Raw genomic sequence first — 115,343 nt, 5'->3', positions numbered from 1 at the left:
TAGGGAAGCATCTCTTTAAGCTCCTTTTTAGAAATCAAAGGGGGATAAAAGGTTATTCTTATTTCTACTTTTTCTGGTCTTAAAGATGCTATTTCAAAGGTTTTTTCCACTTTTTTAAATTCTCCTCCTATTTCGTGGTATCTATTTGGTGAGGTTTTAAAATCAAGAGCTAAAAAATCAAGAATTCCTCTTTCAAAAAGTTTTTTCACTAATTCTGGGTTTGAACCGTTTGTATCAAGTTTTATAGAAAGCCCTATTTCATAATAGATTTTTTCTATAAAGCTTTCAAGTCTTTTACCCCAAAGAGTTGGCTCTCCTCCTGTAATAACTACTCCTTTAATAAACCCCTTTCTTCTTTTTAACTCATCTAAAACTACCTCTTCTGGAATGTCCTCTAATTTTTTATACTCTTCGGGCACTACAAGCTCTACATTATAACAATAAGGACAGCGAAAATTACAAAGATAAGTAAAAACTACTGAGGCTATTTTCCCCGGATAATCTATTAAACTTGTCCCCCTAAATCCCTTTATCATCTACTAACTCTAAAAATTTTTATACTTTCTGCAATCATATAAAAAGCTAAAATTATCAAGATAAATCCAATAAGAGTGATTATATTTAAGGCTAAGTTTTTGAAAGTAATATAAATAAGTGCTGAAAGAGTGGTTATAAGCATAAATAGAGTGGGAATTAGAATAAAGACAAATTTTTTAGCTTTTATATTTTTTGCCCAGACATAAATGGTTAGTAAGACAAGTGCTGCAAGAAGTTGATTAGTTGAACCAAAAAGAGGCCAGATTTTTTTCCAAGCAGGTATCAAAGTGCCATCGGGTGCATAAAATTTTAGATTGAGTAAAATTACGGGAAGTATCAAAGATATAAGAGAAGTTAAAATCCTTGTCTTTAAGTTTAACCCTGAAAGATCAAGCAATTCCTGCAAAACATAGCGAGAAATCCTTGTTGCAGTATCAAGAGTCGTTAAAATAAAAGCAGAAATAGCAAGGTATCCAAAAATTAATCCAAATTTGGGATTTAATTTCATAAGAGAAACAAAATGAGAGACTCCTAAAGAAAAAATCTCAGTAGGTAGTTTTGAATCTTTTATCAAATCTTTGGTAAGAATCATTGCTGTTGAAAGGGAAATAAAAGCCAGTATTCCTTCAAGGAACATTCCCCCCCCCCCATAGCTTACAATTTTTGCATTTTTTATACTGTCAAATTGTTTTGAAGTTGTTCCAGACGAGACAAGGGCATGAAAACCAGAAACTGCACCACAGGCAATAGTTATAAAAACAAAGGGAAAAAGTGGTCCTAACTGAGAATTAAAAGAAACGAAAAAAAGATAAGAAATAGAGTAACTTCCTAAAAATATTCCCAAAATTCCTATAACTAAGATAGAATAAAGAAGAAAACTCAATAAATTATCCCTTGGCTGAAGTAAAACCCACACAGGTAGAATTGAAGCCAAAAAATAATAAGTTAGCAAAATCCATACCCAGGTCTCTCTTGAAAAAGATATAAAGCCATTTTCCAGACTAAAAAAGATGATTAACCCGATAAGAAAAAGAGAAACTATTGTGGCAAAAGGTAGATTTAATCTGAGCTTATAAAGCGAAAAACTAAAAATTATTGCTACTAAAATGTATCCCACATTTACCTGTGCAACTCCTGGTTCTTTTGCAAATGTGGTTGCTGCAAGATCAGTAAAAACAGCAATAACATAAACAAGAGAAAACCATATAAATAGCAAAAATATTTTATAAACTTTCTTTCCCGTGTAATTTTTGGCAATCTCTCCAATGCTTTTTCCTTGGTTTCTAACTGAAGCAATAAGAGCTGAAAAATCGTGTAATCCTCCGATAAAGATGGTTCCCGAAACAATCCACAAAATTGCTGGCAACCATCCATAAGCTATACCAGCAATAATCGGACCCACAATAGGACCTGCTCCTGCAATAGAAGAAAAATGATGTCCAAGAAGGACAAACTTGTTGGTAGGAACAAAATCTATTCCGTCAAACCTAGTTTTTGATGGAACTTGCTCATTCTCTTTTATCTCATATTGAACTTCAAAAAATCTTCCATAAAATCTGTATCCTACCCAGAAAATAGCCAGAACTAACATTAGCAAAATCTTCAACATTTTGGCTCTCCTCTAAAAATTTATACCTCTACATTAAAAATCTTTCTGGCAAAAATTCCTATAGCAAAAGAAAAAATTGCTACTGCGGAGCTAATAAAAAACATCTCAAGAAAAAAGCGAAGAAAGGATTTTTCCTGAACTACACTTACAAAAAAGGCAAAAACTAAAATAATCATAAGCGCACTAAAAATCGCAATCCCAAAGGCAACTGCATAATGAGAAAAGATAAAATAAGGCAAGACAAGAACAAGCACAGTTAAAATGTAAGCTACACCTGTATAAATTGAGGCTTTAAGCGGGGACCTGTGTTCCCCTTCAGACCTTGTAGAAAGGTATTCTGAAGCTGACATAGAAAGGGCTGCAGAAATACCTATGATAAAAGCTGTAACCCCTATAAGTTTAGTATTTTGTAAAGCAAAGGTAAGACCTGCAAGAGCACCAGTGAGCTCAACAAGAGCGTCATTTAACCCAAGAACCATAGATCCCACATATTTTAACCTTTCTTCATCAAGCATTAAAGCTAGCTCTTTTTCATGAGCCTCTTCTTCATATAAAATTTTTTCTACTTCTGGAATCTTTCCAATTAAAGCTGAATAATTTCTCTCTGCAACTTTTTCATTCCTTTCCATAAGCTTAATAGCAAAGGTAAAACCAAAAAGCCAGGCAATAAGAAGATAAAAGAAAGCTCTTATACGACTGGGCTTAAATTTCTTTCCAGTATATTTGCTCCATATCTCTGCATGTTTTCCTTCTTCTTCAGCTATTTTAAGTAAAACCTCTCTATTTTTATCTTTTACTATGTTTGCAAGGCGGGTATATACATATTTTTCTGTAATTTCTGTTTTTTGAAATTTTTCAACAAGTTTAAGGTATTCTGAATTCATCAAACATATTATTATTTATCAATTAAAAAATTTAACAAGAAAAATTTTAAAAAATTAAAGCCCCTCCTGAATAAACCTCAGAGGGGCTTCACCTTTTTAGATTTTAAAATTCATACCAAGCAGAGAAGGTAAATCTATTACCAGTATCTACCCATTTATCGCGCTCGGTCTCAATATGCATAACTTCTGCACCAAGTCTCATATGATCGCTCAGTTTATACCAAATATTGGCAAAATATTGAGTATTTTTAGTAAACTGGCGGTCATTAAGCGCTTGAGGACCAATCTGTCCTTTAAGTATTTCGCTATCATTGGGATCATCAAATCCAGCCCCAATAGTAAAAGCTAAACGAGGAGTTATATTCCACACAAGATCAGCCCAGAGTCCATAAGCCTCAATGGGTTCACCATAAGCATTAATTCCAAGGTCATATCTTAACCATTCTTTGTCAATACCTTTCCCAGTCCAAGCTTCTCCCTTAAACTGAAACTTCTGATTAAATAATTTAAAGTTAAAAAGCCATTCCCCTGCAATAAGCCAGCGATCAATATCCCTTTCAGTAAAATACTTTCTGGGGAAAGAAGCATCTTCTGGTTTAACTGTTTGGTGCTTATAACCTCCTCCAAGAGCAATCATACTTCCCTTGTCAAAAATCTTATTTAGGATTCCATCTTTATACTGAATTCTTGCAAGAACCCAGGGCATACGCTCTTCAGAGCTGGTAGAAATTCTTCTATGCATCATAAGAGAACCAAGAAGTTCCCAGTTTTCAAATACTTTCTGTCTTATCGTTAACTGAGGCACTCTCCACCAAAGGTTACCTGCAGCTGTTAAAATTCCAAAGTCAATGGTGGATGGGTTTAACTGGGCAATCGGAATCCAATCCTGCCCAAATCTTAGATCTGTTTGGGTTTTCTCATTATAAAGATCTACATAAGCAAGCCTAATTCTTGGAAGAATATTATTACCTTCGTTTGATCCGTAAAAATCTATTTCTGTATGTCCTTTAATTAGCCAATTTCCACTTTTATGATAGACTAAAGCTCCAAATCTCGTATCTCTTGGGTTGAAATCTGTTGAATCATTTTTGTAAGTTGGATCGTAAACATAATCAGTTTTGGTTTTAATTGACCACGGAGTTGTGCTATTATCTACGTATTGAGTTGTTTTAGCACTATATCTATTCTTAATAGCACCAACAAAATCATTATACTTTTCTATGCGGGCTGTATCGTAATGATAATCCATTTTTACCCTTCCATAGAGCTGCCATTCCAGACCAGGTTTTGCAAAAACAGGTTTTGATTCTTTAGCCACAAATTGAGGAGTTAGTTTCTCGGTTTTTGTCTCAACCTGCTTTAGTTTCCCCTGCAGAGTTTCTATTAAAGCCTGCATGGAAGCCATCTGCTGTTGCATAATAGCCATCTGCTGTTTTAAAGCCTCAATTTGAGCTTTAAGCTCCTCTGGAGTTTCTTCTGCTAAAGAGGTTTTTACAAAAATACCCCCAAATATCAGGGCTGGCAAAAACATTTTAGCAATCTTTTTACTCTTCATACCACCACCTCCTACCAAAATTTATACATTCCAGATTTACATAAAATTTTCTTCTTTTAAATATCAAAAGAATTTTTTCACATTTATATAAAAATTAAAATCAGCATTTAACACTTCTTCTTTTATCTAAACTAAAAAAAAGCTAAATTATTTTTTTTCACAAGGCAATCTTTTCTTGATTTTGCAGAAGGTATTGAATTCTTAAAATGTGGGACTAATTTTTTGATATGCATTATATAAGAAGGGAAGCAGAATTTAAATTAAAAACAGACATAGAGCCAAGAGGGGATCAGCCTAAAGCTATAGAAGAATTAGTTAAAGGGATAAAAAAAGGGATAAAGCATCAAGTTCTTCTTGGAGTTACTGGTTCTGGGAAAACCTTTACCATGGCTAATGTTATTGCAAAGGTTGGTAAACCTACTCTTGTTATTGCTCCCAATAAGACCTTAGCTGCTCAGCTCTATAACGAATTTAAAAAACTTTTTCCTGAAAATGCTGTAGAATACTTCGTTTCCTATTATGACTATTATCAGCCTGAGGCTTACATTCCTATAACTGACACCTATATTGAAAAAGACGCCTCTATTAACGACTTTATAGATAGACTTAGACACTCAGCAACTGCAGCAGTTCTTTCAAGAAGGGATGTAATTGTTGTAGCAAGCGTATCTTGCATTTACGGACTGGGTTCTCCAGATGAATACTTTAAAAAACATCTCTATTTAAGAGTGGGGGCAAAAATAAGAAGGGATGAACTTTTAAGGGCTCTTGTTACTATGCATTATGAAAGAACTGAGATGGACTTTACTCGTGCTACTTTTAGAGTAAGAGGGGATGTAATTGAAATATTCCCTTCAAATGAGGAAAAAAGAGCAGTAAGAGTAAGTCTCTGGGGAAATGAAATAGAGGAGATTAAAATAATTGATCCCTTTAGAGGAATTGTGCTTGGAAAAGTAGATAGTATAGTTATTTTCCCTGCAAGTCATTATGTCACTTCAGAGGATAGACTCAAATGGGCAATAGAAGAAATAAAAAAAGAGCTTAAAGAAAGGGTTGAATACTTTAAAAGTAAAGGGCTTTATCTTTTTGCAGAAAGACTTGAAAAAAGAACTCTTTATGACCTTGAGCTTTTGGAGGAAATTGGCTACTGTAAGGGTATTGAAAATTACAGCAGGTATTTAGACGGAAGAAAGCCAGGGGAGCCTCCTTATACACTTTTAGATTATTTTCCCGATGATTTTCTCCTTTTTATAGATGAAAGCCACATAACTATTCCTCAATTAAGAGGTATGTTTAGAGGAGATAGAAGCAGAAAGGAAACCCTTGTAGAATATGGATTTAGACTTCCTTCAGCACTTGATAATCGTCCTCTTACCTTTGAAGAATTTGAGGAAAGAGTAAATCAGGTTATCTACGTTTCTGCTACTCCTGGAGATTACGAAATAGAAAAAGCTGAAGGAAGAATAGTAGAACAGATTATTCGTCCAACAGGGCTTCTTGACCCAAAAGTAGAAGTAAGACCCTCTGAAAATCAGGTAGAAGACCTTTATTTTGAAATTAAAAAAAGAATAGAAGCAAAGGAAAGGGTTCTTGTTTGCACCCTTACAAAAAGGCTCGCAGAAGAATTAACCGATTACTATAAAGAACTCGGAATAAAAGCCTGCTATATGCATTCGGATTTAAAAACCTTAGAAAGAGCAAGAATTATAAGGGATTTAAGGAAAGGGATTTATGATGTTTTAATAGGAATAAATCTCTTAAGAGAGGGACTTGATTTACCTGAAGTCTCCTTGGTAGCTATTCTTGATGCTGATAAAGAAGGATTTTTAAGGTCGGAGAGAAGCCTTATACAGATGATAGGAAGAGCAGCAAGAAATGTTAATGGAACAGCCATTCTCTATGCACAAACCATTACTCCTGCTATAAAAAGGGCTGTTGAGGAAACAGAAAGAAGAAGAAAAATTCAGGAGGAATACAATAAAAAGCATGGAATTACTCCCAAAAGTGTAGTAAAATCCTTAGATGATCCGCTTATGAGAATGGTTGAAGCTGATTTTGTGGATCTTGAAAAGGTGATTGAAATTGATGAAAGGTTTGAAAGTTTGGAAGATTTAAGAGCCGAAATTGAAAGAGTGGAAAAGGAAATGAAAGAGGCTGCCAAGAATTATGAATTTGAAAAAGCAGCCATATTAAGGGATAGACTATTTTCTTTAAAACAATTAGCTTTGCAGTGGAGCTAAGATCTCTCTATGCCAAGACTTCCTAAGACTAATCCAAGGGCAGTTGCCTTAAAAATCCTTATCCGCTGGGAAAAAGGAAAACCTTTGCTTGATGAAATCCTTTCTCAGGTTTTAACCAAAAGTGTTCTTCCTGACGAGAGAGATAGAGCTCTTGTGGGAGAACTCGTAAACGGAGTAGTAAGATATCTATACTACATAGACTTTGTTATTTCCCGCTTTTCAGAGCATCCTTTAGAAAAAATGGATCCAGAGGTTAGAAACATTTTGCGTCTTGGCACCTATCAACTGCTTTATACCAGAATACCTGAAAGAGTTGCCCTTGCAGAAAGTTTAAAAATACTTTCTCACAGAAAAAGAGGAGAATGGATTAAGGGACTCGTTAATGCAATTTTACATAAAATTGCTGAAAATAAAAATAATCTTCCAGAACCCCCTAATTTTAATCCAGTTTTTTACTTATCCATAAAGTATTCCTTTCCAGAATGGCTTGTAAAAAGATGGCTTGAAAGGTTTGGGCTTGAAGAAACAGAAAAACTTCTTCTGGCAAGCAATGAAAGACCACCTTTGGTGATAAGGGTTAATACTTTAAAGGTAAGCAGAGACAATTTTTTGACCTTTTTGCAAAAAGAAGAGGTGCCTCAGGCAAAGCCCTGTCCTTACAGCCCTGCAGGAATTATCCTGGATGGGTTTAGAGGAAAAGTTACTGAACTTAAGGCTTATCACTTTGGATGGATAAGTGTTCAGGATTCTGCAAGTCAGCTTGTTACCTATCTTTTAAATCCAAAGCCAGGAGAAAAAATACTTGATGCCTGTGCAGGGGTTGGAGGAAAAACAACTCACATTGCTGAGCTTATGGAAAATAAAGGATTAATCTGGGCTTTTGATTTGTATTCATGGAGGCTTGAAAAACTAAAGGAAAACTTTCAAAGGCTTGGTCTTAAAGAACCTAAAGTTTTTCAAGGGGATGTAGTAGAGGAGCTTCCGAAATTAAAAGCTCCTCTTTTTGACCGTATTCTCATTGATGCCCCCTGCACCGGAACAGGAGTAATAAGAAAACATCCTGATATAAAGTGGGCAAGAACTGAAGAAGACTTTATAAAAATCCCTGAAAAGCAATTAAGACTCCTTGAAGGGCTTTCTCCTTTTCTTAAAACAAGAGGAATAATGGTTTATGCAACCTGTAGTCTTGAACCAGAAGAAAACGAAAGGGTTATAGAAAAATTTTTGAGTAATCATCCTGAATTTGAAATAGAAAATCCTTTAATAGTGCTTGAAAAGATTTGCGGAGAAAAGGTTAAAGAACTCATAGAAAATAACCTCTATTTAAAAACCTTCCCTCACAAACACAATCTGGATGGATTTTTTGCTGTAAGACTAAGAAAAGTCAGGTAATTCAGTGAAATTCTATCTCTAAGTAATCTCCCTTAACAACTGCGCTCTTTATTTCTTTATTTAATAACACTCTCGGAAGAAAAAAGTGCCTTTTATGATTTCCTAATTTAATAATCAAGTCTTCATCCTTTTGGTAAACTTCAAGTCTTTCTTCTGGAATCTCTTTTAAAACAAGTTTTAAAACATATCCTCCATTTTTTTCTAAAATCTCAAAAGGTTTATCTTTATAAAATACTTCTGCTGGATTTTTATCCTGATAAATCTTTTTCCCAAATTCTTTTAGTTTTTCATATCCAAGAATTTCCTCATAAAGCTGTGGGACAATAAAAACAGGGGTTGGTTCAAAACTTTTTAAAATTCTATCTATGTATTTTCTTTGTATTTCATAAAAAGGACTTTCCTTTTCTGCCACCCGGTTTAAAAATACAGCATCAACTGGAAAACCAAAAAGATGAAGGTAGGTAAAGGCTTTTTCTGTCTCCTTTATTACCATTTTTTCAGGATTAACCACCAATCTTACTGAAGAAACTTCCTGATTCTGTAAAAGATAATAAAGATTATAGACCTGTCTGAAAAGCTCCTCTAAGGCGTCATAAGTCTTTTCTTCTGGAAGAGGCATATCTGTAACTATTTTTGCTGCAGGTCTTATGATTTTCATAAGTTTTCTTTGCAGGGGCAAAATTTTTGTTACCCACCAGCTTGCTGCATCAGGAAGACTCAAAAATCTTAAGGTCTCACCAGTTGGAGCTGAATCAACTATAACCACATCAAATTTATTTTCTTCTATATGCTTATTTATCCACAAAAAGGAGGATACTTCTTCCATACCAGGCAAAATTGACATTTCTTCTGCCAAAACCTCTTCTATTCCCTGCCATTTTAAAAGACTTTTTAAGTATTCCTTAAGAACTCCCCAGAACTTCTCTATAGAATAGTAAACATCAATTTCTTGAGCATAAAAATTTTTTGAAATTTCTTTTGGTTCTGGTCCTACATCCTCTTCCAATACATCAGAAAGAGAATGGGCTGGATCAACCGAAACTACAAGAACTTTTTTACCAAGCTCTGAAAGATAAGCCCCTGTTGCTGCAGATAAAGTGGTCTTCCCAACCCCGCCTTTTCCTGTAAAAAGGATTATTCTCATTTAAATTTTTAAGCCTTTTCAACTTTCACTTTTTTGATTTCTTTTTTTGGTTTTTCAAGCTCTTCAATTCTTTTTTCTATAATACTTTTTAAAGCAAGCAAAACCTCTTTTCTTGCATTTTTGAGATGTGTTTTTGTGTCTTCCGGAACGAAGGAAAACATCTCTTCCATAAAGGCATCCCAAGCATCAGCTAAATGTTCTATCCATTTATACTTCATCTTATTTTTCACCCCCCCATTGATAGTAAGCCGGCGATGGGATTCGAACCCACGACCTGCTGATTACGAATCAGCTGCTCTACCGCTGAGCTACGCCGGCTTTATAAATAATTATAATACTTTTTTGATTTTTAATAAGAGCTGTACTTTTCCTTTATTCTCTTTACGATGATGTGAGCTGAATTAAAAGCCTTCATAATGCTTCCCTGCTTTAAGGCAATATCTCCTGCAAGAAAAACTCCAGGAAGATTGGTTTCAAAAAACTCATCCATCACTGGATTGCCCTTTTCATCAAATTCAATTCCTATTCTTTTCAAAAAATTTTCAGGGGTTGTCCCTCCTAAACAATAATAAATAAAATCAAAAATATCTTCCTTTCCACTTTTAAAAAACACTTTTATTTTTTTATTATAAGGCTCTATCTTTTCTATATCTGTTGCCATAAGAAGTTTAAGCTTGCCCTCTTTTTCTTTTTCTTCCAGATTTTTTAAATTTATTTCATTTATTCTAAAAAACTGAGGTCTTCTGTAAGAAAGGTATACTTCATTTGCCTCACAAAGGGAGCAGGCAACCTCTGCTGCTGTATTTCCTCCTCCAACTACCAAAACTTTTTTATTTTTGGGTATTTCAAGAGGGGGTTCTATAAAAACTTTATCCTTAAGTTCTTGAGGAATAGGGTAAGATGGTCTGTTGGGTTTGCCAAAAATCCCAATTGCTATAACCACAAAATCTGCCAGATACTCCGGTTTATCCTTTACAAAAACCTCATATCCCTTATTATGCCTTTTTATCTCCGTAACCTCTGAATTTAACCTGATATCCAGTTTCCACTCTTTAACCCAGTTTTCTATTCTTTTAAGAAATTCTTCCTTTGTCTCCGTTTCAAAAGAGCATATTCCTAAAGGTTTTATGTCTTTATCTCTATAATTAGCATCTACTCTTTTTCCTGGCTTATAAAATTTTACTATAGTATTACATATATGATCTGCTTTCTCTAGCACAACTACAGGCTCTATATTATTTGCTTTAGCTTCTATAGCTGTTGCAATACCAGCTGGTCCTGCTCCAATTACTGCAATTTTTACCTTTTCCATAATTTTTAACTTGTAATTGCTAAATTTCTAACTCTAACCAAGACTCTGAAAATATAATTTCTCCCATTAAAACTTTAACAGTTTTGAAAATTTCAATCTCTTTGGGTGTGAGTTCCTGAAAATCAATTTTTTCTCCTTCCATTATTTTATGAACAAGCTTTACCCATTCAGGATGTTTACCTTTGGCAATTTCAATTAACTCTTTATCGTATATATCAAGTATGGCACTGTAAAAATTGTATTTCATAAGCATCATAAGCATCACTCTGTTTAGATAAGGTCTAAGATGTGGAGATACTCCATTTGAAACATTGGAGAGTCCAATTATAGTTTTAACCCCTGGAGCAATTTGTTGAAGAATTGAGAGAAAATTGAGAATTTCTTTTATCTGTTGGGAACCAAGAGTTATAGGAGTAAGAACCGGATCTACCCAAATTTTTTCATTGGGTATTCCAAACTCATTAAGTTTACTGATTAGATCGACAGCAAGAGAAGCTCTTTCATTTGCATCTCTGGGAAGACCAGATTCTCCCCATAGAAGGGCAACTACATCACAGCCAATCTCAGCAGCAAAAGGTGCAAGTCTGTTAAGTCTTTCAGGATGTATGGTGATTGAATTTATAAGTGCTTTTGAGGGCTGTTTTGACGCTTTAATCCCTGCTATCATAGCTTCTGGATTTGTAGTATCAAGAGAAATAGGAATATCTACCACCTCTTCCACTACTCTTACAATCCAAGGAGCAAGCTCAAGCGCATCTTTTTTGGCAGGTCCTATGTTCAAATCAAGGTAATCTGCCCCCAGGTTTTCTCCATCCTTCGCCATCCTCTGAATAGGTTCAGGATTTCTTTCTTTAATAGCCTTACCTATTCTCTTTGACATTATATTGATGTTTTCTGCAATACATACTACCTTAAACCCTTCTCTTTCTGTCTCTTTTAATTCTTCTTTCTTTTGAGGTTCTTCTAACTTTTTTTCATGGGTTTTTTCTATAACTTCTACTCTTTCAATTATTTTCTCCTTTTCAATTTTTTCTATAGATTTTTCAGACTTTTTTCCTTTTTTTCTCTCTTCGTAAATTTTTTTAAAAAAAACAGGTATTCCGCTTGCTTCTCTTGGTCCTACAATTATTTTCCAATCAGGCAATTCCTCCTCTAATTCTCCTTTTATCCCTGCTAAGTACCCAGGAATAATAAGTTCTTTATATCTAACCTTTTCTTCGATACCACATTTTTTCACAAATGGAGCAATAGTATCAGCTCCAAATTTGCCTGCTGCCCAAGCAGTTAAAACTGATAAACCTTCAGTATCTTTTATAAGAAGCCAGGTAGGAACTCTGCTTCCCTCAATCTCACCACTTACGATAAAATAGGTAAGGGCAAAATTACAGGTTATTGCTACAAGTGCATTCTCATCCGGTCCATTTATTGGATAAATTCCTTCCTCTACAATAAGAGGTTTTTGTGGATCTGTATAAATATTCATTCTCTCAATAAGTAGATTAAATAAAGCCTCTGGTTTGAGATCAGAGAGAATGATAATATTTCCGTATTTGCAAATTGCTATACTCGCAATAAGTGTTTCAAATAAATAAGATTCCGTATAACGATAAGGAAAGGTTATAACGGGAAATCCCAAAGGCTTAACTCTTTCTTTAATAGCTGCTTTTCTTATAATAACTAAATCCTCAAATAGTTCTCTTAATACTTGTGAACCTGGATCAAGCACAAGTTCTTTTAAACCCTTTTGTAAAGCCTTTTCAGAGAGTCTGTATACTTCATCAAGTGATTTTCCTGTAATTACAACAGGAACTTTGTTTTTAAGTGAAAACTCGGTTATTTCCTCAAAGTTTTCGTTATCAACTCCATAAATTAGAGGTTTAAAGTCTTGACAGATCTCTATAGCTTTTTCCAAGGTTTCTTTATTTTTAGAAGCCAAAATCAAGGCAACCCATGGAATTTCCTCTCTTATTCTCTTTATTAATTCTATAAAATTACCTTCTTCCCTCTCATCCTGCAAAAATAAAACCTCAGGCTTTAAGGAAATCCCCACTCTTTCCCATTGAAGCTTTTTATAAAGCTCTATTCTTCTTGAAATTTCTTTACTATCCATATTTGTTGAAATGAAAGTTCCTATAAGTGGGGGTTTTCAAAACGCTTATCATGTCTAAACAAAACACTTTCTCCACCTATAAAATAGGTATACTCTCCACCTCCAAGCGTAATCTTTTTAACAGGTGGAGCTGAAGCTTCAGCAATTTCCTCTTTAACCTTAGGGTCTATATAAGGACAGGCATTTATATCTGCCTGACCTGCTGCAACTTTCATAGCAAATGCCATACATGTTGAAAAGCCACATTCTTTACAATTAGTTTTGGGTAGCTTTTTAAGTATCTGAATTCCCGTAAGTCCCATTTTTACCTCTTTCTATAAAAGAATTTACATAATAGGAGGAAGTTTCAGCACCGGATGATTAACTTTTTTTATCCAATCAACCAGTTCTTCTTCTGTATTAACAACAGTTTCGTCTGCAATCTTTTCAAGAAAATCAGGAATTCCAAGCTCTTCTGCTCTTTTCTGAAGCTTTTCTTTCTGTTCATCTTTTAACATCTTTGGCATCCACACAATTCTTAAAAATCCATCTTCTGCAGATATAAATTTTTTTGAGGTTATATACTGCTTGGAAATACCCAAAAATCCAGGAGTAACCTGTCCTCCCCCTATCATTCCTGCAAGGGTGGAAAATTTAAGCCCAATTGGAGTTTCTCTGGTAAATTCTCTGTTTACTATAATTATTCCATTTGCTGGGGCAGAAACTGCTGCAATAGCCTCCATGCAACCACATACAGTCATAGGGTCTCTTATTATACTATAAAGACTTACTCTTTCTATCTTTCCTTTAGAATACTTTTTAACGAATTCATTTACTCCTTTAAATTGTCCTAATTTAGAATCAATTATTTCTCCTTTTAAAATAGGCTGATTAGGACCAGCGGGATTTATTTGATAATAAGCCTTTCCATCAAGCCAGCTATAAGCCCCGCAGGGACCACCTCTTTCAGGAGTTATTACACAAACATGTGTAGGAGCAAAACTTTGGCAAAGAGTGCAAGAATAAAAAGTATCCACATTCTCATCTGTCATTCCTGCAAGTCTTGTATCTCTTTTTTCATACACATTTTTAGCTATTTCTAAAATTTCTCTTACTTTTTCCTCGTCTGTGTAAATTGTTATTTGACATTTATCCACAATTGAACTAAACTCCTGTTTAATTCTGGTATATAAGATTTTCCCGATGTGTTTAAAAAGAAATCCTTTTTCCACAGCCTGCTTACTAATTCTAATCCAGACTATATTTCTTTGTCCTATATGCATAATCCCTTGGGCATAGTTGATGAAGTAATGAAGCTGTCTTTCTATAATTGGTTCAAAATCTTCCTGCATGTTTGCACCAGCTACCTTTACCACTATAGCAAGGGGAACCTTATATGGCGGACCTTTTTTGTCAGTTTTTGAAAGCTCTGAAATCTCTGGACCCACAACTTCTATCTCTCCATCTTTAACTTCATCTAAGGAGGCTGAAATCAAAAGTTCCACCGCAGGAGTTCTTCCCCCTCCACATTCCACATAAAGATCCTCCTTTCTAACCCTTTCACCTTCAAAAGCGGGTGCGTAAGCCACCGGTATATCAATTTTTGTTGTAGTAACTTTAAATCCTCTTACAAAAAGCGCTTTTTCAACAATTTCTTTATGAGGCACTTTAGAGACTAAAGGTTCATAAGTGCAAATTCCATAAGTTTTTATTTCTGGTATATCTTGATCTGAAATGGTTGGAAATCCCCAGTTCATTGCTCCTGCAGCATTAGCTGCCCATTCTTCAGAAACAGGACCAAAGGCAATTACAAAAGCATAGGTTCTATTTTTATTAAATAGCAAATTGTTTATGTAATCTCCTGGCTTTATTCCTCCAAAAGACATGGCAACTCTACAGGCAAAACCAACAGCAAAAACTACTGAGCTTGTATAAGGTCCAAAAGGAACAAGCCGTGTATTCCAACCCAAATGAATACCAGCATTATATAATTGTTCAGCCATGGTTATTCCTTCAACATCTTTTGGTTTAAAAGGTGTCTTTATATGGACATCCATCGTAGATAAAGCTCTTTCATACAAACTATTTGAAGCACCATGCATGAATACATAAAGGTTTTTTTCTTGCAATTCTCTTACAATTTTAATTGTAGTATTAATATCAATTGGTGTTCCTAAAACTACTGCAAACCCTGGAGCTGTCCCATCAACAAATTCAACCCCTCTTTTTCTAAAAATTAAATCATCTGCTGCCCCAAGCCATATATTTTCTTCTGTAGGCTCTTCAGCATTCACATAAAAACCAGGATTTTCTAAATATCTTATAGCTTCTATTATTTCTTCTGCAAAAAATGTTGCCATACCAGCATCAAGGGCAGGACCAAAATAAGGAAGCCAGGTCTTATCTGAGGGAATTTCTGGTAAAAGCCTTTTTGCCTCTTGTAAAACTTCTTCACAATCTCCGAGTTTTTTTACTGGATAACCAAGAATAGCATAAATAATTGGCAAGTAATAAGCTGTATTGGGAAATCCAATCTCAACCTCTTTCCCAAACTTTTTAACTGCCTCTTCATACTTTTCCCATGCTTTTTCTAAGATTTTATATGCTCCTTTTATTGCAACACTTGCAATTATCTTTGACATCTTTTCCTCACCTTTCCTTAATTTTCACTCAAGGCCTTAAAAATTTCCTTACAAAGCTCTATAGCCTTGGGATGTCGCATTATTAATAAGTCTCCTCCAGCTAAGGTAAGAACAACTGCTGTAATTGCCTCCATTAGTATACCTCTTGTTTCTTGATCTCCAAACACCTCATCAGTGGGTAACTGAACTTCTTTGGTTCCCCAAACCTCTCTACCAATAGCACAGATAAAAGGAGATTGTAAAGCTATATCTTTATAATATAATGCTGCAATTCTTATTCTTTCCATAACAGAATAGGCATATTCAATTCCGTAGCCAAGTGCACCTATAGATGGATCTATAATTATTTTGTCAAGGGAAAGTCCCGTGTTTTCAAGTAGTATGTTTAGTTGTTTGGCAAGATTTACATCTATAGGTGTGGAAGCAATAACTGGTAAATTGTAACCCATGGCAACAGCTGCAAGAGTTCTGTAATTAGCCTCTAAAACCGGTCCTATAGCTACACCCCTATCTCCTATTATTTCTGCAATTTCTTTTAAAACCTCTACATCTTTTTCGGGATTGCCAGATCCCCACACAATTAGCGGAACCTCTATGGATTCTATTACTTTTTTTACTACTCTTTTTGCATGCTCTACATCAAGATTTAAATAGTTTGGATCTGTCCCTTGTAAATAAAGACAAATAGCTTCAGCTCCGTATTTTTCTACACATTTTTTTGCCCAGAGACCTGGATCATGAAATACATCAGAAAAGTATTTAGATAAACTCTCAGGCCAATCCTCAGGTTTAACATCTAAAATCTCCATAGCAATTTTAACTCCGTTCCCCATACTCCCTTCAAAATGATAAAAAGGTAAAATATTTTCTCCCCCGATTTTTAAAGATCTCTCACCCTTTCCTATCACAACTTCTCTAATCTTTTCTGTAGTAATGTCTTTATAAAAATTTTCAGAAATACTTTTAGCCCTTTCTGACAAAGGTCTATAACTTCTTTCAATTTTTTCTTTTTTTTCTTCTTTTCCCTCTTTTATTTCTGATTTAAACTTTATTTCTTCAAGTTTTTTTATTCCTTTTTCTAATTCTTCAATCCCAGCACGAATATTTTCTAATCCAAGTTTTAAATCTGAAAAAATGTCTATCAAATTTTTCAGTAATTCTTTTTCTTCCTCCATTTTTCCTCCTAATAAACTATTTTAATCTATTATTTTTGGTCTGGGATAGAGTTTTGCTCTTTTAATAATTTCAGGAACAATAAATTCCCAACCTATTGCCATAATGTGAACCCCTCTAACACCTGATATTTCTTTAACTTTCTCTATAAGCTCTACCGCTATTTCTATCCCCTCTTCCTTTTCATCTTTTGCTGCTTCCATTCTTTTTATTAGTTCATCAGGAACTTCAATTCCTGGCATTTTTTTTTCTTTCATATACTTAAGCATTTTTAAAGACTTAGGAGGAGCTATACCTGCAAGAAGAAAAACTTTTTCTAAAATACCAAGGTCTTCACACATTTTTACAAATTTTTTAAATCTTTCTAAATTGTAAACTATTTGAGTTTGGACAAATCTTGCTCCTGCTTTTATTTTCTTTGCAAGCCTTATGGGTCTAAACTCTAAAGGATCAGCAAAGGGATTTTCCACAGCTCCAATAAAAAAATAAGGTTTTTCTCCTTTCATTTCTTCTCCGTTAAAAAATCTTCCCTCAGAAAGGTTTTTAACAAGACTTATAAGCTGAACCGAATCTAAATCAAAAACCGGTTTTGCTTGAGGATGGTTCCCCAAAGTAATATAATCTCCTGTTAAACATAAAACATTTTTTATACCAAGGGCTGCCGCTCCAAGTAAATCAGATTGAATAGCTATTCTATTCCTATCTCTGCAAGTTATATGCATTACCGGTTCAATTCCTTCTTGAATTAAAAGAACTGCTGAAGCAAGGCTTGACATTTTTACGATTGCTCTCGGTGAATCTGTTATATTTACTGCATCTACAAATCCTTTTAGCCACTTTGCTTTTTCTCTAATGCGTTCAGAATCTGCACTTTTAGGAGGTTCTATCTCAGCTGTAACTGCGAATTGACCTGATTCAAGGATTTTTTGAAGATTGGTTCTTTTCTCCAATCCTTTGCCTCCCAAATTTTTGTTAAATTTTCCAATTTATTCCTATTTTTTAATCTCCTTATAATTTGTATCCACACACAAGCAAGATCTTTTCTGACTTCACATATACCATTTTTTGCTCCTCCACAGGGACCATTAAGCATATTTTTGGGACATCTTGTTATAGGGCAAAGACCTGCAGTATATCCTACTATACATTCTCCACAGGCTTTACATTTTTCAACCCAGTATCCTTCTCTTATTTTTGCTCCACAAAAAAGTGTATTAACTCCCGGATATACTTCTATTTTTGGATAAAGATCTGCTATCAAGTTAACCGCTACCCCGCAACCTAAGGTTAAAATAGCTTCAACTTTTTCTAAATCCTCTTCTATTGGCTTAAGATATTCAGGTGAACATTGTCTGACCAAAACTCTTTCTAAAATTTCTATGGATTCCCCAAGTCTTTCTCTTTCCTTTTTGATTTCTTTTGAAAGGTTTCTCAATTCTTCCTCACCACTTTCTTCACAGCCATAAGCACATTCTTTACATCCAATTATAAGTATTTTTTTATAATCCTTTATATATTCTAAGATTTCTTCAAGTGGTTTTCTTTTAACTATTATCATCTCTGAAAAATCCCAATTTATGAATAAATGGAATATACCTTCTTTCCTCAAGAGTTCTTCTCATAGCCATATCATAAAGCACCCTTGGCTTTGGTTTGTGAATACCAAGTTTTTCTCTTTTTTGGTTTATTCTATCTATTATAACACTTACAATTTCATTTTCCTTTTCTACAAAATCAAATGCTCCTCCAAAACACTTTTTCATTTCTTCAGAAAGAAACTTAGAAACCTTTTTACTTTTCATTTCAGGAAAATCTTTTCCAAAAATAACTTGCACTCCGCTTGCAGAAAAACATAATCCCATAGATATGGTTTTTTCATCTAACTGAGAACCCCATCCTGCAACTGGAAGTTCACTTATATCTTTTCCCAAATCGCCTATATTAACCATTTCCTTAAGTATAGAAAGTATTCTTGAACTTTCCATATATGAACCCATATACAAAACCGGTGGCAACCCTATTGTTTCAAGAAACTCCTTTAATCCTTCTCCTGAAATTTCAGCTGCTTCAGGAGTTAAAAGTTCAGCTATCCCTTCAACCTGACACCCTGCTGTTAAAACAAAAACATTATTTTTTATTAATTCCTTTAAAATTTCTAATTTATTTTTCATTGAGAAGTTATTTCCTAAAATCAAAACTATTCCTAAAATTTTGCCATTTATTATGTTTTCATTTAAAGGAGAAAGACTTGCTCTAAAGCTACCTCCCATAGCATACATAAGAGATTCTAAACCAAATCCTAATACTACCCCCTTTTCTTTATCAGGAATAAAAACTTCAGAAATATTTCTTTTAGAATATCTTGAAATGGCAACTTTTAGGATTTCTTTGGCACATTCTAAAGGATATTTTTTGTTAAATTCAATATGTATAGCTCCTTCTAACATAAAAAGTGGATTTGTTGTAATAACTACGGTATGAAATTTTGAAGCTTTTTGCATAAGATCTGACATTGGAAGATACATATCTACAATTACAGCTTCTATTGCTTTAGTTAACAAAAAATCTTCTCTATCTACAAGAATTCCTGCCACAGGATTAATGACTCCGACAAGATTTATTCCCTCTGCTCCATTTTCCTTTGCAAGCTCTAAAATTTCTTTATCATTACAGGCTTTTATTAAAGAATCTCTCAATATGGGATCACTTTCGCAAATAGCTATATTTATTTTATTTTTTTGAATTAATCTTTCCCCAATACCAACTAATATATTAGTTGGTTTAGGAGCCCCTGAAAGAACATCTTTAAGTTCTGTTGCTATAACTGAATTAACCCATCCATCTGCAATAGCACATTTTAAAGCACTAAAAAGTATATTTTTGTAATAATTATCTCCTTCTTTTAAAGTTTTATAGGCAAGTTCTAATAAATCCTCTTCAATATTATTGGGCATAACTTTAAATTTTTCCCACTTTTCAATTAAACTCTGTGGAGCTCTATGGATAAAGATGGGAGCTCCTTTTTGAGGTGAAAAAATTTTAAGTATTTTTTCTGAAACCATATCTAATATTTCTTTTTCTGAAAGATTAGCATCTATTCCTAAACTATAAGCTAACATTTTTAGTTTTCTTTTATCTTTTATTTCAAAAGGTATTTCTCTTTTTGCTATTTTATAGAAACTTTCTGCTAAAAGTTTTGCATAAATTAAGTTAAAAGAAGCACTTGCTAAAACTTTTTTTCCAAGATTTTTTGCCAAAATAACTCCTATATCTATACCTTCTGGTAAAGGCTGTTTTTCTTCTAAAGTTTCTTCTAAATGCTCTACCGTAAATTCTGGTTCAACCTTTATTTTTTCTATCTTTATTCCAACTTTCTCTTGGGAAATTTCCAACTCTTCATAAACCACTTTTTGCAAATTTTCGAGAATTTTTTTATTAAGTATTTTTTCTTCTAAGCTTTTAAATCCCTTTTCTAAAAGCTCTAATCCTGATTTAAGAGAATTTATCCCCGATTTTAACTTTAAAACCACTTCTTCAAATTTTTCTTTTGGTAATTCATTAGACATTTTTTTCTCCCAAAGACATCTTTGCAGCCTCAAGGGTGTTTTTCATAAGCATAGTAACTGTCATTGGCCCAACACCCCCAGGGACTGGAGTAATAGCTCCTGCTTTTTCTTTAACGCTTTCAAAATCTACATCTCCACAAAGAATAGCTTTTCCCTCTGAAGTAAATCCAATTCTATTAATGCCTACATCAATTATTGTAGCTCCTTCTTTTATCATATCTGCAGTAATAAATTTTGGTTTCCCCACCGCTACAATTAAAATATCAGCTCTTTTTGTGTGAAAAATTAAATCCCTTGTTCCTGTATGACAAACTGTTACAGTTGCATTACCTACTGGTTTTCTTTTTTGCATAAGAAGTATGGCTATAGGTTTACCAACAATGTTACTCCTTCCTATTACTACCACTTCAGCCCCTTCAACCTGACAATCTATTTTCTCAAGAATAACAAGTATCCCCTGTGGAGTGCAAGGTAAAAGTGAGGGCTCTCCTATAACCATTTTACCCAAATTAACTGGATGAAATCCATCTACATCCTTTCTTGGATCTATAGCATAAATTACTCTGTTTTCGTTTATATGCTTGGGAAGTGGAAGTTGAACCAATATTCCGTGAATTTTAGGATCTTTATTGTATTTTTCAATTAGCTTTATTAATTCTTCTTCTGAAATACCTTCAGGAAGCCTCTCTTCTACGGAATAAAATCCCAGCTCCTTAGCAGTCTTTTGTTTACTTTTAACATAAGAAATTGAAGCAGGATCTTCTCCTACAAGTATAGTAACAAGACCTGGAACAAGGTTATATTTTTCTTTTAGCTCCTCAACTTCTTTTCTAATTTTTTCTTTTATCTCTTGAGAAATAGTTTTACCATTTATGATTTTTGCTGACATTTTACTTCCTCCTAAATTTTAAAACAACCCTTTTATCTTTTCTTTTTCTACATCAACATCTATTCTTCTATAAGCTGGATCTGAACCTGTTCCAGGCATAAGTTTTATTTCTCCTGCAATTGGAACTATAAAACCAGCGCCTCTGTAAACAAAAATATCTCTAATTCTCAAATGCCATCCCTTAGGAACACCCTTTTTATTGGGATCATCAGAAAGAGAAAGATGGGTTTTTGCCATACATAAAGGAAATCTTCTTATTTCCTCATCCTTTTCTATCATTTTAAGCTTTTCTTCAGCAAGGGAAGAAAAAATAACTCCATCTGCTCCGTAAATTTTCTTTGCTATTTTTTCAATTCTTTCTTTAACTGATTCATTTAAGTTGTAAAGATATTTAAAATCTTTTTTTTCTTTACAAGCATCTATAACTGCATCTGCAAGCTCTAAAGCACCTTCTCCTCCTTTAAGCCAATGTTCAGAAACAGCAACTCTTACTTTTATACTTTCACAGAAATTTTTTACCAAATTCAGTTCTTCCTCTGTATCTGTTAAAAACTTATTGATACAAACAACAGGCACAATCCCACTTTTTTTAACTATATTTATGCAGTGCAAAAGAATTTCACATCCCTTTTCTACCCACTCAAGATTTTTTTCAAAATATTCCTTAGGTATTGCACTTCCTGGCTTGGGAATTGGTGCTCCTCCGTGATACTTAAGTGCTCTTATAGTAACAACTATTACAGCTACATCTGGAACAAGTTTGGCAATTCTACACTTTACATTCCAGAATTTTTCAAAACCTATATCTACTCCAAATCCAGATTCAGTAACCACATAATCAGCAAGTTTTAACCCTACATAATCAGCAATAATAGAAGATTGCCCAAGAGCAACATTGGCAAAAGGACCAGTATGAATTAAAACTGGTTGTCCTTCTGTGGTTTGAACAAGATTTGGCTTAAAAGCATCAATAAGCAAAGCTGTCATAGCTCCAGCTACTTCCAAATCTTCTGTAGTTATAGGATTGCCGTATTTATCAAAAGCAACAACTATTTTCCCTATTCTTTCTCTTAGATCTTTTAAATCCTTGGCAACCGCAAGGATTGCCATTACTTCTGAAGCTCCTGAAATATAAAATTTGCTTTCCATAGGATACCCATCCATTTTACCACCAAGACCAATAACAATATGCCTCAATGCCTGAGCACAAAAATCTATAGTCCATCCCATTTCAACTCTCTTAGGATCTATGTTTAGTCTTTTTAGTCCCTTTTTATTAAGAATTTCATCATCGTAATTTGCCTCATGTTGCATTCTTGCCGTAAGAGCAACCATTGCAAGATTGTGAGAATTTACCACTGCATTTATATCCCCAGTAAGTCCTAAAGAAATTTTATCAACAGGAATTACCTGAGAGGAGCCACCCCCTGTAGCACCCCCTTTAATATTAAAAGTAGGACCACTTGAAGGTTGTCTAATGGTGCCTATCACCCTTTCTTTTCTTTTACCAAGCCCTTGGACTAAACCTATTAAAGTTGTGGTTTTCCCTTCACCAAAAGGAGTAGGAGTTATTGCTGTGACATTTATATATTTCCCGTTGGAACGATTTTTAAATCTTTCCAAAACCTTTCTATATTCAATCTTTGCTATATAATGTCCATAAGGTAAAATTTCTTCCTTATTTAATCCCAGCTCCTCTACCAGTTGATAAATTGTTTTCATAAATCCCCCTTATTGCTTTAATTCCCACTGCCAGGTATCTTTTATTATTGTTTCTAAAGTGTCATATTTGGGCTCCCACTTTAAAACCTCTTTAATTTTTCTGTTATCTGCAATAAGAATTGGTGGGTCTCCTGGTCTTCTCTTTCCTTCTATTACTTTAAAATCAATCCCTGTTACCTTTTTTACCTCTGAAATGACTTCTCTTACCGAAAATCCTTTCCCATAACCACAATTGAATACCTCACTTTTCCCAGTAGATAAAAGATATTCCATAGCAAGTATGTGTGCTTCAGCTAAATCCATTACATGAATGTAGTCTCTTATGCAGGTTCCATCTGGAGTGGGATAATCTGTTCCAAAAATTTCCAGATAGGGAATTTCTCCTTTGGCAGTTTTTAATGCCCTTATTATTAAATGAGAAGGCTGTTTGTAATTAGGACCAAGTTCTCCCTCTGGATCAGCTCCTGCTACATTAAAATATCTTAAGGAAATATAATTTATTTCTTGAGCCTCTGCTAAATCCTTTAAAATCTTTTCTACCATTGCCTTTGTCTCTCCATAAGGATTTATGGGTCTAAGTTCAGCTGTTTCAGAAACAGGAACTTTCTCAGGTATTCCATAAACTGCTGCAGATGAAGAAAACAAAAAATTTTTAATACCTACCTTTTTCATAGCGGAAAGAAGTTTTATAGTATTTGCTACATTGTTTTCGTAATATAAAAGAGGCTTTTCTATACTTTCTGGAACACTAATAAAGGCTGCAAAGTGAAGCACTATATCTGGCTTTTCTTTTTTTAAAATTTCTAAAACCTTCTCTTCTTCCTTAAGATCTAACTTGTAAAGTTTTCCGTAAATTTTTGAGGTTTTTGAAGAATAAAGATTATCAATTATGCTTACTTGATAACCCTTTTTTGTTAAAAGCTTAGCCACATGAGAACCTATGTAACCAGCTCCACCTGTAAGAAGCACTTTTATTTTCATCAGCTATTTAAGTTTAATTTTATTTTACTTTTAGGCTTGATATGATACAATAAAATCTATATGGCGTCAACCAGACTTTGGGTTCACAAAGCTCCAAACCAGGAACTTTTATATGAATTTGTAACCAAAGGCTTTTTTACCCCTCTTTTAGCAAAAATTCTTATAAACAAAGGTTTTTCAGACATAAAATCAGCTTATTCTTTTTTGTATCCTCAGCTTTCTGACTTTTCAGATCCGTTTGCTATTCCTGATATGAAGCTTGCAGTTAAACGCATCGCAAGAGCCATAAAGAGAAAAGAAAAAATAGGGATTTACGGCGATTCAGATGCAGATGGAATTATAGGCTCTTTTATTCTTTACCACTTTTTAAAAGATTTCACTCCCCACATAGAGTGGTTAATACCAAGTAAAGACCTTGAAGGATACGGATTTCACGCAAAGTTTTTACCCTACTTTAAAGAAAAGGGGGTAAGTCTTATCATTACCGTTGATGTAGGAATATCTGCTTATTACACAGTAAATTCTGCCAAAGCCTTAGGTATAGATGTAATAGTCACAGATCACCACGAAATAATCAATAAACCAGAAACTATAACTATAACTGGAAAACTTACTTCTCCCTCTTCTCCCTTATATCATTTATGTGGCGCAGGGGTTGTTTTTGCTTTGATAAGGGCTTTAAGAACTTATTTACTTTCTCAAGGTTTTTTTGCACAAAAAGAACCTCCCTTTTTAAGAAAATACTTAGAACTTGTAGCACTTGCAACATTTGCCGATATGGTTCCCTTGATAGGAGAAAACCGTCTCATCACCTTTTTTGGCTTTAGAGATCTTTTAAATCCCTTTTTTCCTTCCACAAAAGTTTTACTTGAAAGTGCCGAACTGAAATATGGAATTTCTGAAGAAGACATTTCTTACAGGATTATTCCAAAAATAAACTCTGCAGGAAGAATGGGGAAACCTGAAGTAGTTTTTGAATTTCTCTTGTCTCCAGATAGACTTACTGCAGAAAAAAGACTTTCTCAAATAGATTCCCTTAATCAAGAAAGGCAGGCTCTTGAAGAAGAAATCGTAAAATCAGCCTTTTTACAGACTGATGCCTTTTCAAAGGACTCAAAGTTTTTATTTTTAACCTTTGAAAACATACCCAAGGGATTGCTTGGGCTTATTGCTAACAGATTTAAGAACCTTTACAATTTACCTGTTGTAGTTATCTCTGAAGAAAACGAAATAGCCTATGGTTCTGTAAGATCTCCTTCTGAGATAAACTTTTTAGAAGTAATCTCTCAGTGCCAAGACCTTTTAATTCAGTTTGGCGGACATAAATATGCCCTTGGATTCAAAATGGACAGAAACCTTATCCCTGATTTAAAGTTGAGGTTAGCTGAGATTCTCAAAAACTATACGGATAAAAAACCTTTAAAAAGTTTAATTTATATTGATGCTGAAACAAGTCTTAGCGAGCTTTTACACAAAGAAAACCTTTTTGCCCTTGAAAACCTTCATCCCTATGGAGAAGGGCATCTACCTCCTCTACTTCTTCTTAAAAATTTTGAGATAAAAGAGTTAAAAGTATTAAAAGATAAACACTCAAAACTGGTTTTGAAAAACGGAGATAAAGAGCTTTCTGCTATATTTTTTAACAGACTGCTTGCATCAGATGGAATAAAGCTAATTGTAGGAACTCCTTTTATAAATAGTTTTACTAAAACTTTAGAAATAAAAGTGGAAGATGCTAAATGAAATTATAAGGATAGAAAAGGAAAACCTGGAAGAAAAAATCCTTTCTCCCTTTGCAGCAAAAGCAAAATATTCTAAAGGTAGAATTCGTCCGGAAAAGGAATGTGAGATTAGAACCTGTTTTGAGAGAGATAGAGACAGAATTATCCATTCCAAAGCCTTTAGACGCCTTAAACATAAAACCCAAGTTTTTCTTGCACCAAAGGGTGATCACTATAGAACGAGACTTACCCATACCTTAGAGGTAGCTCAGATTGCAAGAACCATTGCTAAGGCTTTAAAATTAAACGAAGACCTGACAGAGGCGATTGCTCTTGGGCATGACCTCGGGCACACCCCTTTTGGACATGCAGGAGAAGAAGTGTTAAATGAACTTTTGCCCGAAGGATTTAAACATAATGAACAGAGCTTAAGAGTTGTTGATGTTTTAGAGAAAGACGGAAAAGGACTTAACTTAACCTTAGAAGTAAGAGATGGAATCCTTAACCATTCAAAGGGGAGGGGACCTATTCTCTGCGAAAAAGACAAACCTCTTACTTTGGAAGCTGAAGTGGTAAAAATTTCGGATGTAATTGCCTATGTGAATCACGATATTGACGATGCCATAAGAGCTGGCTTAATCACTATAGATGACCTTCCAGAAATTGTTAAAAAAAGGCTGGGAGTTTCTCATTCTGAAAGAATAAGCACTTTAGTAAAAAGCGTTATTCTAACTACTAAAGAAGCAAATGAAAAAACCATTCTTATGGATGATAAGTCATTGGAAGCTCTCACAATTCTAAGAGATTTTTTATTTGAAAAAATATATTTTTCTCCGGTTGTAAGAAAAGAATTTGAAAAGGCAAAAAAAATTTTGGTTTCCCTTTTTGAGTTTTACTTTAAAAATTTTGAAAAAATAGAATATTTTCAGAAAGCAAGCAAAATCTTTCCTAATACCCCAAAAGAACGAATTATTGCTGATTATATTTCTGGGATGACAGATAGATTTGCCATTTATCAGTATTTTGAATTTTTTATCCCAAAACCTCATGGAATAAACTTTGAATTTGGAGGTTTTTACTATGAAATCTAAAAATATAGGATGGTTCACCACAGGAAGGGATGAAGCAGCTATAGAGCTTTTAAAAATAGTATATTCGGAGATAAAATCGGGTTTTTTGCCTTTAAAAATAGCTTATGTTTTTATAAGTAAAGAGCCTGGAGAGGGATTTTTTTCGGATAGACTAATAGAGATGGCTCGTGGAGAAATGGGGCTTAAGGTAATTTCTTTTTCTGCTTTGAGGTTTGAACCTGAGCTTAGAAAAAAGGACAAAGAGCTTTGGCGAGAGCTTTATCATGATGAGGTTTTAAAAAGGCTTGAAGATGAAATAGATTTCGGGGTGCTTGCAGGATATATGTGGATTGTTTCTCCAAAATTTTGTAATTCTTTAAAGCTTATCAATCTTCATCCAGCTTTACCAGGAGGACCAAAAGGTTCTTGGCAGGAGGTTATGTGGCAACTCATAAGTGCAAGAGCATGTGAAACCGGAGCAATGATGCATCTTGTAACCCCTGAACTTGACGAAGGTCCAGCACTCAGCTTTTTCAGATTCTCCTTAAGAACTCCCGAATTCCTGCCTCTCTGGGAAAACACAGAAAAAAAACTTCTTAAATACCACTTATCTGGTCTCAAAAAACTTGAAGGAGAAGAAAATAAGCTTTTTAAAAAAATCAGAGAAGAAGAAGTAAAAAGAGAGTTGCCTTTAATCGTTTACACTTTAAAATATCTTGGTGAGGAAAAAATTACTTTTGACTCTGAAAATCTGCCTTTAGATTTAACTGAAGAGATAGAAATTTATTTAAAAACAAAAGGAGTCAACTAGGAAAATAGGGTAGAAAAATGTTAAACATGGCAAACACCTTCCACCGAAATATGCTTTATTCCTCTTGTAGAAGGAGCAACCAATTCAGGTTTAAAAGTTTCTCCTTTTCTCAACATTGCAAAAATTACTCTTATCAGCTTGTTTGCAAGAAAGTCCATAGCCTTTACTTTCCTTCCAAAAGCCTTTTTCTTTCTTCTCCAATACTCCCCAAAAACTTTGTTCCAATTCTTAACTCAATAAGCCATCTGGTAAATAATATCCCTCAAATAAGGACTGCCTCTCTTAGATATTCCTTTTCGGCTCTCCCATTTTCCAGATTGTTTTATTACTGGGTCAAGCCCAGCATACTTTATAAGCTTGGAAGCCTTGCTAAACTTTTTAATATCTCCAATCTCAGCCAAAAATCTGTTAGCAAGATTTTTAGAAATTCCTTTTATAGAACTGATAAGTTCTCTTTCTTTAGGAGACCAATTTTTGAGAGTTTCATCAAGGAAAGCTTCAAGCTCGGCTATTTCTTCCTGAAGAAAGAAATATTTTTTAATGTGAACTTTAAGAGTAGTCTCATAACCTTTATGAGGGATGCCGATAGAGTTTTTGGCAAGGGTTTTAAGAGTTTCTGGAGTAATGGAAGGTTTTCTACCTTTTTCAGAAGTCTCAAGAAGGAAATGATGTATTCTTTTAAGAGGTGCTTTTGCGATATCCTTAGCAGAGGGGAGGTAAAAAAGCATAGTAAGGATAGCTTTAGAGAAGATTTCAACATTTTTCTCAAGTTCTGGGAAAAGGACGGAGAGGCAGGCTTTGATTTGAGTTTTGGTTTTAGCAAGGTCTTTGGTGAGTTTTTGGAGGGTTCTTGCAATGATTTTAGCATCATCTGGGATGGGAGAAGGTTTAAGGAGTTCTGGGTTTTTGAGGGCAAAGAGAGCAAGGAGAAAGGCATCTTTGGGATCAGTTTTAGAAGGAGAAGTAGCCTGATGATATTTAGCAAACTGATAGATGAATTTTGGGTTAACAATGAAGGGTTGGAAGTTTTCGGAGATGAGAAAGGAAGCAAGAGGGATGTGGTATCTGTTGGAAGATTCCATAATAATAGTTACGGGGTTAAGAGTTTGAAGGGTGGAAAGAAAATCTTGAAAGCCTTCAAGGGAGTATGGGAAGGTTCTTCGGCTGATAATTTGAGCTTTTTGGTTGATGATACAGGTTGTGAATTGATTTTTAGAGACATCAATACCGATGTAATACATAGGCTACCTCCTTGTTATAGGAGTTTTAGTGAAATAGTCCCTCACTCCATCCTCCCGTGTGGCAAGGGCTTTAGAGCCCAACCAACTTATTCGGAGTGGAGGGACAGAGGGACAGACTCCTTTACGGGCTTGATAGCCCAGAAAAAATGGAGTTCTTGTCCCTCGCCTTTTAAAATTTTGAAACTTAACCATGGTTATATTATAAACTAATTTACTGCAGGGGGCTAAAAATGAAAAAGTTTTTACTAATTATTTTTATGATAGTGCTTGCAGGATGTGTAGCCTCACAGGACGAAATACAAACTTTAAAAATAAAGGTTATAAACCTTGAAACCACTTTAGCCAAACAACAACAGGATTACGAAACTCTTAAAGAAAGAATTGATGCCTTAAATCAGAAAGTAACCACTTTAGAAAATAAACTTTCAAAAGATTTTATGGTAGAAATAAAAACTCAAGTTCTCTCAGATTTAGAAGATATTAAGACTGAACAGGCACATCTTTCTTCTCAATTAGAGGATCTCAAGGCTTCACAAGAAGAAGGAAAAAAAGAATTTTCTACCAAATTTGAAAACTTATCTACCCAGGTTCAGGCTTTGGAGCTAAGAGTTAAAGAGCTTGAGAAAAAATTAGAATTGCCAATGGCTCCTGCACCTGCCAATGCTACAACAACTGCCAATGCTACAACAACCACCAATGCTACCGTAACTGCTAATGCTACCTTAACCCAACCACCAAAACCTGAAGAAGAAAAACCTTTAAATGAAGCTGAACTTTATGAGAAAGCATACTCCTATTATCAAAAAGGAGATTTTAAAAACGCAAGAAAACTTTTTGAAGAATACATTGAAAGATTTCCTAAGGGAAAATGGATAGGGCAGGCTTATTTCTGGCTTGGAGAAAGCTATTTTAAAGAAAAGAAATACGAAGATGCAATTTTGAATTATCAAAAGCTAATTGAACTTCCTGGTTGGCATCCTTTAAAACCAACTGCTATGTTTAATCAAGCACAAGCTTTTAAGGCTCTCGGAGATGTAGAAGCTTACAAAATACTACTAAAAAAGATTATTACTCAATACCCAAACAGTAAAGAGGCTCAAACAGCAAAAAAACTATTAAAACATCTTTAATTTTTTGTCTCTTTCATTCTATACGGATTTATAGTAAGAACAGGAATAGGAGAATACTTTACTACACCTTCTGCCACACTTCCAAAAATTATTTTATCAAGCCCTTTTCTTCCGTGAGTTCCCATTATAATAAGATCTGCTTTGTTTTCTTTAGCAACCTCTATTATCTTTTCCACTACTTTTCCCTTAGTTATAACAGATTTTACCTGAGGAAAATCAGAAAAGTGCTTACTTAAAAAGCTTTGCATGTATTTCCTTGCTCCCTCTAAAAGGGTTTTTTCAAGTTCCTGAAGTGTTTTAGCATCTGTAGCTACATCAAAGGCTGATATATCTTCAATCACATTGATAAGAACTATCTTTGCGCCAAGCTTTTTTGCTAGTGCCTTCCCCCATTCTGCAATTACTGAAGATACCTCAGAAAAATCTACAGGTATGGCAATGGTTTTTATTTCAACCATCTTTTTACCTCAAGTTGGTTTTTATTATCTTTCATCTTATACATTCTCTCATCTGCCATTTTCAATGCCTCCTCCAGATTTACAGTCTCTTTTGGTATAACAACTATTCCATAACTTAACGATAGATTGTACTCCTTAAATATTTTTTCTATTTGATTTTTTATAAACTTTAATTTCTCTTCTATGGCTTCTTTATTCCCTGTGTTTACAATCAAAATAAACTCATCTCCTCCAAACCTTCCAAAGATATCCGAGGAACGAAAGTTATTTTTAAAAATCTTTGATACCTCAGATAAAATCTCATCTCCTTTTACATGCCCGTAGGTATCATTTATTTTTTTAAAATCATCCAGGTCTATAAAAATAAGACACATCTCCTTTTCTTTTTCTCTTTTTATCTTCTCCAGTTCCTGCTCCAAATAGGTAAGAACAAAGCTTCTATTGTAAACCTTAGTTAAGGGATCAAAAATTGCCTTTTCTTTCAAGGATTCTAATAGCTCCATCAAAAAGTGTGAATAAAAATAGGCTAAAAATGTTACACCCAAGTAAGCGCAAAGAGCTATAAATATGGTCTCAAAGGAGTAAGCAAACTTTATCAGCCCAAATCTTGAAGCTACATAAGAAATAAGGACAGCTAAAACAAAAAAGATATTCCATTTTAAAGCTGAACTTTTTTCTCTTAAAAAGTAGGTTAGAGGAGGAATTACATATATCCAGAAGATTCCTTGATTTTTATACCCTCCTGTAATTACAGTTATTAAAATCAATCCTATTATAATAATTAGCATAACCCTTGAAGCAATGTTATAATTAGAAGTTTTTTTATAAACAATTATATTTATTATACCAACTACCGCCGAAAATAATTCCAGTATCCCAAGAAGTTGCTTATCGTAAAGCAAGTTTAAAATCCCAAATAGAGAAATAAAAGGAATTCCTACAACTGTAAACAGTTCCAGGATTCTTTTTTGACGCTCTTTGAAAGCTTCTAACACTTTAATTTCCTTTTTATTATAAAAACTTTTTAATTCTAATAATTTTTGCTTTTTACACTTTTATTTTATATTGTCAAGAGATTCTTCTTCTAATGTCAATCACCCAGAGTTTTAGTGTTCAAAATTTAACCCTGCGAAGAACTTAAAAATTATCTTTAAAAGTAAGAAAATAGATAGAGCTGTTGATTTTTTGTATTTTTCGTCTATTTTTATAGGTTTATGAAAGCCCTTCTCATTATTGATATGCTAAACGATTTCGTTAAACCTGAAGGTGCTCTTTATTGTGGCAAAACTGCTGAAGAAATTATTCCAGAAATAGCAAAACTCAAAAAGGAATTTAAAGAGGCTGGTTATCCAGTAATTTATCTCTGTGATGCCCACAGTCCTGAAGATGAAGAGTTTTCAGCTTTCCCTCCTCATTGCATAAGAGGTACTAAGGGAGCTCAGGTAGTTGACGAGCTTTCTCCAGACTCAACAGACCTCGTAATTTACAAAACCCGTTTTTCCGGATTTTATAAAACCGATCTTGAAGCCATCTTAAGAAGTCTTGGCATAAAGGAGTTATATTTAACAGGGATTTGCACAAGTATTTGCGTAATGGATACTGCTGCTGATGCCTTTTACAGGGGTTTTAAGATCAAAATCCCTGTTAAGGCTGTGGCAGACTTTAACGAAGAGTTTCACAACTTTGCCTTGAAGCGTTTAGAAAAAGTTTACAAGGCTGAACTGATTTAGGTCTCATGATTTTCAATTCTTCTGTAGGACTATTTCTGGATCTCTATGAACTCACCATGGCTCAGGTTTACTATGAAAAAGAACTTTTTGGCAAAGCTGTCTTTAGCCTTTTTATAAGAAATCGTCCTAAAAATAGACCTTTTTTCCTTTTTGCAGGACTTGATCCCTTTTTAAAACTTCTTAAAAATTTTAAGTTTGAAGATGAGGATCTTGAATATCTTGAAAGCCTAAAAATCTTCAAACCATCCTTTCTTGATTACTTAAAAACCTTTTCTTTCAAAGGCTTTATAAGAGCACTCCCTGAGGGAACTATATTTTTTGAGAATGAGCCTGTTTGTGAGGTTGAAAGTGACCTTATTTCAGCTCAGATCATAGAAACTCTTGCTATAAACACTCTTCACATAGAAACCCTTATAGCCACAAAGGCTTTGTTATGTGTGCTTTCTGCTAAAGGTATTCCTCTTTTTGACTTTTCTGCAAGAAGAACTCACGGAATTGATAGCAGTCTTCATGTAGCAAGGGCTTCCTATATTGCTGGCTTTTCTGGAACAAGTAATGTGCTTGCCGGAAAGCTCTGGGGTATCCCTGTAGTGGGAACTATGGCTCACTCTTTTGTTGAGGTCTTTCCATCTGAAGAAGAGGCTTTCAAAGCCTTTGCCAAAACCTATAAAGACAGAACCATCCTTCTTATTGATACTTACGATACAATAAAAGCTGCAAAAAAGATAGTTTCTCTTAAAGACTTTTTCAAAGAAAATAATATTTCTATTAAAGGCGTAAGAATTGATAGCGGATCTCTTTCCTATCTTTCTAAAAAGGTAAGAAAAATTCTTGATAAAGGAAGCTTAAAAGATGTTCAAATCTTTTTAAGCGGTAGTTTAGATGAAAAAGAAATTAAAAAACTTTTAAAGAAAAAAACGCCTGTTTCTGGTTTTGGAGTGGGAACAAAAATGGGGGTTTCTGAAGATGCTCCCTATTTTGAAATGGGATATAAACTCGTTGAATACGAAGGAAAACCAAGATTTAAACTTTCTCCAAAGAAAGAACTTCTCCCTGGTGCAAAAAGTATTTACAGAGTTTGGGACGAAAATGATAAATTCCTCTTTGACTTAATTGCTTTAAAAGAAGAAGATGTTAATCTTTCCTCTTATCCCAAAAGTGCTAATCTTCTAATTCCTGTTTATGAAGAAGATAAAATACTTTATCATGAGTCTTTAGAAATCATAAGAGAACGCGTAAAATGCGAATTAAAAAGGAACTATAAAAAACGAATTAAATTTTCTAAAAATCTTAAAGCCCTTTTCAGAAGGCTTAAAAAAGAGTTCTCTTGACTTTTAGTCCATTTCTTTTACATTGAATAATGTTATTTCAATTAAAAATTTTGGTAGGGGGAGGCATATGAAAAAAATTCTAATAATTGTTTTATCAAGTCTTTTAGTATTTTCTGTAGCTTTTGCACAGGAAAAAACAGCACAGGAAAATACAAAGGTTGAGGTAGTTACTCCTAAGGCTGAAGAGGTAAAAACTACAGAAAAAAAGGATTTAATTTATTTTCCAGTTCCTTTGGTTCCTGTTTTAAAAGACTTGGAATATCAGGCAGAAAAAAGTGCCCTTTTAAAAACAGATAAAGTCCTCACCGGTATGCTTGTTTTTAGAGGAAATTATAGTCCAAAATCCTTGGTAGAATTTTATAGGGTTCAGATGGCAAATCAGGGGTGGGAAGAAATGGGAGCCTTTTCTTCAAAAGTTATTTTTATAGCCTACAAAAGACCTGAAGGCACAGCCTTTATAAGCATTTCTCAGGGCTGGTATTATACTGAGCTAAGAATAGTTGTAATGTTAACCCAGGTAAAAAAATAAAATTTTTATGGAATTTTCAAGCCCTCTTAAAAATAAAAATATCCTTATAGGTGTTTGTGGTGGCATTGCCATTTATAAGGTCTGTGAGCTTATAAGAAAACTAAAACACGAGGGAGCAAATGTTAAGGTTGTTTTAACAACTGGAGCAGAAAAATTTATAAATCCTCTTCTTTTTGCAAGTTTAAGTGAAAATAAAGCCTTTACAAATGAAGATTTTTTTAAAGCTGAAGGTAATATTCTTCATATTGAGCTTGGAAGGTTTCCTGATCTGGTTTTAATTCTTCCTGCAACAGCATCTTTCATTTCCAAACTTGCAACAGGCTTTGCAAGCGAGCTTTTGCTTGCAACCTTATTATCAACCAGAGCTCCTGTTTACATTTTTCCTTCCATGAATACAGCTATGTGGGAACATCCTGCAACTAAGGAAAATATAGAAAAGCTTAAAAGGTATGGATATTTTGTATACGAGCCTTCTGAAGGGGCTCTTGCCTGTGGAGAAACTGGCAAGGGAAGACTTCCAGAAGTAGAAGAGATCTTTGAGGTGGTAAAAGCCCACTTTGTGAAAAAAAATCTTTTGGGAAAAAAGGTTCTTATAACTGGTGGACCAACAAGAGAATATATAGATGAAGTAAGATTTATTACTAATGCCTCATCAGGAAAAACGGCTCTTTTTCTTGCTAAAGAAGCTTATTACAGAGGGGCTGAAGTTCACTTAGTCTGGGGATTAGATACCTTCCAAGAGGTTTTCCCAAAACTTTACTATTTTTCTGAAATCCCCTTTCCAAAGATTTATTTTGTAAAAACAACAAAGGAGATGTTTGAAGTTGCAAAAAAGATTTTTCCTCAATGCGAAATTTCCATCTTTGCAGGAGCTCCCTGTGATTTCAGACCAAAAACCCCTTTTAAAGGTAAAATAAAGAAAAAAGAACCTCTAACTATAGAATTGGAATTAACGGAAGATATAGCTAAAACTTTGAGTGCTTCTAAAACAGAAAAGCAGATTACCATTGGTTTTGCCTTAGAAGAAAAAAACAAACTTTTAAACTATGCTAAAAAAAAGAAAGAAGAAAAAGCCTTTGACTATTTGGTTGCTAATCCCTTGGGCTCTGCAGGAAGCGATACTGCTGATTATGTAATATTTACTCCTGAAAAAAAGCTTGAATTTAAGAATTTACCTAAATCTCAGCTTGCAGGAATTCTTTTTAATCTTATAGGTTCATAAAGGCAAAGTGGCTCCTCCTCTAAGTAGTCTCCTGTTGCATAATAAGCCCTTGCTCTACAACCTCCACATACTCTTATGTATTCACATTTGCCACATTTTCCCTTATATTTTGAAAAGTCTCTAAGATTTTTAAATACCTCTGAATTTTCCCAGACTTCTTTAAAGGACTGTTTCCTTAAGTCTCCGCAAGGGATTTCCAAATACCCGCAGGGCTGAACCACCCCTCTGTGAGATATAAAGCAAAAACCCGTTCCTGCAAGACAACCTCTGGTGACTGCGTCAAGTCCAAAGGTTTCAAAGGTTACTTTTATCCCTTCAGCTTTTGCCCTTTCTCTCAAGATTCTATAATAAGTTGGTGCACAGGTTGCCTTAAGCTGAAGATTAGATTTTCCTCTTTGTTCATAAAACCATTTAAGAATTCTTTCATACTCTTCCGGAGTTAGAGCTTCTCTGCTAATTTCCTTTCCTCTTCCAACTGGAACAAGAACAAAAATGTGATGGGCAACTGCACCTAATTTAATAGCAAGTTCATGTATTTTAGGAAGCTCATCTTTGTTTATTCCTGAAATCGTTGTATTAATCTGAAAGGGAATGCCTGCTTTTTTAAGCTCAGATATCCCCTTCATTGCCCCTTCAAAGGCTCCTGGCATTTTTCTAAAATCATCGTGCGTTTTTGCTTCTCCCCCATCAAGACTTATGCTTACCCTTGCAATTCCTGATTTTTTGATTTTTTCAGCTACCTTTTCATCAATAAGAGTCCCATTTGTTGCAAGAACAGGTTTTAACCCAAATTCTATGCACTTTTCAGCTATATTAAATATATCCTCTCTTAAAAGCGGTTCTCCTCCTGTAAGAATTATAATAGGTTGGGAAATCTCTCTTATTTCTTTGAGAATTCTATATACTTCCTCAGTGGTAAGTTCCCCTTCGTATGGTCCTTTTGAGGCTGCAGCTCTACAGTGAATACAATCAAGATTACAGCTCCTTGTCACTTCAAAGGCTATAAGTCTTGGTAAAAAGCTTTTTTCTTCAGACTTCATTTTTCTTTACTCCATTTCTTAAAGTGCCTATTCCTTCAATGAAGACCTCAACTATGTCTCCTTCTTTTAAAACCCCCACTCCAGGAGGGGTTCCAGTAGCTATTATGTCTCCTGGAAAAAGAGTCATTATATTTGAAATAAAACTAACAAGCTCAAACACATTAAAGATTAACTCCTTGGTTGAGCTTTTCTGTCTTATTTCTCCATTTACCCTTGTTTCTATATGTAAATTTCCTGGATCAAGCTCAGTTTCTATAAAAGGACCTAAGGGCGCGAAGGTATTAAAACTTTTGCTCCTTGTCCACTGCCCATCTTTTCTTTGTAAATCCCTTGCGGTAACATCGTTAAAACAGGTGTAACCCAAAATTGCAGACTCAACCTCTTTAAAATTTTTTGGACGGTAAATTTCCTTTCCTATAACTACTGCCAATTCTCCTTCGTAATGCACCTCTTTACTTTCAGGAGGAAGGACAATATCTTCCTCTGGACCAATTACTGCGGTAGGAGGTTTCAAAAATATGATGGGTTCATCTGGTATTTTCATCCCGAGCTCTTTTGCATGATCTCTATAATTAAGCCCTACTGCAACAATTTTTGAAGGAATAACAGGGGAAAGAATTTTAACCTCTTTTAATAAATATTCTTCTCCAGTCTCTATCAAAGAAAAGGGACTTTCTATTTTAAAAACCTTTTCTCCTTTTACTATTCCAAAAAAAGGCTTATTCTCATAAAAAAATCTTCCAATTTTCATAAAGTCCTATTTTATACTATTTTCTGCAATTTAGAAGTTATCACATTTTCTCTCCCTATGATTATTTGCCCAAGAGCTATTCCGCCATCATTTAAAGGGGTCTTTTGAGGCAAAAAAACCTCAAAATCAGCTTTTTTAAGTTTTTCCCAGAGACCTTTTAAAAGAATTCTATTTTGAAAGGCTCCACCACTTAAAACCACCTTTTTTATTCCAGTAAGTTCCTTTAATCTTTCAACTACTCTAAAACTTGCATTTATTATTGCATGATGAAAAGAAAGGGCTATTTCAGGAATGCTCACCCCCTTCTCTTTCAATTCTATTATTTTTCTTACAAGCTCTTCTGTGGAAATAATTATCTCATCTCCTCTTTCTTCTGGTTCTATTTCTATTTTTTGAAACTTTTGCGCTTTAAGTGCTGTTTCTTCCAGTTTTTGAGCTGCCTCTGCTTCAGTACTTATAGTTTCGCAAATTCCGAGAAGAGCTGAAACCCCATCAAAAATCCTACCCATACCGCAGGCAAAAGGAGAATTTAATCCCTTTTCAAGCATTTGCAAAATAATATCAATTGGTTTCCCCTCCTTAAAAGGCAAGTATTCTTTAGGTATTCCAGCTTGATAAAGAAGGGAAAGCCCTATTCTCCATACTTCCTTTATAGCCTTTTCTCCTCCAGGAAGCATAAAATAAGAAAAGTGAGCAACCCTTTTAAATTCTTTTCTATCTGCAATTAAAAACTCACTTCCCCAAATTTTACGGTCTATCCCAAATCCTGTTCCATCAAAGGAAAGCCCTATAACAGGAGCTTCAAGCTCATGCTCAGCCATAACAGCTACTATATGTGCATGGTGATGCTGAACTTTAATCCTTGGTTTTCCTTTAGCTAAATAATCAGTTAAAGCTGTAGTGAAATAATTAGGATGCATGTCTGATATGAAAACCTCTGGCTTCACATCAAAGACCTTTAAAAAATGCTCTACTGCCTCTTTATAAACATTTTGAGTTATCGGTGATTCCAGATCTCCAAGGTATTGACTCAAAATAACTACTTTATCCTTAGCAATAGCAAAGGAGTTTTTAAGGTCTCCTCCTGAGGCAAAAAGATGTACTGGAAAAGGCTTTTTGAAAATTATAGGAGCTGGCACAAACCCTTTAGATCTTCTTATAAAAAAAGGAGTCTCATTAATAACAAACATCACACTATCATCGCTGTGAGCGATGATTTCCCTATTATAGGTAACAAAGTAATCTGCAATATGAGAAAGTCTTTCAAAAGCTTCTTCATCTTTAAAACATATAGGCTCTTCAGAAAGGTTTCCGCTTGTCATAACAAGAATTAAGTCTTTATCTAAAGAAAATAAAAGATGCTGAAAAGGTGTATAAGGAAGCATTATTCCAATATAGGTAAGCCCTGGAGCTATATATCTGCTTACTAATGGCTTTTTTTCTTTTAAGATTATTATTGGTCTTTCCTTAGAAAGAAGAAGTTCTCTTTCCTTAGGAGATACGTGCAAAAACTCTTCTACCTTCTCTATTGAACCTGTCATCAAGGCAAAAGGTTTAAAGGGTCTTCTCTTTCTTTCTCTTAATCTCAAAACAGCGGAATCATTTGTTGCATCGCAAGCAAGGTGGTATCCCCCTACTCCTTTTATCGCTACAATATGTCCTGCCTTTAAATACTGATAAACCTTTTCTACTATCTCATCTACATCTTCAGAAATAAGTGTTTTGTCATTTTTGTACAAAAATAGCTTTGGTCCGCAGAGAGGGCAGGCTGTTGGCTGGGTGTGAAATCTTCTGTCAAGCGGATCTTCATATTCTTTTTGACAATCAGGACACATCACAAATTCTGCCATAGAGGTGTTGTGCCTGTCATAGGGTATATCTTTTACTATGCTAAATCTTGGACCACAATGAGTGCAAACTATAAAGGGATAATGATATCTTCTATCTTTTGGATCAAAAAATTCTCTCAAGCAGTCTTTACATACATTGGTGTCTGGGGGAATAAAAGTTATCTTTTTATCTGTAGTTCTACTTTTTTCTATCCAAAACCTATCAAAATGATTAACCTCTTTTTCTTCTATTTTAATTTCTTGAACCATAGCAAGTGGAGGAAAGTCTTCTTTTATTGCTTTTACAAATCTTTTTAAAGCTTCTTCTTCTCCCTCTGCTTCTATAGTTACTCCTTCGGTATCATTTAAAACATATCCTTTTATATTGTTTTCCATTGCAAGACGAAAAATAAAAGGGCGAAACCCTACTCCCTGAACAATCCCATTGACCCTTATGTGAAAATGCTTCCTCATACAATTTTTAAATTACACCTATTTTGAATTTTATAAAGCTTGAACCTTTAGTAGATTATTTAACGATAGGGAGAGAGGGAAAGGGGTTCTCTCCCTATATTTGAATTTATTTTTAAAAATTTTACTCTTTACTTTTAAAAGGCATCATTAATTTTTTTAGCTGTTCTTTTGTTAAGGGCTTCCCAAAGGCTACAAATTGTTCTATAGGATTTTCTGGATTTTTAAGAGGAATCCACTTGCCATCTACATATTCCATATAGGCATTTTTATATTTCACTCCCTCAACAATGGGGATGACTCCCTTTACATTAGTTAATTGTCCATTTTCTACGCGTGTAATTTCTATTTCTCCTCTACCAATCTGTTTTACTATATCAGTTCCGTGACATTCCTCACATTTTCTTCCTTTTTTCACTACATCATGAGAAAAATAAGGTGCATAAATAACAAAAGTTTGATTTTTATTAACCACAAAGGTCTGAATGTTTCCAGAAACCACTTTTCCATTGTAATTTACCAGAAATACCCAATTGCTAAGAGGAATAGAAACTCTTTTTCCTGCCTTAAGAAGAGTGTCCATGTGACAATTTGCACAGGTAATAACCTGACGCACATGACAGGCAGTGCAATCAAGTTTGTCTTTGTGAATCTTGTGAGAAATGGTTTCTGGTCTTTTCTGATGACAGTTTTCACACCTTGTATCCATTGCACCTGGCTCTCTCATAGAAACATATTTTTTACCGTCTCCATGAATTTCTCTTGCAGTATGACAATCCATACACTTAAGCCCTTTGGAAAAGTGAACCTCTTTTTCTTCCATCTTTTCTAACATCCCTAAAAACATTTTACACCTTGCATGACAACTAAGACAATTTTCCATGGATTTAGCCTTCTCAACTGAATAGGTTGGTTTCCCATCTTTCTCTATTTTATGGCATCTATCACAGCTTCTTGCATGACACTGATTACAGGAAAGATTGTCATAGGGTATGCCTGTAAGCTTTTCTATTCCGCCAGCTTCTTTACTGTACCAGTGCGCCATACCGTTTGCGTAATAATGAAGACTTGCTTTAAAAAAAGGACATTCTTTTTTGTCCTCCTGAGAAAATCCTCTGCTCAAAAATATTGTTACACCTAATAATAAAATAAAAATTAGGAAAAGTGCCTTCTTCATTTTTCCCCTCCTAAAATCCTTATTATATAAATAAATTTAATCAAATTTTTGCTTTTTTCAAACTCTTTTTTTGTCTTTAATTTATAAATATGTTGTTTTAAGATTATTTTTTCTTTTGTTTATTCCCAATTTTTTTTATTTTTAGAAAATTTCTTTAAATTACTTCAAAAAAACTTCCTTATGGACTTATACACTACCTTTACATTGGCTTATTTTGTAGTATATTTTGTAATTGGAGGAGTGCCCGAGTGGACGAAGGGGGCGGCCTTGAAAGCCGCTGAGGGCCTTAGTGCCCTCCGGGGGTTCGAATCCCTCCTCCTCCGAACCAAAATCTTTCACTTCGGAAGTGGTAGATAATTGTTTAATTTTTTTAAAAAGGAAAGTCTTTTTGAAAAATTTAAAAAAGGACTCTCTAAAACTAAAGAACTTCTCTCTCAAAAATTCTCAGAAATCTTTGAAATCGATAAAATCGTTGATTTACAAACTATAGAAGAATTAGAAGAAACTCTTATCCTTGCTGATGTAGGCGTAGAAACAACTCTTGCTCTTCTTGAACCATTTAAAACAAAAATTCTTCAGGGTGAAACCCTTACTACAAAAGAACTTAAATCCTTTCTTAAAAATCAACTTTTAACCTTTCTTAAAGATACTGATAGACCCTTCCCACCAGAGGGTAATCCCTCTGTCTTATTTTTTCTTGGCGTAAATGGGGTGGGCAAAACTACAACCATTGCTAAAATAGGAAAAATGTTAAAAGAAAGAGGATACTCTGTTTGTCTTGTTGCTGCAGATACCTTTAGAGCTGCAGCTATAGATCAGCTTAAAACCTGGGGAGAAAGAATAGGGGTTCCTGTAGTGGCTTTACAGGAAGGAGCTGATCCAGGAGCAGTTATTTATCAGGGAATAACTTATGCACAAAAAAACAACATTAATGTAATTTTAATTGATACAGCAGGAAGACTTCACACTAAGTATAATCTTATAGAAGAACTTAAAAAAATGGTTAAGGTTATGAATAAACTTGTTCCTCCTTCCTCTCAGGAAATTATCCTTGTTCTTGATGCTACAACAGGACAAAATGCAATAAGCCAAGCTAAACATTTTTCTGAAGCTATACCTGTGCATAGCGTAATAATCACTAAAATGGATGGCACTGCCAAAGGGGGAATAGCCATCGCTATATCTCATAAGTTTAATTTACCCATAAGATTTATAGGACTTGGAGAAAAACCAGATGATCTTGTTCCCTTTGATAAAGAGAGCTTTGTCTCCGCCATTCTTCCACAATAAAAGGGAGATGGCAAAAATAGAGACACCTTTGAACTTTGTGCAATTGCAAAAGCTTTAAAAGAAATCAACACATCAGAGGCAATAAATTATTTAAACACTGCAAGTTACATCAGTAATAATACAATTTTGCAAAAATGTATAACAAATCTTTTGAAAAAATAAAAACAGATTCTATTAGCTTTGTATTAAAAAGAGAAAAAGAAAAAGGGGGATTTGCAGCAACTCCGCTTCTTCCCGCAACTATTGAAGATACTTATTTTGCTATAAAAATTTTAAATCTTTTGAATTTCCCAGTAAGCGAAAAACACAAAACCTTTTTATTAACACAAAAGATTAATACCTTAAGTTTATATCCTTTAGCTCTACTACTTAAACTTTTAAAACGCCTTTTTTTATTAGAAGCTCTTAACAAATCTTCTTTTGAATTTATCATAAGATTCTTACAACAAAAAAATGAAAAGCAAAAATCTTTTTTAAAAGACTATAAAGCTTTATCAGAAATTTTTAAAATTTTAGATCTAAAAGATGAAATTTCTTATTTAAAGTCAAAAATTTTAAAAATTTTAAATTTAGATGAATTAAAAATAAAAACTGTTAGAGATGTATATTTCCTTGGTAAAATTTTTCAAAATTGTGAAATTCCTAAAGATTATTTTTTAAAAGATTATTTAGAACTCATTTTAAATGCTCAAAATTCTGATGGAGGATTTGGATTCTTTAAAGGCACTACTTCTTATCTTGAAAACGCCTATTATGCCTGCTATGTATTGTTTTATCATAATCTCAAACCAAAAAATTTTGAAAATTTGATAAATTTTGTTTTATCCTGCCAAAATGAAGATGGAGGATGGGGTAGAAATTCCCAAGGGATTTCCTTTTGGGAAACCACTTATTATGCTCTGTGGATTCTTAAAAATTCTAACCTTTTAAAATAAATTAAAATAAAAATGTATAAAAAAAATCAAATAAATCCGTTTTTTCCTTTAATATTTCTTGGATTGGTAAGTCTTTTTGCAGACATAACTTATGAAGGGGCAAGAAGTATAATTGGTCCTTATCTTGCTATTTTAGGTGCAAGTGCTACTGTAGTTGGTTTTGTAGCAGGTTTGGGAGAATTCATAGGTTATGCTCTTCGTTTAGTTTCTGGTTATCTCACAGATAAACTTAAAAAATACTGGGGTATCACCCTTGCAGGCTATACGATAAATTTGCTTTCTGTTCCATTTCTTGCATTAACTAAAAACTGGTATCAGGCTGTTTTATTGGTTTTAACTGAAAGAATAGGAAAAGCTATAAGAACTCCAGCGAGAGATACCATACTTTCTTACATTACCTTTAAATTGGGAAGAGGAAAAGGGTTTGGTTTTCACGAAGCCATGGATCAAATAGGTGCTATTACAGGACCATTGATAGTCTCTGCAGTTTTATTTTTTACTCAAAGTTATAAAATTTCCTTTTTAATTTTAGCAATTCCTGCAATTTTAGCTTTAATTACTCTCGTTATTGCGAGGCTTTTTTGCCCTCAACCCCAAGAATACGAAAAAGAAGTTTTTTCTATAAAGGCAGAAACTTTTTCTAAAAGCTTTTGGCTTTATACCATTGCTATAGGAATTTACGGAGCAGGATTTGCAGATTTTGCCTTAATAGCCTATCATTTCAAAAAGTTGGAAATCTTAGATTATAAATTAATTCCTGTTTTTTATGCCTTAGCTATGGGAGTTGATGCAATAAGTGCATTAATTTTTGGATATTTCTTTGATAAAAAGGGATTTAAAGTTTTAATTTATTCAATTATTATATCTTCTTTATTTCCTTTTTGCGTTTTTCTTGGAAATTTTTACCTTAGTTTATTGGGCGTAATTTTTTGGGGAATTGGCTTAGGAGCTCAGGAATCTATTGGAAGAGCAGCTCTTTCACTTTTTACACCAAAAGAAAAACGGGCAACTGGTTATGGAATTTTTAATGCCCTTTACGGATTTTTGTGGTTTATGGGAAGCACTCTTTTAGGTTTACTTTACGACTTTTCTATTTATACCCTAATTCTGGTTTCTATAACTTTACAACTTTCCTCAATTCCGTTATTAATAATTTTGTCTAAATAAAAACTATAAATTACTTAGTTAGTATTTCACTTAAAAGTTGTTTAGTTTCATAGGAATTAGGATGAATTTTTAACTCTAATTTTAGCTCCTCTATAGCCCTTTCCTTTTGTCCCTTTAACAAATAAAGCCTGGCATAGGTATAGTGTAAAAGTGGATAGGTATTATCAAGACTTTTTACTCTTTCAAGATACCTTTCAGCCTGAATAAGGTTTTTCTCTTTTACAAAGACCTCTGCAAGCCCCCACAGAGCATCAAGATTTTGTGAGTCTTTATTTAGGACTTCGTTATAAAGTGCCTTTGCCTCACTAAGTCTATCCTGATGATAATAAATTCTGGCAAGTCTATTTAAGTCCTCAATTCTTCTTTTTACTTTAAAAGCTTCTTTATATTTTATTTCTGCTTTTGCAAAATCACCTTTTATGTAATATGTCCAGGCTATTTCAGATAAAGGCAAAACCTCCTTTTTATTAAAATCTTCGTAAGACTTTTCAAACTCTTTAATTGCTTCATCAAATCTCTCATTTTCTCTTAACTTCCTTCCTAAGGTTAAATGATAAAAATTAACAATCTGTTTGGTAGCAGGAAATCCTTTTAAGCCCTCTCTATCAATAGCATAGATTCTAACATAGTAATATCCATCTTTTGGAATAGTTAGCAGTATTTTAGGTTCTGTTGTCTTTAAAACCTTAATAATTTTGAAAAATTCTTGATCTTCAGAAAGTATTACTTCGTATTCTTTAGCTCCTATTATTTCTTTCCAGGATATCTCTAAAGCTCCATTCTCAAGATTCTGTGCTTTAACCTCTTTTACTGCCTCTAATAAAGGAAGAATCTTTATATCTTTTTGAATAATAGCTCCTTGTCCTTCTTTAAAAGAGGTATTTTTACCTGCCAATATACCTTCAAAAACAGAAAGTCCGGTCTTATCAGTTACAAATAAATCAAAAGATGTTCCTATATTTTTGAGATTTATAAATGGTGTTTTAATTTCCATATGGGTCTTTTTAAGATCAGTATTGATTTCTCCTTTTTTCATTTCGCAAATAACCTTGTCCTTTTTCGTAAATAGAGTTTTTCTAAAACTGCAATCATATTCTGACTCTGTAGTTTTAATTCTTATTAGGCTATCAGATATAGTTTTGTAGGCTATCATCTCTGGTAATTGTTTAAGTTCTGGTTTATAGGGAATTAGTGGATAAATATTAAGTAATACAAGAATAATGAGAATTATAATTGCAAAAACAAAATAAAAGGGTTTATAAGATTTTATTTCCTTAGAAAGTATTACTGTAAATTCGCTTCCTTCTCCTGGTTCTGACTTAACTTTTATTTTTCCCTGATGGGCTTCCACAATCTTTTTGACGATGTATAACCCAAACCCAGTTCCTGAAATACCCTCGTGAGAGCCTCTAAAACCTTTTTCAAATATTTTTTTTTGAATTTCTTTAGGGATTCCAATTCCTGTGTCTCTTATTTTTATTAAAACCTTTCCTCCTTTTTCATCAACCTCTATAAAAACCTTTCCTCCTTCTCTGTTATACTTTATGGCATTTATTATCAAGTTTAAGAAAGCCTTTTTTAAGTTAAATTTATTTCCTGAAATTGCTACTTCTTTTGGTTTAATAATAATTTCTACTTTTTTATTAATTGATAGTGGTTTTACTTCTTCAATAATCTCGCTGAAAAGCTCTGCTATATTTATTTTTTCAAAACTTTCTTTTTCTTTGAAAGCCTTATAACTTAAGTTGTCAATTTCTTCTGTAAGCTCAATAATAGTAGCATTAATAGTTTCTAAAATTTTTCTCCTTTCTTCTTCACCTAAATTATCTGAAAGAAGCAATTCTATTCCTGTTTTTATAGTAGTTAGTGGATTTTTTATTTCGTGAGCCAAGACCGCTAAACTTTCTGATATATTTCTAATATCCTTTTCTTTTGCTTTTTTTACATAGTAGTGAGAATGTAATACAACTGCAAGAATTTCAGCTATGATTTTTAAGTGAATAAGAAGTTCAGTTTTTTTAACATTTTTTAAAATTAACACTACCGTTTGACCTTCTGGAAAAAACACCAAGATTTTTTGAGAAAGCCCTAAGGATTCCTCCTCTAAAAGCCCTTCTTTGGCTTTTTGAATTTTATTGAAATTTAAATTAAAGGTTTCATCAAATTCTAAGATTGAGTAAGAAACTTTTTTTTATTTCACTTCTTTCAAACTTGAATCCTTCTACATTAGGATCTCTTAATGAAAGAAGGTAAATTTCTTCTGGCTTAAAAAGGGATTCAAGTTCTCTTAAAAAAGCTTCTTCAAAGTCTTTTTCGCCAATTAAGAGCCTTATTTTTTTTAATGAAGAAACCAGATCTTCAAGATTCATCTTTCTTTTAATCCCTCGTAGCTATGAATGACCCATCCTGCAAAACTTCTCATTTTTATTTTTTGTTTCAGGATTTCCCAGACTTCAGGATTTCTATAAAAGCTTAAATTTTCTGGTTTAACTTTATAATAACCAAAAAATCTTAAACCTGATGATGGCAATTTTGCTAAAAAGTAATTGCTCTCAATTTTTAATAAATTTTTAAGAATCTCTTCTTTCTTTACTAAATAATGATCTTCCACTGGTAAGGGGTTAACCTCAACTGCAAGGTAAATGGGTTTATTAACTTTACTTCCATAACATAATTCATTCAAGGCTAAATTTAAAATCTCTTCCAGATTTGTTCTATAACTCATAATAACTACTTCATCTGCTTCATCAATGACAATTGAGCTTAAAACTTTATCTTTACTTAAAACTTTATCTTTATAAAAAATAGTGTCAAACCAGAAGGGAATTACTATACTTAACTTTATTTTATTTGCCGTAATTTCTTTTATTTTTTTTATTAAATTAACATATTTTTTCGCATAAAGTTCTTTATTGATATTAAAGTCTTTTAAAAGATAGGGTTCTACATCTATATGAATGCCTAAAAAATATTTCTTATTTTGATTTAACTCAATTACCTTTTTAATTCTATTAAAAAGTGGAGCTGGGTCATTAATGTAATCGGGACTTCCATCAACAGCAAAAACTTCTATATCATTTGTTCTTGCAACTTCAAGAAAAGATAAAAATTTTTCTAAATTATCATCAATTTGGATATAAATTTTATTAATTCCCAAGGTTTTTAACTCATTAATAATTTCCTTTTCTTTACCAAAAACTTTATTAAAACTCCATATGTAAATACCTTTTTTAAGTGGGAAAATCGGCTCATCCTTATTGCAAAACTCAATTTTTTCTATTTTTTTAGGTTCCTCTTTCAAATAGCTTATGTAAGAAAAGTTTCCATTTTCATAAACTATTTCTACATAGTCGCTTTTTTCCAAAAGTTCAAAGTCAACCTTTGCCTGGGGATAGGGAATAGAAACCTCCTTTTTAATTACCGCACAGCTTGAAAGAAAGACAACAACAAAAAATATTCTTATAAAATAGTAAATTCCCATTGAGAAATTCCTTTTGGTATTTTCTGAAATACAATAAAGTCTTTTTTAATAATAACATTGCTATAAGTAGAAGAAATTTTAAAATCTGAATTCTTTTTAAAGGTTATACCTTCTGCTTCCTCAGGCGAATAGATTTTAAGAATTAGTTTATTCTCTTTTAGTTCGTATCCAAATCTAATAGCCTCTCTTACCTCCCAGAAATGACCAGCTTTAGAAAGAGTTGTAATCCAGGTGTCCTTGGGAATCTTTTTTATAAATTTTTCTAAAAAAGACTTTATTTTTATGTTTTTTATTTTCCACCAGGTTAAATCTGGATGTATAAGAACTACCATTACTCCTCCATTATTATAAATCTTTTTAAAAAGGGTTAAAGCTGAGTTTCCTCTAAAATAAAGAGGAGGAAGCTTTTCATCCTCAAGAGAAACTGAAATTTCAATAATTGAACTCTCATTAGAATAATCTTTGTAAAGAAGCTTATAAGGAAAATAAGTTAATACATCTTCAGCACTAAAGGTTGAAGAAAACTTGTATCCGAGCCTTTCTAAAGCCTCAGGAAGGTCATAGTGATAGACAAGTTCTCCTGGTCTAAATGACTCAACTTTAATATCAGCTCCTTCCAGAAGATTTTTTGAAACCTTAAGTTCCCCACATAAGGTAGGATTATTAGCAACCTCATATTTACCTGTTACTTTTGCATTGTAGTGAGGATAAACCTCTTTACAAGTCCCGAAAGGTAGCTTAGGAAAGAGTTTGGTGTGTATAACCGTGTGAGACCCAATTTCAAACCCTTCTTTGTATAGGTTTTGCAAAATAGATATTAGTTTTTCATCAAAAAAGGGTTTTTCGTAATAATCAGCTTGATATTTAGTTTGGACAAAAAAGGTTGCCCTTATCCCTAATTTTTTCTCAAGTTCTGCAAATTCAACTAAATTTTTTGAAGCATCTACTGAATCAACATCGTGAGAAATAATTAAAGTTGCCTTATACCCATATGGAGCAGTATGCAATGTAAGACCAATGGGATATACTTTTTCGTATAAGTCTTTTATAAATAAAGGTAGGATGTCTGATAAAGGTTCAAAGTTATTGATATATTTTTTATTGGCTTGAAAATCTCTATTTAAAAGATTTCTTAAGGTCAAATCAAAGGCTGAAAAGCCTAAAAGAATAGCTTTCCCTTTGCCAAAGGAGTTCTCCGTAATTGCAGGCATTTTGTCGTCAAAATAGGCTAATTCTTTGGCAGTCCCAAGGACTATACCGTTTGTCCAGATACTTTCCTTGGTATTTGATAAGCTTAACTCCCTTTCTTCTCTCTCATCTAAATAGGTAGATTGAAAATCCTTTCTAAAAATGAGTTTATTCCGTCCTTTTAAAGGTTTATAATCTCTGTAACCAAAAAGGTCTTTCAATTTTCCATATTTTATCGAAAAAATCCCATCCCCTATTACTATCCCTCCATTAAAAACATAGCTTTTGATTAACCTCTCTTCCTCATCTAAAATAACAGCAGGCTTATCTATGTCGTTCAATAAAATTAAAATTTTGGTATTTAGACAACTTTTTAAATCTTTACATATCTTATATGGTACTCCAGTAGTTTTTAAAATTCTTTTCCAGGCTAATAAATTTTCGTGTTTATAATTTAAAGTATAAATGCCTACATGTAAAAGGTCTTCAAATGTAAAGTCTTCTCCTTTTATGTAATTAGCCTTTATAAGTTCTTTAGTTTTTAGATTATAAACAAAGGATAGATCTGGATTTCTGCTGTGATAAATCATAATTACTATAGCAATAAAAATTGCTATTAATAGCGCAATATATAAGAATTTTTTCTCTTTCATTTTAAAAATTCCTTAATAAGTTTGATTCTATGTCTTCCTAAGTAGCAATGAATGTAAAATTTTTCCTTTGGATGCTCTTTAATAAAATTTTTAAGCTCTGATAAGACCTTTCTATTGTGTTCGCTATTTAAATTAAAATATTCTAATGGAAAATTATATAGTTTTAATCCGAGCTCATTAGCTATTTTTTCTTCTTTTTCTAAAAGTGATTTTTCCTGTGGTAAGTTTGGATTTAAAAGAGATATCACAGTAGTAATTTTAAATTTTTCTTTTAACCTTTTTAATTCGCTTTTTTCTGGGTAGGGACCAATAATTACATTTTCGCTAATTATTTCAGCCTTTCCTTTTAAAAGATGTAGCGGATAAAGATAGGGTTCAAAGTAAGAGAAGTAGACTAAAAATGAAATTATAAGAAAGAGAATAAAAATAGCATAAATCAAAATTCTCGGAAAAAGATAGATAAGATTATTGAGAAACTTTAAAAGATACTTCATCTTCTATTTTTACTCTTTTTGGTTTACCCCATTCTTTTCTCCAAACCTGGAAGGTTGCAATAATTCTTTCTGCTGCAATAAGCTGACGGTAACCCAAAAATTCCATAATACCTGCTAAGCAAAGTTTAAAGATGTCTTTTAAAGATGAATAGCGCTTGTAGACCAAATTGTCAAGGAAAATAGAGCTAATATTTATCCACATACCCCAGACAAAGGCAAGAACAAAAAATAAAAAGGCAAACTCTTTACTTAAAAATCCGAAAAAGTAAAACAAAACGAAGGCAAGGTAAGCGGTAAATTCAATTATGGGACCCATAGCTTCTACAAAGAAAAAATATGGGAAGGCAATTAAACCAACAACTCCGTATTTAGGGTTTAAGAACATCTTTTTATTGTATCTGAGAGAATCTATTAGTCCTCTATGCCAGCGATTTCTCTGTCTTAAAAGAGATGCTAGATCTGAAGGAACTTGAGTATAACATATTGGATCTGGAATAAAAACGATTTTATATTTAATTTTATTTTCTAAACAGTACCTATGCAGTCTAACGACTAAATCCATATCTTCTCCCACGGTATGTCTGTAGCCACCGATAGCCATTACCATATCTTTTCTAAAAACTCCAAAGGCTCCTGAAATTATTAGAAGTCCTTTCCAGATGCTCCAGCCAGTTCTACCAGTAAGAAAACCCCTCGTATATTCCACACACTGCAAAAGCTCTATGAGTTTTCCTGGAGTTCTCACTTCAACTATAGCACCGCCTTCAACCTTAACTCCGTTTAACGGCAAAATAATACCACCTGTTGCTATTACCTCTTTATCTTCAAAGAAAATTCTTGATGCCCTAAGTAAGGCATCTGGTTCAAGAATTGAATCAGCATCAATACAGCAAATTAAAGGATACTGGGACACATTAATGCCAGCATTTAAGGCATCTGCCTTTCCACCATTAACCTTATCAACTACAATTAAGTTTGGATAATCTATTGAGGCATATAAAGCCTTTATTGGTTTATGATTTAAAACAAGTCTTATTGAAGGTGGAAGGGGAATTAGGTTGAATTCATTTATTAATAGCTCAAGGGTTCTATCCGTAGAACCATCATTCACAACAATTATTTCAAATTCTGGGAAGTGTAAACTAAGTAGTGCTCTTACATTAGAAACAATAGTTTCCTCTTCATTGTAAGCAGGGACAATGATGCTTATTGGACGATAGAATGCTCTTGAAGATAATATGTTTCTAATTCTTCTTTCTGTTGAAATTTTTAAATTTAAATATAGCTCTTTAATAGAAAGTATTCCAAAAAGAGTATAAATACCGTTAACAATTAGGAAATAAATAAATATTACGATCTGGACACCAAATAAAAAAGTAAAAAAGATTGCTAAAGCTTCAAGCATACTTGCATATCCTTTTCAAAACATATAAAACAATTTCTTTAGCATATTTATCATTTGTCGTTTCAATAAATCTAAGAAGCTTATTTTTATCCTTTTCTCCTAATTTACAGAGAGCTAAAGCTGCGGATCTTCTTACATAAAAGTTTAAGTCTTGAAGTCCCTTTTCTAAAATATCAGTTGCATTTTTACAAAGATAAGAAAACTGCATAGAAACATTTCTTAAAACCCAATTTTCAGAATCATAAGTTTTTTCTATAAGGTCACAAACCTCAGAAACTGCTAATCTACCAAGCGTTCTTATACAAGCTATCTTTAGGTCTCCATTTAATGAGTCAAAAGCCTTAAGTAAAAGATCTTTGCATAAATATAATTGACTTAATCCACAGGCATGAATCATGCTTTTTTTAATGCCATCTGAAATTTTTTCGTCAAAGATAGTTTTTTCTAAAGTTTGAATAAAATTTACTTCCTTGTTTTGACTCCTAAATGAATTAATTACATTTAGAAATAGATGCTCTGCAAACTTTAATGACAAAGGATCTAATTCATTTAATTCATCAATCAAGAGGTTTAATATCTCTTCATCTGCAATAAAACTAAGGTTTAAAAGAATTTGTAATTTTACATAATAATTTTTTTCTCTTTTAATTAAATCTAAATATAAAGTTTTCAATTCATTTAGCTTTAAATATCCAAGTCTTTCTAAGGCTTCAAGTCTTGTTAGCCAGTTTCTACTTTTAACTCTTTTAAGATAATATTCAATAAGCCCTGAATTTTTAGCTATTTCAATAACCTTATAAAATAAGTCACCTGTAAGGTTAATAACAAATGAACTAATCACATTGCTTAGGGCCTCAGCCTCTATTGATGATGAAATCTTAATTTCGTTTGTTTTTTCTCCTTGGTAAATAATATTAAAAATTTTATCTATGTATATTTTTTCTAAATCTTTTACTTTTCGTTCCTTGTTTTCTATGTAAATTTTATGTAAAAGAAGTAATAAAAAATGTATTATACTTATTATTCCTATAATAAGAATAAAAAAAATTAATGCATTTTTAAGAACTTCTTTGTCTATATAATCTGTAAATAATATCATTTTACCACCAGTATTTTAAAAATAAGTTTAATCCCTTTCTATTGTATAATTTATCGCGATGCTCATACAAACCCTCTAAACCAACACTTAGATAATCTTTTACTCTATACTCACCTTCAATTTTATGAAAGTAAGTAGTATATTTCAAAAGATCTCCATATGCAGTTAATCTTTCAGCAGAATTTCCAAATCCAAAACCGTATTTTATCCAGAACTTACACATAAGCTCATAACTCAAAGAGCTTACAAGTGAATAAGTATTAGTTTTTGGAACATAGTAATACTTTTCTTCTAAAATAATATCTTTCGGTAGATAAACGATTAATCCTGGATAAAAGATATCAACCTTTGAATCCTTAAAATTCATGTGAGTGTAACCTAGGGAAAACTCAAAATTTTTATAAGTCTGAAATATTTCTCCTCCAAAGGTCGTTCTCGGTAAAAAGCTTGCATCTGGACTAAAAGAAAAACTTAAATATCCCCATCTTCCCTTACCAAGGGGTGGATAAAGTTCAAGATAAAGTTGCGTATCTTTAAGTCCAAATCTTTCAACATTACTTAATTTTGCTAATAGAGAAAAGTTTTTAATTCTTTGAGATAGCTCAATACCGTATTCCATTTCAGATTTTCTTCCTGAGGGAGATAAATTATAAAAGGCATAAAAAGGCTTAATATAATTTATTTTTAATCTACAAAAAAGATCTGGTCTTCTCTCTTTCATCACTTTTACGGTTTCTTCAGTCTCTTTTGAAAGATATTTTTTTGCTTCTTCGTATTTTCTATTTAATATCAGCCCCTCAAGATATAGCTCTTTAAACCCAAGATCTTCTGGATAAAGCTTTATAAGTTTTTTAAAAACCTCTTCTGCTTTTTCATAATCGTGTTCTTTAAAATAAATCATTCCGAGATTATAACCACTTTCGTATTGATTTTTACCACTTTCAAATAAAGATAAATAAATTTCTTTTGCTTCCTTTAATCTACCTTTATTTTCAAAACTTTTTGCCTCATCTAACTTTTTAGCTATCTCAACCTTTTCAATCTCCTTTTTAATTTCTTCAGATTTACTAATTTCGTAAGCCTTTAACAAATAATTTAGTGCCTCATCATATCTTTTTTGCCAGAATAAAATTTCACCCAAAAGGAAAAGAACTTCTGAGTTATTGGGATAAACCTGATCTAAAGCTCTGAGTAAAGCTTCAGCCTCGCTAAAATCCCTTTTTTGAATAGCAGTTTTAACCTTCTCTATTGCTTGATCATAATTTAGAGTATCTCCGTATAGATTAAAACTCCACAGAAAATTTCCCATAAAAAGAATCAAAAAAATTATTTTAAGTATTTTTGAATTTTTAAACATAGGTATTCCAGATTAAAAGGTTTAGTTATATAGTCTTCGCAACCAAATTCATAGCCTCTTTTAATGTTTTCATCTTGCCCTAAAGCTGTAAGCATAATTATAGGTATATCTCTTGTCTTTTCATTTTCTTTCACAAATTTTGCAACCTCAAATCCAGAAAGTTTTGGAAGATTTATATCAAGAATTATTAAATTATAGGAATTTTTATTTAATTTTTTAATGGCTTCTAAACCATCGAAAGCGATATCTATATCGTAACCCTTTGATTTTAAAGCTATTTGAAGAATTTGTGAAAGTGCTCTATCATCTTCTACAATAAGAATTTTTTTCATATTGAGAATTATAAATTTTGCGTTGTTTTTTTCAATAAGTTTGTTTAAATCCAAAGCATAAATATGTTCAAAACTTTGTAGAAAACTTTTGAACTTTCTACACAAAATTTAAGCCAATTTAAATGCCTTTTCTCAAAAAATCTAAACCTTTAAAACTACCTTGTTTACTTATTTTTTAAAATTTTGTTTATATAAACCGCTTTTTTACAATTTCTATTTTATTTATTACTTTTTAGAATTATAATATTTTTAAAAACTTTTATAGGAAAGTTTATGTTGAAAAAACTAAAATACTTAAGGGTTATAGATCCTGATCCAACTTCTCTTATTTTGGAAAAAATTAGAATAGCTGAGGAACTTTTTATTGACTGGAAAGACTATTTTTATAAGGACGAAAAGTTTTTAAAAAAGTTAAAAGACTACGAAGAAGCTATAAAAAAATCAAATAAACTTATGGAAGAGCTTGGAAGTTTTGAAGAGTGTTATATTTGTTCTGCAATTGAAAATACTGGATGCTGTAAGGCAGGGCTTGAAAATGAGGTTACTATAAACATTTTACTCATAAATATGTTTTTTAATGTTGAGATTCCTAAGGAAAGAGAAGTTCCAGGAAGGTGTTTTTTTGTGAGTCCTACAGGATGTAAAATCTTTGCAAGACCTTATCTTTGTAGAGAATACTTTTGCAACAGACTTTTAAGACTCTTTTCCCCTGAAGAATATGCACTTCTTACTCAAACTATTAATGAAGAACTTACTTTACTTTATTTAATAAATGGATATATTAGAAAGGAATTGGAATTTTTATTAGGAGATTTTTTAATAGAATTAGATTTAACTGGTTATAGTTGAGGGGGATTCAAATGAAAAAGTTTTTATATCTGTTTTTTTTGAGCTTTTTTTTATTTAGCTGTGCAAAAAAAGAAGTTCCTCCTGTTGTTTTAACTCCACCTTCTGCTGTAGAAAAGCCTGAAGAAATTAAAAAGCCTGAAAAAATGGAAGAGCTTCAAAAAGAAGAATTAAAGGAAACTACCAACGCTACAGAAGCTTTTAAACCCGAGGAAATTACTCTTAAAAAAGAGGATAAAGAATATTTAAAACTTTATGGAAGAGGCTCTGCTCCACTTTTTGCCATATTTTTCGATTTTGATGAATATTCAATAAGAGATGATATGTGGGATAGGATTAAAGCTAACGCAAAGTATCTTTTAGAACATAAAAACATAAAGGTTGAACTACAGGGGAATTGTGATGAAAGGGGAACAAATGAATATAACATGGCTCTTGGAGCAAAAAGAGCTTTAGAGGTAAAAAAAGTTCTTGTTAAACTTGGAATTGATGAAGAAAGAATTAATACCATAAGTTTTGGGAAGGAAAGACCACTTTGTAATGAAAGTAACGAAGAGTGTTGGCAACTTAATAGAAGAGTAGATTTTGTAATTATAAAATAAAGCTTAAAAAGGAGGTATGGAAGATGGAAAAAACCCATTTAAAAATTTTGCTTGTATTGGTTATTCTTTTTGGACTGGTTAATACTGCTTATTCCCAAAATACTTTAAAAATAGGAGTAATAGATATAAAAAAAATAATTAATACTTCTAAGTATGGTCAAGAAGTAATGAATCAGTTACAGCAAAAATATAATGAGCTTTCTCAAAAAATACAAAAAAAGGCAGAAGAAGTTCAAGCCTTAAAAGATGAGATAGAAACAAAGAGTTCTCTTTGGTCACAGGAGGTAAAAGAAAAAAAACAATCAGAATATCAAAAAATGTTAAGAGAACTTAGAAGTATGCAAGAAGATGCACAATACGAAATGAAAGAATACGAAAAAAAGATGTTAGATCCTGTTTTTAAGGAACTTGAAAAGGTTATAGATGAGTTTGTTAGTAGGGAAAAATATGATCTCATTTTAGAAAAAAATCAACCAGGAATCTATCATGTTTCCCCTCATTTAGATGTTACTCAAAAAATTATTGAACTCTTTGATAAACACTATGAAACTTTAAAACAGCAAAAAAAGTAATTAATGTTTTTAATTGCAGATATAGGTGCAACAAATTCAAGATTAGCCTTAGTTAAAAAAAATAGTAAAAAATTTCAAAATTTAAAAATTTATAAAAGTAAAGAGTTTTCAAATATTTATGAGTTAGTTAAAACTTATTTTTTAGAGGTAACTCTAAAAGAAAAACTGTCTATTGCAGTTTTTGCTGTTGCAGGTCCAGTTGTTAATAATAAAGCATATCTGACAAATTTAGGATGGGAAGTTTCAGCAAATGAGTTAAAAAAACTTTTTAATTTTGAAAAAGTTATTCTTGTAAATGATCTCTTTGCACTTTCTGCAAGTGTATTTTTTTTAAAAAAAGATGAAATTTTCTGTTTAAGGGAAGTTAAAAAGACAAAAAAAGAACCTAAAGTTTTTGTTGCTCCTGGAACAGGGCTTGGTGAGGCAATACTTATAAAAGAAAATCCATTGATAATACTTTCAACAGAAGGAGGACACACATTTTTTCCAGCCTTAAACGAAGAGGAATTTAATTATTTAAAGTTTTTGGAAAAAAAAGGAGAAGAACTTAGTTGGGAAAAGGCTTTATCAGGAAGGGCAATTAGTTATTGGTATGAATTCTATTTTGGAAAAATTTTTGAACCTGAAGAGATTACCGAACTTGCTAAAAAGGGAGATGAAAAGGCTTTAAAAGTAATAAAGAAGTTTTTTGAGCTTCTTGGAAGAAAGATTTCTCAGTCGGCACTTTATAGTTTACCAGAAGGGGGAATCTACATAGCAGGAGGGGTTATTCAAGCCTTAAAGAAATTTTTAGAAAAAGAAGAATTTAAACAAATCTTTTTAAAAGGATATTTTGAAAATCAGAAATTAATGGGGCTTTTAGAAAGATTTTCTATTAATGTTATACTTCATCCCAATCCAGTCCTTTTAGGAGCTCTTGCCATTCTCCATAACCAATAAAAGTGACTTTTCTTTTAAAATGATTTAAAAATTCAAAAAAGATTTCGATGTAATCCTCTTTAAGAGTTTCACTTAGTCTGTCAGCCCATTCAATAACGACAATTCCACTATTTAAAAATTCCCAGATTCCTAAATCTTCAACTTCAGCAGTTTCTAATCTATAAAGATCTACATGATAAATAGTGTATTTTCCCTCGTAGATATTTATTAAGGAAAAAGAAGGGCTTGTTATGTAAAAATTCGGAGAAACTTCTAAACTTTCAGCTAAACCTTTTACAAAGGTTGTTTTTCCACAGCCAAGTTCTCCATATAAAAGAACCAAATCCCCAGGTTTTAAAAGTTTCCCAAGGGCTTTTCCTAAGTTTATAGTGTCTTTTTCAGAGTTACTTATCTTTTCTATCTTCATTTTTTTCTAAATCTTTTCCCAACACAAATAATACGGCATTTTCTTTTTTAAGAAAAGTTTTTATCAAGTGCTTTATGTCTTCCTGTGTAACGGATTTTACCAGCTCAGGGTAAACATAACTATAATTCCAAGAAAGACCAAGGACTTCATTAATTGCCAGTTCTTCAGCTATGAAAAGATTGCTTTGCATACTGAGTTTTTGGTTACCAATGAGTCTATTTTTTGCTCTTTCTATTTCTTCAGGTAAAAGTCCTTTATTTTTAATTTCTTCAAGAATTTCCCAGAAACCTGAAATTGCTTCTTTTTCTTTTTCAGGAGAGCAACCTATATAAAGAACAAAGGCAGATTTTTTTGGATAAAAAATTAAAAAAGAGGTTACAGCATAGGCAAGAGACCTTTCGTCTCTTAAAATCCTAAAAAGTCTTCCATTTTGTCCAGAAAGAGCACTGTTTAAAACCTCCAGAGCTACTTTCTCTTTTGAATTAAGACCAGGAGTCTGGAAACCAAGCAAAATTTGAGTTTGATAAGTTTCTTTTTCTACGCGAGTATTAAGATTTTTAGGATGGGGAGGATCACTTTCTTCTTGGATAGATTCTTTAAATTCTGCCTTCCAATCACTAAAAAGGGTTTTAATCTTTTCCTTTACTGATAAAGGGTCAAAATTTCCTGTAATTACAAGAACTCCCTTTTCAGGTTTTACAAACTTTTTATAAGCGTTTTTTAAGTCTTTACAAGTGTATTTTTGATAAAAGTCCATGCTTCCTGCTGAGTTTAAACCATAAGAATGATCTGGAAAAAGTAATTTTAAAAATTCATTTACTGCTAAAGAAAGGGGCTGATCCTGCTGTTTTAGAAGTAGAGAAATCAGTTCAGGTCTTGCCTTTTCGCATTCCTTTTCTTCAAAAGAAGGATAAAGAAGTATTTCTTTAAAAAGTTCCAAAGTTTCTTCTAATTTTGAAGACAAAGAGATAGCATTTAATCCAAAGGTATTTCTTCCTGAAAAGCCTTTAATAGAACTACCTATGGATTCAAGTTTTTTTGCAAGTTCTTCAGCAGTGTAACTTTTAGTTCCTCTTGTCCACAGAAGAGTTAAAGCCTGAAAGAGTCCGTTGGTTTCTTTACTCTCAAATCTTATTCCACCAGGAAATGCAAGGGTTATTCCCACTGAAGGGACATCGTTTTGTGGATAAAGAATTACTTTAAGATTATTTTCCAAGGTAAAAATTTCAGGTGAGGTCTTTACCGTTTTAGTGTTTTTTACTATGTTTTTAAATTCTTCTTCGTCAAAAAGTTTTTTTTCAGAAAGAAAACCTGCAATCAATTTTTGAAAATTAAAGTATTTTTGAGAAACCCTTATTAAGTCCTCAACAGTTGCAGTTTCTATTTTTTTCTGATACCAGAGAATATCTTTGTAAGTGCCACGAACAAGCTGAAAACTTCCAAGGGTACTTGAGAGTCCCTCTGAAGTTTCTGAAGAAAATACAAAATCTGAAAGAATCTGAGTTTTTGCTTTTTTAAGTTCTTCTTCACTTACTCCAAAGGTTTTAACTTTTTCAAGCTCAGAAAGCAAAGCCTTAATGATTTCCTTAAAGTTTTGTGGATCCGCAGTTCCATATATTTCAAAAAGACCAGGTCCAGAGGGAGTAAAAGATGAGGAAGATATAGATTTAACCAGATTTAATTCTCTTTTTAGTCTCAGGTAAAGCCTTGAAGATTCACCACCTCCAAGTATTTCTGAAAGTAAGTCTAAATAAGGAGCATCTTCATCTTTAAAAGAGGCACAGGGAAGGGTAAAGGCAAAGTAACCCTCTTTAACGGGTCTTTCTATCCAGACAAGTCTTGGCTCATCAGTATAAGGTTCAGAAGGAAATTTCACTTTTTTTAGTTTTCTTTTTGGAAGGTTTTTAAAATACTTCTCAACGAGAGAAAAAAGACCCCTTTCCTTTATTTTTCCAACAATAATAAGAACCATATTATCGGGGGTGTAAAAATGATTAACAAAACTTAAAAGATTTTCTCTTTTAAAAGATTTGACTGTGTTTTCGTATCCAATAATTGGTCTTTTATAAGGATATTTTTGGTAAGAGGCTTTCATAATGTTTTCAAAAAGAACTGTAAAGGGATTATCAAGGCGCATCTTCATTTCTTCTATGACAACCTCTTTTTCTCTTTCCAGCTCATACGGATCAAAATAGGGATGGAAAACCACATCGGAAAGTATATCCAGTGCTTTTTCAGTAATATTTGATGGTCCCGCGACATAATAGCAGGTGTAATCGTAAGAAGTAAAAGCATTCATATAACCACCAAGGGATTCTATAGCCCCCACTATATCTTCTGGCTTTTTTGTCTCTGTGCCTTTAAAAATCATGTGTTCTATTAAATGGGTTATACCTGCCTGTTTTTCATTCTCATAGGCACTTCCCACTTTTACGCAAAGCTTTATAGTTGCTACATCTTCTCTTTCATAGGGATAAAAAAGCACGGTAAGTCCATTTGGGAGTTTTTTTTCTATTACTTTTGATACGAGAGGACTTAAGCTTTGTGCATTTCCCTTCATAAAAAATCCTCCTAAAAAAAAGAAAATTAGAAAAAATTGAAAAATTTTCAACGGTTTAAAGAGATGAATTAATTTCTGAATTTTCAAGATAAAGTTCTTTGGAATCGTAATCGTAAGCGAAAAGTTCTGCATATCTCCCCCAATCTATAGCTATTTTTAACTGATTTTTAGCTTCTTCAGGAGTAAAATAATGTTGAAGGATATCAAGAAAGAACTCGTCAGAAACCTTATGTTTTGAAATTGTTCTCAATACTTGCATTATTTGTTTAATAAGTTGTACATTTTGAAGAACGGTTTTTCTAAAGATTTCTTTTTTTTCAAAGGTGTCAGCGGAAGCCCACTTTTTTCCAAGTTCTGTAAGGATAAAATCACCCTCTTTTATTTCTCCAAAATTAAGTATTACTGAAGCTTCTATTAAGGGAAGAATGTCATCAACTTCCATGCTCAGTTCTGAACTTAAAGCATAGATATCAACTCTTCCACCTTTATCGTAAACAAGTTCAATAAGTCCTGCAATAGCTCCAACCTTAGCATTAGGAAGAAATTGAAACTTTTTGTCAGAAATAAGGGGGAAAATTTCTTCAGGAGCTTTTGTAAGAATGGTATATATTTTATCTAACAAAAACTTAAAATCTCTGGAATTTTTATTTCTTGGATAGGGAAGACTAATAAGTATTTCAGCTTTAATCTTTCCTGGGTTGTGACTTAATATTACAGCTCGGGTTGACATAATTATCGCTTCTTCAATATTATGGGTAACAAGAACAATTGCTTTTGTAGGTAATTTTCCTTGTTCCCAAAGATCAATAATATCTCTTCTTAAGTTGTCAGCAGTAAGAACATCAAGTGATGAAAAAGGCTCATCCATAAGTAATACTTCTGGTTCTACAACAAGTGCTCTTGCGATACCAACTCTTTGACGCATTCCACCACTTAGTTCCTTTGGGTAGGCATCTTCAAATCCGTCAAGTCCAACGAGATCAATTATTTTTAAAGCCCTTTCGTTCATTTCCTTTTCACTTAAACCCAAGCTTATAAGTCCTATTTTAACATTTTCTAAAACTGTAAACCAGGGAAAGAGTGCAAAACTTTGAAAAACTACTGCTATTTTGGCATTGGCTTTTTTAAGAGGAATTCCCTTATATAAAACTTCTCCTTCTGTAGGTTCAACAAGTCCAGCCATAATTCTTAAAAGAGTTGATTTTCCTGCACCAGATTGCCCAAGAATTGAAACGAACTCGCCAGTGTGAATTTTAAGGTTAATATCTTCTAAAACTACAATTTCTTTTCCTTTACCAACAAAAAAAGCCTTTTTTACGCCTCTTGTTTCAAGAATAATCTCTTTTTCCATTATTTACTCCAAAACTTGTTTATTCCAAAACATATTTGGTTTTTGCTAATATAAAAAGCCTTTTCCACAATAATCTGTTTATACCAACAACCATTAAAGACATAAAACTTGTTGAAACCAATAAAAGTCCAAAATTTCCAGAAGCAGAGGAATGGCTTATTAAGGCACCAAGTCCTGTAGTAGATAAAATTTTTCCACCAAAGGACACATATTCGCTCACAATAGTAGCATTCCATGCCCCTCCACTTGCCGTGATAAGTCCTGTAATGAGATAGGGAAATATTCCCGGGAGAATGAGGGTTTTCCACTTGGTAACTCCTTTAATTCCGTATACTTTTGAAATTTCAATTAAATCTTTAGGAATAGCACTTGCTCCAGCAATTATGTTAAAAAGAAGATACCACTGAGAACCAAGAAGCATCAAAAATATTGCTCCCAGATCAAGCCCTCCTCCAAGTTTAATTAAAAAAAGAAGTATAACAGGAAAAACCGCTGTGGCTGGAACACTTGCTGCAATTTGAACAACCCCTTGTAAAAATTTTCTTGCTTTTGGATTCAAACCAATATAAACACCAACTGGAAGAGTCCATGCAAGGGAAATCAAAAGAGCTACAAACACCCTTAAAAAGGAATAAAAAGATGTTTTTATTATTATTAAAATATCGCTTAAACTTATTAAATTTAATAAGCAAAAAGCCTTTATACCAGCTTGCAAAAATCCGATTATAATAATCATTAAAATAATGAGTTTAGCTAATCTTTTAACCAATTTAGCGCATTTATTTAAGTAAGAATTTTCAAAAATAGCAAACTCTTTATAACTTAGTTTTTCAATTTTATAAACAAACTTGTTTAAAATTTCATCAATTTTTTTAAAAAGGGTGGAGCGCGAAAGAAAATTTAAGACAAAATTTTCTTTTTCTTCTTCAGGAGGAATGGTTTCTATTTTGAATTTCTGAGACCAGGTTATAAGAGGTCTCCATACGAAAAAATCAAGAAGAATTATACATGAAATCATTGCTCCTAAACCGTAAAGTATGGCTTTTATATCTCCTCTATTTGCTGCTTCTTGAATGTAAGAACCAAGTCCTGGAAGTCTGAAATCTTTATTTTCAAGGGAGAACATTTCACAAGCCATAAGAAAAAACCAACCTCCTGCTACACTCATCATACTATTCCATATAAGTCCTATTGCACTAAAAGGAAGATCAAGCCTTAAAAATTTTGAAAATTTGTTCAATTTGAAAACCTTTACGACTTCATTTAATTCTTTAGGAATAGTATTAATAGAGTGATAAAAGCTAAAAGTCATGTTCCATACTTGCCCTGTAAAAATAAGAAGAATAGAAGCTAGTTCAAGTCCGATTCTTTTTTGAGGGAAAAGAGAAATCATTGCCAAAACTACACCAGGAAGAAAAGAAAGCACTGGAATTGATTGAAGGATGTCAAGAAGAGGTATCATTATTTTTTCATGGGTTTTTGATTTTGAAGCAGTATATCCATACCAGATTGAAAAAATAAAAGAAAGTAAGTAAGCAGTAAATATTCTTGCAAGAGATTGTAAAGCGTATCGTGGTAAATTTGAGGGATTTAAATCTATTACGAGGGTGCGTTCATAAGGAGTTCCCCATTCAGATGCAATATACACAATAAAAGCAAAGATTCCAAGTACGATAAAAAATGCCAATACATCAATAAGTCTAATTTTAAAGGTTTCAGCAGGAATAGAAATAAGCATTTTCATTTAAAAAAAATTTATAAAAATTTAAAAAAGTCATAAAAATTATAGCTTAAAATAGTTGTTAAAACAAGGCATAATTTTATAATTATAAACCATGTCTCAACGAATTTATCTTTCTGGAAATGAAGCCATAGCTTATGGTTTAATTGCTGGTGGAGTGAGATTTTTAACGGGTTATCCTGGAACACCCTCAAGTGAAATATTACCGACTGCTCAAAAGTTAAAATTATGCTACAAATTTAAGGGATTCATAGACTGGGCAATCAATGAAAAAGTTGCCTTAGAGATGGCTTTTTCTGCAGCGCTCTGTGGCATAAGAAGTGCTGTTACTATGAAACAGGTCGGACTTAATGTAGCTATGGATCCTTTTGTTAACTCTGCCTATATAGGTCCTAAAGCAGGTTTTGTTGTAGTTGTAGCAGATGACCCAGGTCCTTATTCTTCTCAAACTGAGCAGGATAGCAGAATTGCAGCTTATTTTGCCAAGGTTCCCGTTCTTGATCCTTCAAGTGTAGAAGAGGCTTACATTTTTGCTAAAAAGGCTCTTGAACTTAGTGAAGAATTTGAAATACCAGTTTTATTAAGAACTGTAACTGCTCTTTCTCACGGCAAATCAGATCTTTTAATTCCAGATTTAAAAATAGAAGATAATTTTGACCCAAAGTTTAAAGAGGATATTAAAAATTGGGAAAAAGAAGTTGCAAGACTTGCAGCAACTCCCAAACAGAGATTTTTGCTCCACAAAAAACTTAACGAGAAACTTAAACTTATTTCAGAGAAAAATAAAATTCATTATTTTTACGAGGGAGAAATTTTGATTTTAACAAGTGGTATGGTCTTTTCTTATCTTAAAGAACTAATAGAGGAATACAATTTACAAGAAAAAGTGACTCTTGGGAAAGTAGATATGCCCTTTCCTCTTAAAAAAGAAGACTTCTCCAAATTTAAAAGGGTTATTGCAATTGAGGAGACAGCACCATTTATTGAATATCTTTTAGATACTGAGGGCAGAAGAAATGGACTCGTTCCTTCAGAAGGTGAGCTTTCTCCAGAGGTTTGCGAAAAAATTCTTTCTAAAATCGGGCTTATACCAGAAAAAAAGAGTATATCTATTCCCCCTTTGAAAAGACCTTCTCTTTGTCCTGGATGCGGGCATAGAATAGGACTTTTTGCAGTGAAAAAAGTTTTTGGAAAGAAGACCATTTATACAGGAGACATAGGTTGTTATACTCTTGCTCTCAATTTTGGAGTAACTGATACGGTTTTTTGCATGGGAGCAGGAGTTTCTTTTGCGGCAGCTATGAAAAAGGTTTTTGAACTTTCCCAAAAAAACCGCTTCGTTGTGGGAATAGTAGGAGATTCAACCTTTTTTCACTCAGGAATACCTCCTCTTATTGATGCCTATCATTATAGAATTCCCATCCTTCTTGTGGTTCTTGATAATGAAACAGTTGCTATGACAGGGAATCAAAAAACACAAGCTCACACAAAATCTTACGAAGGAGAGTCTCTAAATCCAGTTAAGATAGAAAATGTGGTTAAAGGAATAGGAATTGATTTTGTTGAAGTGGTTGATCCTTACGAATATAAAAAAACTATAGAGATACTTAAAAAAGCAAGGGAATACCTTTCTGAAAAAGATAAACCAGCTGTAATCATTTTAAGGCATCCCTGTATTTATACTAAGGAAGGGCTTGAAAAAAATCCTAAAAAACCTGTCACTATCCTTGAAGAAAAATGCACAGGATGTAAGTACTGTATTAAAGAGTTTGAGTGTCCAGCACTTGTCTGGCATGAAGATAAGAGAAAGGTATCTATTGATAAGGTTCTTTGTATAAATTGTGGATGCTGTGTCTTTGTTTGTCCTAAAAAAGCAATAGTTGAGGTTAAATAAATGAAACTTGTGATTCTTGGAAAAGGAGGACAGGGAGTTCTTTTTTTTTCAAAAGTTTTAGCACTTACAGCAATGGAAGAAGGAAAAACTGTTAAAGTATCGGAAATAAAAGGAATGGCAAAAAAAGGTGGTGTGGTTGAGGTTCAGATGAAAATTGGAGAGGGATATTCTCCAAGGATAAAAAGAGGTTCTGCTGATCTGGTAATTTTGTTAAGTCCTGAGCTTGAAGAATACGGAAAAACCTTTGGGACTAATGTGTTTTCCTTTAGTGAAAAGGAAATAGAAAGTGCATTTAAAAAAGTTCCTCTAAAATATGTTAATACCTATTTAATGGGAATATTTCTTGCAAAAACCCACATTTTTGATATAGATAAGGTTTTAAAAGTTCTTGATGAAGAAAATCAAAAATCTTTAATAAAGGGGTATAGTTATGTTGAAAGCAAGAATGTTTAATCCAGAAATGGAAACCTTGCCAAGAGAAGAAATTGAAAAAATTCAGCTTCAAAGACTCAGAAAGACTTTACAATTTTTGAAAAATTCTCGTTCAAGACTTAAGGAAAAGTATAAAGATATAGAACCTGAAGATATAAAAAGCCTTGAAGATTTAAAGCATCTTCCCTTTTCTACAAAGGATGAATTAAGGGATTGTTACCCATTTGGGCATATAGCGGTTGATATTTCCGAATGTGCAAGGATGCATATGAGTTCGGGAACAACAGGGACACCAGTAATTAATGCTATGACTAAAAATGACATTAAGCAGTGGGGCGAAATTATGGCAAGATGTTTAGTTGCAGCAACTTTAACACCAGAGGATAGAATTCAAATAATGCCTTCTTTTGGATTATTTAACGGTGGATTTGGCTTTCATTACGGAGCAGAAACTTTAGGATGTTTTATCGTTCCTGCAGGTCCTGGAAGATCGCTTATGCAGTTAAAGCTTATAAAAGACTTACAAGTAACTGCTATTGGAGCAATTGCAAGCTATCCTGCAAGGCTTATTGAGGTTGCAAGAGAAAGTGGATTTAATTTTAAGGAAACCAAGTTGAGGGTAGCAATTCTTGGTGCAGAAACCTGGTCAGATGAATATAGAAAACGCATAGAAGAAGAGATGGGAGTTAAAACCTTTGACATTATAGGAATGACAGAAACCGGAGGAGTAGGATTGGGAATAGACTGTGAGGAAAGAGCCGGAATTCATGTGTGGGAAGATCATTATATTGTAGAAATAGTTGATCCAGAAACAGGAGAAGTTCTCCCTGATGGAGAAGAAGGAGAAATGGTAGTTACGACCCTTACAAGAGAGGGATTACCTCTTATAAGGTATCGTACAAGGGACATAACAAAAATTGTAAGCAGAGACTCCTGCCCCTGTGGGAGAACGCACTTAAGGGTTGATCGGATAAAAGGGCGCTGTGATGATATGTTAAAGGTAAAGGGGGTAAATTTTTATCCTTCTCAAATTGAAGCCATACTTATGAAATACAAAGGGCTATCTCCTTACTATCAGATTGTTCTTGAAACCATAAAAGGAAAAGACGAAATAACTATAATTGCAGAAAAGATTCAAGGTGGATTGTCTCCAAAAGAAATAGAACAACTTGATTTGGAATTGTATGATTTCCTTGGTTTTCATTGCAAAATCCAAATAGTTCCTGAAGGAACAATCCAAAGAGTTCCTGGAAAAGCTGTAAGAGTTATAGACAAAAGAAAAAGAAGTTAATAAAATAAATTTAATAAATTTTTAAAGTTAAGCGATGGGAGGAGTAACATGTTAACCAGGATTGAAATAATTGAAAAACTTAAAAAATCTTTAATGGAGGCAAATCAATTTAATGTGGAAATGGATGAAGAAAAGCGTTGTATTCAATTTGTAGTAAAGCTGAACGGAGAAGAGAAAAAGTTTTTAATATACATCCATTCTAATAGCATTAATAAAGTTAAGAAAAAATGTAAAGATTTAAAAGACAAAAAAGAAGGAATAAAATTTGTTGATTGGTTAGAGAATAACGACTTTGTAGTTGGTGTAGAATGTGTAGAATAATAAAATAAGGGGGATTACCCCCCTTATTTTAGCAAACTTCAAAACTTAACTTAATTCTAATTCTTTTCCTGGGGAGAATTTAACTACTTCTTTAGCTGGAATTTCAATGGTTTCCCCAGTTCTGGGATTTTTACCTTTTCTTGCAGCTCTTTTAACGACTTTAAAAGTTCCAAATCCTACAAGTTTTACCTCTTCTTTTTTGTCTTTAAGAGTTTCAGTAATTACATCAATAAAAGCATTTAAGCATTTTTCAGCAACTGCTTGTGTTACTTCAGCTTTTTTGGCAATCGCTTTTATGAGTTCTGCCTTGTTCATACTACCCCCCCTATTAAGATTTGTTCTTAAATTTTTCTACATTCTTAAATTTAACATCTTTTCAAAAATTTCAAGGGGTTGTAATTATTTTCAGAAACTTAACATTTACTTTTAATTTCTCATAGAATACTTTATAAATAACTTATAATAATTTGCTATATCATTATAATGCATTTATCTATAAAAATTGTTTCTGTGGCTATGAAGGGTATTTTTTAAAAAATCTTATCTTTTGTTTTACTAACGAAATGATAACAAAATTTTAATAGCATTTTAGTATCTGTAATTTTTATATAGATTATATTGGAAGTTATTTTAATACACTGTAATACAGTTCTGTATAGAGTTTATCAGAATTGCAAGTTTCGCAAGGTTTTTAAACTAGTAAGGCTTGTTACTACTTTATTTCTTTAAAATTAATTCAAAGGTTATTGAGGTTATTTTTTAAAAAAGTGGCGAATTTTCTGATTTCTTCCTGTGCCTGAGGTATGGCTCTCTTGCTTATAAAATCTTTCCACACGAAGTCTGGTCCAGTTGCAAAAACAGTGGTTGCGGTTCCCTGAGGTAATACGAATCTTGCATTTTCTTTTTTTATATGTTTTTCTGAAGAAAGAAGTTCATAAAATTTTATTGTTTTTCTGATAATATCTGTGTAGATTGCAATGTCTTCCTCTGAGAAAGATTCGGGAATTACAAAATACTTTACTTTAGTATAGCGATGAGACCTTTGATTGAAGTTGAGCCATGTATGTCTTACGAGCTGATGGCTGAAAATTCTTGAAAAGTTGTGTGCTATGACACCGATCCAGTTAAACGGATAATTTTCAGTTTCACTTGCTTTCAGAATTATGACTTCAGGTTGAACGAAAAAATTTTCTTTTTGGCTATTGAGTAAATTTGGATCAAAGTCTGAAAGACTACCTTTGTAAAGAATTTGATAATTTTTGGCATAAGTTATTTCTATTTTACTTAAATCTGGTTTGTGCTTTATAAGAGAGAGAAATTCATCATTTTCAAGTGTTTCAGCAAAGTGACGAAGATTAAAAAGTGCAAAATCTTTATTCCAAAAAACCTTGAAAAAGATAGAAGATATTTCAAATTTCTCCTCGTAAGAATCAAATTCGGATAAGTTTATAAATACTGGAGTGTGGGCAAAGACGCTCGTATGTCCAAGGTTTTTAAGTCTCAGAAGAAATTCGCAGAACTTTTCCTGAGTTTTAAACTTTTCTTCTTCAAAGAGAAGAAGAGGATGGGTTTCAGCATAGCACACTCTTGCTCCAATGTAGCTAAATGGTAAAAAAACAGGTAGGATAGTTTTTTCTATATTTCTATAGAGTTTTTGTGCAAGTTTTTTTTGTTTTTCACGGAGGATTTTTAATTGTGACATTATAGCCCCCTTTCAATACATTTCACATATTAATGATTCAAAGCCCAACTTAAGTCTGATAGTATATTTATATTTTACTTCTCACCTTGATAATTTTATCATCAAGTAAATGTATGTATAGAGAAACTGAAAATTTTTATAGGAAAAGAAGGGTGGTATTTGTTTTCTTTCATATTTACAGAAGGATGGCTTATCTCTCGATTTGGAGACGAAGTGGTTATTGAATCTGATAATTCCACCAATAGAACTGTAAAATCCAAAAAGGACAGTTCATCTAATAGCAAAAAAGCCAAAATAAATTTTATTAGTTATATCTAAAGCTCATATTTTAAACTTAAAATTTACTAATAATGAAAGAATTTGTAAATGCAATAAATAGAAAAATTGGTAGATAGATGTTTAATCTACATTTAAAAAACATAAAAACTAAAACCTTGGCAAAATTAGCTTAATAGATGCTTGATAAATATAAAAACAAAGAAGTAAGCGATATGTATAGAGAAAATAAAACTCAATTAACTATTGGAGAAAAACTGTTTCATAATAATTTAGTTGAAGACACTCTTTTTCAAATAAACAAGGTAATAAATTGGTAACCTTCAGATTCACAGCAAATTGAACTTTCTCAAGATTTTTGCAACCTTTTCGTCAGTTTTGGCAAGCTCTCTCAATGCCAGAATTAAGTCTCTTACTCTTTCCTCTCTTTCTATCTCAGCAATAGTTTCCTCTTTTGCTCATCTTATAATCGTTATTCTATCCCAGCAAGCAAATCCTATGTTTGCTATCGTTATGGAAGTAAATATCCCTGTAACTATCCACAGAAATATGGTCATTTGATCAAGTCTTTTATCTATTTCTTCAAATCGTTTGTCTATTTGTTCAAATCGTTTATCTACTGATTCTTTAAATTCTTTAACTGTTACTTCAAGCCTTATTAGTCTTTCTCTGTCTTCCTGCGTAAAGGCGGTTTCTTTTGCGTGAGAGAAATCTGTTGTAATCGTGAAAAGTGCAAGGGCTGTAATGATGTATAAAAAGATCTTTTTCATTTTATATTTTCTCTGGTTTTTTAATTTTTAGTATAAACAGAAATAGTAGAGAAATAGTAAATAAATCAATTAAATAGAAAAACAATCCCCTTAGAGGCGGGGAAGGTTTCAACACTTAGAGTTTGGAGAAAACTTTTTGTCGTATTTTAAGTCGCAATCCCCTTAGAGGCGGGGAAGATTTCAACCAAACGAGGGCACGATCCTTGCATACAAAGATTTCAAAAGTCGCAATCCCCTTAGAAGCGGGGAAGGTTTCAACTGCTACGACTTGGATTGTGAGAATTGTAAAGAGAGGTCGCAATCCCCTTAAAGGCGGGGAAGGTTTCAACTTTTCTTTCCCGTCTACCACTTTACTCTTACTCTGCCAGTCGCAATCCCCTTAGAAGCGGGGAAGGTTTCAACATGAAGAAGAGGAAGAAAAAAACGACAGGTGGGAAATGGTCGCAATCCCCTTAGAAGCGGGGAAGGTTTCAACTAATTAGATTTTCCTTGCAGAATCAGAGTTTGAGATTGTGTCGCAATCCCCTTAGAAGCGGGGAAGGTTTCAACACGAATTTGAAGTTAGAAAATTAGCGGAAAAAAATGCAAAGGGTCGCAATCCCCTTAGAAGCGGGGAAGGTTTCAACGGGTGACGAGATACCTCAGTGAATACGTCAGGCAAGTCGCAATCCCCTTAGAAGCGGGGAAGGTTTCAACTGAAATGACTCAACAAACTACACAACAAGCTACACAAAAACAAGTCGCAATCCCCTTAGAAGCGGGGAAGGTTTCAACAAAAGCTTCTTGAAAGAGTAGAAGTAGAACCTAAAACGTCGCAATCCCCTTAGAAGCGGGGAAGGTTTCAACTTGGCGGGAACCCAGTAAGGTTCTACAAAAAGTTTGTGTCGCAATCCCCTTAGAAGCGGGGAAGGTTTCAACCTGTTCTGCTTATCTGGCTCTGCTTCTACTCTGTCCCTGTCGCAATCCCCTTAGAAGCGGGGAAGGTTTCAACCTCTTCTGCTTATCTGGCTCTGCTTCTACTCTGTCCCTGTCGCAATCCCCTTAGAAGCGGGGAAGGTTTCAACCTCTTCTGCTTATCTGGCTCTGCTTCTACTCTGTCCCTGTCGCAATCCCCTTAGAAGCGGGGAAGGTTTCAACCTCTTCTGCTTATCTGGCTCTGCTTCTACTCTGTCCCTGTCGCAATCCCCTTAGAAGCGGGGAAGGTTTCAACCATCTGGACTTCTTTATCACTCTGAAATCTCTGTGCTGTCGCAATCCCCTTAGAAGCGGGGAAGGTTTCAACCTTATATCGTCAAGAAAGCAGCAATACTTTTCGTTTTTTGTGTCGCAATCCCCTTAGAAGCGGGGAAGGTTTCAACTGAAATGACTCAACAAACTACACAACAAGCTACACAAAAACAAGTCGCAATCCCCTTAGAAGCGGGGAAGGTTTCAACAAAAGCTTCTTGAAAGAGTAGAAGTAGAACCTAAAACGTCGCAATCCCCTTAGAAGCGGGGAAGGTTTCAACTTGGCGGGAACCCAGTAAGGTTCTACAAAAAGTTTGTGTCGCAATCCCCTTAGAAGCGGGGAAGGTTTCAACCTGTTCTGCTTATCTGGCTCTGCTTCTACTCTGTCCCTGTCGCAATCCCCTTAGAAGCGGGGAAGGTTTCAACCTGTTCTGCTTATCTGGCTCTGCTTCTACTCTGTCCCTGTCGCAATCCCCTTAGAAGCGGGGAAGGTTTCAACCATCTGGACTTCTTTATCACTCTGAAATCTCTGTGCTGTCGCAATCCCCTTAGAAGCGGGGAAGGTTTCAACTAATTAGATTTTCCTTGCAGAATCAGAGTTTGAGATTGTGTCGCAATCCCCTTAGAAGCGGGGAAGGTTTCAACACGAATTTGAAGTTAGAAAATTAGCGGAAAAAAATGCAAAGGGTCGCAATCCCCTTAGAAGCGGGGAAGGTTTCAACGGGTGACGAGATACCTCAGTGAATACGTCAGGCAAGTCGCAATCCCCTTAGAAGCGGGGAAGGTTTCAACCTGTCGTATGCTTTTTACAAACTCATCAAAGATTTGGGTCGCAATCCCCTTAGAGGCGGGGAAGGTTTCAATAACTGGGATGGAGAATATTTAGTTTGTTTTTCATCAAAAGTCGCAATCCCCTTAAAGGCGGGGGAGGTTTCAACAGAATAAAGTTTTTTGTTGATGGGGCATGCTCCGGAAATCCGGAGCAATCCCCTTAAAGGCGGGGAAGGTTTCAACTCAACAAAAACCACTTGCTCACCGGTCCGATCCGGTGGGTCGCAATCCCCTTAAAGGCGGGGAAGGTTTCAACCACAAAAAACTTGAAAAACAACTAACAAACAAGGAGGTGTGGGTCGCAATCCCCTTAAAGGCGGGGAAGGTTTCAACCACAAAAAACTTGAAAAACAACTAACAAACAAGGAGGTGTGAGTCGCAATCCCCTTAGAGGCGGGGAAGGTTTCAATTTTTAATAGAATTCCCGATAATGCAACAATAAAGATTAAGTCGCAATCCCCTTAGAGGCGGGGAAGGTTTCAATAAGGACGATTTGTATTGCATCGTTATCTACCCTGGAGTCGCAATCCCCTTAGAGGCGGGGAAGGTTTCAATTCATGCAAAATTAATTATCAATCCTCAAGAATTTAGAGTCGCAATCCCCTTAGAGGCGGGGAAGGTTTCAATTCGGGGAAAAACCAAAAAGGGGGGTTAGGTATGAAGGAGTCGCGTCGCAATCCCCTTAGAGACGGGGAAGGTTTCAACCTGGTTGCTTATCTTGAAGAACTAAGACAAAAAAAGTCGCAATCCCCTTAGAGACGGGGAAGGTTTCAACTATATGGGAATAGAATTTTACCCTGAAAAAGCAGAATTAAGTCGCAATCCCCTTAGAGACGGGGAAGGTTTCAACCATTAGAGTTTATGATGACACGGGTGAGGAATATCGGTCGCAATCCCCTTAGAGACGGGGAAGGTTTCAACACGACAAAAGAAAAAACTTTTCTTTGAGAATACTTCTCAATCCAGTCGCAATCCCCTTAGAGACGGGGAAGGTTTCAACAGAGCTTCAGTAACATGACTAATTTGTTAAAAAGTCGTGTCGCAATCCCCTTAGAGACGGGGAAGGTTTCAACGAATTTACAGCACTAAAGAAAAACACGCACTTTGTCGCAATCCCCTTAGAGGCGGGGAAGGTTTCAACAAAGAAATCTGCTGTAAAATCCGTAAAGCACAAACAAAATGGTCGCAATCCCCTTAGAGACGGGGAAGGTTTCAACAGATAGAAGTCACGTAGCACTTGCAGGGTTCATTCTTAAGTCGCAATCCCCTTAGAGACGGGGAAGGTTTCAACCTTATCAAAACCAAGCCCAAAAGTCCAATTCTTTTGGGCTTGGGTCGCAATCCCCTTAGAGACGGGGAAGGTTTCAACCCCTGCTCTCAGTCCAATTCTGGGAGCGGGGATAAATTCAGTCGCAATCCCCTTAGAGACGGGGAAGGTTTCAACCATAAAAATCCCTGCTCTCAGTCCAATTCTGGGAGCGGTCGCAATCCCCTTAGAGACGGGGAAGGTTTCAACCTCGATTCGTTTATTAATATAATCCTCAATCACGGGTCGCAATCCCCTTAGAGACGGGGAAGGTTTCAACAAAGATGCAAGCTTTTACTATGCACTTACCTATGGTGGGTCGGTCGCAATCCCCTTAGAGACGGGGAAGGTTTCAACCCCTACTACCGTGCACCTCTCATAAATACTATTTTGTGAATTTTAGAACAAATACAACTTCAAAAAATCTACCCCTTAAATCCCTCACTAAATCTAATGCGCAAAACCTCTGAAAGTCTAAAATTTCAACTAAACTTTTAACATAAAATCAATAACTTAAAACCATACTTTTTAACTATCTTTTTGCAACTTATTCTCAAATTCAACCGCTAATCTATACCTCTTAAAAAGCTCATTAATCCTGATACACAAAGCCAATTTTTCTAAAAAATTCTTTATTTCTTTACCTGAAAATAGGTAGAATTTTTAAAAAATTACCCCCTCAAAAAAAGAATCTAAAACCCCGCCCCAGCTAAAACCCAATTTTCAAAGATCAGCCACCTTTCCAAATTTTTAACACTTTTTCATAAATTTTCAAGAAGTTAATTGTCAATTTTTCAAATTTTTAAGATTTTTAACTTTTAGAATAAAAACAATTATTGTCTGCGGATGTCTATAACATCTGCCTTTTCCCCAAAAAGTAAGAAAAATGCAGATAAAAAAGTTCTAAGAAACGCCAGACAAGTGTTATTTGTTGAATGAATATTAAAATAAAATTGATGTGTGGTAAAATGGAAGAGACAAGTTTAAAAGACTGATTAAAGCTGGGGGAGGAGGATTCGAACCTCCACTAGTGGATCCAGAGTCCACCGTCCTGCCAATTAGACGATCCCCCAAGAACTATTAAAATAATATTTAATATTTGTCAATTGTCAAGAGGTAAAAAGTTTTAAAATTTAAGCCTGTGGAGTTTAAAGCTCTTTATCCACTACCAAGGATAAAATTCTTTTCTGCCCTCTTAATTTCAGCACATCAATCCCACGCTTTATGGTGTTAAAAATGGCTTCTACTTGAGGCTCAGTTTTAGGATCAATTTTAGAAAGATCAAAGGAAACGACAACAATAAAAGGTGAGTAAACCTTATTATACCTTTTATAAAAAGTGCTTTCTATAATTCTTAAAAGCTTTCTTGCAACAACCATAGCCCCATTGGGGGGTGTTTCTGGTAAAATAACAGCGAATTGTTCAGGTTTAGAAAGCTTTGTTATTATATCAACTCTTCTCAAATTTTTTAAAAATTCTGAGGATAAAAGTTTTATAATATTTTCTTCTTCTTCAGCACCATAAAGCTCTATTATTTGTGAAAACTTTTCTATTTCAATTAAAAGAACGCTTAAGAATCTGCGATACCTTTTTGCTCTTAAAAGTTCCTCTTTCAACCTCTTTAAAAAGTAGTCTTCGTTGTAAAGACCAGTTAAGGGATCAAGGAAAGAGCCATCTTTAAATTTTTTCCTTAGGTCTTCCAATTCCTCTATAAGTAATTTTTTTTCTCTTATAACCTTTGTCAGCTCATCCTGATATACTTCAAGAAGCGTTTCTTCCTTCTTCTTTTGCTCTTCAAGTTTTTTGATTTCAGTCTTTATTTTTTCTTCCTGAAGTTTGATCCACTTACTATAGGAGATGAGATGAAAATCTTTGTAATTCAAAATTTCATAAAAAGGATTTGTCAAATCAGGAAGCGTATCAAGTAATGTCTTAACCTGCTCTTCCTCCAAATTAAAGTGTGTTCTGGCAAAATCCTTAAGCTTTTTAAATCTTCTTTCTCTGTCTATACTAAAATAACACTCCACTCCAAGATCTATTAAACTCAGATATTTAATGTCATCAAAGACTTCAGGAGGAATTTCTTCAGGTAAATTAGGAAACTGATGATGAAACTGAATATTAAGAATAAATCTGCGAGGAAAATTGTAGTTTTCAAAATACTCAGCTCCGATAGTTGCATGATCTACCCCAAAGACTTCTTTTTCAGCCTCAATAAGAGTTTTCCCATATTTTTTAAGTGTAAGAACTCTTAAATATCCCTCAGGTGATAGGAAATATAAAACAATAATACCAAAATCCATAAGATAAGAAGATATATGTAAGTGAGATGGATAGGTTTCAAATTGAGAGCTACATATAAAAGAGAAACACAAATTTGCGATAGCTCTTGCCCAAAAAAGTTGGAAGTTAAACTCGTTAAAAGTAATCTTAGAAAGTTTAGTAGATATGTAACTTAGAACCAGAAGTTTTACCAAATCTTCTCCCAGAATTAACAGAGCTAATCTTACATCCTCTACAGGTGGATTGTCTTTTCTGTATTTTGGTTGATTTGCTACAGAAAGAATGAGAGAGGAAAGTTCATTATTATTAGTTATAAGTTCCGTAAATTCTCTTTCGGTTTTTAAAAGGAGTGTTTCCAGAACGCTCTTTCCCAATTTCGGAAGGGGTATAGGAGTTCTTCCAAAAATTTTTGAAAGTCTATCTAACTCTCCCATTTTTTCTTGTTTAGATTAAAATATTGAGTTAATATTATCAAAAGTTTTTGAAAAAGAAAGAAAAAAACGGGTATAAATTGCAAAATTTTAACTAAAAACTAAAAAGGGGAGGTATTTATGGGAGAAGAGCAACTTAAAGAATTAGTTTTAGATATGGCAAAAAGGGCAAAATCTGCTTCAAGAACTTTAGCTACCCTTTCATCCCAAGTAAAAAATGAGGTTTTAAAAAGGGTTGCTCAAAAGCTTAGAGAAAAAAAGGAAGAATTGAAAAAAATTAACGAAAAGGATGTAAATCAGGCAATTCTTCAGGGGCATACTAAAGCTTTTATTGATAGATTGACCCTTACAGACAAAGTAATAGAAGGTATGGCAAAAGGATTAGAAGAGGTGGCAGCTCTTCCTGATCCAGTTGGGGAAGTAGTTAAAATGTGGAAAAGACCTAATGGACTCCTGGTTGGGAAAATGAGAATACCTTTGGGAGTTATAGCTATCATCTATGAAAGCAGACCTAATGTTACGATAGATGCAGCTTCCCTTTGTTTTAAAAGCGGTAATGCAGTTATTTTAAGGGGAGGGAAAGAGGCTTTAAATTCAAATTTAGCTCTGGGAGAAATTTTTAGAGAAACTCTAAGAGAATTTAACATAACAGAGGATGCTGTTCAGGTTGTTTCAACTCCAGAAAGAAGATTAATGGAATATATGCTTGAACTTGAAGAATATATAGATCTTGTTATCCCAAGAGGAGGAGAAGGGCTTATCAGATTTGTTACAGAAAGAGCAAGAATGCCTGTTATCAAGCATTACAAAGGAGTATGTCATGTGTTTATAGATGAAGAGGCAAATTTGGATATGGCAAAAGAAATAGCCATAAATGCAAAGTGTCAAAGACCAGGGGTTTGCAATGCCATGGAGACACTTCTTGTGCACAAAAATGTAGCAGAAAAGATTTTACCAATTTTAGCTGAAGAATACAAAAAGTACGGAGTAGAATTAAGAGGATGTTCTGAAACTTTAAAATATATCCCCTGGGCAAAACCTGCCACTGAGGAAGACTGGTATGCAGAATATTTGGATTTGATTCTGGCTGTAAGGGTGGTGGAAGATATAGATGAGGCTATAGAGCACATATCTAAATACGGAAGCAATCACACTGAAGCTATAGTTACTGAAAATTATTCAAAAGCTTTAAAATTTTTAAAAGAGGTTGATGCAAGTGTAGTTCTCGTTAACGCTTCAACAAGGTTTAATGATGGTGGAGAACTCGGGCTTGGTGCAGAAATTGGTATTTCAACTACCAAAATTCATGCTTATGGTCCTATGGGACTTGAAGAATTAACTACAACAAAGTTTATTGTTTTTGGAAATGGACAAATCCGAACTTAAAAGAATAGGAATATTGGGAGGAACTTTTGATCCACCCCATCTTGCGCACTTAAGAATAGCTGAAGAGACAAGAGAAGCCTATAACTTAGATAAAGTCTTTTTCATTCCTGCAGGAGCTCCTCCTCATAAAAAAGACTATAAGATTACATCCTTTGAAGATAGATTTAAAATGGTAGAACTTGCAATTAAAGAAAATCCATTTTTTGAGGCTTTAGATATAGAAAAAGATGTGATTCCATCTTATACTTTAAAAACGCTTCAAAAACTTGAAGAAATTTTTCCAAAAGTGGAAAGGTATCTCATTATAGGCTGGGATAGTTTTTGCGAATTTGAAACTTGGTGGAACTACGAAAAATTTTTAGAATATACAAATATCATAGTAGTTCCTAGAAGAATGAGAGATTGGAGAAAGGGAAAAGAGTATTTTTATCATAAGGTTAAAGAACTTTGGAGGGAAGAAGCTTTTAAAAAAGTCTATTTTTTTCAAACTGTAACCTTTGACATCTCAAGTACGCTTATAAGAAATTTGTGTAAGGAGGGAAAATCAATTAGATACCTTGTTCCTGATAGTGTTTATTTTTACATTAAAGAAAAGGGACTTTATCAGACATGAGAGGAAGTATTAGAGAGCCAATAACTCCTATGTTTAAGCAGTACTTTGAAATTAAAAGTAAATATCCTGATGCCATACTTTTTTTCAGATTAGGGGACTTTTATGAGATGTTTTTTGAAGATGCAGAAATCGTTTCGCCACTTTTAGGACTTGTTCTCACAAAAAGAGAGGCAGGGAAAAACTTAATAGCTCCTATGTGTGGGATACCTGCAGATAAAAGCTCCTTTTATATACAAAAACTTGTGGATATGGGATTTAAAGTTGCCATTTGTGAACAGGTGGAAGATCCTTCACAAGCAAAAGGACTTGTTAGGAGAGAGGTGGTTAAAATTTATACCCCTGGATTACTTATAGAACCTGAATCTCTTTCAGAAAAAGAAAAAAATTACTTAGCCAGTCTTTATTTAGAAAAAAAGGCAGGAATAAGTTTTTTAGAACTTTCTTGTGGGGAATTTATTTTTACGGAACTTCGTAAAGAGGATATTATTTCTGAAATTTTGAAAAAAGAGCCAAAAGAAATCCTCTTAAGCAAAAAAATGGAGAAGGAAGAATTAGCTAAAATACTTAAACAAAACCTTCCCAAAGTTCATCTTACCTTTGTAGAGGATAGTTTTTTTAAAAGAGAAAATCTAAAAGAGCTTAGCTTAGAAGAATTTGAGAAAGAAAGATACGATGAAGGATTAAGAGCAGTAAGTGCGATTTTAGAATATTTAAAGAATTATCAGCCAGGTCTTGTGGATAAAATAGAACCTCCAAAATTTTATTACCCCGAAGAATTTTTGTTTTTAGATGAATCAACCAAAAGAAATCTTGAATTGATAAAAAATCTTTGGGATGGGAGTGAAAAATATACACTGTTTTCCCTTCTTGATAAAACTGAAACACCGATGGGAGCAAGACTTCTTAAAGAATGGATACTTTATCCCTTAAAGGATATAAGAAAAATTCAAGAAAGACAGGAAGCAGTTAAATTTTTTGTAGAAAATAAGTCTTTAAGAGAGGAACTTAAAAAACGATTGAAAAAGATTTCGGACCTTGAGAGATTAACCATAAGGTGTGCTTTGAAATTGGTAAATCCAAAAGAATTGGGAATATTAAGGGAAAGCTTAAAATATCTTCCCGAAATAAAAGAAGTTTTTAACAAAAGTGAAAATATAAAGCTTTCTAAAAGAATAGAGGAGCTATTAAAAGATATAGAGGGTTTTTCAGAACTTTATTTAATTTTAGAAAAATGGCTTGTTGAGAATCCTCCCAGCACATTAAAAGAAGGAGGAATAATTAAAAAAGGAGTTAGTGCAGAGCTTGACGAACTATTAGATATTAAAGAAAATGCTGTATATTATCTTTCTGAACTTGAAAAGAAAGAAAGGCAAAAGACAGGAATTCCCAATTTAAGAATAGGTTACAACAAAGTTTTTGGATACTACTTTGAGGTTTCAAAAAGCTACTTAAAAAGGATTCCTCCATACTTTGAAAGGAAACAAACCTTAACCAATGTAGAAAGGTTTATAACCGGAGAATTAAAAGAGCTTGAAAATAAGATTTTATCTGCAGAAGAAAGAATTAAGAACTTAGAATATGAGTTATTTTTAGAATTGAGAGAAAAAGTGTTTTTGTATAAGGAAAGATTAAAAAGAACTGCCAAGGCTCTAGCAGAACTTGATGTTCTTTTAGCTTTGGCTCAGGTAGCAGTAGAAAACGATTATGTAATGCCAGAAATAGTTGAAAGACCTGAACTTATAATAGAAGAGGGAAGACATCCTGTTTTAGAAAAAATTCAAGGAAAAGAGAACTTTGTTCCTAATTCTTTAAAAATGGATATGGAAAACCAGAGGGTTTTAATCATTACTGGACCAAATATGGGTGGAAAATCCACCTTTTTGAGACAAAATGCTCTTATAGTTATAATGGCACAGATGGGAAGTTTTGTTCCTGCAAAGTTTGCAAGAATTGGGATTTTTGACAGAGTTTTTACTCGCGTAGGAGCCGGAGATGAATTGGTAAGAGGAAAAAGCACCTTTATGGTTGAAATGAGTGAGTGCGCCTACATATTAAAAAATGCCACTTCACAAAGTTTAGTAATACTTGATGAAGTTGGAAGAGGGACAAGCACTTTTGATGGAATGTCTCTTGCTTGGGCAATAGCTGAGGCTCTTTATCAAAAAAAGGTCTTTACTCTTCTTGCTACACATTATTTTGAAATTACAGAACTTGCCAATCTCTATTCAGGAATAAAAAATTATCATGTAGAAGTTAAAGAATGGAATGGAGAAGTAATATTTTTATACAAGGTTTTGCCAGGAGTTGCCAATCAGTCTTACGGAATAGAAGTTGCAAAATTAGCAGGAATTCCTCAAGAAGTGGTTGACAGAGCAAGAGAAATACTTTATAAATTAGAAAACAGAAGTTTAAAAGAAAATAAGGAGATACTCATATATCCCAAAAAGATTTTACAACTTTCTATATTTGAAAGCGTCCATCCTGTAGTTGAAAAAATTAAAAATTTAAACATAGAAGAGATGACACCTATTGAAGCTCTAAACTTCCTTTGGGAAATAAAAAAAGAAATAAACAAATTAGAAAGAAAGAAAGTTCAATGAAAAAAATTTTAAGTGTTTTAATAATCATTTTAGGAATAAGTGTTATACAGATTTTAATTTTTGATTTTCCAAAATTATTTGCTACTTCTTCCAAATCTTCAGAAAAGTATATTTATCATACAGTCAGGAAGGGAGAAACCTTAGAAAAGATAGCCCAAACTTACGGAGTTTCTATAAGAGAATTAAGAGAGTGGAATAGATTAAAGGGAAATAAAATACAAGTGGGAAGCAGGCTTATAGTTGGAATAAAAAAAGTTAAAGAGGAAAAACCAAAAGAAGAGATTAAAACGAGACCTGAAAAAACTGAAGAAGGTTATGTTTATTATGTAGTCAAAAGAGGTGATACCTTAGATAAGATAGCGAAAAGATATGGGGTTTCAATAAAAGAGCTTAGGGAGTGGAACAAATTAAGGAAAAATAAAATACATGTAGGGCAGAAGCTTATTGTTGGAGTAAAAGAAACAAAAGAAGAAAAACAAACTCAAAAAGAGGTATTTAAAAAAGAAATTAAAAAGGAGATTTCAGATACGGAAAGACTATTTGCCGAACTTGAAAAAGAGTATGAAAGGCTAAATTCTAATCCCCAAACCAGAAGAATAGAATGGCTTAATCTTATAAGTAAATATAGGAGAATTTATTTACTTTATCCAGGAAGCCAAACAGCACCAAAGGCTGTATTAAAAACGGCAAATATTTATTATCAGCTTTATAAAAAATTTTCAAGCCCGGAGGATTTGAATAAAGCAATAGAAAGATATCACTTTTTGATTGAAAATTATGCCAAAAGTTCAGCCACTAAGGAGGCTTATTACTGGTTAATTCAGATTTACGAAAAAGACTTAAAAGATGAAGAAAAAGCAGAAAAATTAAAAGCTGAATTTACTCAAAGATTTCCCAAAAGTGCATATTTGCCAAAGCTTGAAGTTAAAAGAGAAGTTAAGCAAGAAGTTAAACCAAAAACTCAGCCAAAAATTCAGCCAATAGCAAAAAGGGTAGAAAGAAAGGAGATAGAAGAAAAAGAAGTTTTAAAAGAAAAAGTTGCATTATCTAACTTAAAAAAGGTATTAGAGGTTCAGCCAGTTACAGGAGAGGATTATAGCAGAGTAATTATAAATGTTTCTGGCAATTTTGAATATCAGGCAAATATTCTAAAAGGAACAGTGGATAAACCTCCGAGAATATATGTAGACATTTATCCTGCAGTGCTTGATAATAAAATTTCCAACGAAATAACCATAAAGGATTCACTTTTAACCAGAGTTAGAGTAGCTCAATTTGATGAGAAAACTGTAAGAGTGGTGTTAGACCTGAGTAGTTTAACCTCTTATAAAATTTTTAAGCTAAAAGAGCCTTATCAGTTGGTTTTGGATTTAATAGGTAAGGAGAAGAAAGGCAAGGAGGAGAAAAGAGCCACTTTAGCCAAAAGTTCAGCTAAAAAAGAAAATTACATCAATCTTGCTCGCCAATTTGGTTTAGGTATAAAAAGAATTGTTATTGACCCAGGACATGGAGGGGAGGATCCTGGAGCAGTAGGTCCCTCTGGATTAAAAGAAAAGGATGTGGTTTTAAAGGTATCTGAGCTTTTAGCTCAAAAGTTAAAAGAGAGATTGAATGTAGAGGTTATTTTAACAAGGAATGAAGACAGATTTATTCCCCTTATTCAAAGACCAGCAATTGCAAACAGCAAAAAAGCAGACCTTTTTATTTCTATCCATGCCAATGCCTCGCCTGATGGAAAAGCTAAGGGAGTAGAAACGTATTATCTTAATTTTACTACAGATCCAGAAGCAATGAGAGTTGCAGCCTTAGAAAACGCTGCTTCAGATAGGTCTTTAAGTGATTTACAAGATTTAATAAAAGCAATTCTTACCAATACAAAACTTTCTGAATCAAGGCTTCTTGCAGAAAAAGTTCAGGGAGAGCTTGTAAGAACTTTAAGTAGATATTATCCAAATGTTGAGAATAGAGGAGTGAAATATGCTCCATTTCTTGTTTTAGTGGGAACAAGAATGCCAGCAATTCTTGTTGAGATAGGATTTATAACCAATCCAGAGGAAGAAAAACTTTTTAAAAACTCACACTACTTAGAAATGATCGCTGAAGGGATTGCTAAAGGAGTAGAAATCTACATTCAGAGTTTAAAACTTTCTCAATCCTATTATGATAAAAAGTCCTAAAGTTTTATATGGAGCAGAAAGATTTTTTAAAGAAAAAATTTATAAAAAATATCAAGGTAAAAGAGTTGCTTTACTTTGCAATCAGGCTTCAGTAGATTATAAATTTGTTCCGGTTTTTTTTCATTTCAAAGAAAAATTTAAAAAAGACTTTAAACTGATTTTTTCTCCTCAGCACGGTCTTTTTTCAGAAAAACAGGCAAACATGATAAGTTCAGAAGATGAGATAGAACCTTTTACTCAAGTTCCTGTAATAAGTTTATATGGACCAAGGCTTAAACCAGAAAAGGCGCACTTAGAAGAAATAGATGTATTATTTGTAGATTTGCAGGAAGTAGGATGTAGAGTTTACACTTATATTTGGACTTTGTATCTTTTAATGGAGGTTTGCGAAAAAGCAGGGAAAAAATTAGTTATTCTTGATAGACCAAATCCTATAGGAGATGAGATAGAAGGACCGCTTTTAGAACCTCAATATTTTTCCTTTGTAGGTATGGATAGATTACCTTTAAGACACGGTTTAACTATGGGAGAGCTTGCAGTTTTATTTAAAAATCGCAAATTTAAGAATCTTGATTTAGAAGTTATTAAAATTAAAGGATATAAAAAGAGATTTTTTTATCCTCAATTAAAACGCTTCTGGATATTTCCCTCTCCCAATATGCCTTCTTGGGAAACAGCCTTGGTTTATCCAGGGCAGGTATTACTTGAAGGCACAAATCTTTCAGAGGGAAGAGGAACAACCAATCCTTTTTTAATATTTGGAGCACCCTATCTTGATTTAAAAAGACTAAACTCCCTTTTTCAAACACTTTTTAATCCAGAAAGGGATGGATTTATTTTAAGACCAGTTGCTTTTGAACCCACTTTTGATAAATGGAAAGGAAAAAGATGTTATGGTTTTCAGATTCATATTTTAAATTGCCGTAAATTCAAGCCAGTAAAAACAACACTTTTACTACTTAAAGTTATTAAAGAAAATTTTGAGGAATTTAGATTTATAGAAGGACCTTATGAGTTTGAAAAAATGAAAAAGCCCATTGAAATCCTTGTTGGGAATTCACAAATTCTTAAATGGTTAGAGGGAAACAAAGAAATTGACCTTGATTTTTACCTGTATTATAATTTAAAAGATTATTTAGAAGAATTGCAAAGCATCAATCTTTACAAACCTTAATGAATAAATCAAACTTTAAAAAGCCCAAATTTAGATCTAATAAAGAAAGGCTCAATTACTTTTTAAAACTCTTTAACAAAGAAGATAAGGTGCTAATTCTTATCTGGGCAGATCCTGATGCTTTAGCAAGTGCTTTAGCTTTAAAAAGGATTTTACAGCATAAAGTAGAAAAAGTAGATATTTCTAATGTAAATGAGATTGTGAGACTGAACAATAAAGTAATGATAGAAATTTTAAAAATTCCTCTTATTAAATTTTCTGAAGAGCTTTTGAGTTTTTACAATAAATTTATACTCGTTGATTCTCAACCTACTCATAGAAGTGAATTTAAAAATATAAAGTTTACTGCAGTTATAGATCATCACCCACTTACAGATGGATGGGATGCTGAATATACAGACATTCGTCCAGAATACGGAGCAGTTTCAACTATTCTTTTTGAATATTTAAAAACTTTAAGAATAAAGCCCTCTGTTTATTTAGCAACTGCTTTAGTTTACGGAATAAAAGTTGACACAGATAATTTTGGGAGAAGTGCTAATCTTCATGATGTAATAGCATTTCAAAAGTTATACAAGCACATGAACAGATACTTACTTAACAAAATAGAGGGTTATCACATTAGAAGATCAGAACTTAAGTATTTCAAAATAGCATTGGATCAGTTGAAATTTCAAAAAGGGAGAATTTTTGTATATATAGGAAAGGTTCTGAATACGGACATTCTTGTGGTGATAGCTGATTTTTTAAACAAAGTATATGAGACCTCTTGGGTTTTTGTGGGAGGAGAATATAAGAAAAATTTGGTAATTATAATAAGATGTGATGGATATAAAAAAGATGCGGGAAAGTTAGCGATGAAATTATTTAAAGAAGTTGGTTTAGCTGGTGGACATAGAGAAAAGGCAAGGGCAGAAATTCCCTTTTCTAATTTAAACATAGAGAGTGATAAATTTGATACGAAGGAATTTATAAAATTGTTTGAGAAGTATTTTAAATAGGAAAAAAGAAAAGAAGATTTTAAAATGGCAAGGTTTGTAGATCAGGCAAAAATTTATGTAAAAGCTGGTGATGGAGGACCGGGTTGTATAAGTTTTAGAAGGGAAAAATATGTTCCTAAGGGTGGTCCTGACGGTGGAGATGGAGGAGATGGAGGAGATGTCATTTTAGTGGCAGATCCTCAGGTTCATACTCTTTACGATTTTTATCACCAAGTTCATTTTCGTGCAGAAAACGGTAAACCTGGAATGGGTAAAAAAATGAAAGGAAAAGACGGGGAAGATTTGATATTAAGGGTTCCTGTGGGAACGATAGTTAAAGATGCAGAGACAGGGGAAATTCTGGGTGATTTAACAAAACCTGGGCAAACTCTTGTTGTTGCTCGAGGAGGAAAGGGTGGTAGAGGAAATGCTCATTTTGCCACACCAACAAGACAGGCACCAAGGATTGCAGAACCAGGAACTCCAGGGGAAGAAAAGTGGTTAATTTTAGAACTTAAACTTATCGCAGATGTAGGTCTTGTTGGATTACCTAATGCAGGAAAGTCAACACTCCTTAGTAGAATTTCAGCTGCTAAACCAAAAATAGCTGATTATCCCTTTACAACCCTTCAGCCAAATCTTGGAGTTGTAAAACTTTTTGATGGAAATACCTTTATCGTTGCAGATATTCCTGGATTAATAGAAGGAGCTCACAAGGGATTGGGATTGGGGCACGAATTTTTAAAACACATAGAAAGAACAAGGATTCTTCTATATATCCTTGATATTTCAAAAGAAAAGGAAGTAATAAAAGATTACGAGACATTAAAAAAGGAATTAGAACTTTTTAATCCCAAACTTCTTGAAAAGGAATACTTTATTGCTTTAAATAAAATAGACCTTATGCCTGATCCTGAAAAGATAAAAAGTATTACTGAACTTTTTGAAAAAAAGGATCAAAGTAAAATATATCCTATTTCAGCTATTACAGGACAGGGCGTTCTTGAGTTAATTTATGCCATCTGGAAGGCTCTTGAAAACCTAAAAGAAAAGGAAGTATAATAAATTTATGGAAAAAAGAGAAAGGATTCAGAACTTATTAAAAAGAGTAAAAAAGGTAGTTTTAAAGGTTGGTAGTGCTGTCATAACAAAGGAAGATGAAGGGCTTGATTATCAGGTTCTTCATAGTTTAACTTATGAAATTAATAGGCTTATTAAAGAAGGTCTTAAGGTAGTTCTTGTTTCTTCAGGAGCTATTGCTTGTGGAAGGGCAAAACTTAAATACTTTAAAAAACCCATATCTTTAACGGAAAAACAAGCACTTGCTGCTGTAGGACAAGCAGCTCTCATTCAGGCTTATGAAGACATGTTTCAACAATACGGAATTCAAGTTGCTCAAATATTATTAACAGCTGAAGATCTGTCTCAGAGAGAAAGGTATCTAAATGCCAAAAAAACATTAGAAACTCTTTTAAAGTGGAACATTCTTCCTATCGTAAATGAGAATGATACAGTTACTACAGAAGGAATAAGATTTAGTGATAATGACATTCTTTCAGCTTTAGTTGCCGGGACAGTAGAAGCAGATATTTTAATAATCTTATCAGATGTGGATGCCCTTTACAAAGAAGATCCAAGGATAAACCCTCAGGCTGAAAGAATTAGAGAGGTTGAAGAAATAACTGAAGAAATAATGAATATGGCTAGTCCAAAACCAGGAAGATTAGGCAGAGGAGGTATGTATTCAAAACTAATTTCTGCACAGATGGTTTCATCTATGGGGATACCTATGGTTATTCTTCCTGGAAGAATGCCTCTTGTTATAGAAAAATTTTGGAGTGGAGAAGATATAGGAACTATCTTCTGGGCAAAAGAAAAGAAATTAAATATGAGAAAACTATGGATTAAGTATTACATAAAACCTGAGGGGAAAATTGTTATTGATGAAGGGGCAGAAAAGGCGATTTTAGAAAATGGAAAGAGCCTTTTGATTGGGGGAGTAATAAGTGTTGAAGGGAATTTTCCCAAAGGTGCCTGTGTTGAATGTGTTAATCTTAAAGGAAAACCTTTAGCTAAAGGTTTGATTAACTTTTCAGCTCAAGAACTTTTGAATCTAAAAAAATCTGATGAAAAGGTAGGGAAAGAAGTTATTCACAGAGATAATCTCGTTATTTTAGATTAATTAGTTTTTCAAAGGGGGAGGTGGTTTTTAATGGGTTCCTTTGTTCATCTTCATGTTCATACGGAGTGGAGTCTTCTTGATGGAGCTATAAGAATAGATGATCTCGTAAAAAGGCTTATAGAATATAAAATGCCGGGATGTGCTATTACTGATCATGGGACTTTATACGGAATAATTCACTTTTATACCAAGTTAAAAGAAGCGGGGTTAAAGCCAGTTATAGGATGTGAATTTTATGTTGCAGAAGGTTCCCGTTTTGAGAAAAAGGCTTCCAAAAGAGGAGATGCAGGTCCCCATTTAGTTTTACTTGCCAAAAATGAAGAAGGGTATCAGAATCTTTTAAAATTAGGTAGCAAAGCCTATTTAGAGGGATTTTACTACAGACCCCGTATAGATAAAGAACTTCTTAAAAACTATCATCAAGGACTCATTGCTATGAGTGCCTGTTTAGATGGAGAAATACCAAGACTTATTTTGAATGGACAAAAAGATAAAGCTATAGAGGTAGCAAAGTGGTATAAAGATCTCTTTAAAGAGGACTTTTACTTAGAGATTCAGAAAAACGGTATACCTGAGCAGGAAAGAGTTAATGAGGAGCTTTTAGAAATAGGGCAAAAGCTTGGTATTAAATGTGTTGCCACTGCAGACTGTCATTATTTAGACAAAGAAGATGCCCTTGCTCATGAGGTGCTTCTTTGCATTCAAACAGGGCATAAACTTTCAGATCCTGATAGATTTAAGTTTAACACTGATAAGCTTTATTTAGCAAGTGCAGAGGAAATGATAGAAAGATTTCGGGAATTTCCCAAAGAAGTCATTGATAATACTATGGAAGTTTTTGAAAAAATAAATTTGGAAATAAAAACAGGGGAAATTTTATTCCCAAAGGCAAAAGTTCCTGAAGGAGAGACGGCAGAAAGCTATTTTATTAAAAAAGCAAGGGAGGGTTTAGAAGAAAGACTTAAAGAGCTTAAAGCTAAGGGAGAACTTGCAGCTTCTGAAAAAGAATATTGGGAAAGGCTGGAATACGAGCTAAGTGTCATTATAGAAAAGGGATATGCAAGTTACTTTCTTATTGTGGCAGATTTTGTTGAGTGGGCAAGATCGCAAAAAATACCTGTAGGACCAGGAAGAGGTTCTGCTGCCGGTGCACTTACTTCCTATGCCCTCAGAATTACCAATCTTGATCCAATAAGATGGGGTCTCCTTTTTGAAAGATTTTTAAATAAAGAAAGACCAAGTCTTCCTGATATAGATGTGGATTTTTGTATGGAAGGAAGGGATAAAGTAATAGAGTATGTAACAAAAACTTATGGAAAAGAATACATAGCTAAAATTGCCACCTTTGGACAGCTTAAGGCAAGACAAGTAGTAAGAGATGTAGGAAGAGTCCTTGGTTTTAAACCTAAAGAAATAGATCCTATAGCAAAAATGATAAGTCTTGGACCAGATGTAAGCTTAGAAAAAGAGCTTGAGAAAGAAGAATTTAAGGAACTTATGAAAAAAAGTGAAAAATTGAAGCAACTTTTTGAGCTTGCAAAAAAGCTGGAAAGGCTTCCGAGACATGCAAGTCAACATGCAGCTGGAGTAATTATTGCAGGAAAGCCAATTGTTGAAGTTGCTCCACTCATGAAAGGAGATGAGGGAGAGGTTCTTGTCCAGTTTGATATGAAAGCTTGCGAAACGGTGGGTTTAATCAAATTTGACTTTTTAGGTTTAAAGACATTAACCATCATAGATCATACACTAAAACTAATAAAACGATATGAAGGAATAGAGCTTGATATTAATAACATACCTTTAAACGATGAAAAGACTTATGAGCTTTTGAGAAAAGGTGAAACTGATGGAGTATTTCAACTTGAATCTGACGGTATGAAAGAATTGTTGAGAAGACTTAAACCTACAGATTTTAACGACCTCATAGCAGTTCTTGCTTTATATAGACCTGGTCCTCTTGAGGGAGGGCTGGTAGATCAATACATAGAAACAAAGCATGGGAAACGAAAACCAGAATACTTACATCCACTTTTAGAACCAATTTTAAAAGAAACTTACGGAGTAATAGTATACCAAGAACAGGTAATGGAAATTGCAAAAGCATTTGCAGGATATACTTTGGGAGAAGCAGATTTATTAAGAAGAGCTATAGGAAAAAAAGAAAAGGAATTAATGGAAAGTTTAAGGGAAGAATTTATTTCTCGCTCAGTTGAAAGAAACATCCCTCGTGAAATAGCTGAAAAGGTTTTTGATTTAATTGAAAAGTTTGCTGATTATGGATTTAATAAGAGCCATTCAGCAGCTTATGCTCTTATTGCTTATCAGACTGCGTACCTAAAAGCGCATTATCCTATTTATTTTATCGCCTCTATTCTTACTTACGAAGCAAGTAAAAGTGAGGAGGTTAGCAAATATTTAGCTGTAGCCAATGAATTAGGGATAAAGATTTTGCCACCAGATATAAATAAAAGCGAAGCAGGATTTACTGTTGAAGGAAATGCCATAAGAATAGGACTTTACGCAATAAAAAATGTGGGAGAAGAAGCCGTAAATGAAATTTTAAAGAAAAGACCTTATAAGTCTTTCTTAGACTTTTGTAGCAAAGTTGATACTAAGAAAGTGAACAAAAAAACTATAGAGGCTTTAATTAAGGCAGGGGCTTTTGACAGCTTAGAGCCAAATAGAGCCAAGCTTATGCATAATTTATCCTCAGCTTTGTCGGTTGCTAATCAAACCAAATTTTCAACCCTTTTCAAACAGGGAACTTTGTTAAGCCTTGATAAAACCTTTACTTTAGAAGAAGCTCCTCCTTGGGATTTAGATGAAAAACTGAATTTTGAAAAAGAAGCTCTGGGTTTTTATCTAACAGATCATCCCATGAAAAGATTTAGAAACTGGATTAACATATTTTCTCCCTATAGTATAGAAAAATTAAAAGAGGTTCAGGAAGGGACAAAGGTGCTTGTTGCTGGGGTTGTTTCTGAAATAAAAGTAAAAACTACAAAAAACGGAGATAAAATGGCAATACTAAAGATAGAAGACGAAAAAGCAGTACTAAAGGCTCTTACCTTCCCAGAGCTTTATAAACAACATTCCCATCTTTTTACAGAAGGAGCAATGTTATGGTTTAAAGGAGAAATTGATAAGGAAGATGAAAACTCAATTCTTTTGATAGAAGATGTGTCAGAATTGAGAGACTTAAAATTTTTTAAAAACGCAAAAATGAACATTCTTCTTTCTTCTGAAAATGTTAATGAAGAAACCTTAGAATTTTTGAAAAACTTTTTAATAAGAGAAGAAACTAAGGATGTGGGACTTCCTGTTCAAATTTATCTTAAATACCCTGATTGTTTAGTTTGTTTTGAAGTTAATGGATACAAAATAGATCCAACTTATGAGCAAATTTCTCTAATTTTAAATACTTTTGACAAAATACAATTAAGAGTAACTGGAGCATAAAATTTAATATTTAAAAAATTGTAAAATTTTTAATAAAAATTTTCTTGAAATTTAAGTTTTATTAAGCTACAATATGAGTTTAAAAAAATCATAGGAGGTAAAATATGCTTTCCAAAATTCCCATTGATCTTTCAAGAATTGAGGAAGAGGATCTTGATAGGCAAATTCTTAGAATAGCCATCATTGCAGAGCTTGATGCCATAAATCTTTATGAGCAACTCGCAGCTCTTACTGAAGATGAAGATTTAAAAAAAATCTTTCTTGACATTGCAAGAGAGGAAAAAACACATGTAGGAGAATTTTTGACCATGCTTCTTATGAAAGATGAAGAACAAGAGGAAGAACTTGAAGCAGGGGAAGAAGAAGTAGAAGAGCTTTTAGAGGGTGAGGAAGAGGAAGAAGAATAGAAAAACTTAAATGTAATTGAATGCAATATTTATGGAATTTTTTGATAATTTTGGTTTTAATTTTTTCTTTGCACGCATCTTACGGAATTGCTGCTTATAAAAGTTGTTTTGAAATTACAGCTCAAAAAATAGAAGTTTTTCACAAACCAGAACTTGTTATTGCTAAAGGAGATGTCGTAATTGATAGTAAAGATTTAATAATTTTAGCCAAAGAAGCAAGATATGAAGTTGAAACAGAATATTTAATTTTAAAAAATTTTAAAATCTTTGATCTTCAGAAAAATGCTACTACAGAAGGAGACAAAGGATTTTTAGATTTAAGAAATGAGGAAGTTTGGGCAGATAAAGTATTTATTTTTTTAAAAAAAGAAAGCATAAGAATTAAAGCAGAAGACTTTCATAAAAATGCTTTAAATGAGTATTTTGCTAAAAAAGCTCTTGTAACTACCTGTGAATTTGATTGTGAAAATGAAAAGGACTTTCCTCCCTGGAGCCTTGAGGTTGAGAATTTTGTTTTAACGCAGGAAGGTGTAAGTAGTGGAGATGCAACGAAGTTTAAAATTAAAAAAGTTCCTATTGGGGTTATTCCTAAAACGGTTTATTTACCTAAGGCTAATATTCCTATTCTCATACCAAGAAAAACAGGTTTTTTAACTCCAAGATTTTCACAAGGTAGCAGACTTGGATTTGGACTACAGATTCCCTTTTTTCTGGCTATTACAGATCAAATAGATTTTACCATATCTCCCTTTTACCTTACTAAAAGAGGTATGCTAATGGATATAGAAAATCAGTTTATGTTTGAAAAGGAATTTAAAGGTTTAATAAAATTCAGATACATAAATGATAAAGAAAAAGAAGGATATGCTATTGGAGAAAAACCTGAAAGAAACAAGTGGTGGATTGTAGGTAAAATTGATTATGGTGTTAAACCAAATCTTGACATGCATTTAGATGTGGATGCAGTGTCTGAAAGGGGTTTTTTGGAAGAATTTGATGTTGGAGAAGGAGGTTATTCAAATACAAGAGCTCAAATCTTGCAAAGATTTAACAGAGACATAGAAGACAAATCTCAAGAATATAGAACCTCAAAGTTTTGGGTTCAGTATTATAGAGGGAGTGTTTATGGAAGATTAGAAAATACTTATTTAGATTATCACGGTTCTGCAGATAGCGATACCATTTTACAGTCCTATTTCAACTTAAAACTTAACTTTTTACCAACCACTGTTTTTGGAACAATTTTGCCAGAAGCAACCCTTAAATATCTTTATTCTTATAGAGAAAAAGGATATTACGGAGATAAAGTGAATACTCGCATAGGAATAACCTATCCTTTTAAAATAGGTATGTTTTTTAATTCTGCAAGTTTTAGCTATAGTTTTGATTTTTACAACCTTAGAGAAAAAGAAAGTTTCAAAGATAGTAGTATAAGCCGTGGATACTACGAAATTTTGATAAATTCTTATACTGTTCTTTCTAAGTATTATGACTTTTTGACCATTTTTGATAAAAATCTTAAATTTTTACACACCTTAAAGCCTTATGTTACCTATTTTTACCGTTCAAAACCAAGTGAAACTGAAATTCCCCAATTTGATTATGAAGACCTTATAAGTGACAAAGCACATACTCTGGAATATGGACTCTGGCAGTATTTTAGCCTTCCCTATCATAAAAACTTCTTGATTTTGAGAGCCTATCAGCAGTATGATTTCACCAAAGCTCAGCGTTCTGCAACAGTAACAAAACCCGAGGAAAGACCTTTTTCTGATATCTACCTTCAGGTCTTGCTAAACTACAGCCCCTATGTTTATGCAAGATATGATACAGCCTATAACTTTTATGGTCTTGGGTTTAAAAAGCATTCTTTGGGTCTTAGTTTAAGAGACCTTTATTTTGATTCTATAGATTTAACTTATCAAGAAGATTCAGCATGGAATACAAGACAGCTTATTCTTGATTTAAGATCTAAGATTCTTGATCGCATTTTAGCTCAGTTTTACCTAAGTAGAAACCTTATTAAAGATGAAACAACGGAAATGAAACTCATAGGAACTTATCTACATCAGTGCTATGCGTTAAGTCTTGGTTTTTCAGTAACTCCCAAGGATACCAAATTTTATTTTCATTTTGAATTAAAAGGCTTGGGTGGATATGGAATAGAAAGATAAACTAAGGATGCTTCAAAAAATCAAAATTTTAATGCCAGGACCTATTAAGTTTAACTTTATTAAAGAGGCTTTAGAGTATTACTTAGATAAAATGAAACCTTTTGTATTAATTGAAACCATTTTCCCAAAAATAAAAGTTAAAGCATCAGATAAAGAAATAAAGAAAAAAGCAGAAGAAGAGGTTTTAAGAAAATACATTTTAGACAAAGAATATCTAATAGTTCTTGATGAAAGAGGAAAATCCCTTAAAAGTATTGAACTTGCTGAAAAACTAAAAAAATTAATGCAAACTCAATCTGTTATTACTTTTCTTATTGGTGGTCCCGAGGGTCTTTCTGAAAATTTGAAAAGACAGGCTAAAGAAGTTTTATGTTTATCTTCTCTTACTTTAAATCACGAGATAGCACTTCTGGTTTTGGTTGAAGCCCTTTATAGAAGTTTTACCATTATAAAAGGGATACCCTATCACAGGGAGTAAAGAGATGAAAAAATTTGCCATAATTTATGATGAAATATTTTTGAAACACAATCCAGGGAGTTTTCATCCTGAAGCTCCTCAAAGAGTTGAGGCAATTTGGGAAAGGTTGCAAAAAGAAGACCTCAAACCTTATATAGAGGTTTTTTCTCCTGATATAGCTACTAAGGAAGAAATTTTGTGGAATCACAGCGAATACCTATACAATCTTATTGCTCAAACAAAGGGGAAACCTTATACTCAGCTTGATCCAGATACAGCAACCAATGAATACTCCTTTGACGCTGCAGTTAGAGCAGTTGGAGCTCAAAAGACAGCCTTAAAACTTCTTTTTGAAAAGGATTATGATGGAGTTTTTGCCCTCGTTAGACCTCCGGGACATCACGCAGAAAGAGACAGAGCCATGGGATTTTGTCTTTTTAATAACATTGCTATAGGAGCTTATTATGCCAAATATTACTATAATCTTAAAAGAATCCTAATTGTGGATTGGGACTTACACCACGGAAATGGAACTCAAAAAAGCTTTTATTCAGATCCAGAAGTTTTATATTTTTCCACTCATCAGTATCCTTATTACCCTGGAACAGGGCACTATTCAGAAATTGGATCTGGAGAGGGAAGAGGATTTACTATTAATGTGCCCCTTCCACCCTACTGCGGAGATGAAGAATACATTTACATTTTTGAAACAATTTTAAAGCCTATAGCTCTACAATTTAAACCAGAAATTATTATGGTTTCAGCAGGTTTTGATCTCTGTGAAAACGATCCTCTTGGCTCAATGGAAGTAACTCCTAATTTTGGGATCCCAGCTTTAACCAAAATTTTAAAAGAGATTGCCGACGAAACCTGTAAAGGAAAAATACTTTTTACCTTAGAAGGGGGTTATGATTTAGTAAATCTTGCCGAAAGTGTTTCTAATCTGATTTTTGTCTTTTTGGGAGTAAAAGAGATTTCTAAGGAGATTACTTTTACAGAAAAGGTAAAAAGAATAGAGGAAAAAGTTTTGCATCCACTTAAAGATCTTTTAAGATATAAGGGGTATTGGGAAATATGAGAAAACTTTTAATTTTGTTTTTAATTCTTACTTTCGGCGCTTTAGCAATATATACCCAGATTTTGAAATTAAAAAAGACTCCTAAAGGGATTATAATTCTACACGGAAGAATTGAGGGAAGAGAAATAAACATTTCTTCTAAAGTTCAAGGAAGAATTATAAGGCTCTACAAAAGAGAAAGTGATAGAGTTAAGGCAGGAGAGCTTTTAGCTGAACTTCGTCCTGATGAGTTTTTAGCTCAATTAAGGAGTGCAAAAGAAGAGGTCTCTGCAGCTTATCAAAATAAGCTTCTTGCCGAAAGTTATCTTTTGAAATCAGCAACTAATTTAGAACAGACTAAAAGAGATTTGGAAAGATTTGAAAAACTTTATAAAGAGGGAGTGGTTTCAAAAAGGGATTTTGAGCTTGCAGAGTTAAACTACAAATCTGCTTTGGCAGAGTATCAAGTAAATCAAAAGTTTATTTCTCAAGCAGAGGCAAAATACAAATCAGCTCTTCAAAAATTAAAAGAGATAGAGGTTCAGTATAAAGAAACAAAAATCTATGCTCCAACTGATGGGGTTATTCTTTCAAGACCTGTTGAAGAAGGAGAAGTAGTAAACCCTGGCACAACCCTTTACACCATGGTCAATCTTCAGGAGCTTTATGTAAAGGTTTACATCCCTGAGCCAGATCTCGGGAAAATTAAACTTGGAAGTCCTGCAAGGGTTTATGTAGATGCTTATAAGGATCGCTACTTTGAGGGAAAAGTTACCAGAATCTACGAACAAGCAGAATTCACTCCCAAAAATGTGGAGACAAAGGAAGAAAGGGTAAAGCTTGTTTTTGGAGCTGAGGTTTCTGTTGATAATAAGGAGGAACTTTTAAAACCAGGGATGCCTGCTGATGTGGTTATAAAAGTTGATCCAAAGGCAGAATGGATACGCCCTTAGAAGAAACCTATATAAAGGTTGAAGGAGTTTCAAAATTTTACAAAAAGATTCAAGCTTTAAAAGACATAACCTTTCAAGTTAAAAAAGGAGAGGTTTTTGGACTTATTGGTCCTGATGGAGCAGGAAAAACCACCCTTATTCAAATCCTTGCAGGTATTCTAAATCCTTCCTCAGGAAAGGTATTTATAAAAAGTATTGATGTTTTGAAAAATCCTGAAGCAACAAGAGAAATTATTGGCTATATGCCTCAAGGACTTGGCTTAAACCTTTATGATACTCTGACAGTTGAAGAAAATATAAACTTTTTCAAAGATCTAAGACTTATTCCTGAAAAGACCTTTGAGAAAAATAAAGAAATCCTTCTTGAAATAACGAGATTAAAGCCTTTTTTAAACAGACCTGCAGGAGCTTTATCAGGTGGAATGAGACAAAAACTTGCTTTAGTTCTCACTCTTCTTCACCTTCCTGACATAATTCTTCTTGATGAACCAACAACAGGAGTAGATCCTCTATCAAGATACGATTTTTGGAAAATTATTCATCAGTTAGTAAGGGAAAGGGAAATTACGGTTTTTTTAACCACTGCTTATATGGATGAGGCTGAAAGATGTCATAGAATAGCTCTCATTCACGAGGGAAGGATTTTACTTGAGGATTTGCCAGAAAACATTTCAAACCTTGAAAAGACTTTTATTGAAAGAATTATAGGAGAAAAACCTCAAAATCTTCCAAAAAGAAGAGAAAAATTTGGAGAGGCTATACTGATCTGCGAGCAAGTAAGCAAGTATTTTAATGGTTTTAAAGCTGTTGATAGAGTAAGCCTTGAAATAAAAAAAGGGGAAATATTAGGACTTCTTGGACCAAACGGAGCTGGGAAGACTACTCTTATAAAAATGATGTGCGGGCTTCTTGATATTTCAGAAGGAGAAATCTATATGAAAGGCTTTAGTGTAAAAAAAGAAAGAGCCAAAATATGGAATGAAATAGGTTATATGTCTCAAAGATTTTCTCTTTACCGCGATCTTACTGTCCTTGAAAATCTAAAACTTTATGCAGGGCTTTACGGAGTAAGAGATAAGAACTTTGGTGAGCTTCTTGAAAAATTGGGTTTAGCTGAATTTAAGAATTACTTGGTTAAAGACTTGCCTTTTGGTATAAGACAAAGAACTGCACTTGCCTGCGCTATACTTCACAAGCCCTCCATTCTTTTTCTTGATGAACCAACCTCAGGAGTTGATCCTGTTGCAAGAAGAGCCTTCTGGGAGCTCATATATAAACTCTCTCAAGAAGGAACTACCGTTATTGTTTCTACTCACTACATGGATGAAGCAGAAAATTGCGATCGTCTTGCTCTTATGAATCACGGAAAACTCATTGCTCTTGGAGAACCTGAAGAACTTAAAAGAGAATCAGAAAAATTTTCAGGAGCCCTTCTTCAAGTAAAAGTTTCAGATTTTAGAAAAGCCTATGAAGTGCTTGAAAAAATTTTTCCTGAAATCGCACTTTATGGAAGAAAAATATTTATAAGAACTTTTAAGCCCGAGATTACTAAAGAGGAAATTTCTAAGCTACTCATGGAAAAGGGTATCTCAGATTTTGAGATAGATAAAAGAGATATTCCCTTTCAGGAAGTTTTTGTTGACTTTATTAAAAAATCTGAATCCCATGTTTAGAAGGCTTTTAAGCATAATAAAAAAAGAATTTTCAGAGCTTTTAAGAGATAGGCTTTATCTAATCTTTATAGGTGTTGTCCCTGTAGTGATTTTGATCCTCATTGGATATGGATTAATTCTTGATGTTAAAAATATACCTGTAGTATTCATAGATTACGATAGAAGCAAGCTCAGTAGAGAGTATATAGACGCTTTCGTTAATTCTGAATATTTTAAGTTTTACAAACTTTGTGAGAACTATAGCTTTGCTGAAGAGCTTATAAAAAGAGGAGAAATAAGGGCTATAATTGTAATTCCTCCTGATTTTTCAAGAAAGATTTATAAAGGAGAAAAGGCAGAGGTTCAAATTTTAATTGATGGAACCTATCCAAGCAGAGCTGAAATTATAAAGGGATATGTTTCTACTATTAATGCTCTTTTTAACCAGAAACTTTTAAAAGAATATTTTCCCTGGCTAAAATTGAAGAATCAAATAGAAGTTGAAATGAGAGCCTGGTATAATCCAGCTTTAAAAAGCGAAAATTTTATTATGCCAGGAGAACTCGTGGTTATTCTTTGTTTTTTCCCGACTTTACTTACCTGTTTAGTGGTAGTAAGAGAAAAAGAGCTTGGTAGTATTTTAAACTTTTATGTCTCCCCAGCAAGACCTTGGGAAATAATCATAGGAAAAGCTATACCCTATTTAGTGGTTTCCTATTTTTGTTATCTCCTATTGTTTTTAATTACCGTAATTCTATTTAAAACAGAATTTAAGGGAAGTTTTTTGGAGCTTTCTTTGGGAAGCCTTGTTTATATTTCTACCACTGTTGGTCTTGGGATTTTAATTTCAACTTTTGCTAAGACCCAGGTTACAGCTATGCTTATTGCCTTTGTAACGACTATTATCCCTTCTTATCTCTATTCAGGATTTCTTTATCCTGTAAGTAGTATGGAATTTAGTGGTCAGATAATTAGCAAGGTCATTCCAGCAACCTATTTTCTTGGTATTGTAAGAGGTATGTATTTAAAAGGATTGGGACTTAGCTTTTATTTTAAAGACTTTCTCTCTTTAATTGTTTATTCTCTTTTGGTTTACACCTTAGCTATACTTAATTTCAAAAAGAAAGTGGGCTAAATATGAGGCTCCTTTTTTTATTGAGAAAAGAATTTTTACAGCTCTTTAGAGATAAAGTTTTGATATTTATTCTTTTTTATGCCTTTACCATACTTATTTATACCGCAGGAAAAGGGGTGGTTCTTCAGGTTCAGAAATTTCCTACTATTATTAAAGACGAAAGCAAAACTCCAGAAAGTAGAGAGCTTATAAGCAGATTTAGAGCCCCCTATTTTAAAATCTTAGGTTTTGTTGAATCAGAAAAAGAGATTCTTGAAAAACTTGATAAAGGTGAAGCAGAAATGGCAATTATTATTCCCTCAGATTTTAAAAGAAAATTTGATAAGGGAAAGGCAAAAGTACAGGTTATCATTGATGGGACTATTTCTATGACAGCAACTATGGTTATTTCCTATGTAGCTAAAATTGTAAGGGATTTCTCTTTGGAAGGTGTTGATGTATCAGTTTTTCCGATGGTAGAGGAGAAAACGAGAATTTTTTACAATCCTAATAACTTAAGCTCCTGGTTTATGAGTTTGCTTGAACTTTTCAACATGATTACCATGGTTTCTCTTCTTATAACATCTGCAGCACTGATTAGAGAAAAAGAACAGGGAACTATAGAACAGCTTCTTGTCACCCCGGTTAAAAGCTGGGAAGTGTTTTTTGCTAAAATAATTCCTACAGTTGTAGTGATAGGTTTTCTTTCATTAATAAGCCTTTTTGTTATGATAAAAGGTGTTTTTAAAGTTCCTTTAAGAGGTAGCATTTTACTATTTTTTCTCGGAGAAGTACTTTACATCTTTACTATGGCTTCTATTGGAATAGCCATAGCAACAGTGGTTAAAAATCTTTCTCAAGCTATGATGGTAATAATTGCTATACTTGTTCCTATGCTTATGATTTCAGGTGCCTGGAGTCCGCCAGAAGCCATGCATCCCCTAATAAGATATTTAAGTCTTCTTTCTCCTATGAGGTATTTTCTTGATTTTGGATACGGAGTTTTGTTAAAGGGAAATGGGTTAAAGTATGTTTTGAAGGACATTTTAGGAATACTTTTAATTGGAACCCTGCTTTTAATCTTTTCCTCCCTTAAATTCAGACAGAGTTTTGCCAAATAAAAAATTGATATAAATTCAGAAAAGCTTACTTTGTTCAAAACAGATAAATTTTTGCAATCAATTAAAACCAATTCTAAATAAAAAAACCTATTAAATTTAAAAAAATTCTCTTGACAAATTTTTAAACTTTGGTAATAATAAAAAAAATAAAAGTGAATCAAAAATGTATACTTTAAGGTTAAGTTATGGAGTTTACTCTTATTCATGATTATGCTATTAGAATGGTTCTCTACCTTGCAAGAGAGCCTCAAAGGATTGTAACCCGTTCTGAAATTAGCAAAGCCATGTTTATTCCGCTAAATCTCGTGGCAAGAATAGGACAAGTGCTTGAAGCTTCAGGAATAGTAGAAATCTTCAGAGGTAAAAAGGGAGGATATAAGTTAAAGAAAGCTCCAGAGAAAATAACCTTGCTTGAGGTTATAGAAAGTTTTACAAGGAAAATTGCTATAAATAAGTGTATAAGCACTCCTGGTTTTTGTCCAAGAGAGGGAGTATGCCCTGTAAACTATATCTGGAAAGAGATAAACGAAAGATTTAGAGACCTTTTAAAAGTTGATTTTGCTAAACTTGTCAAATTGGATAGGGAACTTAATAAACGCTGGATAGATAAAGAAATTGTAAAGCAAAAATGAAGATTAAAAATTTTTATAAAAAAGTTAACTAAGTGAACTAATTTAAATAACTTAAGGGGGTGAAAAAATGGATGTGCTATTAGGTTCAAGGCTACAATTTGCAGCAGCAGCAATGTTTCACTTTCTTTTTGTGCCTTTAACACTTGGACTTTCCTTTTTAACAGCTATTTTTCAAACTCTTTGGTTAAAAACTGGAGATGAAGATTATAAAAGGGCTGCTCGTTTTTGGGGAAAACTCTTTCTAATCAATTTTGGGCTTGGAGTGGTTACAGGAATAACCCTTGAGTTTCAGTTCGGAACAAACTGGCGGTTTTACTCTCAATATGTAGGAGATGTATTTGGACCCCTCCTTGCCATTGAGGCAACTCTTGCCTTTTTTCTTGAATCTACCTTTGCTGCTGTATGGTGGTTTGGCTGGAATAGATTAAGTCCCAAAATAAACACTCTTGCCATCTGGCTTACAGCCATTGCCTCAAATATTTCAGCACTCTGGATCCTTCTTGCCAATGGCTGGATGCAGCACCCTGTAGGTTATGTAATTAGAAACGGGAGAGCAGAGCTTGAAAGTTTCTCCGCAGTTCTTACCAATTCCTTTGCCTGGTGGGAATTTCTTCACACCGTTCCCTCAGCCTATGTCCTTTCAGGATTTTTTGTTCTTGGAGTATCAGCCTGGCACCTATTGAGAAAAAATGAATTGTCTCTTTTTAAAAAGAGTTTTAAGGTTGCAGCTATCTGGACTTTAATATTCAGCCTTTACCTTATAGTTGAGGGACACATTCATGGTGCAGAGGTTGCAAAAACTCAGCCTGCAAAGCTTGCTGCTATGGAATCACTATGGGAAACTGAGAAAGGAGCTCCCTGGATTCTTTTTGCTATCCCGGATGAGAAAAACGAAAGAAATATAGTGGAAATAGGGAAAATTCCCAAGGTTTTAAGTTTATTGGCTTTCCATGATCCTAATTCAGAGGTAAAGGGGCTTAAAGAGTGGACAAAAGAAGAAAGACCACCTGTTGCTTTAACTTACTGGAGTTTTAGAATAATGGTAGGACTTGGGTTTCTCTTTGGGCTTCTTTCTATTCTTGCTTACTTAAAACGCAATAATCCTGAAGAGAGTTCAAGACTTTTAAGGATACTTATTTTAAACATTCCCTTACCATATCTTGCAGCACAGCTTGGCTGGATAGTTGCTGAGGTTGGAAGACAGCCTTGGATTGTTTATGGAGTTATGAAAACCGAAGATGCCGTCTCTCCCATTTCTGCAGTTCAGATTGGAGTAAGTTTCCCTGCGTTTATAATTGTTTACGGAATTCTTGGAATTATCTGCTTCTGGCTAATAGCTTATCATGCAAGAAAAGGACCAGAGCCTGCAGAAGTAATTACTTCAACTAAATTCGCTAAACAAATCCTTTATTAGGAGGTGAGACCATGGAAATGAACATTTTTCAAATAATCTGGTTTATGCTATGGGGAGTCCTCTGGGCTGGATATTTTGCCTTAGATGGCTTTGATCTGGGAGCAGGTTCTCTTTTTTATGTTCTTGGTAAAGATGAAAAAGAAAAGAATGCCATTTATCAAGCCATAGGTCCTTTCTGGGACGGAAATGAGGTATGGCTAATCACCGCAGGTGGAGCAACCTTTGCAGCCTTTCCTACAGCTTATGCCATTATGTTTAGTTCCCTTTATACACCTCTTCTTTTACTTTTGTTTTCTCTGATTATTCGCGGAATTGCAGTGGAATACAGAAATAAGCACGAAAGTCCTTCCTGGCAAAAGCTGTGGGATGTTGCCTTCTTTCTAGGTAGCATTCTTCCTCCCATCCTTTTAGGTGTTGCCTTTGCTAACATTTTTAGAGGAATTCCCATTGATGAAAGGGGAATTCTTCATACAAATCTCCTTGGTCTTCTTAACTTCTATGGAATTCTTGGAGGACTTTTGTTCCTATCTTGCTTTGCAACTCACGGTGCCCTCTGGATAGCTTTTAAAACAGAAGACCCTTTAAGTGAAAGAGCTGGCAATCTGGCAAAGAAACTCTGGGCAATAAGCTTAATTTTAGTAGTTATCTTCTGGGTAGCTTCCTATGTTGTTACTAATCTTTGGCAAAACTATATGAAAGCTCCTATTCTTTTGGTTTTTCCTCTTTTGGTTGTGTTATTTTACATACTTATTCCTGTTTTTATTCATAGAAAAGACTATTTTAAAGCTTGGTTAATGTCAGCTTTAAGCATCGTATTTTTTACAGCATGGGGAATTGCTGGTCTTTTCCCCAATCTTTTACCCTCCTCTATCAATCCAGCTTACAACTTAACCATAACCAATAGTTCTTCAAGTCCTCTAACTTTAAAGATAATGACCATCGTTGCAGTTATTTTTGTTCCCATTGTTCTTGTTTATACTTTTTGGGCATACAAAATCTTTTCTTACAGAATTTCTGGAGAAAAACCTTCTTATTAAATTCTTTTTAAATGGAGGGGGTTCCCCTCCACCTCTTGTTTTTGCTTTCAATCAGGATATTATTTTTGAAAAATAAAGGATTTTGAGGAATGAAAGATTTTTTCTTTTTAAGACACGGGCAGGTTGCTGAGGAATATAGAAAAGTATTTTACGGACAATTTGATGTTCCTCTTTCTGAAGAAGGTAAACTTAGGTCTTTAAAAGTGGCAGAAGCACTTTCTCAGTATTTTATAAAAGCAGTATTTTCAAGCCCCTTGATAAGATCCCTCTTTCCTGCCAAGATTCTTTCAGAGAAAAAGAAAGTTCCGCTATTTATAAGAGAGGAATTAAAAGAAATTGATTATGGAATTTGGACTGGAAGATTAAGAGAAGAGGTTTACAAAGAGCCACTTTATTGGGAGAGATTTAAAAATGAGGATATTTCTCCTCCAGAAGGAGAATCTATAAAGGACCTAAGAAAAAGAGCCAAGAAGTTTTGGGAGGAATTAAAATTTTTGGAAGAGGGATTGTATGTAATTTTTACGCATGGAGGTTTTATAAGGGCACTTTTATGTGAGCTTTTATCTCTTGAAAGTCGTTTTTTCTTTGCATTTGAGGTTTATCATTTAAAGGGTGTTTTAATTACGCTTTGGGATGACGGAAATTTTTTGATTCGTGGAATTAATGTAGATTCAGGGGAGATAGGGGAGTTGATGGAGAAATCTTACTGGTAGGTATTTTTGAAAAAAGTTTAAAAGGTATTATATTTTTATTTAGGCTATTGGGACCTGTGCGACGGATCCTGGTGAACCCCGCCAGGCCCGAAAGGGAGCAACGGTAGCCAGGCTCTCCGGGTGCCACAGGTATCCCAATAGCCCCTTTTATGATCGGAAGCGTAAGGGGGCTGGTGCCCCTCCCGGGCTTCAAACCCGGTGCACCTCTAATTTAAGAGGTGGGTGGGTTCAATTCCCACACGCTTCCGCCAAATATAATTAAAAAATTTAGAAATTGAAAAAACTTTTATTAAAAGTTCTTATCTACACATTTATATCTATCTTTTTATTTCAGCAGTTTAGTTATGCCCTAATAAGCCTTTCTGAAGAAGAAAAGATCGGTAAAAAAGTCCTTCAAGAACTTTCAACAAAAGTAGAATTTATCCAAGATGTAGAGCTTGTAGCCTATGTAAACAGTATAGGGAATCGTCTTAAAGAAAAAGGGATTAGTTTTTCCCCTTTTGATTTCAGATTTTACCTTATAAAGGATGATACTTTTAATGCCTTTTCTGTCCCAGGTGGATATATCTTTCTTAATTCTGGGATTTTTGAAAGCATAGAATCTGAAGAAGAACTTGCAGGGATAATGGCTCACGAAATGGGGCACAATATTTGCAGACATGTGGCAAGAAGACTTGAAGATATAAAAAGAATGCAAGTGGCAATTACTGCTGCCACCCTTGCTGCTATTCTTTTAGGTGGTGGAAAGGCAGGAGAAGCTGTTGGTATTACCTCTTCAGCTCTTGCAGAAACCAAACTTTTAGCCTATAGCAGAGCTGATGAAGAGGAAGCAGATAGAACTGGTTTTGAGATTCTAACAAAAGCAGGGTATAGCCCTTGGGGAATGGTAAAAATAATGGAAAAACTTTCTCAAAAAAGCAATTTTGCTATAGAACTTAACTACAGATACCTTTTAACCCATCCCTTACCTCAGGAAAGGCTCAATTATTTAATTAACTTGGCAAGTAAATACGGAATGAATAAAACTTCTGTAGATCTTATAGCCTCTGATCCTTATTACTTTAAAAGACTTGCTATTAGAGCTAATGTAATTTCTAAAGACCCAGCAGATCTGGTCTTAAGATATAGAGAAGAGTTAAAAGTTAAAGATGATCCCTGGATTAGATATGCTCTGGCTCTTTCTTTAGCTCAACAAAGATTTTTCAAAGATGCTATAGCTGAATTGGAAATAGCTTTAAAGGAACTACCACAAAGACCTTACTTTTTAATAGATCTTGCAGAGATGTATTTTAACTCAGGAAATTATCAAAAAACTTTAGAAATCCTTGAAAACATCAATCTTCCCGAAAATCCCGATAAAATTTTTGAAAAGATAATCTATCTAAAAGTTCAATACTTAAAAGCAATGGCAATGTCAGAAACCTATCAGTATTTCCAGGCCTACGAAATTTTAAACAAATTAAAAGAAAATAAAATTTTGGAGAATGACCCCTATTTTTACTTTCATTTTGGGAGACTTTGTTCAAAAATAAATAAGGATGGAGAGTCTCATTTTTATTTTGGAAGATATTACGAATTAAAAGGAGATTACAAAACAGCCCTTTTTCATTACAAAAAAGCCCTTTCTTTTTTGTCTGAAAAAGATAAAATGTATAATGAGATAAAAAAAATTATAAAAGACTTAGAAAAGGAAGACTAAGGAGGAAAGTGTAGATGGCAGAAAAAAATGTAGGTTCTGTGAGAACTCATAAAATAAGAATAAAAAAACCTTTTAGCATAGAATATAAAGAAAAAATAGTGTGTCCTTATTGCAATAATAGCGAAGAATTTTACGAGGTAATAGAAAATGCAGCCATTTTGATTTCTTATATTCAAAGTTCAGATGGCACCTTAGAGCCTATAGAAGAAGAGGTGGAAGTTCTTGGTCCTGTGAAGTTTTTCTGCGGGGTTTGTAATGCAGACCTAACACAGTTTAAAAAGAAATATTAGAGTGGCTAAAGATTTGCGTCCCAACTACATAGTTCTTAGCTATCAGGCATTTAAACGGCACTTTCACGAATTTAAGGAAGGGGATCTTATAGGAATAAGGCTTCCTTTAAAAAGGGAGGAACTTGGACTAATAATAGATTTGATAAATAGAAAGGTTACTGCCTTTCCTTCCTTTTTATCCCAAGTTCTTAGCACCTCAAAAACTCTTCAAGCAGAGGTTTTAAAAACTTTCATGCTACCCCATACTTATGCTATTCGTGATAAAAATAGCCTACTTTCAGCTATTTCCGAGCTTTCCAAACTAAAAGAAAAATTTCAAAAATTTATTACTAAGGATGACAAGGCAAATTGCGGTTTGGGAGTAAGACTTTGGAATTCTTTGGAAGAAATTTATAATGTTGCAGGGACTTCAGTTTTACCTTTCCCTTTCGTTTTACAACCCTTTTTTGAAAATATAAGAGATGTAAGGGTGATTATTCTCGGAGAATATTACATAGAAGCCTATGAAAGAATAAATCCTTATAACTTTAGAAAAAATCTTTTTTTGGGAGGAACCGCAAGGGAATATAAACTTAGCAAAAAAGAAATAGAATTTTGTAAAAAAGTAATGGAAAGAGGAAATTTCCCTTATGCTCACTTAGATCTGATTTATGTGGGAAACGAAGGACCCTATCTTTCGGAAATAAACCTTAAAGGCGGGATAAAGGGAGCAAAAATCGGTCAACAGGCTTATGAAGAAACAGTTAAAAAAATTCATCAAGAGTTTTTTAAAATCTGGGAGAAAAAATACAGTCCTGTAGAATATTTAACTTCTTAAGTCTAAGACAAATCTTTTATCTGCGGAATAAAATAAGTTTTTATGACATGGTCCCAGTTGAGTTTATCTTTTACTTTTGTAAGGTTATTAAAGAAGTTTTCTTTTTCTTTAATAGTTTTTGGTATTTTTTCAAATATGGAAGAAATGTTATTAGCTATGCAACATTCTTCAAGAGCAAGTCTTTTTTCTTCAGTAAGGTTTTTAAGGGATTCTAAGGAAAAATTTTTACCAAGTGAGATAAAATCTAAGGAAAAATAGGGTTTAAATTTGTTTTCGAAGACCTTTTCTAAGAAAAATGAGACGCCACAGGAAGTGGAAAGCACGGAAAAACCTCCAAAGGGCAAAACCTCTATATGTGCAATACCAAAAGGTTCATAAATAGACATTCCAAGTTCAATATCAGCCCCAATTCTTAAATCACGAGTTTCAACTTCCTCTGTAAAAAGAGTAGGACATAATCTTCTTGATATACCAAATTGATTTATGAAAATGGCTTTTATGTTTTTTGAAGTCTCATTAAATCTTTTTACCCATTTATATATTTCTATTTCATATCCGATTAGGTCTGGCCAGCCTTCCCTATGTTCTAATGGCCAAAGGTATTCTTTCACCATTTTTTCTACTTCATGAATAGGTCTTCCTCCCACTACTAAAGTAGAAAGAAGTATATAAATTCCGTATAAATTATTTTTTTCAAAAAGTTTGTCTAAATAATGCAAAAGAATAAAGTCTCTCCAGATGCCTTTGCTTTTAACCAATCTGCATACATGGGTAATGATTATATCTATCTCAGGAAAATCAAACCTCGTTTTTAAATTTCGTTTAATTTTTTCTTGAGATTTTAATTTTTCTTCAAAGGTATGGTGATCTAAAGAGATGGCGTTGTAAACTACTGAAATTTTATTTTTGGGGGTATCGGGACACAAAAACTCGTATTCCTCTAATACCCAATCTCCTACTGCAAATATTTTATCAAACCTTTTAGCAAGTTTTACCAAAGGAGTTCTATACCAATCCTCTTGCGATCCAAATATTTCTTCCAAGGAAAGATTGTTTGTTCTACCAAATTTAAGTATATTATAAAAACTGATGTCTCCTCCACCTAAATTTTCTACAATTCTTCTAACAGGTGCAACCTCGTGGGCATAGAAAATCCTTTTATGAATCTTAGGATTAAAATTGGGATGCAATTCTAAACTTAAAAGGGAAGGAATCCCCATGTATTCGTGAGAAAAGTGAAAAATTTCTTTTGCAAAGGGATATAAAGCTAAAATTAATTCATAATAGGGAATTCCCAGTCTAAAATACTGTTCAAAATCCCAGTCATGTTCATATCTATCAGAAGAAAGACCAAATTTTTCCCAGAAAAGATATTTAAAGTAATTAACCACATTTTTATTCATTTTAGTTACATCAACTAACAATACTTCTACAGTAGAACTCTTTTGAGGATTGAGTTCATTAACGATTTTTCTCTCTCCATAAACTATATGGATGTTATGCTTTTCAAGAATAGACTTAAAAAGAAAACTAAAATTTTTGGTATCGTATGGATCTTTGCTTGAATAAAAGACCGTTCCGTCCCTTCCTAATCTTGTGCTTGCAGAACCTATGTATTCAAAAAGTGGTCCATAAAGAAGAGTTTTATCAAAAAAAGAAAGATAGGAAGGAGAAGTGCAGAGTTGATTTATTACCTCCCCTATTCCTCCGATTTTATATAAAGCTTCATGAGTTACATGAATAGCTATGCGCATGTTCCAACTTTACCACAAATTTTATATGTGCGTACAGTATAATTGATAAATTTTTTAATTAGAAGACTAATATGAAGATATTGGTTAATGTTAGACCCTACTTAAGAAGTTTTCCAATTTTTGTTTCATATACTCAATAATTTCTTCTATTTTTTCTTTAGAAAATGTATTAACCGTTGAAACGAGTTCTTCTATTTCTTTTTCCGGTTTTCCTAACAATTTAGCTATATAAAATGTTTCCAACTTATTTTTTTCTAATAAGAAACCACATCCTCCTGCTGTGCCTAAGAAATCATCTTTATAAAAAATTGGAATTACAAATTTGCTAAATCCTGCATCACATTCTTCTAAAACCGGAGTTCTTTTTTCTTTAGCTTGATTCATCATATTTTGTTGAGCTGAAGCACAGATTACCACACTTTGAGGATTGCTTTTAATCAAAGGGCAAATTTTATTTGCCCACCCTACATTAGGATGAATTATAAATCCCTTTTCATCATACACATTTGCATTTATGCCATACTTCTCATGGATCTCCTTAGCAAATTCTTGCCACTTTTCAACTGGTAAAATATCTGTCAATTTCATATTCCCCTCCCTGAACCTATATTTTTGATGTTTGCCAATCCCGATTGAACATGTTAATTGTCATCTATTAAAAAATAACTTAGAAAAAAGTCAAGAATTAAAAGCAGTATGTATTAATGTATAGCCTCCTATTTAGTTTTTTAAGAACAAAAGAAGCAAAACCTGTCATCAGGCTTATTTTTGAATTTCATAGACTCCTACAGCTTTAATATAGTCTATAAATCTTTTGTAAGTTGGATGATGAGAAAGCGTTTTGGAGTTACCAATACAAATAAGCTTTCTTTTTGCCCTTGTAATAGCAACATTTAGTCTTCTCAAATCATTTAAAAATCCAATCTCCCCCTCTTTATTTGAACGCACAAAAGAGATAATAATTACCTCTTTTTCTCTTCCCTGAAAACCATCAACAGTATTAACCTCAATCTTCAGGTTCTTTTCCAAAAACATCTGTTTAATTCTTTTTACCTGAGCTGCATAGGGAGTGATAATCCCTATATCTTTTTTATCTACTCCCATTTTTAAAAGCTCTTCCACAAGGTTTAAAACAAGCTGAGCTTCGCAAGGATTTTCATAAGAAGTTGAACCTTCAGGCTGATGTTCTTCTGCATTTATTTCTGAGGTGTCTAAAAAGGATATAGCCTCATCTGGAGCCAGAATTTTTGTAAATCTTTTAGGAGACTTAACTTTAAAGTCTGCCAAGGTTTGATTTTTTACTGCTTCTGCAGGTTTTAAAAGTCCACCATAAAACTCTTTGTTTGGGAATTCCATAATTTTTTCGTTCATTCTATATTGAATCTCAAGCATAACAGAAAGTTCTGGGAATCTTTTTATAAGTTTTTCAAACAGAGTGTTTTCAAGCTCTTTTGCTTCTTCACTAAGAATTGTGGGAGGAAGCTGTTTATGATCTCCTGCAATATAAAACTTTTCAGCCTTCATAATAGGAATAAGAGTTGAAGGCTCTATCTGCTGACTTCCCTCATCAATGACCGCAACATCAAAGTGAATATTTTTTAAAAATTCCGAATGAGCCATTGAATTGGTTGAAAGCACCACATCAGCAGAGAGAATCAATTCTCTAAAAATGCTTTCCTCCTTATCTTTTAAAGCTTTAATCCTTCTATCAATCTCCTGATTTAAAATCAACCAGTTTGCCATGGATTTGAGAGTACTTGGAGAAATTCCTCTTATCTTTTGCCTCTTTTTGCCAAAGTAAATTATTTCCTCATCACTCAGTCCTCTTCTTATTTTTGGAACAGGTTTGACAAACTTGTTCCTTTTCTCAATCAAATTTCTCACCTCAGTCCATCCCTTCTGTATGTTTTCAAACTCTGGATGCTTTTCAAAAAGGGCAAAGATAGAAAATCTCTCCAGCTCTTCCATTACCCTTGCAGGATGCCCTAATCTTACCAGTTTAACCTCAGGGTATTTTGAAAGATTTAAAATAAGATTATCCACTGCAATATTGGAATCAGCTGCCACAAGCACCTTTTTACCCTCTCTTACCAGCTGAACAATAAGTTCTGTTAAAGTGCGTGTTTTTCCTGTTCCAGGGGGTCCATGTATCAAAAAGAAATCCTTTGCTCCCAGAGCTTTTTTAACTGCTTTTAACTGAGTTTCGTTTAGATTAGAATCCAAAGGAGCAAAATCTTTTTCCTGAGTTGCTGATGGCTTACTTAGTCCTATGAGGATATTTCTAAGAATTCTCTGCCTGCCTTCTGCATGCCTTAAAATTTCAAGATTTTCTTCCATCCTTCTATAAGTCACATCATTTACATAAAGATCTATCCTGATTCCTTTTTTATAAAGCCACTGAGGAGGTCTCTGCTCAAATGCCACAGTAACGGTTTTCTCTGTAAGTCTAAAAACAGTTCCTACAAGATTGCTTTTAAGAGGATTTCCTTTACTTACGAGAACCACATCTCCTGTTTTTATCTCTGTTTCAATGGGTTTTTCCCTTGAAAACCTTACCAGATAAAGATGAAATTTCGTTCCTGCCTTAAATCCTCTTAGATTAAGAATAGCTCTTCCAAAAAGCTCTCTTTCCTTTCCAGAAAGTTTTTTAATCTCTTCTTCCTGAGTCTTTATTTCAGCTATCCTTTCAAGATTAATAAGAGTTTTAAACTTTTCTACATACTCATGAACCTTCTTTATTTCTCTTACGGTATTTTTATCTGGTATAAGATGAGGGTAAAAATTGCACAAAGACTCATCTTTTAGGTAGATAAGAGCAGAGTAATTAGCCCAAAAAATCTTTTCTATTTCATTCAGTTTAATCCCTAAGCTTTTTAGAGCTCTTTTAAAGGTCTTTTCATTTAAAATTCCCGGTATAAGTAAAGGCATTTTTAAAATTTTAATACAGAAATAAATAAAATTTATAGGATTAAGCTTGCTTAATTTTAAAAGTGGTTTTATATTGAAAACATTATGAAGCTTCCCAATAAAAAAGGTTATTTTGGAAAATTTGGTGGTCGTTTTGTTCCAGAAACTCTCATTCCTATTTTATACGAGCTTGAAAAGGCTTATTTTCAAATAAAAAAGGATAAGTCTTTCTGGAAGGAATGGAAGGCGATTCTTCAGGAATATGCAGGAAGACCCACTCCACTTTACTATGCAGAAAATTTTTCCAGATACCTTGGTGGGCACATAAAGGTTTATTTAAAAAGAGAGGATCTTTTGCACACAGGTGCTCACAAGCTAAACAATACCATCGGTCAGGTTCTTCTTGCTAAAAAAATGGGGAAAGAGCGCATTATTGCAGAAACAGGTGCGGGTCAGCATGGAGTTGCCACTGCCACAGCCTGTGCACTTCTTAACATGAAGTGCGTAGTTTATATGGGAGCAAAAGATACAGAAAGACAGGCTTTAAATGTATTTCGTATGAAACTTCTGGGAGCTGAGGTTGTTCCAGTTTACTCAGGGACTCAAACTTTAAAAGATGCCATAAACGAAGCTTTAAGAGATTGGGTTACCAATGTAAGAAACACCCTTTATGTAATAGGCTCAGTTGTTGGTCCCCATCCCTATCCCATGATGGTAAGAGACTTTCAGAGCATTATAGGAGAAGAAACAAAAAAACAAATACTAAAGAAGGAAGGAAGACTTCCAGATGTTATATTAGCCTGTGTTGGTGGCGGTTCAAATGCCATGGGAATTTTTTATCCCTTTTCTAAATATAAAGAAGTAAGGCTTATAGGGGTTGAAGCAGCAGGTCATGGACTTAATTCAGATTATCACTCAGCTACCCTTTCTGTAGGTGAGCCAGGAGTTCTTCACGGTATGCTAACCTATCTTTTACAAGACAAAGTGGGACAGATAAAAGGAGCTCATTCCATTGCTCCAGGGCTTGACTATCCAGGAGTTGGTCCTGAGCACTCCTATTTTAAAGAAACAAAAAGAGCAGAATATGTATCCGTAACTGATGAAGAAGCCTTAGAGGGATTCCAGATTCTTTCCGAAACAGAAGGTATAATCCCAGCACTTGAGCCTTCTCACGCCATAGCCTATCTTGTAAAAATTGCCAAAGATTTACCAAGAGGTAGCATAGTTGTGGTTAATCTCTCCGGAAGGGGAGACAAGGATGTAATAGCTGTAAAGGAATACCTTGAGAAAAACAGCTAAGGAACATGAAAAAGGGAGCAAAAACAATAGAAAATTTAATAAAGATAAAAAAAGAAAGAGGAGAAGTTCCTTTTATTCCCTATATAACCTGCTGGGATCCTGATCTGGAGACTACAGAGGCTATTCTTTGGGAACTTGCAGAAGTAGAGCCTGCCTGTATTGAACTTGGATTCCCTTTCTCTGATCCAGTAGCAGATGGACCAACTATTCAAAAAGCAGTAGTAAGGGCTTTAAAAAATAAACCTACCTTTGATGCCTTTTTCGAATTTATAAAAAAACTCAATCAAAAAAATTATCCAATCCCTCTTGTTTGCATGACCTACTACAATATTATTTATCGTTTCGGACTTGAAAATACTGTTAAATCTGCCCTTGATTCAGGACTTTCAGGATTTATCATTGCAGATCTTCCTATAGAGGAAGCCTCTCCCTGGTTAAAGGCAAACAAAGGAAAAGGACTTGCTACCATATTTTTAGTTGCTCCTACCTCTTCAGAAGAAAGAATTAAAAAAATTGCCAAGGTTTCTTTAGGATTCCTTTATTATATCTCTTTAACAGGGGTTACAGGAGAAAGAGAAAAGCTTCCCGAAGATGTTATAAGCCGTTTAAAACTTGTTAAAGAACTTTCAAGTATTCCAGTGGCAGTTGGATTTGGAGTTTCAAAAAAAGAACATGTAGAAATGCTTTCTCCCTATGCAGATGCAATTATCATCGGAAGTGCCATTGTAAAAATCGTTGAAGAGAAAGGGAAAAAGGCTCCCTCTGAAATTAAAAGGTTTCTCAAAGCTTTAAAATGAAACTTCTCAAGGTAAAAACAAAACCTTCTTATGAGATTTTAATCAAAGAGAATCTTTTAGAGGAAATTCCCAAGGATTTAAAAGAAAATTTTGATTTTGGAAAAATTGCAGTTATTACAGATAGTAAGGTAGAGGGACTTTATGCAGAGAGAATTTTAAAGGCTTTTGAAAAAGCCAAAATAAAAGCAGAAGTTTTTTCTTTTCCCGCAGGTGAGAGTTCAAAAAACATAAATACAGTTGTTGAGCTTGCAAGAAGGCTTGTTCAGAAAAATTTTGATAGGAAAGATATGATTTTAGCTCTTGGAGGAGGTGTTGTAGGCGATATAGCAGGTTTTCTTGCAAGTATATACTTAAGAGGAATCCCTTATATTCAAGTTCCTACCACTTTACTTTCTCAGGTTGATTCCTCAGTTGGTGGGAAAACAGGAGTTGATCTTCCAGAGGGTAAAAATCTTATAGGAACTTTCTATCAGCCAGCAAAAGTATATATTGATCCACTTGTATTAAAAACACTTCCTGAAGTAGAAATAAAAAACGGACTTGCAGAAGTTATAAAATATGGATGCATTTTAAAGAAAAAACTTTTTGATTTTATCAGAAGAAAAGGAAAAGAAATCTATAAACTCAATCCAGAGGATGTTGAGTATATAATTTATGAAAGTTGTTCAGCCAAAGCTTATGTTGTATCAAAAGATGAAAAGGAAAGTGGGTTAAGAAGAATATTAAACTTTGGGCACACAATTGGGCACGCTATAGAAACCGAACTAAATTATACTATTCCTCATGGGCTTGCGGTTTCAGTGGGAATGGCTATTTCTGCAAAACTTTCAGAAATTTTTGGTATAGCAGAAAAAGAAGTCTCAGCACCGCTTATAAAACTTCTTAAAACACTTGAAATGCCCTATAAAATCTCTCAGATTTCAGAAAAGCTTGACTTTAAAAATTTGCTTTCCCATATTAAAAAAGATAAAAAGGTATGGAAGGGAAAACTTACCCTTGTTCTTCTTCAAAAAATAGGAAAGGCTAAATTTTACGAGGTTTCATCCTTTGAAGAATTAGAAGAAGCAATTTCTAAAATTTTAGAAAATACTGAATAATTTAGCAAATTTATTTCTTCAAGAAATTCAAGTTTTTTAGGAGAAAGCTTCATATACTCTTTAATTTTTTCTAAGGGTATATCAATTTTCATCAAGGCTTTTAATTTTTGTAATTTTTGGAGGTTTTCAACATCGCGTTTTACCCCATATAAATTAACTGCAACACCTCCACATAAAAGATATCTAATTTTGTTTAGATAAAGAAATTTTAAAATTCTTCGCATGTTTAAAATTTATTTTAATAAACATTTGAAAAAAATTGAAGCTTTGCTAAAATCAAAATCAATGGGTAGTAACTTAGAGCCTATTTTAGAAAACTTTAAAGATTACACATTTTACAAGCTTTCAGCCTCAGGGAATGATTTTATCGTAATTTTGAATTTTGAAGACAAATTCAGTTTAGAAGAAAAAAAACTTTTAGCTCAAAGGCTTTGTAGGTCCAAGTTTTCAATTTCAGCAGATGGTCTTATTTTTCTTGAAAAAGCAAAAGAGAAAGGGGCATCTTTTTCCTGGCATTTCTTTAATTCTGATGGAAGTGAAGCTGAAATGTGCGGAAACGGTGCAAGATGCGTGGCAAGATTAGTAGAAGAACTTGGTCTTTTTAAAAGCCCCTTTTATTTTGAAACAAAAGCAGGTCTTATTTACGCTGAAGTTAAAGGAAAAAGAGTAAAAATTGCACTTACTTCCCCTAAAGATCTAAAACTAAATCTTGTTGTAAGAACGGATTTTGATTGGTTTCTTGTTCATTATGTAAATACAGGTGTTCCCCATGTAGTCATTTTCTGGGAAGACATTAACTCAGCTCCTGTAGAAAAGATAGGTCCTAAAATAAGATATCATGAAATGTTTAAGCCAGCTGGAACAAATGTAAATTTTTTGGAAGTGGTTACCGAAGAAGATAAAAAGTATTTGAAAATAAGAACCTATGAAAGAGGGGTTGAAGCAGAAACCCTTGCCTGTGGAACAGGAAGTGCAGCAGGGGCATATATAGCTTACAAACTTGGATTAGTTGGAGAAAAGATAGATGTTTTAACCAAGGGCGGAGAAATCCTAACTGTTTATATTGAAGATAAAAACAATAAAATATATTTAGAGGGAGATACAAGATTTATTTGCGAAGGTAAAATAAAAGAAGATGCAATTTTATAAAAATCAATATTATAAAAATTGTTTTTATTATCCCTAAGTTTCGGCACTAAAGATTATCCTTTCCTTGTCTCCGAAGGTTTTATAGAGAGATGGGTTTTATGTTATAAGAAAAAGGGAATTGCATAATCCCATTACCTTTTAACTTCTTGATTTTTTTTCTTTTTGAGAGATATTTAAGATGAAAGATGAGTCTTCAAAAAGATGTTAAAGGGAAAATTTACTATCAAAGCGAATTTGGTGATATAACGATAATTCATGATGATTTCTTAGAAACTTCCTTTATTCAAGAAAACTCTATTGATTTAATTATTACTTCTCCACCATATAATGTAGATATTCATTATAATTCCTTTAGCGATGATATTCCCTATGAGAAATATCTTGAATTTACCGAAAAATGGTTAAAAAAGGCATATTTATTAAGCAAGAATGATGGAAGATTATGTTTAAATATTCCTTTAGATAAAAGTAAAGGAAGAAAAGAGGCAGGATTTCAGAGTGTATATGCAGATATAGTAGCTATTGCAAAGAATGTAGGATGGAAGTATTTTTCTACGATAATTTGGAATGAAGGAAATGTTTCAAGAAGAACGGCTTGGGGTTCTTGGCTAAGTGCAAGAGCACCATATGTAATAGCGCCAGTAGAAGTAATTATAGTATTTTACAAAGAAAATTGGTCAAAATTAAATAAAGGGATTTCAGATATAACTAAAGAAGAATTTATGGAATGGACTAACGGATTGTGGAGTTTTTCTGGAGAAAAAAGAACTAAAATAGGACATCCTGCTCCCTTTCCTCTTGAAT

The 115,343-nt window shown here is 33.5% G+C and carries 97 protein-coding genes, 4 tRNA genes, 1 other RNA gene, 2 pseudogenes and 1 CRISPR repeat array (2 of these 105 cut by a window edge); of the genes and pseudogenes, 55 read left to right on the top strand and 49 right to left on the bottom strand.

Translation table 11 applies throughout. The features are described 5' to 3' along the window. The 4 genes and pseudogenes from ACLGLP_RS02660 to ACLGLP_RS02645 all read right to left on the bottom strand — a co-directional run. Positions 1 to 536, bottom strand: the 5' portion of a protein-coding gene (locus ACLGLP_RS02660) for an anaerobic ribonucleoside-triphosphate reductase activating protein (RefSeq protein WP_492113392.1). 157 nt of this gene lie to the left of the window's left edge; 536 of the gene's 693 nt are visible here — the first part of the coding sequence; it begins with the start codon at positions 534 to 536; its stop codon lies beyond the left edge, outside the window. A 179-nt stretch (positions 537 to 715) separates the two neighbouring features. Beyond that, positions 716 to 2,077 (bottom strand): annotated as a pseudogene (locus tag ACLGLP_RS02655) (carbon starvation CstA family protein); the annotation flags it as partial. Positions 2,078 to 2,166: 89 nt separating this feature from the next. Beyond that, positions 2,167 to 3,030, bottom strand: a complete 864-nt coding sequence (locus tag ACLGLP_RS02650) for a VIT1/CCC1 transporter family protein (protein ID WP_492113391.1) — start codon at positions 3,028 to 3,030, stop codon at positions 2,167 to 2,169. 103 nt (positions 3,031 to 3,133) lie between these two features. Continuing rightward, the gene (locus ACLGLP_RS02645; RefSeq protein WP_492113390.1) at positions 3,134 to 4,585 is read right to left on the bottom strand and encodes a hypothetical protein; all 1,452 of its coding nucleotides are present in this window, start codon (positions 4,583 to 4,585) and stop codon (positions 3,134 to 3,136) included. Between the two features lie 227 nt (positions 4,586 to 4,812). On the opposite strand from ACLGLP_RS02645, the gene uvrB reads away from it, so the two are divergent. Both uvrB and rsmB read left to right on the top strand, forming a co-directional pair. Then, positions 4,813 to 6,825 (top strand): excinuclease ABC subunit UvrB, encoded by a 2,013-nt coding sequence (uvrB, locus tag ACLGLP_RS02640; RefSeq protein WP_492113389.1) that lies wholly within the window; start codon positions 4,813 to 4,815, stop codon positions 6,823 to 6,825. A 9-nt stretch (positions 6,826 to 6,834) separates the two neighbouring features. Continuing rightward, on the top strand, positions 6,835 to 8,217 hold the full coding sequence (gene rsmB / locus ACLGLP_RS02635) for a 16S rRNA (cytosine(967)-C(5))-methyltransferase RsmB (protein WP_492113388.1): 1,383 nt from the start codon (positions 6,835 to 6,837) through the stop codon (positions 8,215 to 8,217). A 1-nt stretch (position 8,218) separates the two neighbouring features. On the opposite strand, the gene ACLGLP_RS02630 is transcribed toward rsmB, so the two are convergent. The 14 genes from ACLGLP_RS02630 to galE all read right to left on the bottom strand — a co-directional run bounded on the left by ACLGLP_RS02630 (position 8,219) and on the right by galE (position 23,735). Continuing rightward, on the bottom strand, positions 8,219 to 9,361 hold the full coding sequence (locus ACLGLP_RS02630; RefSeq protein WP_492113387.1) for an ArsA family ATPase: 1,143 nt from the start codon (positions 9,359 to 9,361) through the stop codon (positions 8,219 to 8,221). Between the two features lie 8 nt (positions 9,362 to 9,369). After that, positions 9,370 to 9,579, bottom strand: coding sequence for a hypothetical protein (locus tag ACLGLP_RS02625; RefSeq protein WP_492113386.1), 210 nt, complete (start codon positions 9,577 to 9,579; stop codon positions 9,370 to 9,372). A 28-nt stretch (positions 9,580 to 9,607) separates the two neighbouring features. Beyond that, positions 9,608 to 9,679 (bottom strand) — tRNA-Thr (locus ACLGLP_RS02620). Between the two features lie 31 nt (positions 9,680 to 9,710). After that, positions 9,711 to 10,673: an NAD(P)-binding domain-containing protein gene (locus ACLGLP_RS02615; protein WP_492113385.1), complete on the bottom strand. Its 963-nt coding sequence runs from the start codon at positions 10,671 to 10,673 to the stop codon at positions 9,711 to 9,713. 19 nt (positions 10,674 to 10,692) lie between these two features. After that, positions 10,693 to 12,783: an acetyl-CoA decarbonylase/synthase complex subunit gamma gene (acsC, locus tag ACLGLP_RS02610; protein ID WP_492113384.1), complete on the bottom strand. Its 2,091-nt coding sequence runs from the start codon at positions 12,781 to 12,783 to the stop codon at positions 10,693 to 10,695. A gap of 20 nt (positions 12,784 to 12,803) precedes the next feature. Continuing rightward, positions 12,804 to 13,085 carry a (Fe-S)-binding protein gene (locus ACLGLP_RS02605; RefSeq protein WP_492113383.1) on the bottom strand — a complete coding sequence of 94 codons (282 nt, stop codon included), beginning with the start codon at positions 13,083 to 13,085 and terminating at the stop codon, positions 12,804 to 12,806. A 24-nt stretch (positions 13,086 to 13,109) separates the two neighbouring features. Then, positions 13,110 to 15,404 (bottom strand): acetyl-CoA decarbonylase/synthase complex subunit alpha/beta, encoded by a 2,295-nt coding sequence (gene acsB / locus ACLGLP_RS02600; RefSeq protein ID WP_492113382.1) that lies wholly within the window; start codon positions 15,402 to 15,404, stop codon positions 13,110 to 13,112. Between the two features lie 17 nt (positions 15,405 to 15,421). After that, positions 15,422 to 16,579: an acetyl-CoA decarbonylase/synthase complex subunit delta gene (locus tag ACLGLP_RS02595; protein WP_492113381.1), complete on the bottom strand. Its 1,158-nt coding sequence runs from the start codon at positions 16,577 to 16,579 to the stop codon at positions 15,422 to 15,424. 21 nt (positions 16,580 to 16,600) lie between these two features. Beyond that, a complete protein-coding gene (locus ACLGLP_RS02590; protein ID WP_492113380.1) occupies positions 16,601 to 17,527 on the bottom strand; it encodes a methylenetetrahydrofolate reductase in 927 nt (308 codons plus the stop codon). Next, positions 17,461 to 18,135 (bottom strand): methylenetetrahydrofolate reductase C-terminal domain-containing protein, encoded by a 675-nt coding sequence (locus tag ACLGLP_RS02585; protein WP_492113379.1) that lies wholly within the window; start codon positions 18,133 to 18,135, stop codon positions 17,461 to 17,463. Before ACLGLP_RS02585 ends, ACLGLP_RS02590 begins: the two co-directional genes overlap by 67 nt. Then, positions 18,122 to 20,143, bottom strand: a complete 2,022-nt coding sequence (locus tag ACLGLP_RS02580) for an anaerobic carbon-monoxide dehydrogenase catalytic subunit (RefSeq protein WP_492113378.1) — start codon at positions 20,141 to 20,143, stop codon at positions 18,122 to 18,124. Before ACLGLP_RS02580 ends, ACLGLP_RS02585 begins: the two co-directional genes overlap by 14 nt. Next, positions 20,136 to 21,032: a bifunctional methylenetetrahydrofolate dehydrogenase/methenyltetrahydrofolate cyclohydrolase FolD gene (folD, locus tag ACLGLP_RS02575; protein WP_492113377.1), complete on the bottom strand. Its 897-nt coding sequence runs from the start codon at positions 21,030 to 21,032 to the stop codon at positions 20,136 to 20,138. Before folD ends, ACLGLP_RS02580 begins: the two co-directional genes overlap by 8 nt. Positions 21,033 to 21,050: 18 nt before the next feature. Continuing rightward, positions 21,051 to 22,754, bottom strand: a complete 1,704-nt coding sequence (locus tag ACLGLP_RS02570) for a formate--tetrahydrofolate ligase (RefSeq protein WP_492113376.1) — start codon at positions 22,752 to 22,754, stop codon at positions 21,051 to 21,053. Between the two features lie 9 nt (positions 22,755 to 22,763). Further along, complete coding sequence (gene galE, locus ACLGLP_RS02565) at positions 22,764 to 23,735, bottom strand: UDP-glucose 4-epimerase GalE (RefSeq protein ID WP_492113375.1); 972 nt, start codon at positions 23,733 to 23,735, stop codon at positions 22,764 to 22,766. A gap of 60 nt (positions 23,736 to 23,795) precedes the next feature. Between galE and recJ the strand changes: the two genes are divergently transcribed. The 3 genes from recJ to ACLGLP_RS02550 are packed head-to-tail and all read left to right on the top strand — an operon-like array spanning position 23,796 to position 27,337. Then, positions 23,796 to 25,478 carry a single-stranded-DNA-specific exonuclease RecJ gene (recJ, locus tag ACLGLP_RS02560; RefSeq protein ID WP_492113374.1) on the top strand — a complete coding sequence of 561 codons (1,683 nt, stop codon included), beginning with the start codon at positions 23,796 to 23,798 and terminating at the stop codon, positions 25,476 to 25,478. Next, entirely contained in the window at positions 25,468 to 26,547 is a 1,080-nt protein-coding gene (locus tag ACLGLP_RS02555; protein WP_492113373.1) for a deoxyguanosinetriphosphate triphosphohydrolase, read from the top strand. The genes recJ and ACLGLP_RS02555 overlap by 11 nt, the downstream gene beginning before the upstream one ends. Further along, a complete protein-coding gene (locus ACLGLP_RS02550) occupies positions 26,537 to 27,337 on the top strand; it encodes a formyltransferase family protein (protein WP_492113372.1) in 801 nt (266 codons plus the stop codon). Before ACLGLP_RS02555 ends, ACLGLP_RS02550 begins: the two co-directional genes overlap by 11 nt. Before the next feature lie 20 nt (positions 27,338 to 27,357). Here the strand turns inward: ACLGLP_RS02550 and ACLGLP_RS02545 are convergent, their stop codons facing one another. From ACLGLP_RS02545 to ACLGLP_RS02535, 3 genes are all read right to left on the bottom strand, one after another. Next, positions 27,358 to 27,495 carry a hypothetical protein gene (locus ACLGLP_RS02545; protein ID WP_492113371.1) on the bottom strand — a complete coding sequence of 46 codons (138 nt, stop codon included), beginning with the start codon at positions 27,493 to 27,495 and terminating at the stop codon, positions 27,358 to 27,360. A 75-nt stretch (positions 27,496 to 27,570) separates the two neighbouring features. Continuing rightward, positions 27,571 to 28,578: an IS110 family RNA-guided transposase gene (locus ACLGLP_RS02540; RefSeq protein ID WP_492113370.1), complete on the bottom strand. Its 1,008-nt coding sequence runs from the start codon at positions 28,576 to 28,578 to the stop codon at positions 27,571 to 27,573. A 3-nt stretch (positions 28,579 to 28,581) separates the two neighbouring features. Next, complete coding sequence (locus ACLGLP_RS02535; RefSeq protein WP_492113369.1) at positions 28,582 to 28,770, bottom strand: hypothetical protein; 189 nt, start codon at positions 28,768 to 28,770, stop codon at positions 28,582 to 28,584. A gap of 38 nt (positions 28,771 to 28,808) precedes the next feature. On the opposite strand from ACLGLP_RS02535, the gene ybgF reads away from it, so the two are divergent. Continuing rightward, complete coding sequence (gene ybgF, locus ACLGLP_RS02530) at positions 28,809 to 29,708, top strand: tol-pal system protein YbgF (RefSeq protein ID WP_492113368.1); 900 nt, start codon at positions 28,809 to 28,811, stop codon at positions 29,706 to 29,708. Here ybgF and ACLGLP_RS02525 read toward each other — a convergent pair. Then, positions 29,705 to 30,166: a universal stress protein gene (locus tag ACLGLP_RS02525; RefSeq protein ID WP_492113367.1), complete on the bottom strand. Its 462-nt coding sequence runs from the start codon at positions 30,164 to 30,166 to the stop codon at positions 29,705 to 29,707. The genes ybgF and ACLGLP_RS02525 overlap by 4 nt on opposite strands. Then, positions 30,154 to 31,161, bottom strand: a complete 1,008-nt coding sequence (locus tag ACLGLP_RS02520) for a GGDEF domain-containing protein (RefSeq protein ID WP_492113366.1) — start codon at positions 31,159 to 31,161, stop codon at positions 30,154 to 30,156. The genes ACLGLP_RS02525 and ACLGLP_RS02520 overlap by 13 nt, the downstream gene beginning before the upstream one ends. Before the next feature lie 219 nt (positions 31,162 to 31,380). Between ACLGLP_RS02520 and ACLGLP_RS02515 the strand changes: the two genes are divergently transcribed. From ACLGLP_RS02515 to coaBC, 4 genes are all read left to right on the top strand, one after another. After that, complete coding sequence (locus tag ACLGLP_RS02515; protein WP_492113365.1) at positions 31,381 to 31,896, top strand: cysteine hydrolase family protein; 516 nt, start codon at positions 31,381 to 31,383, stop codon at positions 31,894 to 31,896. A 5-nt stretch (positions 31,897 to 31,901) separates the two neighbouring features. Beyond that, positions 31,902 to 33,227: a nicotinate phosphoribosyltransferase gene (locus tag ACLGLP_RS02510; protein ID WP_492113364.1), complete on the top strand. Its 1,326-nt coding sequence runs from the start codon at positions 31,902 to 31,904 to the stop codon at positions 33,225 to 33,227. Between the two features lie 67 nt (positions 33,228 to 33,294). Continuing rightward, positions 33,295 to 33,756: a hypothetical protein gene (locus ACLGLP_RS02505; RefSeq protein ID WP_492113363.1), complete on the top strand. Its 462-nt coding sequence runs from the start codon at positions 33,295 to 33,297 to the stop codon at positions 33,754 to 33,756. A 7-nt stretch (positions 33,757 to 33,763) separates the two neighbouring features. After that, on the top strand, positions 33,764 to 34,978 hold the full coding sequence (gene coaBC, locus ACLGLP_RS02500; RefSeq protein WP_492113362.1) for a bifunctional phosphopantothenoylcysteine decarboxylase/phosphopantothenate--cysteine ligase CoaBC: 1,215 nt from the start codon (positions 33,764 to 33,766) through the stop codon (positions 34,976 to 34,978). Here the strand turns inward: coaBC and ahbD are convergent. The 4 genes from ahbD to ACLGLP_RS02480 all read right to left on the bottom strand — a co-directional run bounded on the left by ahbD (position 34,939) and on the right by ACLGLP_RS02480 (position 40,246). Next, complete coding sequence (gene ahbD / locus ACLGLP_RS02495; protein WP_492113361.1) at positions 34,939 to 36,018, bottom strand: heme b synthase; 1,080 nt, start codon at positions 36,016 to 36,018, stop codon at positions 34,939 to 34,941. The genes coaBC and ahbD overlap by 40 nt on opposite strands. Further along, the gene (locus ACLGLP_RS02490; protein ID WP_492113360.1) at positions 36,008 to 36,769 is read right to left on the bottom strand and encodes a fumarylacetoacetate hydrolase family protein; all 762 of its coding nucleotides are present in this window, start codon (positions 36,767 to 36,769) and stop codon (positions 36,008 to 36,010) included. The genes ahbD and ACLGLP_RS02490 overlap by 11 nt, the downstream gene beginning before the upstream one ends. Positions 36,770 to 36,780: 11 nt before the next feature. Beyond that, positions 36,781 to 39,072 carry a carbamoyltransferase HypF gene (gene hypF / locus ACLGLP_RS02485; protein WP_492113359.1) on the bottom strand — a complete coding sequence of 764 codons (2,292 nt, stop codon included), beginning with the start codon at positions 39,070 to 39,072 and terminating at the stop codon, positions 36,781 to 36,783. A 121-nt stretch (positions 39,073 to 39,193) separates the two neighbouring features. Further along, complete coding sequence (locus tag ACLGLP_RS02480; RefSeq protein WP_492113358.1) at positions 39,194 to 40,246, bottom strand: cytochrome c3 family protein; 1,053 nt, start codon at positions 40,244 to 40,246, stop codon at positions 39,194 to 39,196. Positions 40,247 to 40,480: 234 nt separating this feature from the next. On the opposite strand from ACLGLP_RS02480, the gene ACLGLP_RS02475 reads away from it, so the two are divergent. The 4 genes from ACLGLP_RS02475 to ACLGLP_RS02460 all read left to right on the top strand — a co-directional run bounded on the left by ACLGLP_RS02475 (position 40,481) and on the right by ACLGLP_RS02460 (position 43,638). Beyond that, positions 40,481 to 40,569: transfer RNA gene (locus ACLGLP_RS02475), tRNA-Ser, on the top strand. A 34-nt stretch (positions 40,570 to 40,603) separates the two neighbouring features. Then, positions 40,604 to 41,536, top strand: coding sequence for a signal recognition particle-docking protein FtsY (ftsY, locus tag ACLGLP_RS02470; protein WP_492113357.1), 933 nt, complete (start codon positions 40,604 to 40,606; stop codon positions 41,534 to 41,536). A gap of 134 nt (positions 41,537 to 41,670) precedes the next feature. Further along, positions 41,671 to 42,471, top strand: coding sequence for a prenyltransferase/squalene oxidase repeat-containing protein (locus tag ACLGLP_RS02465; RefSeq protein WP_492113356.1), 801 nt, complete (start codon positions 41,671 to 41,673; stop codon positions 42,469 to 42,471). Between the two features lie 12 nt (positions 42,472 to 42,483). Further along, positions 42,484 to 43,638 carry an MFS transporter gene (locus ACLGLP_RS02460; protein WP_492113355.1) on the top strand — a complete coding sequence of 385 codons (1,155 nt, stop codon included), beginning with the start codon at positions 42,484 to 42,486 and terminating at the stop codon, positions 43,636 to 43,638. A gap of 10 nt (positions 43,639 to 43,648) precedes the next feature. Here ACLGLP_RS02460 and ACLGLP_RS02455 read toward each other — a convergent pair whose 3' ends face one another. From ACLGLP_RS02455 to ACLGLP_RS02415, 9 genes are all read right to left on the bottom strand, one after another. Further along, a complete protein-coding gene (locus ACLGLP_RS02455) occupies positions 43,649 to 45,679 on the bottom strand; it encodes an ATP-binding protein (protein WP_492113354.1) in 2,031 nt (676 codons plus the stop codon). 118 nt (positions 45,680 to 45,797) lie between these two features. Then, positions 45,798 to 46,007 carry a hypothetical protein gene (locus ACLGLP_RS02450; protein ID WP_492113353.1) on the bottom strand — a complete coding sequence of 70 codons (210 nt, stop codon included), beginning with the start codon at positions 46,005 to 46,007 and terminating at the stop codon, positions 45,798 to 45,800. Continuing rightward, positions 46,004 to 47,119: a hypothetical protein gene (locus tag ACLGLP_RS02445; protein WP_492113352.1), complete on the bottom strand. Its 1,116-nt coding sequence runs from the start codon at positions 47,117 to 47,119 to the stop codon at positions 46,004 to 46,006. Before ACLGLP_RS02445 ends, ACLGLP_RS02450 begins: the two co-directional genes overlap by 4 nt. Then, positions 47,098 to 48,960, bottom strand: coding sequence for a polysaccharide deacetylase family protein (locus tag ACLGLP_RS02440; protein WP_492113351.1), 1,863 nt, complete (start codon positions 48,958 to 48,960; stop codon positions 47,098 to 47,100). Before ACLGLP_RS02440 ends, ACLGLP_RS02445 begins: the two co-directional genes overlap by 22 nt. Further along, positions 48,957 to 49,454 carry a protein-tyrosine phosphatase family protein gene (locus ACLGLP_RS02435; RefSeq protein ID WP_492113350.1) on the bottom strand — a complete coding sequence of 166 codons (498 nt, stop codon included), beginning with the start codon at positions 49,452 to 49,454 and terminating at the stop codon, positions 48,957 to 48,959. Before ACLGLP_RS02435 ends, ACLGLP_RS02440 begins: the two co-directional genes overlap by 4 nt. Continuing rightward, complete coding sequence (locus ACLGLP_RS02430; RefSeq protein ID WP_492113349.1) at positions 49,426 to 50,859, bottom strand: glycosyltransferase family 2 protein; 1,434 nt, start codon at positions 50,857 to 50,859, stop codon at positions 49,426 to 49,428. Before ACLGLP_RS02430 ends, ACLGLP_RS02435 begins: the two co-directional genes overlap by 29 nt. Then, positions 50,852 to 51,958 carry a HEAT repeat domain-containing protein gene (locus tag ACLGLP_RS02425; RefSeq protein WP_492113348.1) on the bottom strand — a complete coding sequence of 369 codons (1,107 nt, stop codon included), beginning with the start codon at positions 51,956 to 51,958 and terminating at the stop codon, positions 50,852 to 50,854. The genes ACLGLP_RS02430 and ACLGLP_RS02425 overlap by 8 nt, the downstream gene beginning before the upstream one ends. 1 nt (position 51,959) lies before the next feature. Then, the gene (locus ACLGLP_RS02420; RefSeq protein ID WP_492113347.1) at positions 51,960 to 53,315 is read right to left on the bottom strand and encodes a YaiO family outer membrane beta-barrel protein; all 1,356 of its coding nucleotides are present in this window, start codon (positions 53,313 to 53,315) and stop codon (positions 51,960 to 51,962) included. Continuing rightward, the gene (locus tag ACLGLP_RS02415) at positions 53,285 to 53,647 is read right to left on the bottom strand and encodes a response regulator transcription factor (protein ID WP_492113346.1); all 363 of its coding nucleotides are present in this window, start codon (positions 53,645 to 53,647) and stop codon (positions 53,285 to 53,287) included. Before ACLGLP_RS02415 ends, ACLGLP_RS02420 begins: the two co-directional genes overlap by 31 nt. Before the next feature lie 273 nt (positions 53,648 to 53,920). Between ACLGLP_RS02415 and ACLGLP_RS02410 the strand changes: the two genes are divergently transcribed. The 4 genes from ACLGLP_RS02410 to ACLGLP_RS02395 are packed head-to-tail and all read left to right on the top strand — an operon-like array spanning position 53,921 to position 56,606. Beyond that, positions 53,921 to 54,496, top strand: coding sequence for a hypothetical protein (locus ACLGLP_RS02410; protein WP_492113345.1), 576 nt, complete (start codon positions 53,921 to 53,923; stop codon positions 54,494 to 54,496). A gap of 11 nt (positions 54,497 to 54,507) precedes the next feature. Then, on the top strand, positions 54,508 to 55,095 hold the full coding sequence (pal, locus tag ACLGLP_RS02405; RefSeq protein ID WP_492113344.1) for a peptidoglycan-associated lipoprotein Pal: 588 nt from the start codon (positions 54,508 to 54,510) through the stop codon (positions 55,093 to 55,095). A 23-nt stretch (positions 55,096 to 55,118) separates the two neighbouring features. Next, positions 55,119 to 55,667: an OmpH/Skp family outer membrane protein gene (locus tag ACLGLP_RS02400; RefSeq protein WP_492113343.1), complete on the top strand. Its 549-nt coding sequence runs from the start codon at positions 55,119 to 55,121 to the stop codon at positions 55,665 to 55,667. Between the two features lie 3 nt (positions 55,668 to 55,670). Next, complete coding sequence (locus tag ACLGLP_RS02395; RefSeq protein ID WP_492113342.1) at positions 55,671 to 56,606, top strand: glucokinase; 936 nt, start codon at positions 55,671 to 55,673, stop codon at positions 56,604 to 56,606. Here the strand turns inward: ACLGLP_RS02395 and tsaE are convergent. The 4 genes from tsaE to ACLGLP_RS02375 are packed head-to-tail and all read right to left on the bottom strand — an operon-like array spanning position 56,548 to position 62,667. Next, entirely contained in the window at positions 56,548 to 57,012 is a 465-nt protein-coding gene (gene tsaE / locus ACLGLP_RS02390; RefSeq protein ID WP_492113341.1) for a tRNA (adenosine(37)-N6)-threonylcarbamoyltransferase complex ATPase subunit type 1 TsaE, read from the bottom strand. The genes ACLGLP_RS02395 and tsaE overlap by 59 nt on opposite strands. Then, positions 56,990 to 59,572: a M16 family metallopeptidase gene (locus ACLGLP_RS02385; RefSeq protein WP_492113340.1), complete on the bottom strand. Its 2,583-nt coding sequence runs from the start codon at positions 59,570 to 59,572 to the stop codon at positions 56,990 to 56,992. The genes tsaE and ACLGLP_RS02385 overlap by 23 nt, the downstream gene beginning before the upstream one ends. 55 nt (positions 59,573 to 59,627) lie before the next feature. Further along, positions 59,628 to 60,923: an ABC transporter ATP-binding protein gene (locus ACLGLP_RS02380; protein WP_492113339.1), complete on the bottom strand. Its 1,296-nt coding sequence runs from the start codon at positions 60,921 to 60,923 to the stop codon at positions 59,628 to 59,630. A gap of 19 nt (positions 60,924 to 60,942) precedes the next feature. Continuing rightward, entirely contained in the window at positions 60,943 to 62,667 is a 1,725-nt protein-coding gene (locus ACLGLP_RS02375) for an ABC transporter permease (RefSeq protein WP_492113338.1), read from the bottom strand. A gap of 91 nt (positions 62,668 to 62,758) precedes the next feature. Between ACLGLP_RS02375 and ACLGLP_RS02370 the strand changes: the two genes are divergently transcribed. Genes ACLGLP_RS02370 through ACLGLP_RS02355 form a run of 4 tightly spaced genes read left to right on the top strand, consistent with a single transcriptional unit; the run spans position 62,759 to position 66,602 of the window. Then, complete coding sequence (locus ACLGLP_RS02370; protein ID WP_492113337.1) at positions 62,759 to 64,558, top strand: thiamine pyrophosphate-dependent enzyme; 1,800 nt, start codon at positions 62,759 to 62,761, stop codon at positions 64,556 to 64,558. Then, on the top strand, positions 64,559 to 65,011 hold the full coding sequence (locus tag ACLGLP_RS02365; RefSeq protein WP_492113336.1) for a 2-oxoacid:acceptor oxidoreductase family protein: 453 nt from the start codon (positions 64,559 to 64,561) through the stop codon (positions 65,009 to 65,011). It abuts the gene before it with no gap. After that, the gene (locus ACLGLP_RS02360; protein ID WP_492113335.1) at positions 64,989 to 66,281 is read left to right on the top strand and encodes a phenylacetate--CoA ligase; all 1,293 of its coding nucleotides are present in this window, start codon (positions 64,989 to 64,991) and stop codon (positions 66,279 to 66,281) included. The genes ACLGLP_RS02365 and ACLGLP_RS02360 overlap by 23 nt, the downstream gene beginning before the upstream one ends. Positions 66,282 to 66,329: 48 nt before the next feature. Then, positions 66,330 to 66,602, top strand: a complete 273-nt coding sequence (locus ACLGLP_RS02355) for a hypothetical protein (protein WP_492113334.1) — start codon at positions 66,330 to 66,332, stop codon at positions 66,600 to 66,602. Between the two features lie 45 nt (positions 66,603 to 66,647). Here the strand turns inward: ACLGLP_RS02355 and ACLGLP_RS02350 are convergent. Beyond that, positions 66,648 to 66,935 (bottom strand): annotated as a pseudogene (locus ACLGLP_RS02350) (HU family DNA-binding protein); the annotation flags it as partial. 403 nt (positions 66,936 to 67,338) lie between these two features. Next, entirely contained in the window at positions 67,339 to 68,304 is a 966-nt protein-coding gene (locus ACLGLP_RS02345; protein WP_492113333.1) for an FAD-dependent thymidylate synthase, read from the bottom strand. Positions 68,305 to 68,463: 159 nt separating this feature from the next. On the opposite strand from ACLGLP_RS02345, the gene ACLGLP_RS02340 reads away from it, so the two are divergent. Together ACLGLP_RS02340 and ACLGLP_RS02335 are read left to right on the top strand one after the other, a co-directional pair. Further along, the gene (locus ACLGLP_RS02340) at positions 68,464 to 68,622 is read left to right on the top strand and encodes a hypothetical protein (RefSeq protein ID WP_492113332.1); all 159 of its coding nucleotides are present in this window, start codon (positions 68,464 to 68,466) and stop codon (positions 68,620 to 68,622) included. Between the two features lie 137 nt (positions 68,623 to 68,759). Beyond that, a complete protein-coding gene (locus tag ACLGLP_RS02335) occupies positions 68,760 to 68,900 on the top strand; it encodes a hypothetical protein (RefSeq protein ID WP_492113331.1) in 141 nt (46 codons plus the stop codon). A 138-nt stretch (positions 68,901 to 69,038) separates the two neighbouring features. On the opposite strand, the gene ACLGLP_RS02330 is transcribed toward ACLGLP_RS02335, so the two are convergent. The 3 genes from ACLGLP_RS02330 to ACLGLP_RS02320 all read right to left on the bottom strand — a co-directional run bounded on the left by ACLGLP_RS02330 (position 69,039) and on the right by ACLGLP_RS02320 (position 75,431). Beyond that, positions 69,039 to 69,350 carry a hypothetical protein gene (locus ACLGLP_RS02330; protein ID WP_492113330.1) on the bottom strand — a complete coding sequence of 104 codons (312 nt, stop codon included), beginning with the start codon at positions 69,348 to 69,350 and terminating at the stop codon, positions 69,039 to 69,041. 78 nt (positions 69,351 to 69,428) lie between these two features. Next, a CRISPR array of direct repeats spans positions 69,429 to 73,071; the repeat unit is 35 nt; unit sequence GTCGCAATCCCCTTAGAAGCGGGGAAGGTTTCAAC. A gap of 644 nt (positions 73,072 to 73,715) precedes the next feature. Then, positions 73,716 to 73,787 (bottom strand) — tRNA-Gln (locus tag ACLGLP_RS02325). Between the two features lie 75 nt (positions 73,788 to 73,862). Further along, positions 73,863 to 75,431, bottom strand: coding sequence for a sensor domain-containing diguanylate cyclase (locus ACLGLP_RS02320; protein WP_492113329.1), 1,569 nt, complete (start codon positions 75,429 to 75,431; stop codon positions 73,863 to 73,865). A 117-nt stretch (positions 75,432 to 75,548) separates the two neighbouring features. On the opposite strand from ACLGLP_RS02320, the gene ACLGLP_RS02315 reads away from it, so the two are divergent. The 26 genes from ACLGLP_RS02315 (at position 75,549) to ACLGLP_RS02190 (ending at position 105,536) form a co-directional block, all read left to right on the top strand. Continuing rightward, a complete protein-coding gene (locus ACLGLP_RS02315) occupies positions 75,549 to 76,814 on the top strand; it encodes a glutamate-5-semialdehyde dehydrogenase (RefSeq protein WP_492113328.1) in 1,266 nt (421 codons plus the stop codon). After that, entirely contained in the window at positions 76,795 to 77,427 is a 633-nt protein-coding gene (nadD, locus tag ACLGLP_RS02310; protein ID WP_492113327.1) for a nicotinate-nucleotide adenylyltransferase, read from the top strand. The genes ACLGLP_RS02315 and nadD overlap by 20 nt, the downstream gene beginning before the upstream one ends. A 29-nt stretch (positions 77,428 to 77,456) precedes the next feature. After that, on the top strand, positions 77,457 to 80,027 hold the full coding sequence (gene mutS, locus ACLGLP_RS02305) for a DNA mismatch repair protein MutS (protein ID WP_492113326.1): 2,571 nt from the start codon (positions 77,457 to 77,459) through the stop codon (positions 80,025 to 80,027). After that, a complete protein-coding gene (locus ACLGLP_RS02300) occupies positions 80,024 to 82,204 on the top strand; it encodes an N-acetylmuramoyl-L-alanine amidase (protein WP_492113325.1) in 2,181 nt (726 codons plus the stop codon). Before mutS ends, ACLGLP_RS02300 begins: the two co-directional genes overlap by 4 nt. Further along, on the top strand, positions 82,188 to 83,378 hold the full coding sequence (locus tag ACLGLP_RS02295) for an exo-beta-N-acetylmuramidase NamZ family protein (protein WP_492113324.1): 1,191 nt from the start codon (positions 82,188 to 82,190) through the stop codon (positions 83,376 to 83,378). Before ACLGLP_RS02300 ends, ACLGLP_RS02295 begins: the two co-directional genes overlap by 17 nt. Further along, positions 83,378 to 84,379, top strand: a complete 1,002-nt coding sequence (locus ACLGLP_RS02290) for a DHH family phosphoesterase (protein ID WP_492113323.1) — start codon at positions 83,378 to 83,380, stop codon at positions 84,377 to 84,379. Before ACLGLP_RS02295 ends, ACLGLP_RS02290 begins: the two co-directional genes overlap by 1 nt. Positions 84,380 to 84,403: 24 nt before the next feature. After that, positions 84,404 to 85,420, top strand: coding sequence for a GTPase ObgE (gene obgE, locus ACLGLP_RS02285; RefSeq protein ID WP_492113322.1), 1,017 nt, complete (start codon positions 84,404 to 84,406; stop codon positions 85,418 to 85,420). Between the two features lie 7 nt (positions 85,421 to 85,427). Next, positions 85,428 to 86,540, top strand: a complete 1,113-nt coding sequence (proB, locus tag ACLGLP_RS02280) for a glutamate 5-kinase (RefSeq protein WP_492113321.1) — start codon at positions 85,428 to 85,430, stop codon at positions 86,538 to 86,540. 30 nt (positions 86,541 to 86,570) lie between these two features. Then, on the top strand, positions 86,571 to 89,999 hold the full coding sequence (gene dnaE / locus ACLGLP_RS02275; protein ID WP_492113320.1) for a DNA polymerase III subunit alpha: 3,429 nt from the start codon (positions 86,571 to 86,573) through the stop codon (positions 89,997 to 89,999). Positions 90,000 to 90,103: 104 nt separating this feature from the next. Next, positions 90,104 to 90,406, top strand: coding sequence for a ferritin family protein (locus tag ACLGLP_RS02270; RefSeq protein WP_492113319.1), 303 nt, complete (start codon positions 90,104 to 90,106; stop codon positions 90,404 to 90,406). Positions 90,407 to 90,426: 20 nt separating this feature from the next. Then, complete coding sequence (locus ACLGLP_RS02265) at positions 90,427 to 92,580, top strand: LPS-assembly protein LptD (protein ID WP_492113318.1); 2,154 nt, start codon at positions 90,427 to 90,429, stop codon at positions 92,578 to 92,580. A gap of 7 nt (positions 92,581 to 92,587) precedes the next feature. Beyond that, positions 92,588 to 93,058: a 23S rRNA (pseudouridine(1915)-N(3))-methyltransferase RlmH gene (locus tag ACLGLP_RS02260; RefSeq protein ID WP_492113317.1), complete on the top strand. Its 471-nt coding sequence runs from the start codon at positions 92,588 to 92,590 to the stop codon at positions 93,056 to 93,058. 4 nt (positions 93,059 to 93,062) lie between these two features. Further along, on the top strand, positions 93,063 to 94,115 hold the full coding sequence (locus ACLGLP_RS02255) for a histone deacetylase family protein (protein ID WP_492113316.1): 1,053 nt from the start codon (positions 93,063 to 93,065) through the stop codon (positions 94,113 to 94,115). Continuing rightward, positions 94,112 to 95,047: an HlyD family secretion protein gene (locus ACLGLP_RS02250; RefSeq protein WP_492113315.1), complete on the top strand. Its 936-nt coding sequence runs from the start codon at positions 94,112 to 94,114 to the stop codon at positions 95,045 to 95,047. Before ACLGLP_RS02255 ends, ACLGLP_RS02250 begins: the two co-directional genes overlap by 4 nt. Then, positions 95,032 to 96,720 (top strand): ATP-binding cassette domain-containing protein, encoded by a 1,689-nt coding sequence (locus ACLGLP_RS02245; protein ID WP_492113314.1) that lies wholly within the window; start codon positions 95,032 to 95,034, stop codon positions 96,718 to 96,720. The genes ACLGLP_RS02250 and ACLGLP_RS02245 overlap by 16 nt, the downstream gene beginning before the upstream one ends. Continuing rightward, a complete protein-coding gene (locus tag ACLGLP_RS02240) occupies positions 96,686 to 97,834 on the top strand; it encodes an ABC transporter permease (RefSeq protein WP_492113313.1) in 1,149 nt (382 codons plus the stop codon). Before ACLGLP_RS02245 ends, ACLGLP_RS02240 begins: the two co-directional genes overlap by 35 nt. Positions 97,835 to 97,836: 2 nt before the next feature. Beyond that, complete coding sequence (locus ACLGLP_RS02235; RefSeq protein WP_492113312.1) at positions 97,837 to 98,934, top strand: ABC transporter permease; 1,098 nt, start codon at positions 97,837 to 97,839, stop codon at positions 98,932 to 98,934. A gap of 185 nt (positions 98,935 to 99,119) precedes the next feature. Beyond that, positions 99,120 to 99,566, top strand: a complete 447-nt coding sequence (locus tag ACLGLP_RS02230; protein WP_492113311.1) for an RrF2 family transcriptional regulator — start codon at positions 99,120 to 99,122, stop codon at positions 99,564 to 99,566. 67 nt (positions 99,567 to 99,633) lie between these two features. Further along, positions 99,634 to 100,980 (top strand): cytochrome ubiquinol oxidase subunit I, encoded by a 1,347-nt coding sequence (locus tag ACLGLP_RS02225; protein ID WP_492113310.1) that lies wholly within the window; start codon positions 99,634 to 99,636, stop codon positions 100,978 to 100,980. An 11-nt stretch (positions 100,981 to 100,991) separates the two neighbouring features. Further along, complete coding sequence (cydB, locus tag ACLGLP_RS02220) at positions 100,992 to 102,017, top strand: cytochrome d ubiquinol oxidase subunit II (protein ID WP_492113309.1); 1,026 nt, start codon at positions 100,992 to 100,994, stop codon at positions 102,015 to 102,017. Between the two features lie 89 nt (positions 102,018 to 102,106). After that, entirely contained in the window at positions 102,107 to 102,730 is a 624-nt protein-coding gene (locus tag ACLGLP_RS02215; protein WP_492113308.1) for a histidine phosphatase family protein, read from the top strand. 45 nt (positions 102,731 to 102,775) lie between these two features. Next, positions 102,776 to 102,873, top strand: an RNA gene (gene ffs / locus ACLGLP_RS02210) — signal recognition particle sRNA small type. A gap of 12 nt (positions 102,874 to 102,885) precedes the next feature. After that, positions 102,886 to 102,981, top strand: a tRNA-Sec gene (locus tag ACLGLP_RS02205). A 23-nt stretch (positions 102,982 to 103,004) separates the two neighbouring features. Then, the gene (locus tag ACLGLP_RS02200; RefSeq protein ID WP_492113307.1) at positions 103,005 to 104,429 is read left to right on the top strand and encodes a M48 family metalloprotease; all 1,425 of its coding nucleotides are present in this window, start codon (positions 103,005 to 103,007) and stop codon (positions 104,427 to 104,429) included. A gap of 14 nt (positions 104,430 to 104,443) precedes the next feature. Further along, complete coding sequence (locus ACLGLP_RS02195) at positions 104,444 to 104,719, top strand: hypothetical protein (RefSeq protein ID WP_492113306.1); 276 nt, start codon at positions 104,444 to 104,446, stop codon at positions 104,717 to 104,719. Between the two features lies 1 nt (position 104,720). Next, the gene (locus tag ACLGLP_RS02190; RefSeq protein ID WP_492113305.1) at positions 104,721 to 105,536 is read left to right on the top strand and encodes an ATP-grasp domain-containing protein; all 816 of its coding nucleotides are present in this window, start codon (positions 104,721 to 104,723) and stop codon (positions 105,534 to 105,536) included. A 2-nt stretch (positions 105,537 to 105,538) separates the two neighbouring features. On the opposite strand, the gene ACLGLP_RS02185 is transcribed toward ACLGLP_RS02190, so the two are convergent. The 3 genes from ACLGLP_RS02185 to ACLGLP_RS02175 form a co-directional block, all read right to left on the bottom strand. Beyond that, positions 105,539 to 107,290 carry a glycosyltransferase family protein gene (locus ACLGLP_RS02185; protein ID WP_492113304.1) on the bottom strand — a complete coding sequence of 584 codons (1,752 nt, stop codon included), beginning with the start codon at positions 107,288 to 107,290 and terminating at the stop codon, positions 105,539 to 105,541. Positions 107,291 to 107,380: 90 nt separating this feature from the next. After that, positions 107,381 to 107,878, bottom strand: a complete 498-nt coding sequence (locus ACLGLP_RS02180) for a PocR ligand-binding domain-containing protein (protein ID WP_492113303.1) — start codon at positions 107,876 to 107,878, stop codon at positions 107,381 to 107,383. A gap of 174 nt (positions 107,879 to 108,052) precedes the next feature. Next, complete coding sequence (locus ACLGLP_RS02175; RefSeq protein WP_492113302.1) at positions 108,053 to 110,218, bottom strand: IGHMBP2 family helicase; 2,166 nt, start codon at positions 110,216 to 110,218, stop codon at positions 108,053 to 108,055. Between the two features lie 84 nt (positions 110,219 to 110,302). Here ACLGLP_RS02175 and trpB point away from each other — a divergent pair, with 84 nt between their 5' ends. From trpB to aroB, 3 genes are read left to right on the top strand one after another with little or no spacing between them, the layout of a single operon-like run. Beyond that, positions 110,303 to 111,496: a tryptophan synthase subunit beta gene (trpB, locus tag ACLGLP_RS02170; protein ID WP_492113301.1), complete on the top strand. Its 1,194-nt coding sequence runs from the start codon at positions 110,303 to 110,305 to the stop codon at positions 111,494 to 111,496. 5 nt (positions 111,497 to 111,501) lie between these two features. Continuing rightward, the gene (trpA, locus tag ACLGLP_RS02165) at positions 111,502 to 112,293 is read left to right on the top strand and encodes a tryptophan synthase subunit alpha (protein WP_492113300.1); all 792 of its coding nucleotides are present in this window, start codon (positions 111,502 to 111,504) and stop codon (positions 112,291 to 112,293) included. Next, the gene (aroB, locus tag ACLGLP_RS02160) at positions 112,290 to 113,390 is read left to right on the top strand and encodes a 3-dehydroquinate synthase (RefSeq protein ID WP_492113299.1); all 1,101 of its coding nucleotides are present in this window, start codon (positions 112,290 to 112,292) and stop codon (positions 113,388 to 113,390) included. The genes trpA and aroB overlap by 4 nt, the downstream gene beginning before the upstream one ends. Here aroB and ACLGLP_RS02155 read toward each other — a convergent pair. Continuing rightward, positions 113,324 to 113,614 (bottom strand): hypothetical protein, encoded by a 291-nt coding sequence (locus ACLGLP_RS02155; RefSeq protein ID WP_492113298.1) that lies wholly within the window; start codon positions 113,612 to 113,614, stop codon positions 113,324 to 113,326. The genes aroB and ACLGLP_RS02155 overlap by 67 nt on opposite strands. A 61-nt stretch (positions 113,615 to 113,675) precedes the next feature. Here ACLGLP_RS02155 and dapF point away from each other — a divergent pair, with 61 nt between their 5' ends. Further along, the gene (dapF, locus tag ACLGLP_RS02150) at positions 113,676 to 114,539 is read left to right on the top strand and encodes a diaminopimelate epimerase (RefSeq protein ID WP_492113297.1); all 864 of its coding nucleotides are present in this window, start codon (positions 113,676 to 113,678) and stop codon (positions 114,537 to 114,539) included. Positions 114,540 to 114,724: 185 nt separating this feature from the next. Continuing rightward, a protein-coding gene (locus ACLGLP_RS02145; protein ID WP_492113296.1) for a DNA-methyltransferase crosses the window boundary here: on the top strand, positions 114,725 to 115,343 show its 5' portion. It continues 233 nt past the right edge of the window; 619 of the gene's 852 nt are visible here — the first part of the coding sequence; the start codon lies at positions 114,725 to 114,727; its stop codon lies off the right edge, out of view.

The organism is Caldimicrobium sp. SLHALR3 (assembly GCF_058692735.1).
This window is presented reverse-complemented; position numbering and strand designations above follow the sequence as displayed.

Excerpts from the sequence above, each read along its gene's own strand:
- ahbD (WP_492113361.1), bottom strand. The coding sequence starts at position 36,018 with ATGAAGTCTGAAGAAAAAAGCTTTTTACCAAGACTTATAGCCTTTGAA.
- ACLGLP_RS02335 (WP_492113331.1), top strand. The coding sequence starts at position 68,760 with ATGCTTGATAAATATAAAAACAAAGAAGTAAGCGATATGTATAGAGAA.
- tsaE (WP_492113341.1), bottom strand. The coding sequence starts at position 57,012 with ATGAAGATAGAAAAGATAAGTAACTCTGAAAAAGACACTATAAACTTA.
- ACLGLP_RS02225 (WP_492113310.1), top strand. The coding sequence starts at position 99,634 with ATGGATGTGCTATTAGGTTCAAGGCTACAATTTGCAGCAGCAGCAATG.
- ACLGLP_RS02180 (WP_492113303.1), bottom strand. The coding sequence starts at position 107,878 with ATGAAATTGACAGATATTTTACCAGTTGAAAAGTGGCAAGAATTTGCT.
- proB (WP_492113321.1), top strand. The coding sequence starts at position 85,428 with ATGGAAAAAAGAGAAAGGATTCAGAACTTATTAAAAAGAGTAAAAAAG.
- ACLGLP_RS02365 (WP_492113336.1), top strand. The coding sequence starts at position 64,559 with ATGAAACTTGTGATTCTTGGAAAAGGAGGACAGGGAGTTCTTTTTTTT.
- ACLGLP_RS02265 (WP_492113318.1), top strand. The coding sequence starts at position 90,427 with ATGCAATATTTATGGAATTTTTTGATAATTTTGGTTTTAATTTTTTCT.
- ACLGLP_RS02535 (WP_492113369.1), bottom strand. The coding sequence starts at position 28,770 with ATGGTTAAGTTTCAAAATTTTAAAAGGCGAGGGACAAGAACTCCATTT.
- ACLGLP_RS02480 (WP_492113358.1), bottom strand. The coding sequence starts at position 40,246 with ATGAAGAAGGCACTTTTCCTAATTTTTATTTTATTATTAGGTGTAACA.
- ACLGLP_RS02415 (WP_492113346.1), bottom strand. The coding sequence starts at position 53,647 with ATGAAAAAAATTCTTATTGTAGAAGATGATAGAGCACTTTCACAAATT.
- ACLGLP_RS02430 (WP_492113349.1), bottom strand. The coding sequence starts at position 50,859 with ATGCTTGAAGCTTTAGCAATCTTTTTTACTTTTTTATTTGGTGTCCAG.
- ACLGLP_RS02450 (WP_492113353.1), bottom strand. The coding sequence starts at position 46,007 with ATGAATCTTGAAGATCTGGTTTCTTCATTAAAAAAAATAAGGCTCTTA.
- acsB (WP_492113382.1), bottom strand. The coding sequence starts at position 15,404 with ATGTCAAAGATAATTGCAAGTGTTGCAATAAAAGGAGCATATAAAATC.
- ACLGLP_RS02465 (WP_492113356.1), top strand. The coding sequence starts at position 41,671 with ATGTATAACAAATCTTTTGAAAAAATAAAAACAGATTCTATTAGCTTT.
- ACLGLP_RS02585 (WP_492113379.1), bottom strand. The coding sequence starts at position 18,135 with ATGATAATAGTTAAAAGAAAACCACTTGAAGAAATCTTAGAATATATA.
- ACLGLP_RS02230 (WP_492113311.1), top strand. The coding sequence starts at position 99,120 with ATGGAGTTTACTCTTATTCATGATTATGCTATTAGAATGGTTCTCTAC.
- ACLGLP_RS02630 (WP_492113387.1), bottom strand. The coding sequence starts at position 9,361 with ATGAGAATAATCCTTTTTACAGGAAAAGGCGGGGTTGGGAAGACCACT.
- aroB (WP_492113299.1), top strand. The coding sequence starts at position 112,290 with ATGAAACTTCTCAAGGTAAAAACAAAACCTTCTTATGAGATTTTAATC.
- ACLGLP_RS02410 (WP_492113345.1), top strand. The coding sequence starts at position 53,921 with ATGTTGAAAAAACTAAAATACTTAAGGGTTATAGATCCTGATCCAACT.
- ACLGLP_RS02645 (WP_492113390.1), bottom strand. The coding sequence starts at position 4,585 with ATGAAGAGTAAAAAGATTGCTAAAATGTTTTTGCCAGCCCTGATATTT.
- ACLGLP_RS02385 (WP_492113340.1), bottom strand. The coding sequence starts at position 59,572 with ATGAAGGGAAATGCACAAAGCTTAAGTCCTCTCGTATCAAAAGTAATA.
- ACLGLP_RS02345 (WP_492113333.1), bottom strand. The coding sequence starts at position 68,304 with ATGTCACAATTAAAAATCCTCCGTGAAAAACAAAAAAAACTTGCACAA.
- ACLGLP_RS02155 (WP_492113298.1), bottom strand. The coding sequence starts at position 113,614 with ATGCGAAGAATTTTAAAATTTCTTTATCTAAACAAAATTAGATATCTT.
- ACLGLP_RS02250 (WP_492113315.1), top strand. The coding sequence starts at position 94,112 with ATGAGAAAACTTTTAATTTTGTTTTTAATTCTTACTTTCGGCGCTTTA.
- ACLGLP_RS02555 (WP_492113373.1), top strand. The coding sequence starts at position 25,468 with ATGCTAAATGAAATTATAAGGATAGAAAAGGAAAACCTGGAAGAAAAA.
- cydB (WP_492113309.1), top strand. The coding sequence starts at position 100,992 with ATGGAAATGAACATTTTTCAAATAATCTGGTTTATGCTATGGGGAGTC.
- dnaE (WP_492113320.1), top strand. The coding sequence starts at position 86,571 with ATGGGTTCCTTTGTTCATCTTCATGTTCATACGGAGTGGAGTCTTCTT.
- acsC (WP_492113384.1), bottom strand. The coding sequence starts at position 12,783 with ATGGATAGTAAAGAAATTTCAAGAAGAATAGAGCTTTATAAAAAGCTT.
- ACLGLP_RS02445 (WP_492113352.1), bottom strand. The coding sequence starts at position 47,119 with ATGGGAATTTACTATTTTATAAGAATATTTTTTGTTGTTGTCTTTCTT.
- ACLGLP_RS02370 (WP_492113337.1), top strand. The coding sequence starts at position 62,759 with ATGTCTCAACGAATTTATCTTTCTGGAAATGAAGCCATAGCTTATGGT.
- ACLGLP_RS02420 (WP_492113347.1), bottom strand. The coding sequence starts at position 53,315 with ATGTTTAAAAATTCAAAAATACTTAAAATAATTTTTTTGATTCTTTTT.
- ACLGLP_RS02235 (WP_492113312.1), top strand. The coding sequence starts at position 97,837 with ATGAGGCTCCTTTTTTTATTGAGAAAAGAATTTTTACAGCTCTTTAGA.
- ACLGLP_RS02400 (WP_492113343.1), top strand. The coding sequence starts at position 55,119 with ATGGAAAAAACCCATTTAAAAATTTTGCTTGTATTGGTTATTCTTTTT.
- pal (WP_492113344.1), top strand. The coding sequence starts at position 54,508 with ATGAAAAAGTTTTTATATCTGTTTTTTTTGAGCTTTTTTTTATTTAGC.
- ACLGLP_RS02650 (WP_492113391.1), bottom strand. The coding sequence starts at position 3,030 with ATGAATTCAGAATACCTTAAACTTGTTGAAAAATTTCAAAAAACAGAA.
- ACLGLP_RS02570 (WP_492113376.1), bottom strand. The coding sequence starts at position 22,754 with ATGAAAACAATTTATCAACTGGTAGAGGAGCTGGGATTAAATAAGGAA.
- hypF (WP_492113359.1), bottom strand. The coding sequence starts at position 39,072 with ATGAGGAAGCATTTTCACATAAGGGTCAATGGGATTGTTCAGGGAGTA.
- ybgF (WP_492113368.1), top strand. The coding sequence starts at position 28,809 with ATGAAAAAGTTTTTACTAATTATTTTTATGATAGTGCTTGCAGGATGT.
- ACLGLP_RS02580 (WP_492113378.1), bottom strand. The coding sequence starts at position 20,143 with ATGTCTAATGAATTACCAAAAGAAAAATTTGAAGAAGTGGTTTTAAAG.
- rsmB (WP_492113388.1), top strand. The coding sequence starts at position 6,835 with ATGCCAAGACTTCCTAAGACTAATCCAAGGGCAGTTGCCTTAAAAATC.
- ACLGLP_RS02525 (WP_492113367.1), bottom strand. The coding sequence starts at position 30,166 with ATGGTTGAAATAAAAACCATTGCCATACCTGTAGATTTTTCTGAGGTA.
- obgE (WP_492113322.1), top strand. The coding sequence starts at position 84,404 with ATGGCAAGGTTTGTAGATCAGGCAAAAATTTATGTAAAAGCTGGTGAT.
- coaBC (WP_492113362.1), top strand. The coding sequence starts at position 33,764 with ATGGAATTTTCAAGCCCTCTTAAAAATAAAAATATCCTTATAGGTGTT.
- ACLGLP_RS02175 (WP_492113302.1), bottom strand. The coding sequence starts at position 110,218 with ATGCCTTTACTTATACCGGGAATTTTAAATGAAAAGACCTTTAAAAGA.
- ACLGLP_RS02245 (WP_492113314.1), top strand. The coding sequence starts at position 95,032 with ATGGATACGCCCTTAGAAGAAACCTATATAAAGGTTGAAGGAGTTTCA.
- folD (WP_492113377.1), bottom strand. The coding sequence starts at position 21,032 with ATGTCAGCAAAAATCATAAATGGTAAAACTATTTCTCAAGAGATAAAA.
- galE (WP_492113375.1), bottom strand. The coding sequence starts at position 23,735 with ATGAAAATAAAAGTGCTTCTTACAGGTGGAGCTGGTTACATAGGTTCT.
- dapF (WP_492113297.1), top strand. The coding sequence starts at position 113,676 with ATGGGTAGTAACTTAGAGCCTATTTTAGAAAACTTTAAAGATTACACA.
- ACLGLP_RS02540 (WP_492113370.1), bottom strand. The coding sequence starts at position 28,578 with ATGTATTACATCGGTATTGATGTCTCTAAAAATCAATTCACAACCTGT.
- ACLGLP_RS02605 (WP_492113383.1), bottom strand. The coding sequence starts at position 13,085 with ATGGGACTTACGGGAATTCAGATACTTAAAAAGCTACCCAAAACTAAT.
- ACLGLP_RS02550 (WP_492113372.1), top strand. The coding sequence starts at position 26,537 with ATGAAATCTAAAAATATAGGATGGTTCACCACAGGAAGGGATGAAGCA.
- ACLGLP_RS02515 (WP_492113365.1), top strand. The coding sequence starts at position 31,381 with ATGAAAGCCCTTCTCATTATTGATATGCTAAACGATTTCGTTAAACCT.
- ACLGLP_RS02435 (WP_492113350.1), bottom strand. The coding sequence starts at position 49,454 with ATGAAGTATCTTTTAAAGTTTCTCAATAATCTTATCTATCTTTTTCCG.
- ACLGLP_RS02320 (WP_492113329.1), bottom strand. The coding sequence starts at position 75,431 with ATGGGAGAGTTAGATAGACTTTCAAAAATTTTTGGAAGAACTCCTATA.
- ACLGLP_RS02460 (WP_492113355.1), top strand. The coding sequence starts at position 42,484 with ATGTATAAAAAAAATCAAATAAATCCGTTTTTTCCTTTAATATTTCTT.
- ACLGLP_RS02625 (WP_492113386.1), bottom strand. The coding sequence starts at position 9,579 with ATGAAGTATAAATGGATAGAACATTTAGCTGATGCTTGGGATGCCTTT.
- ACLGLP_RS02490 (WP_492113360.1), bottom strand. The coding sequence starts at position 36,769 with ATGAAAATTGGAAGATTTTTTTATGAGAATAAGCCTTTTTTTGGAATA.
- ACLGLP_RS02380 (WP_492113339.1), bottom strand. The coding sequence starts at position 60,923 with ATGGAAAAAGAGATTATTCTTGAAACAAGAGGCGTAAAAAAGGCTTTT.
- ACLGLP_RS02395 (WP_492113342.1), top strand. The coding sequence starts at position 55,671 with ATGTTTTTAATTGCAGATATAGGTGCAACAAATTCAAGATTAGCCTTA.
- ACLGLP_RS02330 (WP_492113330.1), bottom strand. The coding sequence starts at position 69,350 with ATGAAAAAGATCTTTTTATACATCATTACAGCCCTTGCACTTTTCACG.
- ACLGLP_RS02375 (WP_492113338.1), bottom strand. The coding sequence starts at position 62,667 with ATGAAAATGCTTATTTCTATTCCTGCTGAAACCTTTAAAATTAGACTT.
- nadD (WP_492113327.1), top strand. The coding sequence starts at position 76,795 with ATGGACAAATCCGAACTTAAAAGAATAGGAATATTGGGAGGAACTTTT.
- ACLGLP_RS02545 (WP_492113371.1), bottom strand. The coding sequence starts at position 27,495 with ATGGACTTTCTTGCAAACAAGCTGATAAGAGTAATTTTTGCAATGTTG.
- ACLGLP_RS02440 (WP_492113351.1), bottom strand. The coding sequence starts at position 48,960 with ATGAAAGAGAAAAAATTCTTATATATTGCGCTATTAATAGCAATTTTT.
- ACLGLP_RS02505 (WP_492113363.1), top strand. The coding sequence starts at position 33,295 with ATGAAAAAAATTCTAATAATTGTTTTATCAAGTCTTTTAGTATTTTCT.
- ACLGLP_RS02595 (WP_492113381.1), bottom strand. The coding sequence starts at position 16,579 with ATGGAGGAAGAAAAAGAATTACTGAAAAATTTGATAGACATTTTTTCA.
- ACLGLP_RS02260 (WP_492113317.1), top strand. The coding sequence starts at position 92,588 with ATGCTTCAAAAAATCAAAATTTTAATGCCAGGACCTATTAAGTTTAAC.
- ACLGLP_RS02300 (WP_492113325.1), top strand. The coding sequence starts at position 80,024 with ATGAAAAAAATTTTAAGTGTTTTAATAATCATTTTAGGAATAAGTGTT.
- ACLGLP_RS02185 (WP_492113304.1), bottom strand. The coding sequence starts at position 107,290 with ATGCGCATAGCTATTCATGTAACTCATGAAGCTTTATATAAAATCGGA.
- ACLGLP_RS02195 (WP_492113306.1), top strand. The coding sequence starts at position 104,444 with ATGGCAGAAAAAAATGTAGGTTCTGTGAGAACTCATAAAATAAGAATA.
- trpB (WP_492113301.1), top strand. The coding sequence starts at position 110,303 with ATGAAGCTTCCCAATAAAAAAGGTTATTTTGGAAAATTTGGTGGTCGT.
- trpA (WP_492113300.1), top strand. The coding sequence starts at position 111,502 with ATGAAAAAGGGAGCAAAAACAATAGAAAATTTAATAAAGATAAAAAAA.
- ACLGLP_RS02355 (WP_492113334.1), top strand. The coding sequence starts at position 66,330 with ATGTTAACCAGGATTGAAATAATTGAAAAACTTAAAAAATCTTTAATG.
- mutS (WP_492113326.1), top strand. The coding sequence starts at position 77,457 with ATGTTTAAGCAGTACTTTGAAATTAAAAGTAAATATCCTGATGCCATA.
- recJ (WP_492113374.1), top strand. The coding sequence starts at position 23,796 with ATGGCGTCAACCAGACTTTGGGTTCACAAAGCTCCAAACCAGGAACTT.
- ACLGLP_RS02255 (WP_492113316.1), top strand. The coding sequence starts at position 93,063 with ATGAAAAAATTTGCCATAATTTATGATGAAATATTTTTGAAACACAAT.
- ACLGLP_RS02510 (WP_492113364.1), top strand. The coding sequence starts at position 31,902 with ATGATTTTCAATTCTTCTGTAGGACTATTTCTGGATCTCTATGAACTC.
- ACLGLP_RS02270 (WP_492113319.1), top strand. The coding sequence starts at position 90,104 with ATGCTTTCCAAAATTCCCATTGATCTTTCAAGAATTGAGGAAGAGGAT.
- ACLGLP_RS02425 (WP_492113348.1), bottom strand. The coding sequence starts at position 51,958 with ATGATATTATTTACAGATTATATAGACAAAGAAGTTCTTAAAAATGCA.
- ACLGLP_RS02215 (WP_492113308.1), top strand. The coding sequence starts at position 102,107 with ATGAAAGATTTTTTCTTTTTAAGACACGGGCAGGTTGCTGAGGAATAT.
- ACLGLP_RS02290 (WP_492113323.1), top strand. The coding sequence starts at position 83,378 with ATGAATAAATCAAACTTTAAAAAGCCCAAATTTAGATCTAATAAAGAA.
- ACLGLP_RS02615 (WP_492113385.1), bottom strand. The coding sequence starts at position 10,673 with ATGGAAAAGGTAAAAATTGCAGTAATTGGAGCAGGACCAGCTGGTATT.
- uvrB (WP_492113389.1), top strand. The coding sequence starts at position 4,813 with ATGCATTATATAAGAAGGGAAGCAGAATTTAAATTAAAAACAGACATA.
- ACLGLP_RS02295 (WP_492113324.1), top strand. The coding sequence starts at position 82,188 with ATGATAAAAAGTCCTAAAGTTTTATATGGAGCAGAAAGATTTTTTAAA.
- ACLGLP_RS02315 (WP_492113328.1), top strand. The coding sequence starts at position 75,549 with ATGGGAGAAGAGCAACTTAAAGAATTAGTTTTAGATATGGCAAAAAGG.
- ACLGLP_RS02360 (WP_492113335.1), top strand. The coding sequence starts at position 64,989 with ATGTTGAAAGCAAGAATGTTTAATCCAGAAATGGAAACCTTGCCAAGA.